Annotated in this window: 114 protein-coding genes and 3 tRNA genes (2 of these 117 only partly in view); 56 read left to right on the top strand and 61 right to left on the bottom strand. The window is 74.3% G+C overall.

Translation table 11 applies throughout. The features are described from left to right. On the bottom strand, positions 1–207 hold the beginning of the coding sequence (locus FGI33_RS11395) for an alpha/beta fold hydrolase (protein ID WP_237581909.1). It extends 645 nt beyond the left edge of the window; the window shows 207 of its 852 coding nt (coding positions 1–207); the start codon lies at positions 205–207; the stop codon falls past the left edge of the window. Between the two features lie 87 nt (positions 208–294). Here FGI33_RS11395 and FGI33_RS11390 point away from each other — a divergent pair, with 87 nt between their 5' ends. Next, on the top strand, positions 295–996 hold the full coding sequence (locus FGI33_RS11390; RefSeq protein WP_237581908.1) for a hypothetical protein: 702 nt from the start codon (positions 295–297) through the stop codon (positions 994–996). A gap of 9 nt (positions 997–1005) precedes the next feature. Here FGI33_RS11390 and FGI33_RS11385 read toward each other — a convergent pair whose 3' ends face one another. Next, the gene (locus FGI33_RS11385; RefSeq protein WP_119434953.1) at positions 1006–1719 is read right to left on the bottom strand and encodes an SDR family oxidoreductase; all 714 of its coding nucleotides are present in this window, start codon (positions 1717–1719) and stop codon (positions 1006–1008) included. Between the two features lie 72 nt (positions 1720–1791). Here FGI33_RS11385 and FGI33_RS11380 point away from each other — a divergent pair, with 72 nt between their 5' ends. Next, on the top strand, positions 1792–2271 hold the full coding sequence (locus FGI33_RS11380) for a MerR family transcriptional regulator (RefSeq protein WP_237581907.1): 480 nt from the start codon (positions 1792–1794) through the stop codon (positions 2269–2271). Positions 2272–2295: 24 nt separating this feature from the next. Here the strand turns inward: FGI33_RS11380 and FGI33_RS11375 are convergent, their stop codons facing one another. Beyond that, positions 2296–2658 (bottom strand): hypothetical protein, encoded by a 363-nt coding sequence (locus FGI33_RS11375; RefSeq protein WP_119434952.1) that lies wholly within the window; start codon positions 2656–2658, stop codon positions 2296–2298. A gap of 89 nt (positions 2659–2747) precedes the next feature. Between FGI33_RS11375 and FGI33_RS11370 the strand changes: the two genes are divergently transcribed. The 3 genes from FGI33_RS11370 to FGI33_RS11360 all read left to right on the top strand — a co-directional run bounded on the left by FGI33_RS11370 (position 2748) and on the right by FGI33_RS11360 (position 4192). Further along, positions 2748–3284 (top strand): MarR family winged helix-turn-helix transcriptional regulator, encoded by a 537-nt coding sequence (locus FGI33_RS11370; RefSeq protein WP_182623321.1) that lies wholly within the window; start codon positions 2748–2750, stop codon positions 3282–3284. A gap of 78 nt (positions 3285–3362) precedes the next feature. Further along, the gene (locus FGI33_RS11365) at positions 3363–3785 is read left to right on the top strand and encodes an organic hydroperoxide resistance protein (protein ID WP_094126565.1); all 423 of its coding nucleotides are present in this window, start codon (positions 3363–3365) and stop codon (positions 3783–3785) included. Next, on the top strand, positions 3785–4192 hold the full coding sequence (locus FGI33_RS11360; RefSeq protein ID WP_119434951.1) for a DoxX family protein: 408 nt from the start codon (positions 3785–3787) through the stop codon (positions 4190–4192). The genes FGI33_RS11365 and FGI33_RS11360 overlap by 1 nt, the downstream gene beginning before the upstream one ends. A 74-nt stretch (positions 4193–4266) precedes the next feature. Here the strand turns inward: FGI33_RS11360 and FGI33_RS11355 are convergent, their stop codons facing one another. Further along, entirely contained in the window at positions 4267–5772 is a 1506-nt protein-coding gene (locus FGI33_RS11355) for a M16 family metallopeptidase (protein ID WP_204587386.1), read from the bottom strand. 126 nt (positions 5773–5898) lie between these two features. On the opposite strand from FGI33_RS11355, the gene FGI33_RS11350 reads away from it, so the two are divergent. Then, on the top strand, positions 5899–6327 hold the full coding sequence (locus FGI33_RS11350) for a VOC family protein (protein ID WP_104235865.1): 429 nt from the start codon (positions 5899–5901) through the stop codon (positions 6325–6327). Positions 6328–6342: 15 nt separating this feature from the next. On the opposite strand, the gene FGI33_RS11345 is transcribed toward FGI33_RS11350, so the two are convergent. The 7 genes from FGI33_RS11345 to FGI33_RS11315 form a co-directional block, all read right to left on the bottom strand. Continuing rightward, complete coding sequence (locus tag FGI33_RS11345) at positions 6343–7476, bottom strand: epoxide hydrolase family protein (protein WP_119433857.1); 1134 nt, start codon at positions 7474–7476, stop codon at positions 6343–6345. Positions 7477–7541: 65 nt separating this feature from the next. Beyond that, positions 7542–8600, bottom strand: a complete 1059-nt coding sequence (locus tag FGI33_RS11340) for an ABC transporter permease (RefSeq protein ID WP_182623256.1) — start codon at positions 8598–8600, stop codon at positions 7542–7544. Further along, a complete protein-coding gene (locus FGI33_RS11335; protein ID WP_119433858.1) occupies positions 8597–9688 on the bottom strand; it encodes an ABC transporter permease in 1092 nt (363 codons plus the stop codon). The genes FGI33_RS11340 and FGI33_RS11335 overlap by 4 nt, the downstream gene beginning before the upstream one ends. Then, positions 9685–11259: a sugar ABC transporter ATP-binding protein gene (locus tag FGI33_RS11330; protein WP_119433859.1), complete on the bottom strand. Its 1575-nt coding sequence runs from the start codon at positions 11257–11259 to the stop codon at positions 9685–9687. Before FGI33_RS11330 ends, FGI33_RS11335 begins: the two co-directional genes overlap by 4 nt. Positions 11260–11353: 94 nt before the next feature. Next, a complete protein-coding gene (locus tag FGI33_RS11325) occupies positions 11354–12358 on the bottom strand; it encodes an ABC transporter substrate-binding protein (RefSeq protein WP_119433860.1) in 1005 nt (334 codons plus the stop codon). A 149-nt stretch (positions 12359–12507) separates the two neighbouring features. Next, the gene (locus FGI33_RS11320; protein WP_119433861.1) at positions 12508–14172 is read right to left on the bottom strand and encodes a sugar ABC transporter ATP-binding protein; all 1665 of its coding nucleotides are present in this window, start codon (positions 14170–14172) and stop codon (positions 12508–12510) included. A 126-nt stretch (positions 14173–14298) separates the two neighbouring features. After that, a complete protein-coding gene (locus FGI33_RS11315; RefSeq protein ID WP_119433862.1) occupies positions 14299–15321 on the bottom strand; it encodes a LacI family DNA-binding transcriptional regulator in 1023 nt (340 codons plus the stop codon). A 261-nt stretch (positions 15322–15582) separates the two neighbouring features. On the opposite strand from FGI33_RS11315, the gene FGI33_RS11310 reads away from it, so the two are divergent. Next, positions 15583–16536: a manganese catalase family protein gene (locus tag FGI33_RS11310; protein WP_119433863.1), complete on the top strand. Its 954-nt coding sequence runs from the start codon at positions 15583–15585 to the stop codon at positions 16534–16536. Between the two features lie 73 nt (positions 16537–16609). Here FGI33_RS11310 and FGI33_RS11305 read toward each other — a convergent pair whose 3' ends face one another. Continuing rightward, the gene (locus tag FGI33_RS11305; RefSeq protein ID WP_119433864.1) at positions 16610–16915 is read right to left on the bottom strand and encodes an EthD family reductase; all 306 of its coding nucleotides are present in this window, start codon (positions 16913–16915) and stop codon (positions 16610–16612) included. 226 nt (positions 16916–17141) lie between these two features. Here FGI33_RS11305 and FGI33_RS11300 point away from each other — a divergent pair, with 226 nt between their 5' ends. Further along, complete coding sequence (locus FGI33_RS11300) at positions 17142–19580, top strand: phosphoketolase family protein (RefSeq protein ID WP_119433865.1); 2439 nt, start codon at positions 17142–17144, stop codon at positions 19578–19580. Between the two features lie 26 nt (positions 19581–19606). Here the strand turns inward: FGI33_RS11300 and FGI33_RS11295 are convergent, their stop codons facing one another. Next, on the bottom strand, positions 19607–19996 hold the full coding sequence (locus FGI33_RS11295) for a VOC family protein (RefSeq protein ID WP_119401550.1): 390 nt from the start codon (positions 19994–19996) through the stop codon (positions 19607–19609). A gap of 31 nt (positions 19997–20027) precedes the next feature. Then, positions 20028–20762: a carboxypeptidase regulatory-like domain-containing protein gene (locus FGI33_RS11290; RefSeq protein WP_119433866.1), complete on the bottom strand. Its 735-nt coding sequence runs from the start codon at positions 20760–20762 to the stop codon at positions 20028–20030. 217 nt (positions 20763–20979) lie between these two features. Here FGI33_RS11290 and FGI33_RS11285 point away from each other — a divergent pair, with 217 nt between their 5' ends. After that, a complete protein-coding gene (locus FGI33_RS11285) occupies positions 20980–21642 on the top strand; it encodes a pentapeptide repeat-containing protein (protein WP_119433867.1) in 663 nt (220 codons plus the stop codon). A gap of 28 nt (positions 21643–21670) precedes the next feature. On the opposite strand, the gene FGI33_RS11280 is transcribed toward FGI33_RS11285, so the two are convergent. Beyond that, positions 21671–22702, bottom strand: coding sequence for a FecCD family ABC transporter permease (locus FGI33_RS11280; protein ID WP_237581906.1), 1032 nt, complete (start codon positions 22700–22702; stop codon positions 21671–21673). Then, positions 22699–23706, bottom strand: a complete 1008-nt coding sequence (locus FGI33_RS11275; RefSeq protein WP_237581905.1) for a FecCD family ABC transporter permease — start codon at positions 23704–23706, stop codon at positions 22699–22701. Before FGI33_RS11275 ends, FGI33_RS11280 begins: the two co-directional genes overlap by 4 nt. A 30-nt stretch (positions 23707–23736) precedes the next feature. Between FGI33_RS11275 and FGI33_RS11270 the strand changes: the two genes are divergently transcribed. Continuing rightward, positions 23737–24810, top strand: coding sequence for an ABC transporter substrate-binding protein (locus tag FGI33_RS11270; protein ID WP_119435440.1), 1074 nt, complete (start codon positions 23737–23739; stop codon positions 24808–24810). A gap of 9 nt (positions 24811–24819) precedes the next feature. Here FGI33_RS11270 and FGI33_RS11265 read toward each other — a convergent pair whose 3' ends face one another. The 3 genes from FGI33_RS11265 to FGI33_RS11255 are packed head-to-tail and all read right to left on the bottom strand — an operon-like array spanning position 24820 to position 26701. Then, positions 24820–25341 (bottom strand): GNAT family N-acetyltransferase, encoded by a 522-nt coding sequence (locus FGI33_RS11265; RefSeq protein WP_119435439.1) that lies wholly within the window; start codon positions 25339–25341, stop codon positions 24820–24822. A gap of 32 nt (positions 25342–25373) precedes the next feature. Next, positions 25374–26171: an alpha/beta hydrolase gene (locus FGI33_RS11260; RefSeq protein WP_237581904.1), complete on the bottom strand. Its 798-nt coding sequence runs from the start codon at positions 26169–26171 to the stop codon at positions 25374–25376. Further along, a complete protein-coding gene (locus FGI33_RS11255; RefSeq protein WP_119435422.1) occupies positions 26171–26701 on the bottom strand; it encodes a phenolic acid decarboxylase in 531 nt (176 codons plus the stop codon). Before FGI33_RS11255 ends, FGI33_RS11260 begins: the two co-directional genes overlap by 1 nt. 63 nt (positions 26702–26764) lie before the next feature. On the opposite strand from FGI33_RS11255, the gene FGI33_RS11250 reads away from it, so the two are divergent. The 3 genes from FGI33_RS11250 (at position 26765) to FGI33_RS11240 (ending at position 28645) form a co-directional block, all read left to right on the top strand. Next, positions 26765–27265, top strand: a complete 501-nt coding sequence (locus tag FGI33_RS11250) for a MarR family winged helix-turn-helix transcriptional regulator (RefSeq protein ID WP_086506877.1) — start codon at positions 26765–26767, stop codon at positions 27263–27265. Positions 27266–27390: 125 nt separating this feature from the next. Further along, positions 27391–27966: a hypothetical protein gene (locus tag FGI33_RS11245; protein ID WP_119435423.1), complete on the top strand. Its 576-nt coding sequence runs from the start codon at positions 27391–27393 to the stop codon at positions 27964–27966. 64 nt (positions 27967–28030) lie between these two features. Continuing rightward, positions 28031–28645 (top strand): hypothetical protein, encoded by a 615-nt coding sequence (locus FGI33_RS11240; protein ID WP_147359486.1) that lies wholly within the window; start codon positions 28031–28033, stop codon positions 28643–28645. 98 nt (positions 28646–28743) lie between these two features. Here FGI33_RS11240 and FGI33_RS11235 read toward each other — a convergent pair whose 3' ends face one another. Then, positions 28744–29346 carry a MarR family winged helix-turn-helix transcriptional regulator gene (locus FGI33_RS11235; protein ID WP_237581903.1) on the bottom strand — a complete coding sequence of 201 codons (603 nt, stop codon included), beginning with the start codon at positions 29344–29346 and terminating at the stop codon, positions 28744–28746. Next, positions 29343–31100, bottom strand: a complete 1758-nt coding sequence (locus tag FGI33_RS11230; RefSeq protein WP_237581902.1) for a DHA2 family efflux MFS transporter permease subunit — start codon at positions 31098–31100, stop codon at positions 29343–29345. Before FGI33_RS11230 ends, FGI33_RS11235 begins: the two co-directional genes overlap by 4 nt. A gap of 168 nt (positions 31101–31268) precedes the next feature. On the opposite strand from FGI33_RS11230, the gene FGI33_RS11225 reads away from it, so the two are divergent. Further along, positions 31269–31628: a VOC family protein gene (locus FGI33_RS11225; protein WP_119434530.1), complete on the top strand. Its 360-nt coding sequence runs from the start codon at positions 31269–31271 to the stop codon at positions 31626–31628. A gap of 13 nt (positions 31629–31641) precedes the next feature. Here the strand turns inward: FGI33_RS11225 and FGI33_RS11220 are convergent, their stop codons facing one another. The 9 genes from FGI33_RS11220 to FGI33_RS11180 form a co-directional block, all read right to left on the bottom strand. Next, a complete protein-coding gene (locus FGI33_RS11220) occupies positions 31642–32799 on the bottom strand; it encodes an amidohydrolase family protein (protein WP_182623294.1) in 1158 nt (385 codons plus the stop codon). Continuing rightward, positions 32796–33104, bottom strand: a complete 309-nt coding sequence (locus tag FGI33_RS11215; RefSeq protein WP_119434532.1) for a DUF1905 domain-containing protein — start codon at positions 33102–33104, stop codon at positions 32796–32798. Before FGI33_RS11215 ends, FGI33_RS11220 begins: the two co-directional genes overlap by 4 nt. Before the next feature lie 16 nt (positions 33105–33120). Continuing rightward, positions 33121–33639, bottom strand: coding sequence for an AAA family ATPase (locus tag FGI33_RS11210; RefSeq protein ID WP_119434533.1), 519 nt, complete (start codon positions 33637–33639; stop codon positions 33121–33123). Between the two features lie 10 nt (positions 33640–33649). Continuing rightward, positions 33650–34054 carry a hypothetical protein gene (locus tag FGI33_RS11205; RefSeq protein WP_119434534.1) on the bottom strand — a complete coding sequence of 135 codons (405 nt, stop codon included), beginning with the start codon at positions 34052–34054 and terminating at the stop codon, positions 33650–33652. A 69-nt stretch (positions 34055–34123) separates the two neighbouring features. Further along, the gene (locus FGI33_RS11200; RefSeq protein ID WP_119434535.1) at positions 34124–35026 is read right to left on the bottom strand and encodes a hypothetical protein; all 903 of its coding nucleotides are present in this window, start codon (positions 35024–35026) and stop codon (positions 34124–34126) included. Between the two features lie 92 nt (positions 35027–35118). Beyond that, complete coding sequence (locus FGI33_RS11195) at positions 35119–35748, bottom strand: SDR family oxidoreductase (protein ID WP_194674820.1); 630 nt, start codon at positions 35746–35748, stop codon at positions 35119–35121. Next, positions 35745–37166: a DUF6421 family protein gene (locus FGI33_RS11190; RefSeq protein WP_119435467.1), complete on the bottom strand. Its 1422-nt coding sequence runs from the start codon at positions 37164–37166 to the stop codon at positions 35745–35747. The genes FGI33_RS11195 and FGI33_RS11190 overlap by 4 nt, the downstream gene beginning before the upstream one ends. 136 nt (positions 37167–37302) lie before the next feature. After that, entirely contained in the window at positions 37303–37857 is a 555-nt protein-coding gene (locus FGI33_RS11185; RefSeq protein ID WP_119435468.1) for a GNAT family N-acetyltransferase, read from the bottom strand. After that, entirely contained in the window at positions 37854–38381 is a 528-nt protein-coding gene (locus FGI33_RS11180; RefSeq protein ID WP_237581901.1) for a GNAT family N-acetyltransferase, read from the bottom strand. The genes FGI33_RS11185 and FGI33_RS11180 overlap by 4 nt, the downstream gene beginning before the upstream one ends. Positions 38382–38509: 128 nt before the next feature. Here FGI33_RS11180 and FGI33_RS11175 point away from each other — a divergent pair, with 128 nt between their 5' ends. The 6 genes from FGI33_RS11175 (at position 38510) to FGI33_RS11150 (ending at position 43770) form a co-directional block, all read left to right on the top strand. Next, positions 38510–39727 (top strand): inorganic phosphate transporter, encoded by a 1218-nt coding sequence (locus tag FGI33_RS11175; protein WP_119434702.1) that lies wholly within the window; start codon positions 38510–38512, stop codon positions 39725–39727. 11 nt (positions 39728–39738) lie between these two features. Beyond that, on the top strand, positions 39739–40050 hold the full coding sequence (locus FGI33_RS11170; protein ID WP_119434701.1) for a hypothetical protein: 312 nt from the start codon (positions 39739–39741) through the stop codon (positions 40048–40050). Between the two features lie 2 nt (positions 40051–40052). Beyond that, complete coding sequence (locus FGI33_RS11165) at positions 40053–40763, top strand: DUF3349 domain-containing protein (RefSeq protein ID WP_119434700.1); 711 nt, start codon at positions 40053–40055, stop codon at positions 40761–40763. A gap of 95 nt (positions 40764–40858) precedes the next feature. Continuing rightward, positions 40859–41476: a TetR/AcrR family transcriptional regulator gene (locus tag FGI33_RS11160; RefSeq protein WP_237581900.1), complete on the top strand. Its 618-nt coding sequence runs from the start codon at positions 40859–40861 to the stop codon at positions 41474–41476. After that, positions 41473–43173, top strand: coding sequence for an MDR family MFS transporter (locus tag FGI33_RS11155; RefSeq protein ID WP_119434698.1), 1701 nt, complete (start codon positions 41473–41475; stop codon positions 43171–43173). Before FGI33_RS11160 ends, FGI33_RS11155 begins: the two co-directional genes overlap by 4 nt. Before the next feature lie 153 nt (positions 43174–43326). After that, positions 43327–43770 (top strand): SRPBCC family protein, encoded by a 444-nt coding sequence (locus FGI33_RS11150; RefSeq protein ID WP_119434697.1) that lies wholly within the window; start codon positions 43327–43329, stop codon positions 43768–43770. Between the two features lie 4 nt (positions 43771–43774). On the opposite strand, the gene FGI33_RS11145 is transcribed toward FGI33_RS11150, so the two are convergent. Beyond that, positions 43775–45415, bottom strand: coding sequence for a histidine-type phosphatase (locus tag FGI33_RS11145; RefSeq protein ID WP_237581899.1), 1641 nt, complete (start codon positions 45413–45415; stop codon positions 43775–43777). A 193-nt stretch (positions 45416–45608) separates the two neighbouring features. On the opposite strand from FGI33_RS11145, the gene FGI33_RS11140 reads away from it, so the two are divergent. Then, the gene (locus FGI33_RS11140) at positions 45609–46538 is read left to right on the top strand and encodes an AEC family transporter (protein ID WP_119403237.1); all 930 of its coding nucleotides are present in this window, start codon (positions 45609–45611) and stop codon (positions 46536–46538) included. 55 nt (positions 46539–46593) lie between these two features. Here FGI33_RS11140 and FGI33_RS11135 read toward each other — a convergent pair whose 3' ends face one another. The 6 genes from FGI33_RS11135 to FGI33_RS11110 form a co-directional block, all read right to left on the bottom strand. Further along, entirely contained in the window at positions 46594–46749 is a 156-nt protein-coding gene (locus tag FGI33_RS11135; RefSeq protein WP_182623368.1) for a hypothetical protein, read from the bottom strand. Between the two features lie 141 nt (positions 46750–46890). Continuing rightward, a complete protein-coding gene (locus FGI33_RS11130; RefSeq protein ID WP_237581898.1) occupies positions 46891–47583 on the bottom strand; it encodes a DJ-1/PfpI family protein in 693 nt (230 codons plus the stop codon). Further along, the gene (locus FGI33_RS11125) at positions 47580–48557 is read right to left on the bottom strand and encodes an NAD-dependent epimerase/dehydratase family protein (protein WP_237581897.1); all 978 of its coding nucleotides are present in this window, start codon (positions 48555–48557) and stop codon (positions 47580–47582) included. The genes FGI33_RS11130 and FGI33_RS11125 overlap by 4 nt, the downstream gene beginning before the upstream one ends. Before the next feature lie 207 nt (positions 48558–48764). Further along, complete coding sequence (locus FGI33_RS11120; protein ID WP_237581896.1) at positions 48765–49526, bottom strand: hypothetical protein; 762 nt, start codon at positions 49524–49526, stop codon at positions 48765–48767. Positions 49527–49631: 105 nt separating this feature from the next. Then, positions 49632–50510, bottom strand: coding sequence for an endo alpha-1,4 polygalactosaminidase (locus FGI33_RS11115; RefSeq protein ID WP_237581895.1), 879 nt, complete (start codon positions 50508–50510; stop codon positions 49632–49634). Positions 50511–50519: 9 nt separating this feature from the next. Then, positions 50520–50945 (bottom strand): ASCH domain-containing protein, encoded by a 426-nt coding sequence (locus FGI33_RS11110; RefSeq protein WP_119435241.1) that lies wholly within the window; start codon positions 50943–50945, stop codon positions 50520–50522. A 91-nt stretch (positions 50946–51036) separates the two neighbouring features. On the opposite strand from FGI33_RS11110, the gene FGI33_RS11105 reads away from it, so the two are divergent. After that, complete coding sequence (locus FGI33_RS11105) at positions 51037–51945, top strand: SDR family oxidoreductase (RefSeq protein ID WP_119435240.1); 909 nt, start codon at positions 51037–51039, stop codon at positions 51943–51945. Between the two features lie 30 nt (positions 51946–51975). Here the strand turns inward: FGI33_RS11105 and FGI33_RS11100 are convergent, their stop codons facing one another. Next, the gene (locus FGI33_RS11100) at positions 51976–52548 is read right to left on the bottom strand and encodes an MOSC domain-containing protein (RefSeq protein ID WP_119435239.1); all 573 of its coding nucleotides are present in this window, start codon (positions 52546–52548) and stop codon (positions 51976–51978) included. A gap of 109 nt (positions 52549–52657) precedes the next feature. On the opposite strand from FGI33_RS11100, the gene FGI33_RS11095 reads away from it, so the two are divergent. Both FGI33_RS11095 and FGI33_RS11090 read left to right on the top strand, forming a co-directional pair. Next, positions 52658–54358 carry a sensor histidine kinase gene (locus FGI33_RS11095; protein WP_237581894.1) on the top strand — a complete coding sequence of 567 codons (1701 nt, stop codon included), beginning with the start codon at positions 52658–52660 and terminating at the stop codon, positions 54356–54358. Positions 54359–54592: 234 nt separating this feature from the next. After that, positions 54593–55282, top strand: coding sequence for an Hpt domain-containing protein (locus FGI33_RS11090; RefSeq protein WP_237581893.1), 690 nt, complete (start codon positions 54593–54595; stop codon positions 55280–55282). Between the two features lie 190 nt (positions 55283–55472). Here FGI33_RS11090 and FGI33_RS11085 read toward each other — a convergent pair whose 3' ends face one another. From FGI33_RS11085 to FGI33_RS11060, 6 genes are all read right to left on the bottom strand, one after another. Beyond that, positions 55473–56336, bottom strand: a complete 864-nt coding sequence (locus tag FGI33_RS11085; protein WP_237581892.1) for a response regulator transcription factor — start codon at positions 56334–56336, stop codon at positions 55473–55475. Between the two features lie 129 nt (positions 56337–56465). After that, positions 56466–57074: a hypothetical protein gene (locus FGI33_RS11080; protein ID WP_237581891.1), complete on the bottom strand. Its 609-nt coding sequence runs from the start codon at positions 57072–57074 to the stop codon at positions 56466–56468. Positions 57075–57162: 88 nt separating this feature from the next. Beyond that, a complete protein-coding gene (locus FGI33_RS11075; RefSeq protein ID WP_119435723.1) occupies positions 57163–57999 on the bottom strand; it encodes an exodeoxyribonuclease III in 837 nt (278 codons plus the stop codon). Positions 58000–58046: 47 nt separating this feature from the next. Further along, positions 58047–58463: a hypothetical protein gene (locus tag FGI33_RS11070; protein WP_237581890.1), complete on the bottom strand. Its 417-nt coding sequence runs from the start codon at positions 58461–58463 to the stop codon at positions 58047–58049. Continuing rightward, complete coding sequence (locus tag FGI33_RS11065) at positions 58447–59076, bottom strand: Asp23/Gls24 family envelope stress response protein (RefSeq protein ID WP_237581889.1); 630 nt, start codon at positions 59074–59076, stop codon at positions 58447–58449. Before FGI33_RS11065 ends, FGI33_RS11070 begins: the two co-directional genes overlap by 17 nt. Then, on the bottom strand, positions 59067–59621 hold the full coding sequence (locus FGI33_RS11060; RefSeq protein WP_119402748.1) for an RNA polymerase sigma factor: 555 nt from the start codon (positions 59619–59621) through the stop codon (positions 59067–59069). Before FGI33_RS11060 ends, FGI33_RS11065 begins: the two co-directional genes overlap by 10 nt. Positions 59622–59753: 132 nt before the next feature. Here FGI33_RS11060 and FGI33_RS11055 point away from each other — a divergent pair, with 132 nt between their 5' ends. The 4 genes from FGI33_RS11055 (at position 59754) to FGI33_RS11040 (ending at position 64133) form a co-directional block, all read left to right on the top strand. Then, entirely contained in the window at positions 59754–60215 is a 462-nt protein-coding gene (locus FGI33_RS11055; protein ID WP_119434931.1) for an Asp23/Gls24 family envelope stress response protein, read from the top strand. Positions 60216–60354: 139 nt separating this feature from the next. Then, on the top strand, positions 60355–61296 hold the full coding sequence (locus FGI33_RS11050; RefSeq protein ID WP_237581888.1) for an NAD(P)-dependent oxidoreductase: 942 nt from the start codon (positions 60355–60357) through the stop codon (positions 61294–61296). A 66-nt stretch (positions 61297–61362) separates the two neighbouring features. Further along, positions 61363–61917, top strand: a complete 555-nt coding sequence (gene pyrE / locus FGI33_RS11045; RefSeq protein WP_015489215.1) for an orotate phosphoribosyltransferase — start codon at positions 61363–61365, stop codon at positions 61915–61917. Next, entirely contained in the window at positions 61917–64133 is a 2217-nt protein-coding gene (locus FGI33_RS11040) for a septum formation family protein (protein WP_237581887.1), read from the top strand. The genes pyrE and FGI33_RS11040 overlap by 1 nt, the downstream gene beginning before the upstream one ends. Positions 64134–64163: 30 nt before the next feature. Here FGI33_RS11040 and FGI33_RS11035 read toward each other — a convergent pair whose 3' ends face one another. Further along, positions 64164–64961: an HAD-IIA family hydrolase gene (locus tag FGI33_RS11035; protein WP_011931704.1), complete on the bottom strand. Its 798-nt coding sequence runs from the start codon at positions 64959–64961 to the stop codon at positions 64164–64166. 130 nt (positions 64962–65091) lie between these two features. On the opposite strand from FGI33_RS11035, the gene FGI33_RS11030 reads away from it, so the two are divergent. Continuing rightward, positions 65092–65997, top strand: coding sequence for a metallophosphoesterase (locus tag FGI33_RS11030; RefSeq protein ID WP_119434590.1), 906 nt, complete (start codon positions 65092–65094; stop codon positions 65995–65997). Between the two features lie 68 nt (positions 65998–66065). Here the strand turns inward: FGI33_RS11030 and FGI33_RS11025 are convergent, their stop codons facing one another. Continuing rightward, positions 66066–66236: a CsbD family protein gene (locus tag FGI33_RS11025; RefSeq protein WP_011931706.1), complete on the bottom strand. Its 171-nt coding sequence runs from the start codon at positions 66234–66236 to the stop codon at positions 66066–66068. A gap of 177 nt (positions 66237–66413) precedes the next feature. Here FGI33_RS11025 and FGI33_RS11020 point away from each other — a divergent pair, with 177 nt between their 5' ends. After that, entirely contained in the window at positions 66414–66839 is a 426-nt protein-coding gene (locus tag FGI33_RS11020) for a PLD nuclease N-terminal domain-containing protein (RefSeq protein ID WP_237581885.1), read from the top strand. A gap of 87 nt (positions 66840–66926) precedes the next feature. Further along, a complete protein-coding gene (locus tag FGI33_RS11015) occupies positions 66927–69101 on the top strand; it encodes a RecQ family ATP-dependent DNA helicase (protein ID WP_119434589.1) in 2175 nt (724 codons plus the stop codon). Between the two features lie 18 nt (positions 69102–69119). On the opposite strand, the gene FGI33_RS11010 is transcribed toward FGI33_RS11015, so the two are convergent. Continuing rightward, a complete protein-coding gene (locus FGI33_RS11010; protein WP_204587286.1) occupies positions 69120–70112 on the bottom strand; it encodes a DNA-methyltransferase in 993 nt (330 codons plus the stop codon). 136 nt (positions 70113–70248) lie between these two features. Between FGI33_RS11010 and FGI33_RS11005 the strand changes: the two genes are divergently transcribed. From FGI33_RS11005 to FGI33_RS10995, 3 genes are read left to right on the top strand one after another with little or no spacing between them, the layout of a single operon-like run. Next, positions 70249–71532 carry a DUF4190 domain-containing protein gene (locus FGI33_RS11005; protein ID WP_237581883.1) on the top strand — a complete coding sequence of 428 codons (1284 nt, stop codon included), beginning with the start codon at positions 70249–70251 and terminating at the stop codon, positions 71530–71532. 19 nt (positions 71533–71551) lie between these two features. Then, a complete protein-coding gene (locus FGI33_RS11000; RefSeq protein ID WP_237581881.1) occupies positions 71552–72292 on the top strand; it encodes a hypothetical protein in 741 nt (246 codons plus the stop codon). Between the two features lie 37 nt (positions 72293–72329). Further along, the gene (locus FGI33_RS10995; protein ID WP_119434980.1) at positions 72330–73580 is read left to right on the top strand and encodes a kynureninase; all 1251 of its coding nucleotides are present in this window, start codon (positions 72330–72332) and stop codon (positions 73578–73580) included. 41 nt (positions 73581–73621) lie between these two features. On the opposite strand, the gene FGI33_RS10990 is transcribed toward FGI33_RS10995, so the two are convergent. Beyond that, positions 73622–74416 (bottom strand): SDR family NAD(P)-dependent oxidoreductase, encoded by a 795-nt coding sequence (locus FGI33_RS10990; RefSeq protein WP_119434981.1) that lies wholly within the window; start codon positions 74414–74416, stop codon positions 73622–73624. Between the two features lie 40 nt (positions 74417–74456). Beyond that, complete coding sequence (locus FGI33_RS10985) at positions 74457–75551, bottom strand: Gfo/Idh/MocA family protein (protein WP_119434982.1); 1095 nt, start codon at positions 75549–75551, stop codon at positions 74457–74459. Positions 75552–75740: 189 nt separating this feature from the next. On the opposite strand from FGI33_RS10985, the gene FGI33_RS10980 reads away from it, so the two are divergent. From FGI33_RS10980 to FGI33_RS10945, 8 genes are all read left to right on the top strand, one after another. After that, positions 75741–78014 (top strand): glycosyltransferase, encoded by a 2274-nt coding sequence (locus FGI33_RS10980; RefSeq protein ID WP_237581879.1) that lies wholly within the window; start codon positions 75741–75743, stop codon positions 78012–78014. Continuing rightward, positions 78011–79336, top strand: coding sequence for a nucleotide disphospho-sugar-binding domain-containing protein (locus FGI33_RS10975; RefSeq protein ID WP_237581877.1), 1326 nt, complete (start codon positions 78011–78013; stop codon positions 79334–79336). Before FGI33_RS10980 ends, FGI33_RS10975 begins: the two co-directional genes overlap by 4 nt. A gap of 117 nt (positions 79337–79453) precedes the next feature. Further along, positions 79454–79627: a hypothetical protein gene (locus FGI33_RS10970; protein WP_012297729.1), complete on the top strand. Its 174-nt coding sequence runs from the start codon at positions 79454–79456 to the stop codon at positions 79625–79627. Positions 79628–79693: 66 nt separating this feature from the next. Beyond that, positions 79694–81391, top strand: a complete 1698-nt coding sequence (locus FGI33_RS10965; RefSeq protein ID WP_119435494.1) for a circularly permuted type 2 ATP-grasp protein — start codon at positions 79694–79696, stop codon at positions 81389–81391. Between the two features lie 5 nt (positions 81392–81396). Further along, positions 81397–82326, top strand: a complete 930-nt coding sequence (locus FGI33_RS10960; RefSeq protein WP_119402181.1) for an alpha-E domain-containing protein — start codon at positions 81397–81399, stop codon at positions 82324–82326. Continuing rightward, positions 82323–83168 (top strand): transglutaminase family protein, encoded by an 846-nt coding sequence (locus FGI33_RS10955; RefSeq protein ID WP_119402178.1) that lies wholly within the window; start codon positions 82323–82325, stop codon positions 83166–83168. The genes FGI33_RS10960 and FGI33_RS10955 overlap by 4 nt, the downstream gene beginning before the upstream one ends. A 38-nt stretch (positions 83169–83206) precedes the next feature. Further along, a complete protein-coding gene (locus FGI33_RS10950) occupies positions 83207–84103 on the top strand; it encodes an alpha/beta fold hydrolase (protein ID WP_119435334.1) in 897 nt (298 codons plus the stop codon). Further along, the gene (locus FGI33_RS10945; protein ID WP_119435333.1) at positions 84100–84600 is read left to right on the top strand and encodes a GNAT family N-acetyltransferase; all 501 of its coding nucleotides are present in this window, start codon (positions 84100–84102) and stop codon (positions 84598–84600) included. The genes FGI33_RS10950 and FGI33_RS10945 overlap by 4 nt, the downstream gene beginning before the upstream one ends. A 69-nt stretch (positions 84601–84669) precedes the next feature. Here FGI33_RS10945 and FGI33_RS10940 read toward each other — a convergent pair whose 3' ends face one another. From FGI33_RS10940 to FGI33_RS10930, 3 genes are all read right to left on the bottom strand, one after another. Beyond that, positions 84670–87513: an LPXTG cell wall anchor domain-containing protein gene (locus tag FGI33_RS10940; RefSeq protein WP_237581875.1), complete on the bottom strand. Its 2844-nt coding sequence runs from the start codon at positions 87511–87513 to the stop codon at positions 84670–84672. Beyond that, positions 87510–89528, bottom strand: coding sequence for a S53 family peptidase (locus tag FGI33_RS10935; protein ID WP_237581873.1), 2019 nt, complete (start codon positions 89526–89528; stop codon positions 87510–87512). Before FGI33_RS10935 ends, FGI33_RS10940 begins: the two co-directional genes overlap by 4 nt. Positions 89529–89705: 177 nt before the next feature. After that, positions 89706–90410 (bottom strand): hypothetical protein, encoded by a 705-nt coding sequence (locus FGI33_RS10930; protein ID WP_119435562.1) that lies wholly within the window; start codon positions 90408–90410, stop codon positions 89706–89708. A 238-nt stretch (positions 90411–90648) separates the two neighbouring features. On the opposite strand from FGI33_RS10930, the gene FGI33_RS10925 reads away from it, so the two are divergent. Beyond that, positions 90649–91374 carry a helix-turn-helix domain-containing protein gene (locus FGI33_RS10925; protein ID WP_237581871.1) on the top strand — a complete coding sequence of 242 codons (726 nt, stop codon included), beginning with the start codon at positions 90649–90651 and terminating at the stop codon, positions 91372–91374. 93 nt (positions 91375–91467) lie between these two features. On the opposite strand, the gene FGI33_RS10920 is transcribed toward FGI33_RS10925, so the two are convergent. The 3 genes from FGI33_RS10920 to FGI33_RS10910 form a co-directional block, all read right to left on the bottom strand. Beyond that, positions 91468–93639 (bottom strand): phosphocholine-specific phospholipase C, encoded by a 2172-nt coding sequence (locus FGI33_RS10920; protein WP_237581869.1) that lies wholly within the window; start codon positions 93637–93639, stop codon positions 91468–91470. A gap of 263 nt (positions 93640–93902) precedes the next feature. After that, complete coding sequence (locus tag FGI33_RS10915; RefSeq protein WP_119433950.1) at positions 93903–94535, bottom strand: alpha-ketoglutarate-dependent dioxygenase AlkB; 633 nt, start codon at positions 94533–94535, stop codon at positions 93903–93905. A gap of 64 nt (positions 94536–94599) precedes the next feature. Beyond that, complete coding sequence (locus FGI33_RS10910; protein WP_119433949.1) at positions 94600–95280, bottom strand: Pr6Pr family membrane protein; 681 nt, start codon at positions 95278–95280, stop codon at positions 94600–94602. A 78-nt stretch (positions 95281–95358) separates the two neighbouring features. Here FGI33_RS10910 and FGI33_RS10905 point away from each other — a divergent pair, with 78 nt between their 5' ends. Next, entirely contained in the window at positions 95359–96408 is a 1050-nt protein-coding gene (locus FGI33_RS10905; RefSeq protein ID WP_119433948.1) for a lipoate-protein ligase LplAB, read from the top strand. Between the two features lie 258 nt (positions 96409–96666). Here the strand turns inward: FGI33_RS10905 and FGI33_RS10900 are convergent, their stop codons facing one another. Continuing rightward, entirely contained in the window at positions 96667–96951 is a 285-nt protein-coding gene (locus FGI33_RS10900; protein ID WP_119433947.1) for a GNAT family N-acetyltransferase, read from the bottom strand. Between the two features lie 103 nt (positions 96952–97054). On the opposite strand from FGI33_RS10900, the gene FGI33_RS10895 reads away from it, so the two are divergent. After that, on the top strand, positions 97055–97951 hold the full coding sequence (locus FGI33_RS10895; protein ID WP_119433946.1) for an amidase domain-containing protein: 897 nt from the start codon (positions 97055–97057) through the stop codon (positions 97949–97951). Here FGI33_RS10895 and FGI33_RS10890 read toward each other — a convergent pair. Then, positions 97948–98445 (bottom strand): ribosomal maturation YjgA family protein, encoded by a 498-nt coding sequence (locus FGI33_RS10890; protein ID WP_119433945.1) that lies wholly within the window; start codon positions 98443–98445, stop codon positions 97948–97950. The two genes, FGI33_RS10895 and FGI33_RS10890, sit on opposite strands and share 4 nt — an antisense overlap. A 77-nt stretch (positions 98446–98522) precedes the next feature. Next, positions 98523–100163, bottom strand: a complete 1641-nt coding sequence (gene pgm / locus FGI33_RS10885; protein ID WP_119433944.1) for a phosphoglucomutase (alpha-D-glucose-1,6-bisphosphate-dependent) — start codon at positions 100161–100163, stop codon at positions 98523–98525. A 49-nt stretch (positions 100164–100212) separates the two neighbouring features. Between pgm and pheA the strand changes: the two genes are divergently transcribed. The 10 genes from pheA to FGI33_RS10835 all read left to right on the top strand — a co-directional run bounded on the left by pheA (position 100213) and on the right by FGI33_RS10835 (position 108972). Next, entirely contained in the window at positions 100213–101169 is a 957-nt protein-coding gene (gene pheA, locus FGI33_RS10880) for a prephenate dehydratase (RefSeq protein WP_119433943.1), read from the top strand. Between the two features lie 60 nt (positions 101170–101229). Further along, positions 101230–102510 (top strand): serine--tRNA ligase, encoded by a 1281-nt coding sequence (gene serS / locus FGI33_RS10875; protein WP_119433942.1) that lies wholly within the window; start codon positions 101230–101232, stop codon positions 102508–102510. After that, positions 102507–103328 (top strand): HAD family hydrolase, encoded by an 822-nt coding sequence (locus FGI33_RS10870; protein ID WP_119433941.1) that lies wholly within the window; start codon positions 102507–102509, stop codon positions 103326–103328. Before serS ends, FGI33_RS10870 begins: the two co-directional genes overlap by 4 nt. Before the next feature lie 172 nt (positions 103329–103500). Next, positions 103501–103585: transfer RNA gene (locus FGI33_RS10865), tRNA-Ser, on the top strand. A gap of 16 nt (positions 103586–103601) precedes the next feature. Beyond that, positions 103602–104858 (top strand): LCP family protein, encoded by a 1257-nt coding sequence (locus FGI33_RS10860; protein ID WP_119433940.1) that lies wholly within the window; start codon positions 103602–103604, stop codon positions 104856–104858. A gap of 400 nt (positions 104859–105258) precedes the next feature. After that, positions 105259–105350: transfer RNA gene (locus FGI33_RS10855), tRNA-Ser, on the top strand. Positions 105351–105474: 124 nt separating this feature from the next. Beyond that, entirely contained in the window at positions 105475–106551 is a 1077-nt protein-coding gene (locus FGI33_RS10850) for a LacI family DNA-binding transcriptional regulator (RefSeq protein WP_119433939.1), read from the top strand. A gap of 222 nt (positions 106552–106773) precedes the next feature. Beyond that, positions 106774–107421, top strand: coding sequence for a ThuA domain-containing protein (locus tag FGI33_RS10845; RefSeq protein ID WP_390613068.1), 648 nt, complete (start codon positions 106774–106776; stop codon positions 107419–107421). A 17-nt stretch (positions 107422–107438) separates the two neighbouring features. Next, positions 107439–108515 (top strand): Gfo/Idh/MocA family protein, encoded by a 1077-nt coding sequence (locus tag FGI33_RS10840; protein WP_119433951.1) that lies wholly within the window; start codon positions 107439–107441, stop codon positions 108513–108515. Positions 108516–108606: 91 nt separating this feature from the next. Further along, complete coding sequence (locus FGI33_RS10835; RefSeq protein WP_119433937.1) at positions 108607–108972, top strand: hypothetical protein; 366 nt, start codon at positions 108607–108609, stop codon at positions 108970–108972. A 37-nt stretch (positions 108973–109009) separates the two neighbouring features. Here FGI33_RS10835 and FGI33_RS10830 read toward each other — a convergent pair whose 3' ends face one another. After that, positions 109010–110365, bottom strand: coding sequence for an alpha-amylase family protein (locus FGI33_RS10830; protein WP_119434924.1), 1356 nt, complete (start codon positions 110363–110365; stop codon positions 109010–109012). A gap of 190 nt (positions 110366–110555) precedes the next feature. Here FGI33_RS10830 and FGI33_RS10825 point away from each other — a divergent pair. Further along, a tRNA-Arg gene (locus FGI33_RS10825) sits at positions 110556–110628 on the top strand. A 101-nt stretch (positions 110629–110729) separates the two neighbouring features. Here FGI33_RS10825 and FGI33_RS10820 read toward each other — a convergent pair. Further along, positions 110730–111002, bottom strand: coding sequence for a response regulator transcription factor (locus FGI33_RS10820; RefSeq protein ID WP_119434925.1), 273 nt, complete (start codon positions 111000–111002; stop codon positions 110730–110732). Next, a protein-coding gene (locus FGI33_RS10815; protein WP_119434926.1) for a hypothetical protein crosses the window boundary here: on the bottom strand, positions 110999–111153 show its 3' portion. Its footprint extends 922 nt past the window's final position; 155 of the gene's 1077 nt are visible here — the last part of the coding sequence; the start codon falls outside the window, past its right edge; it ends in the stop codon at positions 110999–111001. Before FGI33_RS10815 ends, FGI33_RS10820 begins: the two co-directional genes overlap by 4 nt.

Here is a 111153-nt window from a genome sequence, read left to right as displayed (position 1 = left end):
GGTGGATCCGCCGTACCCCGGCCGGTCGTACGACACCCAGCGGATCCCGCGGCCCGCGGGCGCCTCGACGAGCGGCGCGGGCGGCGGCCCGACGTTCGGGGTGCCGTGGTGGTACACGACCACGAGGTCGGCGCCGTCGCCGGGTCCCGTGTCGTAGAGGTGCAGCGTGCGGCCGTCGGGGAGCCGCAGGTCCGTCTCGGTGAGCATGGGCCGAGCGTAGGCGCGCGTGCGTCCGGCGGACAGGGGCGTGGCGCGACCCGGGACGCGCGCGCCGCACGGTGACAGGATCGGCACATGGACGAGGCGCAGCGCAGCGAGCTCCGGGAGCTCCGCCGTCGCGCGTACGGACCCGTCCCCGACCTCGACGACGCGGAGCTCGACCGGCTGCGGGAGCTCGAGGCGCGCCAGGGCGGGGCCGCCCGCGGATCCTCGGTGTCGGCGGGCGCGCCCGTCGCCCCGGCCGCTCCTGCCCGCGATGACCGCGACGCCGACGACCGCGCCGCCGCCGAGCGCGACCTGGATGACCTGGACGACGACGCCCCCGCCTCCCGCCCGGCCGCCCCGCGCCGCCGCACCGCGATCCTCTGGGCCGCGTCCGTCCTCGTCGCGGTCGGCGCGACCGTCGCGCTCACCTCCGGCCTCGCGTCGATGACGGGCCGCGACGTCGGGACCGTCGCGCTGGATCCCGACCGCCCCGTCCCCGACCGCTGGGACGACTGGTACCAGGACGCCGCCACGGGCGTGGGCGAGTTCCACGGCCTCACGGTGATCGGCCTCGAGAACCCCGAGGACGACGCCGCGTGCGTGACGGTCGTCGCCCCGCGCTTCGCCCGCGGCACGAACCCGATCGGCGGATGCGCGGCCGGCTCGTTCCCGGCCCGGGGCGTCCTCACGGTCACGGGCGACATGCCGGCCGAGCTCCGCGACGAGTTCCCCGAGGGCACGGCGCTCGAGTTCGTGCTCGAGGGCGGATCCGTCCGCGTCACCGCGGGCTAGGCGCGCGGATCAGCCGAGGATCGCGCGCATCCGCTCGTAGAACGGGGCCGGGTCGCCGGCCAGCGAGTCCTTCACCATGCGGCTCCAGTCGTCGACGACGACCTCGACGGATCCCGCGGCCAGGCCGTCGAGCGACGCCCGGGCGACGTCGCGCGGGGCGATCATCGGGCCGTCGTAGCCGGCCATGATGTCGGTGTCGGCGGCTCCGAGGTGCACGCCCTGCACGAGCGTCCCCTGCCCGGCGAGCTCCAGCCGCACCGCGTTGGTCATGTTCCACTCGGCCGCCTTCGCCGCCGCATAGCCGCCGTTGCCCGAGGTCGAGAACCACGACAGCGCCGACAGGATGTTGACGATCCCGCCCCCGCCGTTCGCGGCGAGCACGGGCGCGAACGCGCGGATCACGCCGAGCGTGCCGTAGAAGTGGGTGTCCATCTCGCGGCGGATCTCCGCCATGTCGCCCGTGATGAGCGCGGCGCCCGTGGAGATGCCCGCGTTGTTGACGACGAGCGTCACGTCCTGCGCGGCCTCGGCGGCGGCGCTGACGGACGCCGGCTCGGTGAGGTCGAGGCGCAGCACCTCGACGCCGGGGATGTCGATCGCCTCGGGCCGGCGCGCGGTCGCGTAGACCTTGCGGGCGCCCCGCTCGAGGAGCTCCTCGACGAAGGTGCGGCCGATGCCGCGGTTGGCGCCGGTGACGAGGGCGACCTGATCCTGGATGTCCATGCGTGCTCTTCCTCCTGCCGCCCGCGACGATCGCGCGGTGCGGCGCGGCCTACGCTAGGAGTTGACGTCGACGTGAAGGGCAAGTCCGCCCGGGAGATCGACGGGATCACCACCACGAGGGAAGAGGGCGGCATGCTGCGGATCGGCGACGTGGCGGGGCGAGCGGGCGTCAGCACGCGGGCGCTCCGCTACTACGAGGAGCAGGGCCTGCTGCCGGCCGAGCGCACCACGAGCGGCCAGCGCGTCTACCCGGAGGCCGCGGTCGAGCGCGTGCAGCTCATCCAGCAGCTGTTCGCGGCGGGCCTCCCGAGCCGCACGATCCGCCAGCTGCTCCCGAGCGTCGACTCGGGCGTCGCCGCACCCGAGTCGCTCGCGCTCCTGCGCTCCGAGCGCGACCGGATCACCGCGGCCATGGCCGAGCTCGAGCGCGCCCGCGCGGAGCTGGAGCGCGTCATCGACATCTGCCTGCACCCGACCCCGGAGCACTGCCCGGCGCTGCGCGAGGGCGGGGCGGCGTACGAGCCGTCGCGCGAGGAGATCGTCGCGGCCTGACCGCGGTCCGCCGTGGAGACGGCCCTACGGCCGCTCGTCCACCACGCCCACGAAGCGGCTGCCGATCCCGTCGACCTCGCGGCGGGCGAGGCCGAGCGCGGGCTCGGGGAGCTCGTCGGGGGAGTGCCGCTCGCAGGAGAGGTAGGAGAACTCCGGCCACCACTTCTTCGGGCGCACGGCCTCGGTGAAGCCGCAGACCTCGCACGTCAGCTGCACCCAGACGGGGCGCTTGCCGGACGAATTGGCGCGGGACTGGGCGAGCCAGGGCGGCGGATCCTGGTCCATCGCCGTGATCTCGGACTCGGGGACGCGCCCCGGGATGCCGTGGCGCGTGGCCATCTCCAGCGGGATGCCCAGCCGCAGCGCGGCCTCTCGTCTCGTGATCATGTCGCTCCAGGGTACGCGGGCGGCGCTCGTCCGCTGGGCATCGCCCTAGATGGATTGCGCACAACCTTGTTCCGTGGCAGGGTCGACGCATGACCGATCGCAAGCCCTGCGCCCCCGCCGACGAGACGGCGCCGCCCGCGCGCATCGCCGACGAGCTGGTCTGCTTCTCGCTCTACACGGCGTCCCGATCCACCACCCAGGCCTACCGCGCACTCCTCGCGCCGTGGGGCCTCACCTACCCGCAGTACCTCGTGCTGGTGCTGCTGTGGTCGGGCGACGACCGCACGGTCACCGAGCTCGGGCAGCAGCTCGACCTCGACTCGGGCACGCTGTCGCCGCTGCTCGCGCGGATGGAGGAGGCCGGCTTCATCGCCCGTCGCCGCATCTCCGCCGACCAGCGCGTCGTCACCGTGTCGCTCGCCGAGCGCGGCCGCACCGTGCGGGCCGAGCTCGCGCACGTGCCCGCGGCGATCATCCGCGGCATGGGCCTCGACCTCGACCGCGCGCGCCAGCTCCTCGCCGCCCTGCACCTCGTCACCGCGGGGATGCAGGAGACGACCGCGGAAGCGCTCGCGCAGTCCGCGACCCGGCCGGCCGAGGCGTCGGCGAGCACCCGCACCCCCTGATCCGCACCACCCCCCTGGCCGCGCATCCGCCGCGGCTGCCCCGGCCGCCACGAGCGGCCACGAACGGAAGGAACAGACATGGACGCCCTCTACACCGCGGAGGCCCTCGCCACGGGAGCCGGCCGCGACGGCCGCGTGGCCGTCAGCGACAGCGACCTCGCGCTCGACCTCTCCATCCCCAAGGCCATGGGCGGATCCGGCGAGGGCGCGAACCCCGAGCAGCTCTTCGCCGCCGGCTACGCCGCGTGCTTCCACTCCGCGCTGCAGGGCGTCGCCCGCGCGCGCAAGGTGAAGATCGCCGACTCCAGCGTCGGCAGCCGCGTGAGCATCGGATCCAACGGCCAGGGCGGCTACATGCTCGCCGTGCACCTCGAGGTCGTCATCCCCGGGGTCGAGCACGACCTCGCGCAGGAGCTCGCCGACCAGGCGCACCAGGTCTGCCCGTACTCGAACGCGACCCGCGGCAACATCGAGGTCGTCGTCACGGTCTCGGACGACTGATGGCCGGCCTCGCCCGCACGTCCTTCCCGCGCACCGCCGCCCGCGTGGTGCTCGGCTCGTTCCTCGCGTTCGCCGGCGTCACGCACCTCACGGTCGCGCGCGAGGAGTTCCGCGCGCAGGTCCCGAAGTCGCTGCCGGTGCCCGAGGACGTGACCGTCGTCGGATCCGGCATCGTCGAGATCACGCTCGGCTCGGCCCTGCTGTTCGCGCGCTCGCGCCGCGGCCTCGCGGGCTGGGCGGCCGCCGCGTTCTTCACGGCGATCTTCCCGGGCAACATCGCCCAGTACGTCCACAAGCGCGACGCGTTCGGCCTCGACACCGACGCCAAGCGCTTCCGCCGGCTGTTCTTCCAGCCGGTGCTCATCGGCCTGGCGCTGTGGTCGACGGGGGCGCTGAGGAAGCGCTGATCCACCGCACGCACGGCTGACGGCCACCGGGACCCGGAAAGGGACCGGTGGCCGTCGGTCGTGACGCGTGCGGGTCAGGGCGTCGGGAGGCGGCGCACGCGCTCCGGGGCGATCGCCCGCACGGCGGCGACGACGGCCTCCACCAGCTCCGATGCGCGGCGGAGCGAGCGGGCGCCGATCTGGAAGAGGCGCGCGTCCTCGGAGACCAGCACCACGCGCTCGTCGGAGACGAGCGCGACGACGACGCGCTCCAGGTCGATCGCCCAGGACCGGCCGTCCATGAGGACCAGGAGCCGCGTGGCGTCCACGGCGAACGTGCTCCGCGCCGGGAACGGGGCGATCCCGCTGCGCCACGTGCGCAGGCCGCGGGTCGCGCTCGCGAACTCCTCGCGGGAGAGGGAGCGCGAGGGCGCCATGTCGTCGATCGGGATCCCGATCTCGCGGGCGAGCGCCTCGGGATCGCCCGTGTCCGCCTCCTCGGCGAACATCACGATGACGGAGGGCAGGGCCCCGGCCCACGCCTTGCGGAGCGCCTCCCCGTCCATCTCGGCCGTGGCCCGCAGCCGGTCCTCGACGTCGACCGTGTCGTCGCCGAAGAGCAGGGCGGACGCCGACTCCGAGGCGCGCGCCTCGAGGAGGCGCCGCGGCTCCTCGAGGAGGAGCCGGGCGTCGGAGCGGCCGCGGGCGACGGCCAGCGGCGAGAACCCCTCCACGGCGATCGATCGCAGGAGCGCGACCGTCGCGACCGTCGCCGCGCGCACGTGCTGCGGAGGGGCGCCGACCACGATGTCGAGCTGCACGGCGTCGTCGTCGATCCGCGACGCGTGGACGTCCACCGCGTAGGTCAGGCCCTCCTCCATGCGGAGGCGCTGATGGAAGTCGACGGAGAGGGCGTGGTCGAGGGCGAGCGACACCTCCGCGGGGACGACCACGGATACCGCCACACCGGGGAGCTCCGTCGGCACCGCCACCGGCGTGGTCGCACCGCGGCCCGCGGGCGCGCGGTGCACGCGCTCGGCGATCGGCGCGGGGAGCTCGAGCGCGGGCGCGACCGCCCACGGGCCGGTGACGAGGATCACGGCGCGGTCGGCCGTGAACCGCTCGTGCACCCAGGCGACGACCTCGTCCCGGGTGACGCTGGCGAGGGCCGGCGTGCCGGCGCCGACGAGCCCGAGCCCGGCGTAGCCGAAGCGGATCGTGGCGAGCCCGGGCGCGAGCCCCTCGTAGCGCAGGGGGTCCTCCATCTCGATGATCGCGAGCTCCCGCGCGACCTGCTCCTCGGTGAGCCGGTCGACGTGGGTGATCGCGTCGCAGATGCGTCGCATGGCGTCCTCGCACTCGTCGCGGGTCGCCGCGCTCGAGAAGACCACGCTCCGGTCGAGCGTGGTGCCGTTCCTCGCCGTCGCGTCCGGGCCCGCGAGGACGATGAGCAGGTGCTCGGCGAGGTGCGTGATCCCCGCGAGGTGGGGCGGCTCGTCACGGCAGCCGACCCCGACGACCAGCTCGATCTCGTGCGGACCGTCCCGCTCGGCGTGGACGACGGGGACGGGGAGGGGCGCGGGACGTTCGGCAGCGGGCACGGAGCGAGGATCCCACGCGCATCGGGTCGGTCGAGCGAGTTCTCGGGTCCCGCGCGTCCCTTGACCCGGCGCGCGTCAGGCGGGACGCTGAGCCCGTCCGCACCCCCCGTCTCGAAGGAGAGACCGATGACCATGACCTTCGTCAACCTGCCCGTCACGGACCTCCCGCGGGCGGTCGCCTTCTACGAGGCCCTGGGGTTCACCGTGAACCCCGGCTTCACCGACGAGAACGCCGCCTGCCTCACGATCGAGGAGGACCACAGCGCGTTCATGCTCCTCGTGCGGGACTTCTTCCAGTCGTTCACCGACCAGCCGCTCGGCGATCCCACCCGCACCGTGTCCGCGATCACCGCGGTCGACCTGCCCAGCCGGGCGGCGGTGGACGCGGCGGCCGAGGCCGGCCTCGCCGCGGGCGGCACGGAGGCGCGCCCGCCGTCGGACCACGGGTTCGTCTACCAGCGGCAGCTCGCGGATCCCGACGGCAACGTCATCGAGGTCGGGCACATGGATCCCGCGTTCGCGTGGGACGGCCGACCGGACACCCCCGCCGGGTGAGGCCGGCGCGCCCCGCTACCGCAGCGTCCGCAGGAACGCCGTGATGTCGTCCGCCAGCAGCCCCGGCTCCTCGTGCGGCGCGAAGTGGCCGCCGCGCGGCATGGTCGTGTACCTGACGACGTCGTAGGTGCGCTCGGCCCAGCTCCGGGGCGGGCGCACCAGGTCGTGCGGGAACACCGCGACGGCCGTCGGCACCCGCACGCGCCCCACCGGCGCGACGCGTCCGGAGCCGTCCTCGAAGTACGGGCGCAGCGAGGTGCCGATGGAACCCGTGAACCAGTACAGGGACGCCAGCGTCAGCAGGTGGTCGTCGCTGAACACGCGCGAGACGTCGCCGCCGCAGCCGCTCCACGCGCGGTGCTTCTCGAGGATCCACGACAGCAGGCCCACGGGCGAGTCCTGCAGCGCGGGCGCCAGCGTGAGCGGTCGCGTCCGCTGCTGGTGCTCGTAGCCGCCCTCGGCCGCCTCCCACGCCCGCACCTCGTCCGTGTGCGCGCGCTCCTCGTCGGTGAGCGTCGCCTCGTCGAGGTCCCGCGGCGCGGCGACCGCCATCAGGTGGATCCCGGCGACGGCCTCCGGGTGCGCCTCCGCCAGCCGCGACGTGATCCCGGCCCCGAGGTCGCCGCCGTGCGCCGCGTACCGCGCGAAGCCCAGCTCCTCCGTCATCAGCCGGTACCAGAGATCGTGCGTCCGCTCGTCGAGGCGCGGCCGCTGCGGCGAGAGCGGGAAGCCGGGGAGGGCGGGGATGATCACCGTGACGGCGTCGGCCGGATCGCCGCCGGAGCGCGACGGCTGCGACAGGCGCTCTGCGAGGGGCACCATCTCCAGCGCGGAGCTCGGCCAGCCGTTGGTGAGGACGATCGGCAGCCCGCCGGGTCGCTCCGCGTGCTCCGCGTCGAAGCGGAGATACGAGAGGGGCGTGCCGTCGAGGTCGGCGACCGCCCATGGCAGCGCGAGGATCTCCCGCTCGCGGGCCCGCCAGTCGAACCCGTCGGCCCACACGGCCGCGAGGCGGCGCAGTGTCGCCTGGTCGGTGCCGGCTTCCCACGCGTCGACCGGCCACGCGGGCGCCCAGCGCGTGCGGCGGATCCGGTCGCGCAGGTCGTCGAGGTCCGCGTCGGTGACGTGCAGGGGGAGCGGATGGGTCATGCGGATCCTGTCGTCGGAGCGGGCGGGCGCGGTCCCCTCATGGTCCCGCGTCGCCGGTCCGGCGGCTACGTCCGCCGCCGCCTCGCCATCACCGCGCGCTGCAGGAGCACGAAGACGAGCAGGATCCCGCCGGTGATGATGGTCGTCGCCTCGGGCGGGATGCCGCCGTCGCGCGTGATGAGCACGTTCATGAGGCCCAGCACGAGGGCGCCCACGACCGAGCCGAGCACGAAGCCGACGCCGCCGGTGAGGAGGGTGCCGCCGATCACGGTCGCGGCGATCGCGTCGAGCTCCCAGCCGATGCCGGTGATGTTCTGCGCGCTGCCGAGGCGGGCCGTGTAGATCACGGAGGCGAGGCCGGCGAGCGTGCCGCTGATCACGTAGACGGCGAGCTTGGTGCGGCGCACCGGCAGGCCCATGAGGGCGGCCGACTGCTCGGATCCGCCGGTCGCGTACACGGTGCGGCCGAGGCGCGTGCGGTGCAGCACGAAGAACGCGATCGCGACCACCACGAGCGCGATGATCACGCCCGGCGTCGTGACGACGTCGTTGACCTTCGGGCCGTCCACCACCTTCATGTTCGTGGCGAGCGACCGCAGCGGCGACGCGTCGTCGAGGCGCTCGGGCACCGTGCTGAGGATCGAGGCGAGCCCGCGGCCGAGGAACATCATCGCGAGCGTCGCGATGAACGGCTGCACGTCGAAGAACTGGATGAGCACGCCCGAGACGACGCCGGAGGCCGAGCCGATGAGGATCATGAGCACGACCACCACCCACGGGTTCCAGCCGGCGTTGGCGAGCAGCACGCCGGCCACGCTGCTGACCGCGACGATCGCGCCGACGGACAGGTCGATGCCGCCCGTGAGGATCACGAACGTGAGCCCCACCGCGAGCACGATGACGTGCGCGTTGTTGATGAGCAGGTTCGAGAGCGTGTTGGCCTGCAGGATCCGGCCGTACGCGACCTCGCCGTAGGCCAGCATCCCGAGCAGGATCACGAGGGCGGCGACGGTCGGCAGCGAGTCGAGGCGGAGGCGCATGCGGCGGCGCGGGGCACGGGATCCCGCGCCGGGCGCGGGCCGGGGTGCGGGAGCGGTGGGCGGGCGGATCGTCGTGGCGCTCATGCGGGCACGGCCTCCTTCTCGGTCGGCACGGGGGTGGGCGCCGGCGGGCGGCGCCTCGTGAACAGCGCACGGACGCGCCGGGACTGCAGGAGCACGATCGCGACGATCACGATGGCCTTGAAGGCGGGCGTGGCCGACGACGAGATGCCGAGGAACACGACCGTCTTGTCGAGGGTCGCGATGAGGAGAGCGCCGACGGCGGCCCCGAGCAGGTGGAACTTGCCGCCCGCGAGCGAGGTGCCGCCGATCACGACCGCGAGGATCGCGTCGAGCTCCAGCTGGTAACCGGTGCGGGAGACGTCGACCGTCATCACGCTGGCGGTGGCGAAGATCCCGGCGACGCCCGCGAGCAGGCCGCTCGCGATGTAGGCGGTGAACAGGAGCGCCCGACGGTCGAGGCCCGCGAGGCGCGCGGCCTGCGGGTCCATGCCGATCGCCTCGATCATGAGGCCCAGGGCGCTGCGCCGCACGAGCACGGCGACGCCGATCGTGATCAGCACGGCCAGCAGGAACACGACCGGCAGGCCCACGAGGTAGCCGTTGGCGACCCAGCGGAATGGCTCGTTGGAGGCGGCCGTGTTCTGCCCGGCCGTGATGACCTTCGCGAGGCCGCGGCCGGCGAGCATGATCACGAGGGTGCTGATGAACGGCTGCAGCCCCACGACGGAGACGAGCATGCCGTTCACCGCGCCGAGGATCCCGGCGATGAGGAGCGCGAGGCCCATCGCGCCGAGCGCGACGCCGAGCGAGTCGGAGCCGGCGGCCTTCAGGAACTCCATGGAGACGGCGCCGGCCACGACCATGATCGAGCCGACGCTGAGGTCGATGCCGCCCGTGGCGACCACGAGGCACATGCCGACCGCGATCATCAGCACGGGCGCGGCGGCGCGGAGGATGTCGACGAGGTTGCCCACGAGGTTGCCCGTGTCCGGGTTCACGGAGAGGGCGAGGTAGCCCGGGTCCTTCGCCACGTTGATCGCGAGCAGCAGCACGATCGCGACGGTGCCCCAGAACCAGGGCCGGTGCAGCACGTCGCCGAGGCCGCGCGCGCTCGGGCGCCGGGTCGCGGTGGTCGTCGGGTCGCTCATCGGGCTGCCTCCTCGGGCGCGGTGTCGGGCACGGTCTCGAGCGCGACGTCGGAGACGCCCTCCTCCGCGATGGCGGCGACGATCGACTGCGCCGTCACGTCGGGTCCCGCCTCGAGCTCGGCGATCTTGCGGTGGTCCTTGAGCACGACGATGCGGTCGCTGAGCCGCACCACCTCCTCGAGCTCCGAGGAGATGAAGACGACCGCGACGCCCGTGTCGGCGAGGGCCGCGACCTGCTCCTGGATCTCCGCCTTCGCGCCCACGTCGATCCCGCGGGTCGGCTCGTCGAGGATCAGCAGCTCCGGCTCGGTCGCCAGCCACCGCCCGAGCAGCACCTTCTGCTGGTTGCCGCCGGACAGGTTCCGGATGGGCCGGTCGGGGTCGGCGGGCCGCACCTTGAGCTCGGTGAGGTACTTGGCGACGATGCGGTCCTTCTCCTTGCGCGGCAGCGGCCGGGCCCAGCCGCGCTTCGCCTGGACGGCGAGCACGAGGTTCTCCCGCACGCTGAGGTCGCGGATGATCCCCTCGTCCCGCCGGTTCTCGCTGGAGAACGCGATGCGGTGCTTCAGCGCCTTCGCGGGGGAGGAGACGGAGACGGCGCGTCCGTCCATGGTCACGGATCCGGTGTCGGGCCGGTCGACGCCGTAGAGGAGGCGCGCGAGCTCGGTGCGGCCGGAGCCGAGCAGCCCGGCGAGGCCCACGACCTCGCCGCGGCGGAGCTCCACGTCGGTCGCGTCGAGCGAGCCCTTCCGGCCGATCCCGGTGGCCCGGTACACGGGCTCGCCCGTCGCGACCTGGTGTGAGGCGCGCTCGCGGTCGAGGGAGCGGAGGCTCTGCAGGTCCTTGCCGATCATCTCGGCGATGAGGCCGGCGCGGTCGATGTCGCGCGTGAGGTGCTCGCCCACGAGCCGGCCGTTCCGCAGCACGGTGAGCCGGTCGCTGATCGCGAAGACCTGGTCGAGGAAGTGGGAGACGAAGAGGATGGCGACGCCCTCGTCGCGCAGGCGGCGCATCACGCGGAAGAGTCCCTCGACCTCGTCGGCGTCGAGGCTGGAGGTCGGCTCGTCGAGGATCAGCACCTTCGCGTCGACGACGGTCGCGCGGCTGATGGCGACGAGCTGCTGCAGCGCGAGGCTCAGCGAGGCGAGCGGGGTGCGCGGATCCAGGTGGCCGAGCCCCACGCGCGCCAGCACCTCGGAGGCGGCGGCGTGCGTGCCCCTCCAATCGATGCCGAACCGGCCGCGCCTCTCGTGGCCGAGCATGACGTTCTCGCCGATCGTGAGGTTCCCGCAGAGGTTGACCTCCTGGTAGACCGTGGAGATCCCGGCGGCCTGCGCGTCGGCGGTGCCGGAGAGGCGGCGCTCGCTGCCGTCGACGACGACGCGGCCGGAGTCGATCCCGTACACGCCTGTGAGCGCCTTGATCAGCGTCGACTTCCCGGCGCCGTTCTCGCCCATGAGCGTGTGGACCTCGCCCGGGAAGAGACGGAGGTCCACCCCGTCGAGCGCCTTGACGCCGGGGAAGGAGATGGTGATGCCCTGCATCTCGACGATGGGGCTGGATGCCTGCATGGCGCGTGCTCCGTTCCTCCGCCGGCGTCGTCGCCTGGCGGGTGGGGCGGCGGGGCGGATGGTCCGCCCCGCCGCAGGTGTCCGTGCGGGCGGGCTAGAACTTCCGGTCGGGCAGCGCGGTGGCGGCCTTCTCGGGCGAGTCGAACGTGTCCGAGGGGACGACGATCGACGACTCGACGCTGCCGCCGTCGAGCAGCTTCTGCACGGCCTCCAGCGCGGTGTCGCCGAAGAGCGGGTTGTACTCGGCGACGAAGCTGAGCTTGCCGTCGGCCAGCGCCTGCAGCGCGCCCTTCGTTCCGTCGATGGTCGCGATCTTCACGTCCTCGCCGGGCGTGAGGCCCGCCTCCTCGACGGCCTGCACGGCGCCGAGGCCCATCTCGTCGTTCTGCGCGAACACCATCTGCACGTCGTTCGCGTTCGACTTGAGCACGGTCTCGAAGACGCTCTTGGCCTCCTCGGTCGACCAGTTGGCGGTCTGCGCGCCGACCTTGGTGAACGCGGTGTCGGCGCCGATGACGTCGTTCCAGCCCTCGTTGCGCTCGTTGACGACCGAGACGCCGGCGGGGCCCTCGAGGGTGAAGTACTTGCCGCCCTCGGGCAGCGCCGTCTTCGCCCAGTTCGCCACCGACTCGCTCACGGCGATGTTGTCGGGGGCGATGCGGGTCGCGTAGAGCGAGTCGTCGTCCGGCTCGATGCCGCGGTCGATGAGGACCACGGGGATCTCGGCCTCCTTGGCGCGTTCGAGCGAGTCCTCCCAGCCGGAGCCCTCGGTGGCCGAGAGCAGGATCACGTCGACGCCCTCGTCGACGAACGACGTGAACGCGTCGATCTGCGACTTCTGGTCGTTGTTCGTCGCGGGCGCGTACTTGAGGTCGAACCCGGCCTCCTTCGTGAAGGTGTCCTGGATGTCCTTCTCGTTGGCCTGTCGCCAGGCGCCCTCGGGGCCGACCGCGACGAAGCCGACGGTGGCCGTCTCGCCGCCGCCGTCGGCGGCGCCGCCCGCGGTGGATCCGGTGCCGGAGTTGCTGTTGCAGGCCGCGAGGCTCAGGGCGATGGCCCCGGCCGCGGCGATGGTGGCGATGCGCCTCTTCGTGGACATGTATCTCCTCCTTGAGATGTCGGGACGTCGGCGTCCCGTTCCGGCCCTCGGGGACCGGCCGTTGCGGACCGCGGGGTGCTGCCGCGTGCTCGGGATGTTACCGGTAACAGTTCCAGGGGCACAAGAGCGCTGTTACCGGGAACACGACATCAGCGTCGAGGCGGTTCCGGCAGCCCCGGCAGGGGGAAGTCCTCCTCGTCGTCCTCGTCGGCGGGGGCCGCGATCAACTCGACGAGCGTGTCGACCGTGACGCCCGGCCCGTTGGCCAGCTCGCCGATCTTCTCCCGGTCCTTGAGCACGACGATCCGGTCGCTCACGCGCACGAGCTCGTCGAACGCGCTGGAGATGAACACGACGGCCACGCCCTCGAGCGCGAGCTGCGCGATGTGCGCCTGGATGTCGACCTTGGCGCGGATGTCGACGCCGCGGGTCGGCTCGTCGAGGATCAGCACGCGTGGCCGGATCGCGAGCCAGCGCGCGAGCAGCACCTTCTGCTGGTTGCCGCCGGAGAGCCGGCCGGCGGGCATCGCGGGATCCGCCGGCGTGATGGAGAAGTGCTCGATGTGCCGCTCGACGAGGTCCTGGCGCTCGGCCCGCGACAGCGGATGCGCCCAGCCGCGCAGCGCCTGCAGCGCGAGCACGATGTTCTCCCGCACGCTCAGCTCGCCGATGAGGCCCTCGGCGCCGCGGTCCTCCGCCGAGAGGGCGACGCGGTTCCGCAGCGCGTCCGAGGGGCGGTCGATCACCACGTCGCGACCGCCGAGCGTCACCACGCCGCCGTCGGCCCGGTCGGCGCCGGCGAGCAGGCGCGCGAGCTCCGTGCGGCCGGATCCGCGGAGCCCGGCGATGCCGACCACCTCGCCCGGATGCAGCTCGAGGTCCACGGGCCGCAGCATCCCGCGGCGGCTGACGCCGGCGGCACGGTACAGCGGCGGCCCGACCGGGTCCACGCGGTGCGCCCGTCGCTCTGAGCCGATGCGCGTGAGGTGCGCCACGTCCGAGCCGATCATGCGGGCGATCAGCTCGGCCCGGTCGATCTCGTGCGGTAGGTGGTCGCTCACCTTCACGCCGCCGCGGAGCACGGTCATCCGGTCGCTGAGCGCCAGCACCTGCTCCAGGAAGTGCGACACGAAGAGGATCGCGACGCCCTGGTCGCGGAGGCGGCGGATCACCTGGAAGAGCCGCGCGACGTCGTCGGCGTCGAGGCTCGAGGTGGGCTCGTCGAGCACCAGCACGCGCGGCCGGTCGACCATCGCGCGCGCGATGGACACGAGCTGGCGGCTGGCGGGGGAGAGGTCGGCGAGGCGGTCGCGCGGGTCGAGGTCGGCGAGGCCGAGCTCCGCGAGCATGGCGGCGGCGCGCGCGTGGGTGGCGCGCCAGGAGATGCCGAGGCGGCCGCGCACCTCGTGGCCGAGCATCACGTTCTCGCCGACGCTCAGGTTCTCGGCCAGGTGCGACTCCTGGAACGCCGCCTGGATCCCGAGGGCGCGCGCGTCCGCCGGCCCGCCGAGCCGCACGGGCGCGTCGTCGACGAGGATCTCGCCCGAGTCGATCCGGTGCACCCCGAGCAGCGCCTTGATCAGCGTCGACTTGCCCGCGCCGTTCTCGCCCAGGAGCGCGTGCACCTCGCCGGGGTGGAGGTCGAGGTCGACGCCGTCGAGCGCCACGCCGTTCGGGAAGGCGACCGTGATGCCCCGCATGCGCACGGTGGGGCGGGCGGGCTCCCGGGGGCGCGCGGGGTGCGCGGATGCGGGCGCGGGAGCGGCGGTCGGGCCGGTCGGGCGGATCGTCGTCGATCCCCGTGCGTGACGCACCTGGTGCTCCTCGGGTTCCGGGCCGGGTGGCGGCCGCGTGCCGGGTGGGCCCGGTGTGCACGACTGTAGCCGCCGGTCGGCGGCGCGGGCGAGGGGTCGCGGCCCGAGATCCCCCGGGCGCCGGACTCAGTCGACGCGTCGGGCGGCCGCGCTGGAGTCGCGCACGACGAGCTCGGGCGGGATCCGGCTCGCCTGCGGGATCTCGCGCCCCTCGATCGCGGCGATGAGCGCGTCCACCACGAGCGCGCCGAGCGCCGGGAAGTCCTGTCGCACCGTCGTGAGCGGCGGGAGGAAGTGGCGGGAGACGGGCAGGTCGTCGAAGCCGACGACGCTGAGGTCCTCGGGCACGCGGATCCCGCGGTCGTGCAGCCCGTGGATCACGCCGAGCGCCATCTCGTCGTTCGCCACGAACACGGCCGTGTACTCGGGGACGCCCCCGAGCCCGCGCGCGAAGTCGTAGCCGAAGTCGCTCGACCAGTCGCCGATCACGATAGGCCGCTCGCGCATGCCCCACGCCCGGGTGCGCGTGTGGAAGGCGCGCTCGCGGGCGCGCGCGTCCAGCCAGTCGAGCGGGCCGGAGACGTGCAGCACGTCGCGGTGGCCGAGGCTCGCGAGGTGGTCGACGGCTAGGCGCGTGCCCGCGGACTGGTCGACCGAGACCGTGAGGAACGCGGGGTCCTTCTCGGCCTTGACCACGAGCGTGGGCAGCCCGGTCGTGATGGTGCGCAGCACGGCCACGGACGACGAGCGCGGCGCGACGACGCACAGCGCGTCGATGCCCTGCCCGGTGAGATGGCGCACGGCCTCCTCGGGCGTCGCGTCCTCGTCGTCCCGGAGCGCGAACGAGGCCACCGAGTAGCCGCCGTCGCGCGCCGACCGCTCGATGGCGCGCAGGATGCTCGACGGCCCGAACTCCACCGCGCTCTCGATGAGCACGCCGATGCGCAGCGCCTGCTGCGTGACGAGCTGGCGGGCGGCGCTGTTCGGCCGGAAGTCGAGCTCGGCGACCACCTCGAGCACGCGCTGCCGCGTGGACTCCTTCACCTGCGGGTGCCCGTTGAGCACGCGCGAGACGGTCATGTGCGAGACGCCCGCGCGCTCCGCGACCTCGCGGAGCCCGAGCCGCTCGCCGCCGCTCCTGACGCTCACCCGTGCTCCATCCGGCATCCTCCGAGGCGGCGACGGACGTCGCGCCCGCCGGGTCGCGGGCTGGTCGGATCTCCCATTGCTGGGCACACCCTACCGGGGCGGATCCGCGCGGGCCCGGGAGCGGGGACGACCGGACAGCCGTCCCGACCTACCCGACCGCCTCGCGCCTGGCAACCCCCTCGGCGGGTCCGGTCGCTGCTCGGCATGCGGAGCAGGGTGGGGGAGACGGCGGATTCGCCGCATGAAGAAATAGGAGCTCCTATGTACTTCCACGCACAGACCTGGATCAACGAGATCGCCGACGGCGAGCCCGACCCTGCCGCCGCCAGCGCGCTGCAGGAGGGCCTCGGCGGCCAGTTCGGCGAGATGCGCACGATGATGCAGTACCTGTTCCAGGCGATGAACTTCCGCGGCGCCGCCGCCAAGCCGTACCGCGACCTGATCCAGGGCGTCGGCACCGAGGAGATCAGCCACGTCGAGCTCATCGGCACCACGATCTCGCGCCTGCTCGACGGCGCGCCCGAGTACAGCGGCAAGCTCACCGACCCGCTCGACACCCCGGGCAAGGGAGGGGCGACGCCGCTGAGCATCGCGCTCGACCACGGCAACATCCACCACCACCTCGTGGGCGCCCAGGGCGCGCTGCCCGTCGACGCCGCCGGCAACCCGTGGAGCGGCAGCTACGTCTACAACTCGGGCAACCTCCCGCTCGACCTGCTCTACAACGTCATGCTCGAGTCGACCGGCCGCCTGCAGAAGTGCCGCATCTACGAGATGACCGACAACCCCGTCGCCCGCGCGACCGTCGCGTACCTCATCGTGCGCGACCAGGCGCACGAGAACGCGTACGCGAAGGCGCTCGAGACGCTCGGCGTCGACTGGGGCAAGCTCCTGCCGATCCCGAAGACCAACGCGGAGCAGTTCCCCGAGGTGAAGAAGCTGGTGGACCTCGGCCTCCAGAGCAAGCAGTACAGCTTCGACCTCGACGGCAAGAGCGAGGCCGGCCGGATCTTCCAGGGCGCGTCGCCCTCGAAGGACGGCACCGACCTCACCGCGACCGAGCAGGCGCCGCAGGGCGTCCCGTCGACCATCGCGCCCGAGCGGCTCGAGGAGTTCGCGCCGGGTCTCGACAAGGACCTGCTGGCGCTGATCCAGGAGACGGCTGAGCGCGAGCTGGCCGAGGTCGAGGCGTTCTACGGGCCGACGAAGGCCTGATCCTCGCCACACCGCATGACGACGGCGCCGCGTCCCGTGGGGATGCGGCGCCGTCGTCGCGTGCGGGGCCGGGTCAGGCGCTCTCGATGTCCGAGAACAGGCCCGTGAGCGATGCGCCCGTCTTCCCGAGCCGTCCGAACAGCTCGCCCGCCTCGGGCGTCGCCACCGCCGCGGAGGCGTCCTCGTAGGAGTCGAAGTACAGGTCGAGGGTCCGGTGCGCGGGCGTCGGGGTGCCGTCCTCCTTGGGGAGCACCTTGGCCGACTCGAGGCGGCGCAGCTCCGGGAGCTCGCGCGCGAGGTCGGCGATGCCGCGGTAGGCCTCCTCGAACGCGGCCGGGTCGCTCGGTTCGCCGATGATGAGGGTGATCTTCGTGGGCACGATGGCCTCCTTCTCGTGAGGTGGGTTCGTCGCGATGGCGGGCGCGCCGCGCGCCGGTCCTCCGCGTGGCCATGATGCGCCGGCGCCCCGCGGCGGGGTGGCCGCGGGGCGCGGATCCGTCGCGCAGCGGCTAGCCGCGACGCCCGCGACCGGCCCCTGGCTGCGATCCTCCTGACGGGATCCGCCCCGCCCTGCCCACCCGCCAGCCCCCGCCGTAGGCTGACTCATGGCCTCCGACACCGCACCCCGCGACCCCGCCGCGCCCCTCTACCTCGACGTCGTCGACGGGTGGTGGCGCGCCGCCAACTACCTCTCCGTCGGCCAGATCTACCTGCTCGACGACCCGCTGCTCGAGCGCCCGCTCACGCGCGACGACATCAAGCCGCGCCTCCTCGGGCACTGGGGCACGACCCCGCTGCTGAACTTCGTCTACGCGCACCTCAACCGGGCGATCATCGAGCGCGACCTCGACATGATCTACATCGCCGGCCCCGGCCACGGCGGTCCCGGCATGGTCGCGAACGCCTACCTCGACGGCACCTACTCGGAGCTGTTCTCGGCGGCGACGCCCGACCGCGACGGGCTCCGCCACCTCTTCCGCCAGTTCTCGTTCCCGGGCGGCGTGCCGTCGCACGCGGCGCCCGAGACGCCCGGATCCATCAACGAGGGCGGCGAGCTCGGCTACTCGCTCGTGCACGCGTACGGCGCGGCGCTCGACAACCCGGACCTCGTGGTCGCGTGCGTGATCGGCGACGGCGAGGCGGAGACCGGGACCCTCGCCGCCAGCTGGCACCTCGACAAGTTCCTCGACCCGGAGTCGGACGGCGCGGTGCTGCCGATCCTCAACCTCAACGGCTGGAAGATCGCGAACCCCACCGTGCTCGCCCGCATCCCGGAGGAGGAGCTGCTCGCGCTCTTCACGGGCTACGGCTACTCCCCGCGGATCGTCACGGGCGGCTTCGACGGCGAGGACCACGCGGCGGTGCACGAGCGGTTCGCGCTCGCGCTGGGCGACGCGCTCGACGAGATCAGCCGGATCCAGCTCGCGGCCCGCACGGGCGGCAGCGAGGAGCGCCCGGCCTGGCCGATGCTGATCCTCCGCACCCCGAAGGGCTGGACCGGCCCGGCGGAGGTCGACGGCAAGCCGGTCGAGGGCACGTGGCGCGCGCACCAGGTGCCGCTCTCAGGTGTCCGCGACGACCCGGATCACCTCCGCCAGCTCCAGGAGTGGCTCGAGAGCTACCGCCCGCACGAGCTCTTCGACCGCGACGGCCGCCTGACGCCCGCGCTCCAGCCGAACCGGCCCGAGGGCGACCGGCGGATGAGCGCCAACCCGCACGCCAACGGCGGCCTGCTCCGCCGCGACCTCCGGCTCCCGCCGCTCGAGGTGAACGCGATCGACCTCAGCGACGGCCGCGGCGTCATCGCCGAGCCGACCCGCGTGCTCGGCGGCTGGCTGCGCGACGTGATCGCCCGCAACCCGCTCGACTTCCGGATCTTCGGCCCCGACGAGACCGCCAGCAACCGGCTCGACGACGTCTACGAGGTCACGGCGAAGGCCTGGCAGGGCGAGGTGCTGCCGGTCGACGAGCACCTGGCGCATGAGGGCCGGGTCATCGAGATCCTCAACGAGAACATCACGCAGGGGCTGCTCGAGGCGTACCTGCTCACCGGCCGGCACGGGCTCTTCACCTCGTACGAGGCCTTCATCCACATCGTCGACTCGATGTTCAACCAGTACGCGAAGTGGCTCGAGTCGAGCTCGAAGGTGGAGTGGCGGCGGCCGGTCGCGTCGTTCACGTACCTGCTCTCCTCGCACGTCTGGCGGCAGGACCACAACGGCTTCTCGCACCAGGATCCCGGCTTCCTCGACCACGTCGTGAACAAGCGCGCCGAGATCGTGCGCGTGTACCTGCCGTTCGACGCGAACTCGCTGCTCGTCACGATGGACCACTGCCTGCGCGGCACCGACCTCATCAACGTGGTCGTCGCCGGCAAGCAGCCGACCGCGAGCCTGCTCTCGCTCGAGGAGGCGCGGGCGCACGGCGCGCGCGGCGTCGGCGTGTGGGAGTGGGCGGGCACCGAGGTGCCGGGTCTCGAGCCCGACGTGGTCGTCGCGTGCGCGGGCGACATCCCGACCGTGGAGGCGATGGCGGCGGTGCAGATCCTCAAGCGCGAGATCCCGCAGCTGCGCGTGCGGTTCATCAACGTGGTCGACCTGATGCGGCTGCAGGACTCCACGCAGCACCCCCACGGCCTCGACGACGGATCCTTCGACGCCCTGTTCACGCGCGACAAGCCCGTGGTGTTCGCCTTCCACGGGTACCCGTCGCTCATCCACCGCCTCACCTACAAGCGCCACAACCACGCGAACATGCACGTGCGCGGCTTCGTGGAGCAGGGCGGCACGACCACGCCGTTCGACATGCTGATGCTCAACGACCTCGACCGGTTCCGGCTCGTGATGGACGTGATCCGCCGCGTGCCGCACCTCGAGACCACCTACGCGGGCCTCTCGCAGCGCATGGACGACGAGCGCATCGCGCACCGCGTCTTCACGCGCGAGCACGGCGAGGACATGCCGGACGTGTCGGGCGCGGAGGGGCTGCCGTTCGCGGATCCGAACCGGCAGGTCGTGATCGACAATGGGGACGACAACGCGTAGCCGGGCGTGACCGCGCGCGGCCGCCGTCAGCCGGCGGCGGCCGTGGGCGGGTCGGCCGGGTCTGCGGATGCACCCGGCCCGTGGTCGAACAGGCCGATCGCGTTGCCCTCGCTGTCGCGCACGTAGGCCCAGCGGTCGGTCTCGTTGAGCATCTGGATCCCGCCCATGGTGGACCCGCCGTGCGCCTCGACCTGCGCGACCGTCTCCTCGATGGAGTCGACCGTGATCACGATGGTGGGGTGCGGGACGTCCGCGCGCCGGTGGAGGTCGCCGTCTATCCCGTCGTCCGAGCCGGTGAGGATCATGCCCGCGTCGTCTCCCCACGATTCGTACCGGAAGCCGAAGACGGCGGAGTAGAACGCGCTCGCGCGCGCCATGTCATCGGCGGGGATCTCGAAGTGCTCGACAGCGGCCATGCGCCATCGTCCAGCGGGTGGGGAAACCGCGTCAAGGGGTGGGCGCGAGCGTCGCGTCGACGCCCGTGACCACCTGCCCCCAGCGCGAGACGGCGATGCGCGTCGCGAGGGCGCGCTGCGTCCGGTCGCCGGACCACTCGGGGAGGTAGGCGCGGGGATCCGACGACGGCGTGCCGAAGCGCACGACGTAGAACCCGGGCTCCAGGTTCCCGAGCGCGTAGCGGCCGGACGCGTCCGTGAAGCCGGACGCCTCCAGTCGCCCGTCGCCGGTCGCGCGCAGGACGTCAACGGGCGCGGCGGCGGCGGGCGCTCCGCCGGGCAGCGTCACCGTGCCGCCGATGCCCGCGGGCGTGCGGAGAACGATGTCGACGCGGGTCTCGCGGCCGGCGGGGGCGGTGAAGAAGCGCGCGTCCCGCCACTCGTTGACCTGGCCGAGGTACTGCGACGCGGGCTTGCCGCCGAGCGAGACCCAGGCGCGCAGCGTGTAGCGGGTGGCGCGCATCCCGTCGAAGCGGAACACGCCGTCGACGATGTCGACGCTGTCCCCGAACGGGATGTCGGCGAGCTCGAGCGAGACCTCGCCCGCGCGGACGAGGTTCCGGGGATCCACGCGGTCGAGGTAGACGCGGCCGACGACGGTCGCGGTGATGGCGCGGGGCGCGGGGGCGGGACCCGCGGACGCGGGGGAGGCGGGGCCGGCCTGAGCGGCGGTGATCAGGGCCAGGGCGATGAGGCCGACGAGACCGCGTCGGCGGACGGATGGCATGGGGGCTCCGATGCTCGGACCGGCGGGCTGCCGGTCGGGAGACCGGTCTACTCCGCGACGACGGCGCCGTCACGACCCCCGATGGGGGCGATCTTCGCGGGGGCTGTGCCCATGGCCGCACCCGCGGCCATCCCCGCATCCCGCACCCGCGGGGGTCTCCCGTACCGTGGGAGCGCCGCCCGCCGACGGCATCCACCCGAGCACCCGGAGGCTCCGCATGGCCGCATCCACCCGCATCCTCCCGCCCCGGATCAGCGACCCGCGGCTCGACGGGCTCGCCGACGGCGACCCGTCCGACCTCGACGCGCACGCGTCCTTCGAGCGGCTGCGGTTCGCCGACGCCGACCTCTCGGACGCCGACCTCGTCGACATCGGATTCGAGGAGTGCGCGCTCGAGCGGATCCGCCTGCACGAGGCCGACCTCACGGCCGCGAGCCTCGTGGACGTGCTCGCCTCCCGACTCGACGCGCCCGTGCTGAAGGCGCCCAGGATCCGGATGCGCGACGTGCGCCTCGAGGGCTCGCGCGTCGGATCCGCCGAGCTCTACGACGCCACGCTCTCCTCCGTGCACATCACCGACTGCCGGCTCGGCTTCGTGAACCTGCGCGGCTCGAAGATCACCGACCTGCTCATCACCGACTGCGCCATCGAGGAGCTGGACCTCCGCGGCACCGCCGGCATGCGCGTCGCGTTCGCCCGCACCACCATCGGCACCCTCGACCTCGCCGACTCGTCGCTCACGCACCTGGACCTCCGCGGCGCCGAGATCATGGACCTCGACACCCCCGACGGCCTCCGCGGCGCCGTGCTCGACTCGACCCAGCTCATGGCGCTGGGGCCGGTCTTCGCGCGGCACTTCCGCGTGCGCGTCGAGGACTGAGCGGCTCCGCGGACCAGCTGCCCGTGGATCAGCCGCCCGCGGCCGCCCGGCGCGACGTGTCCGGCGAGGCGAGCAGCCACAGCAGGTAGATCCCGCCGAGCGCGGAGGTGGCGAGCCCGACCGGGATCTGGAACGGGCTGAGCAGCCGCCCGGCCACGAGGTCCGCGACGCTCAGCAGCAGCGCCCCGACCACGAGCGCGGGCAGCATGCGGCCCCGGCTCCCGGGCATCATGCGGCGGGCGAGGTGCGGCGTGGCGAGCGCGACGAAGCCGACCGGGCCCACGGCCGCGACGCCGACCGCGGCCAGCGCGACGCCCGCCGCGAGCAACGCGGTCCGCCATCTGCCGACGTCGAGGCCGAGCGCGCGAGCGGTGTCGTCGCCCATCTCGAGCATGCGCAGCGGCGGCTCGCCGAGGAACGCGAGCGGCACGATCACGGCGAGCACCGCGACGGCGGGCGCGACCTGCGGCCACGAGATGCCGTTGAGCGTGCCGAAGCGCCAGGTCGCGGCGGCCTGTGCCAGCTCGAGGTCGCTGCGGGTGATGAGGAAGTCGTTGACCGAGGCGAGCATCGCCCCGACCGCGATGCCCACCAGCACGAGCCGCTCGCCCGTCGTCGCGGTGCGGGAGCTCATCAGGTGCACGGCGAACGCGGTCGCGAAGCCGCCGGCCACTGTGCCGAGGGCGATGGATCCGGCCGAGGAGGGCGCCGCGGCGGTGGATCCGGTCACCAGGATCGCGACGAGCCCGCCGGTCGCCGCGCCTGTGCTGAACCCGATGACGTCCGGGCTCCCGAGCGGATTGCGCGAGACGCTCTGGAACACCATGCCGCTGAGGCCGAGCGCGGCGCCGACCGCGATCGCGCACACCACGCGCGGCAGCCGCTGGTCGGCGACGATGAAGCGGGCCTGCGCGTCGCCGCCGCCGAGCAGGGCGTCGAGCGCCTGCGGCGGCGACAGCGGGTAGGCGCCCGTGCCGAGGCCGACCGCGGCGGCGCCGAGGAGCGCGAGCACGAGGATCCCGAGGACGACGCGGTCCCGCCGCGGGATGCGCGGCCTCACCGCGCGCCCGTCCGCCGGAGCACCAGGGCGAGCAGCACGGGCGCGCCGATGAACGCCGTGACGATGCCCGCCTCCAGCTCGCCGGGCCGGGCGACGATGCGGCCGAGGACGTCGGCGCCCAGCACGAGCAGGGGCCCGGCCGCGACGGATCCGAGCAGCACCCGCCGCTCCCGCCGCCCGACGACCAGGCGCACCGCGTGCGGCACGACGAGCCCGACGAACGAGATCGGCCCGGCGACCGCGGTCGCGGCGCCGCACGCGAGCGTCACGATGGCGAAGCCCGCGAGCCGCACCCGCCCGACGGAGCTGCCGAGCGCGGTCGCCGTGTCGTCGCCGAGCGCCAGCACCGCGAGCGGGCGCACGAGCAGGAGCGCGCCCATGACCACCACGACCGTGAGCGGCAGGAGCCAGACGAGGTCGGCGGGGTCGCGCGAGGCGACGGATCCGACCACCCAGGAGCGGTAGTCGCCGAAGGTGCGCGGGTCGGAGAGGGTGACGACGCCCGTGACCGAGGCGAGGCTCGCGGTCAGCGCGGTGCCGGCGAGGAGCAGGCGCGTGGGATCCGCGCGCGGCCCCGCCCGCATCCCGACGAGCACCACGACCACGGCGGCGAGGGCGGCGCCGGCGAACGCGGGCCCCGCGTATCCGGCGGCCGAGCCGACCCCGAGGACCGCGACGCTGAGCACGACGGCGAGCGACGCGCCCGCGTTGACGCCGAGCAGCCCGGGCTCCGCGAGCGGGTTGCGGGTCATGGCCTGCATCACGACGCCCGCGACCGCGAGGAGGACGCCGACCGCGACCGCGAGGAGCGTGCGCGGCGCCCGCAACTGCCAGACGATGATCGCGTCGCGGCTGCCGTCGTCCGGATGCTGGATCGCGCGCCACACGGCGTCGAGGGCGATCTCGCGGGATCCGGTCGCGAGGCTCACGGCGCACAGCGCGACGAGCGCCGCGAGGGCCACGACCGCGGTGGCGGCGACGGGCGCGGGTCGGGTCGGTGGCATGGCCGGGTAAGGCTACCCTAAGCTGCCTCGGTGATCATCGCCTCCCCTCCCCATCCCGACCGCCGACCCACCCGCCGCCGCCGCGTCGCGGGCCTCGCGCTCGCCGCGACCGTCCTCGTCGCGCTCACCGCGTGCGCCGCGCCCGCCGCATCCACCGGAGCCGGAGCCGCGGGCACCGGTGCCGCCGCCGATCCCGCCGGCGCCGGCTACACGACGCCGCGTACCATGCCCGATGGCAAGGGCAGCGGCCAGCCCGACGGCGTCTTCCCGCGCACCGTCGTGCACTTCGCGGGCACGACCACGATCCCCGCGGCGCCCCAGCGCGTCGCCGTCATCTCGACCGGCCAGGCCGACTCGCTGCTCACCCTCGGGATCGTCCCCGTCGCCTCCACGGCGGCGGACGGAGCGGCCGTCGTCCCCGACTACCTCACCCGCGCGTTCCCCGAGGACGCCGACGCGCTCGCCGCGGTGGCGCCGCTCGGCGACCGCGTCTCGCCCGACATCGAGAGCGTCGCCGCCGCCGCGCCCGACCTGATCCTCATGAACGTCACCGGCAAGGACGCGGCGTCGCTCTACGCGAGCCTCTCCGCCATCGCGCCCACGGTCGCGACCCAGGGCACGGGCCTCTACTGGAAGCAGGACCTCCTGCTCCTCGCCGACGCGGTCGGCCGCACCCAGCAGGCCGCGTCCTGGCTGGACTCCTACCAGTCCGACGCGGCCGCGTTCGGGGCGGGCCTCGCCGACCGCCCGACCGTCTCGTTCCTCCGCTCCTCGGCCGACCGCATCCGCGTCTTCGGCGTGGCGTCCTTCGCCGGATCCGTGGCCGAGGACGCGGGCCTCCCGCGCCCGGATGAGCAGGACTTCACGGACCAGACCTCGCGCGACATCAGCGAGGAGCAGATCGACCTGGCCGAGGGCGACCACGTGTTCGCTGGCGTGCAGGGCGGCGACGAGGCGGCGCTCACCGGCCTGCCGCTCTGGCCGACGTTGCAGGCGGTCGAGGACGACGCGGTGACCTTCGTGGACGACGACGTGTTCTACCTCAACACCGGGCCGACGGCGGCGCGCGCGGCGCTCGAGGCGATGCGGTCCGCGCTCGGCTGAGCCGCGCGGCTACGCGTCGCGGGGGATCCGCAGCTTGAACCCCACGTGCGACGGCGCGTACCCGAGCCGCTCGTAGAAGCGGTGCGCGTCGACGCGCGCGGCGTCCGAGGTGAGCTGCACGAGGGCGGCGCCGAGGGCGGGCGCGGCGTCCTCAGCGACCCAGCGCATCATGGCGCCGCCGATGCCGCTCGAGCGCAGGTCGCTCCGCACCCGCACGGCCTCCACCTGGAGGCGGGAGGCGCCGCGCCGGGCCATGCCGGGGATCACCGTGAGCTGCAGCGTGCCGACGACCGCGCCGCCCGCGTCGGTCGCGACGAGCAGGTCGTTGGCGGGGTCCGCGAGGATGCGCGCGAGCGCGCCGCGGTAGAGGTCGGCGTCGCTCGGGTCCGCCCGGTCGCCGCGCGAAGCGCTAACCGGGTCGTCGGCGAGCAGGGCCATGAGCGGCGCGAGGTCGGCGGTCGTCGCGCGGCGGAGGACCACCCCGTCGACGCGGGCGGCGAGCGGGACGGGGAGGACGAGGTCGGCGAGCACGCCCCCATCCTCCCCGCCGAGCGCCGTGGCGGCTACGCGGCCGAGCCCGACGCCCGCGCCACGTGCGCGAGCAGCCGCTCGACCAGCATCCGGCGCAGCTCCACCGACGACCACCCGTGGTCCGCGCCCTCCACGGCCGTGAAGGTCGCCCCCGGCATGAGCTCGCCGTAGCGCGCGCCGTACGAGACCGGCACGACCTCGTCGGCGGTGCCGTGCAGCACCTCCACGGGGCCGGGATATGCGGCGATTGGTCCGTAGACGTCGACGCCCGCGAGCACCTCGTCCGGGAAGCCCAGACCGAGGCCCATGCCGCCGACGTCCACCACGCCGCGGTCGCGAGCTGCGTCGAGAGGCACGCTCATCACGCGGCCGTGCACAGTGATGTCGTCCACGACCACGCCGGCCGGCGACCACAGCGTGAGGCTCGCGACGAGCTCGGGGGCGCGGGCGGCGGCCAGCGCGGACTCGACGGCGCCGAGGCTGTGGGCGACCACGTGCACGGGTCCGTCCGCGTCCCGGGCGAGTGCGCGGATCATCGCGGACACCTGGTCGACCTCGTCGAGGAGGCGCACGTCGGCGAAGTCGCCGTCGCTCACGCCGTGCCCGAGCCGGTCGTACGCGCGCGCCGCCGTGCCGGACGCCGCCAGCGCCCGGGCGACCGGCACCCAGAGGCCGTGGCCTCCGGTGCCGGTGTCGCTGAAGCCGTGCACGAGGAGCGCCGCGGGGGCGCCGGGCCGCACGGTGCCGTGCTCCCAGCCGCGGAGGGTGCGCCCGCCGTGGTCGAGCTCGAGGGGCGCGACGCGCGGCGCCGGCGCCGGCGCTGCGGCCATCAGTTGCGCCGGTCCGCGAACCCGGCCGGGAGGTCGCCGGGGGCGGTGTCGACGACGGTCTCGTCGTCGGCGCCCACGAACTCGTCGAGGGTGATGTGCGCGAACTCCGGCACGACGTAGATCGGGTACGTGGGCCCCGCGTCGCGGTGCGCGCGCATCTCGTCGAGGTGGTCGTTCTGGAAGAGGACGGTCTTGGATCCGTCCTCCTCCACCCAGCGCGGGAAGAAGATCGTGCCGTGCAGCACGCGCGCGGCCGGGATGATGTTGACGACGACGCTCGTGCCCGTGGGCTCGTTCCACGAGACCTTGAAGACGCCGTCGGCGAGGGCGACGAGGTCGACCGTCTGGTCCTTCACCCAGCGGCCGCCGACCATGCCGGAGTGGATCCGGTAGTCGATGGTCGTGGCGTTCTTCACGTACATCTCGTACTGCCAGCCGTTGGCGTACGTGTAGATGAGGCGGTGTCCGACGAGGGGGCTGAGGTCCTGAGCGGGCACGGGGTGCTCGACGCTCGTGGTGATGTTCTCCATGCCTACGATCCTGACCCCGGAATGCGTTTGTGACAAGCGCACCTGCCTGGGTATCCTCGGGGCATGCCCTCCGAGCCGACCGACGCCGAGCTCGCGGCGGTCGCCCGGCGCCTCGGCTCGGAGCTCGGACCCTTCCGCCGGCGCCTCATGAACGCGTCGCGGAGCGCGGCCGACCTCCCCGACCTGCCCGACGCGCAGGTCGAGGTGCTCCGCCGCCTCGAGACCACCGGCTGGGCGACGCCCACCGCGCTGGGCCGCGGGCTGGGCCTCGCGCGCTCCACGATCAGCAACCTCGTCCTCGCCATGGAGCGGGACGGCCTCGTCGACCGGCGTCTCGCGAAGGGCGACGGCCGCAGCACCGAGGTGGGCCTCACGGATCACGCGCGGGATCTGCTGCGCACCTTCGACCGCTCGGCCGAGGGCGTGCTCGTGGGCGCGCTCCGCAGCCTCACGGCCGACGAGCGGCGCGCCATCGCCCGCGCGCTGCCGGCCCTCGAGGCCCTGCACGCGGCGATCGGCGGAGAGCCCCGGCGCACCGGCGGACCGGCCACCCGCGGCGATTAGCTGTCGCATGGGAGTAGGCGCGGGATGTCGTGGCGACCTGCGGGCACCTGTGGACGGATCGCCGGATCAGGCGGCCAAGACGTCATATTGGTGCCCTCGCCGCAACCTGATCAAAGGAGATCACCATGGAATCGCGAGCCCGTCTACGAAGCGCCGCCACCGTCGTGGCGCTGGCCGCCATCGCCGCATCGACCTGCGTGGCTCTTCCTGCCCAAGCCGCCAGCCGGGATGCGACCCCCACCGCCGGCACCTATGCGAGTGCACCCATGTCCTTCCGCGGGTACGACTCGTCGGTCGCCGAAGCGCACGGCTACCGCATCGTGACGAACTCGGATGGGCGCCAGACGAGCGTGCCGGTCTCCGCGGAAGCCAGGAGGCAGACGGTGCTCGACAACGTCGCTCCGGGAGACTGCGGCTCGTCGTTCGTCAACGCGGCCAAGCTGTCCAACGACACTCTGGCTGTCACGACCGGCTACAAAGTCCCCTTCACCGTCGCTGAGAAGACATGGCGCGTGAACGCCGTGTCGGTGTTCTCCTCTCACACGTTCCCGTGCGATGGGCCGAGCGGCGGTGCCTGGTCTGCTCAGGCCGCTGCGACGCTCGTCGGTCCAGGCGTCGCGGTCGTCCCGTTGACTGCGCATGTGGTGGGGGTCAACGGCCGGGTCTGCTACTCGGCCGGGCCGACGGCGTCCTTCGGATGAGCGTCGACTTCGTCTTCGACGGTCCCGAGGGCGAGAGCCGCGAGCTCGTGGGGAGGCCCGTGAGATGCTGAACGAGGAAGGAATGCCCTCTTCGCCGGCGTCCGGACCGTCGATCGTCGTCGACGATGACGGGCTCGTGAAGCTCATGTACATCCGTGACGTCTGGGCCTTGCCGGACACGGGGATCCCGCCGTCTCGCTGGCCCGCAGCACCTGCCGCTCGACTCGAGGGTGTCGCCGGCGTCGAGGTCGGGCAGCAGGTGCGACGTCACTGGCTGGAGGCGATCGCCTGGCACGCAGGAGGAACTGACCGACTGCACGCGACCCGGCTCGCCGCGGAGGCGGGCGATTCCGCCGCCATCCGCGAGGTCATACCTCCTCGATGGGATCCGGAAGTCGGAGCCCTCCTCGACCTCGACCGCTACACGGAGTTCTTCCTGAGCCTCCCCGCCGCATCGTACGGTCTCGTCGACGCAGACGAGGAGCGCTCTCAGGCGGCCACGGTGGCGGCAATGGGTCGTGGCCTCGGCGCGATCATCGTCCTCCCGATCCTCGAACCGCACGCGTCGCAGGTCGGAGACAGCTGCTTGCTCATCTCGCGGGGCATCTACGCCGACGAGGTGCGACTGGTGCGAGCGCTGGATGGATTCGCCCGTGGACTGGCAGAGGAAGAGGGGTGATCCAGCACTGCGCCCCGGACGCGACGACGCGCCGCCGGTCGGGGAGCGCATCCCCGTCCGACGGCGCGTCGTGATCCTCTGAGCCGTCCCGCCCGGCGTCAGGCCGCGTGCACGGGCGCGGACGGGGCCTCGGCGGCCGTGTCGGCGTCCGGGCCGCAGGCGAGCGGGCCGGGCACGGCGTTGGACGACGCCCCCGCGTTGAGCCGCGCGAGGTAACCGGCGAACGCGTCGAGGTCGGCGCGCGTCCACTCGCCGAGGCCGCGGATCAGGCGGCTGCCGCCCTCGGCGTCGTCCGCCTCGATCCCCGTGCGTCCGGCCGCGGTGAGGGCGAGCACGCGCACGCGGCCGTCCTGCGCGTCGGCGCCGACCTCCACGAGCCCCAGGTCCTGGAGCTGGCGGAGCTGGCGGCTGACGACGCTGCGGTCGACCCCGAGCTGGTCGGCGACGGCGCTCGCGTGGGCGCTGCCGCAGCGGCGGATCACGCGGAGCATCTTGTAGCCGATGGGCGGGAGCTCCGGGTGGATCCTGGCCGCGGCCTCCCGGGTCGTCGCCCGGATGCGCGCGGCGAGGGCGGTCATCTGCTCCTCCACCTCGGCGATGCCCGCGGCGACGCCGTCGGCCATCCCGTCGGCGAGCCCTTCGGCGACGCCGGGGGAGTCACCCTCGGCGTCGCCCACGGGGGAGCGGTCCTCGTCGGTCATCGTCGGGAGTCGACCCCGGCGTCCTCGGCCTCGGGCAGTCGGATCGACCCGGTCGGGTTCGCCTCGCCGGCGGGGGTGAGGGCGACGGCCCCGGCGGATGCGCCGATGAGCGCGTCCTCGGCGTCGGTGCGGTGCACCTCGCGGGCGTCGGCGGTGGCGGCCTTATCGCTCTTGAGCTGCACGGCGTTCTTGCTGCCGAGCTGCGCGTTGGGCAGGAAGATCACCGCGATCAGCGACACGATCGCGAGCGGCACGCTGTAGAGGAACACGTCGCCGATGCCCACGCCGTACGCGCTCTCGACCACGGTGCGGACCGCGGGGCTGAGCTGCGAGACCTGCGGGATGACGCCGGAGCCGAGCGCCTGCGCGGCCGCGGCCTGGTCGGCCGGGGCGAGCTTCGTGATCCCGGCGGTGATCTCCGACGCGATGATCGTGCCGAGGATCGAGCCGAGCACCGATACGCCGATGGTGCCGCCGAGGCTGCGGAAGAACGTGACCGCGCTGGTGGCGACGCCGAGGTTCTTGACCTCGATGGCGTTCTGGACGACGAGGACGAGGTTCTGCATCAGCATTCCGAGGCCCGCGCCGAGCACGAACATGAAGATGCCGACGAGCACGAAGTCGGTGTCGTAGCGGAGCGTGGACAGCAGCGAGGTGCCGGCGACGATGAGCACGGCGCCCGAGATCATGATCGCCTTCCACTTGCCGCGGCGGCTGATCAGGTTGCCGAACACGGTCGAGGAGATGAGCAGGCCCGCCATGAGCGGGATGGTCAGCAGGCCCGACTGGGTCGGCGTGGCGCCGCGCGACAGCTGCATGTACTGCGCGAGGAAGACCGAGGTGCCGAACAGCGAGATGCCGACCGCGAGGCTCGCGAGCACCGCGAGGGTGAAGGTGCGGTTGCGGAACATGGTGAGCGGGATGATCGGCTCGGAGACGCGCAGCTCGGTGATCACCGCGGCGATGAGCAGCACGACCGCGCCGCCCGCCATGAGGTACGAGGTGCCCGACGCCCACTCGAACTGCTTGCCGGCCTGCGAGACCCAGATGAGCAGGAGCGAGACGCCGCTCGCGATGAAGACCGCGCCGAGGTAGTCGACGTGCACCTTGCGCTTCGGGTGGGCCGGGAGGTGGAGGGTGACCTGCAGCAGGATGATCGCGATGATGGCGATCGGCAGCGCGATGAAGAAGTTCCAGCGCCAGCCGAACGCGTCCGTCACGACGCCGCCGAGGAGCGGGCCGCCGACGGTGCCGACGGCCATGACGGCGCCGAAGAGGCCGGCGTAGCGGCCGCGGTCACGCGGGCTGATGATGTCGGCCATGATGATCTGGCTCAGCGCCGCGAGCCCGCCGGCGCCGAGGCCCTGGAGCACGCGGAAGACGATGAGCGTCTCGGTGTTCTGGGAGAAGCCGGCGAGCGCGGATCCCAGCACGAAGGTGCCGAGGGCGAGCTGGATGAGCAGCTTGCGGTTGAAGAGGTCGGCGAACTTGCCCCAGAGCGGCGTGCTCACGGTGGTGGCGAGCAGCGTCGCGGTGACGACCCAGGTGTAGCCGGACTGGTCGCCCTTGAGGTCGCTGATGATGATCGGCAGCGACGTCGAGACGACGGTGCCGGCGAGGATCGAGACGAACATGCCGAGCAGGAGGCCCGAGAGGGACTCGAGGACCTGGCGCTTCGACATGGATCCGTCGGCCGAGACGGTGCGGCGGGGGGCCTTCGCGGGTGCCGCGGTGGCCGGGTGGTGCTGGGACATGTTCCTCCGGATAGTTGACTACCCGCAACCATATGACTGTGGTGGACAGGTGTCAACTATCTCGGCTGGCCGTGGATCCGCTCCCCGCCCCGGAGGCGGCGCGTGGCCGGGAGTAGACCGGGAGGGTGAGCCGGTCGACCGACCGGCCTCGGAACGAGGAGGAATCCCATGGTCGATTCGGTGGCGACGGTCTGGCTGCCCGTGCAGGACATGACGCGCGCGGTGGCGTTCTACCGCGACACGCTCGGTCTCACGGTGACGAGCGAGGACGCGGACTGGAGCGAGATCGACGCGGACGGCCTGATGATCGGGCTCAACGCGCGCGAGGAGGCGGGCGGCTCGAAGGGCGGCGGAGCGGTCATCTCGTTCACGCCCGAGGGCTCCATCGAGGACGAGCTCGAGAGGATCACGGCCCGCGGCGCCGAGATCACGGGCGAGATCAGCGACCATGAGTGGGGCCGCATCCTCCCGTTCCAGGACAGCGAGGGCAACGACCTGCAGCTCTACACGCCGCCCACCGGCGGCTAGTCGCGTCGCGCGTTCAGCCGGCCGACCAGATCGGCACGCCGTCGCGGACGACGGCGTGGATCCGGGCCAGGTCGGCCGGCTGCGGCGCGCGCGTCACGTCGAGGACCGTCAGGTCGGCGCGGCCTCCCGGCTCGACGACGCCCGACCCCGCGACGTCGGCACCGAGGAACGCTGCCGGCTCCGTGGTGAGCGACGCGAGGATCGCGTCGACGGACAGGCCCGCGCGCGCCATCGCCTCGAGCTCCGGCGCGGTGTCGCGGTCGGGCATGTAGCCCACGTCCGTGCCGAAGAGCACGCGCCCGCCCGCGGCGACGAAGCCCGCGAGGGCCGCGCGGATCGGGCCGGTGTACGACTCGTCGGGTCGCACGGTCGCGGCGAACATGTGCAGCGTCGGGACCACGCGGATCCCGCGCGCGGCCGCCTCGGCCAGGAGCTCTCGCGTGCCCTCCGTCTCGTCGGGCACGTGCGCGAGGGCGTCGACGCCCGCGTCGATCGCGACCGACGTGCCCCGTCGATCCGAGGGGTGCGCGAGCACGCGGGCACCGCGGCGGTGGGCCTCGGCGACGGCGGCCCGGGCGACCGCGCGCCGCATGGGCTTCACCCGCTCGGGCGTCACGTAGGACCCGGTGAAGAGCTTGACGACGCTCGCCCCGCCGGCGAGCTGACGGCGGACCACCCGGCGGGCTCCGCGTCGGGTCGCCGGCATCGGCAGCATCCATCGCGCGAACCAGGGCACCATCGGGCGCATGTAGAACGGCATTCCGCGCACGGGGCGGACCCCGATGCCCGCCGTCAGCACGCGCGGGCCCCGCAGCTCCCCGGATCCGATGCGGCGGATGATCCCGTTCGTCGTCCGTGGCAGTGACCCGAGGTCGACGACGCCCGTGAAGCCGCGGCTCAGCATCATGTCGTCGATCGCGGCCTGGGCGGCGGCGGGGTCGCGGGCGGCCCTGCTCCAGACGCGCTCGGTGAGGTGCACGTGGCAGTTCCAGAAGCCGGCGGCGACCACGCGACCGGCGAGGTCGAGCTCGGGGACGGAGGCCTCGGCCGAGAGGTCGGCGCCGACGGCGACGATGCGGCCCGCCCGGATGAACACGTCGCGCGGCTCCGTGACGCCGGCGCCCGGGCGCGCCCAGACGCGCGCGCGCCGGAGGAGGAGGTCGCCGCTCACGGCAGCGGCTCGAGGTCGACGTGCACGTCGTCGCCGACCGCGAGCCCGTGGGCGTCGCGGATCGCCCGCTTGACCGGGAGGATCCACGTGCCGTCGCCCTGCGGGAAGACGGACGTGCGCCAGGTCGTGGTGCCGACGCGCACGCGGACGGGCACGGATCCGAACCCGCGGCGCCCTGCCTGTCCCATCTCGCTCAGCATCGGCGCGAGGTCGGCGGGCAGCGACACGAACGTCCAGAGCTCGCGCCGCGCCTCCCAGGCCCAGAGCGGCGCGGTGAAGTCGAGGGGGAGGTCGTCGGTCACCATCCGACCCTAGGGGCGCTCACCATCCGATCCGCTCCGCGACGAGCGTCGCGACCTCGGCCGGGGTGCGGGACGTGGTGTCGATCGCGACGCCGCCGAGGTCCGCGGCGTCGATGATCGCGGCGAGCTCGGGCGCGCGTGCGCGGTGCCACGCGAGGGCCGCGGCGTCGTCGCGGTGACGGGCGTCGAGCCGTGCCCGCACGATGTCGGCGTCGACCGCGAGGCGGACGAGCAGCGGCTCGTGGGATCCGAGCGCGGCGACGTGGCGCGGCAGGTCCCCCGCCCGCTCGACGACGGTCGCGACGACCACCACGCGCGCGCCGGCCTGGCGGTAGTTGCGCGACAGGTCCCCGAGGTTGCGGAGCGCCAGCTCCTGCTGGAACGGATCCGCGGGGTTGGCGGGGTGGAGCAGGCGCACGGCGTCCATGTCGACCAGCGCGTGGGGGACCCCGCGCTCGGCGAGGAGGGCGCCGAGCGCGTGCATCGTGGTGGTCTTGCCCGCGCCGACGGTGCCGGTCAGGATCACGGCGTCGGTCATCGCGGCCGGCCTACGGGCGGGGCTCGTCGACGACGTCGGTGTCGGCCGCCAGCGGGTCGAAGGCGGCCGCGTCGGCGCCCCGCCGGCGGCGCTCGCGGAGCTTCCGGAGGTTCGCGACGGCCAGGTACTCGAAGCCGAGGCCGCCGATCAGGAGCACGGCCGCCTGGATCCACGCGGGCATCCAGCCGTAGCGCCCGGATCCGTCGCCCTGGGAGAGGTCGGGCGACGTCACCAGGATCGAGACGCCGATGGCGAGGAACGCGGCGCCGAGGAGGGCGGCGGCGATCACCTTGGGCATCGTCGGCACCTGCGGCTCGCGCTCCGCCTTCTCCCGGGCGCGGCGGCGGATGAGGATCCGGGCCACGAGCAGCGCGGCGACGACGAGGACCACGAGGACGACGAGGGGCGGCTCCATGCCCCCACGCTAGGGATCGTCGTGCCGCGCGCGGGTCCGCGCCGCGCCCCCAGAACGAGGCGGACCGCCTCAGCAGCCGCCCGTGACCAGGTCGCACTCGAGCTCGTCGGCGGATGCCGCGACGACCTCGAAGGACGCGGCGCCCGCGCGGATGGTGACCGTCGACATGCCGACCCAGCGCGGGTGCGGCTCGGCGGTGGTGCTGGAGATGGCGTGGCGGAGGATCCGGAGCCGGTCGATCGACAGCGTCGCGGTGCGGCGGCGGATGACCTGGTCGCGGCGGGTGAGGATCAGCAGCTCGCGTGGCGAGCAGGCCGCCACCAGGCCGGCGAGGCTCATCGGCCGGAGGCGCTGCAGCGCGCCCATGAGGCCGTCGGCCGTGGGCACGAGCGGTGTACGCGGCCGCGACGAGAGGTAGCGGAGCTGCGGATCCCGCGACGCCAGGTCCCAGTACGCCGCGGCGACGCCGGCCTCGTCCTGCCCGAGGTCGATGCGCGGCGTCGCTCGGGGGGTACTAGTCGGGCAGTTGCGGCGCACCCCGGCGGACTCGCCCGCGAGGGTCATCAGCAGCTCGGTCAGCTCCACGACCACGTCGGCGGAGGCGCCGTTGAACGGGATCCGCAGGCCCTGGCCGTCGGCCGTGTGCACGGTGAGCAGGCCGTCGAGCAGGTCGACGCGGTCGCGCACCGCGACGAGGTCGGCGAAGGGGATGCGCCGGGCCGTGAACGCGGATCCCTGTCGCGAGAGCACCTCCAGGTCGCGGTCGCCGACGACGAGGAGGTGGTCGTACAGGTCCATGGTCGGGTCGGTGTCGCGGCGCGGGATGTCGCGCGGGACCTTGAGCACGAGACGCGCGGCGAACGGGTCGACGCCGTGCGGGCGGTAGAGGCGGGGGATCTCGTCGGCGGTGCGGACGGTGTCGATCCACGGCCCGAAGGCGTCGTGCTCGGCGGTTCTGGCGTGCGGGGTCACCCCGTGAACGTATACCGCGCTCCGGCGACCGCGGCAGGGGGGATGCGACCCCTCTCCGGGGTGGCCGCGGGTGTGCTACGGCAGCGGCCGCGTCAGCCCTCGATCAGGTCGCGCTCGGGCGGCACGGAGGTCCACAGCTCCACGACGCGACGGCCGAGCGCGCGCTCGAGCCCGCCCAGCGCCTTGACGACGAAGATCGTGGTGCGGGCGGGGGATCCGGCCTTGGAGAACCCCCGGTCGACCGCGCGCACCCACGTCTCGGCGGCGATCTTCGCGGTCGAGTAGTTCGCGCCGCCGGGGTAGGGGCGCTGCACGGCCGTGGAGGAGACGATCGCGAGCCGGCCCGCGTCGGACGCCTGCAGGTCGGCGTCGAACGCGCGCGTGGTGTTGCGCAGCGTGGTGACGAGCCGCTCGTGCAGGAAGTCCCAGTCGTCGTCGGTCTGGCCCTCGAGGCCGTTGCCGCCGCGCCAGCCGCCGACCAGGTGGATCAGCCCGTCGACGCCGCCGAGGTCGGCCCGGACCCGCGCGGCCAGCTCCACGACGGCCGCGTGGTCGGCGAGGTCGCACACCTCGCGCCGGGACGCGTCGACGTCGTCAAGCCGCCCGGCGTCCGTGCCGACGGCGACGACGCGCGCGCCCGCCGCCGTCAGCTCGGCGCAGACCGCCCGGCCGGCGACGCTCGACGCGCCGGCGACCACGACCACGCGGCCGTCGACGCTCACGCGGCCTGCCCGGTGATCCCGGCGGTGGATCCGATGACGTCGCGCATCTTCTTCTCCAGCGCCTCGAAGAACATGCTGAGCGGGAACTCGTCGTCGAGCACGAGGTCGGTGAGGCCCTTCGGCGGCCCGTCGAGCGGCAGCGCGTCCGGCCCCTTCGCCCAGGTGGACGCGGGGTGCGGCGTGACCGTCTCGGTGACCATCGCGTACGCGGCCAGCCAGTGCGCGGTCTTCGGCCGGTCGATGGAGCGCCAGTAGAGGTCGTTCACCCGGTCGGCGAGCGCCACGACCACGTCGGCGACGTCGTCCCAGTCGATCGTGAGGCGCGTGTCGGTCCAGTGCAGCACGTGGTGCTGGTGCAGCCACGCGAACAGCAGCTGGCCGCCGAGGCCGTCGTAGTTGCGGACGCGGGATCCGGTGATGGCGAAGCGGAAGATGCGGTCGAAGATCACGGCGTGCTGCACCATCCCGGCGCGCTCGAGGAGCGCGTCGTCGGCGGGGGTGCGCTCGGCGGGATCCACCGCGGCGAGCCGGCGCTGGATCGCGACGGCCTCGCGGAACGCGGTGAGGTCGCAGCGCAGCTCCTCGATCGAGTAGAGGAAGAACGGCATCCGCTGCTTGATCATGAACGGGTCGAACGGCAGGTCGCCGCGCATGTGCGTGCGGTCGTGGATGAGGTCCCACATCACGAAGGTCTCCTCCGCGAGCCGCTGGTCCTCCAGCAGGCGCCGCGCGTCCTCCGGCAGCTCGAGCTTCGTGACCTCGGCGGCGTGGCGCACCACGCGCCGGAACCGCGCGGCCTCGCGGTCGGCGAAGATCGCGCCCCACGTGAAGGTCGGGATCTCGCGCATCGCGACGGTCTCGGGGAACAGCACCGCGGAGTTGGTGTCGTAGCCGGGCGTGAAGTCGACGAAGCGGATCGGGACGAACAGCGCGTTGCCGTAGTCGCCCGCCTCCAGCTCGGCGACGAACTCCGGCCAGACGACCTCGATGAGCACGGCCTCGACCAGCCTGCTGGAGCTGCCGTTCTGCGTGGTCATCGGGAAGACGACGAGGTGCCGGATCCCGTCCACGCGGTCGCGCTGCGGCTGGAACGCGTTCAGGGAGTCGAGGAAGTCGGGGACGCCGAGGCCCGCGTCGACCCAGCGCGCGAAGTCCACGTCGAGCGCGGCGAGGTACGCGGCGTCATGCGGGAAGAGCGGTGCGAGCGCGCGGACGGCGTCGCGGATCACCGCGACGAGGCGGGTCGCCTCCGCGTGCTGCGCGGCGTCGGGGACCGATCCGTCCTTCGCCTGCATCGGCTGGAGGGCGACGGCGGCGTCCTTGAGGGCGAGCCAGGCGGGGGAGGAGGCGACGCGCGCGACGTCCTCGACGACCTCGGGCTCGCCGATGACGGCTGCGGGGGCTGCGGCGCTGGACATGGATCGACCTCCGATCGTGCGGGTGCGTGCGGTCCCTCCACCGTAACGGCGGGTTCGGCGCCAGATCGTGTCCCGCGTGCGGGATCCGCGCGTGGATCCGGGCGCCCACGCAGCATGCGTGCGCGAGCGGTGCGGGCTACGCCTCGTCGTCGTCCGGCACGGGCGTCGTCGTCCCCGTCTCGTGGTCGCGGCGGAGGATCGCGTAGCCGACGGATGCACGCGGCTCGGCGCCCGCGACGGGCCAGCCGTCGCGGTAGTGCGCCTCCTTCACGAAGCCCGCGCGGACGAGCACCCGGCGCATCGCCCGGTTGTCGTCGCGCGTCTGCGCCTCGAGCCGGGTGACGTGCGTGTGGGCGCCGAAGACGTGCGCGGTCAGCGCGCGCACCACGGGCACGCCGAGCCCCCGGGCGCGCGACGCCTCGGCGAGGCGCAGGTCGAACAGCACGCCCGGATCCTCGAGGTCGTCGAGCACGACGAGGCCAACGCGGCCGTGCCCCTCCGCGTCGATCCAGAGCGCCTCGTGCTCGGGCCCCGCGAAGTCGCCGTCCGCGATGCGGGCGTCGACGTCGGCCGCGGTCGGCCGGGGGCGCATGTGGAAGGGGAACGCGTTCGAGGTGAGGAACGCGCGGAGGTCGTCCGCGTCGGCGTGCGGGTCCACCGGCACCAGCGTGACGCGCGGATCCGCGCTCACCACGGCGCGCCGCACAGGTCGAGCTCGCCGTCGACGGGCGCGGGCAGGCGGCCGGGGCGGATCCGCGTCGGCTGGTAGTCGAGCACGACCCGCGCGCCGCCCTGCCGCATCCACGTCGTGCCGGCGAACGGCCGGAAGCCGACCTGGGCGTAGTAGCCGTCCATGCGCGGCGCGCAGATCAGCTGCGTGAGGTCGGGGTCGTGCGCGTCGACGGCCGCGATGGCCCGGTCGAGCGCCGCGCGACCGTAGCCCCGCCCGCGCACCGACGGGTGGCTCGCGACGCCGCCGATCCCGGCGAGCCGGACGGGCCGACCGTCGAGCAGGCCGTCGCGGTGCACGACCACGACCATGGCGGCCACGCCGCCGTCGGGGCCGCGCGCGATCACGGTCTCGTCGGCGTCGGACCAGGTCATGCGGCTCGCGGGGTCGTCCGGCGGGAGCGCGAAGGCCAGGTCGCCGAGCGCGGCGGTGGCGGCCCGATCGGCGGGGGAGAGGTCGGAGGAGGCGTGCAGCTCGGTGATCATCCGGGTCCTCGGGGTCGGGCGGGCCGCGTCGCCCGCGGCCCCCATCCTCCACGGGCGCGGGTGAACAGCGGGTGAACCCGCCGGTCCCCCGTAGAGGGGACCCGCGAGCAGGGCGCATGCTCATCGCCGTGGATCCCTTCATTCTCCTCGTGCTCGTCGTCATCACGGCGCTCGCCTTCGACTTCACCAACGGCTTCCATGACACCGCGAACGCCATGGCGACCTCCATCGCCACCGGCGCGCTGAAGCCGAAGGTCGCCGTCACGCTCTCCGCCGTGCTCAACCTGGTCGGCGCGTTCCTCAGCATCGAGGTCGCGCTCACGGTCACGAACGCGGTCGTGAAGATCCAGGACAAGTCCGGCGCCCCCGACCCGGCGCTGCTGCAGGGCGGCGGATCCGCGCTGCTGCTGATCGTGCTCGCCGGCCTCATCGGCGGCATCGTCTGGAACCTGCTCACCTGGCTGCTCGGCCTCCCGTCGAGCTCCTCGCACGCGCTGTTCGGCGGCCTCATCGGCTCGACGCTCGCGGGTCTCGGGGTGAACGGCGTGAACTGGGCGGGCGACGGATCCAAGCTCGACGGCGTCGTGGGCAAGGTGATCCTGCCGGCGCTCATGTCGCCGATCCTCGCCGGGGCGGTGGCCGCCGTCGGCACCTGGCTGGTGTTCCGGATCATCGGCAACCTCGCCGGGCGCGGGCTCGACCGCACGTTCCGCATCGGCCAGATCGGCAGCGCCTCGCTGGTCTCGCTCGCGCACGGCACGAACGACGCGCAGAAGACCATGGGCGTCATCACGCTCGCGCTCATCGCGGCGGGCGGCTGGACGGACACGGAGTCGGTGCCGTTCTGGGTCAAGATCAGCTGCGCGCTCGCCATCTCGCTCGGCACCTACATCGGCGGCTGGCGCATCATCCGCACGGTCGGCAAGGGCCTCGTCGAGATCGACACGCACCAGGGCATGGCCGCCGAGAGCTCGTCGGCCGCGGTCATCCTCGCCTCCAGCCACCTCGGCTTCGCGCTCTCCACCACGCACGTGGCCACCGGATCCATCCTCGGCTCCGGCGTCGGCCGGCCCGGCGCGCAGGTGCGCTGGCGCGTGGCGCTGCGCATGGTCGTCGCGTGGATCATCACCCTCCCGGCGGCGGCCCTGGTCGGCGCGGTCATGTGGTGGCTCGGCCACCTCATCGGCGGGGCGGCGGGCGGCATCGCCATGACGCTCGTGCTCGTCGCCGTCGCGATCACCGTCTACGTCCGCTCGCGCAAGGACGACGTCGGCGCGCACAACGTGAACGACGAGTGGTCCGACGAGAAGGCCGCCCGCCCCGCCCCCCAGCCCGCCGACGCCTGAAGGATCCCGCCATGCTCCCCCTCTTCCTCTCCGCGGTCGGCCAGGTCGCCCTCGTCGCCCTCGTCCTCGGCGCGGGCCTGCCCGCCCTCTTCGCCCTCGGGGTGCGGTCCTTCGCGCTCGCCAGCCCCGACACCAGCGGCCGCGTCGCCGGATCCGACAGCTCGCCCCGCACGCCGCCCGTCGTCCTGCAGGCGGCCGGCGTCCTCTGCTTCGCGGTCGTGGTCCTCGCCGTGGTCGCCGGGCTCACGCTCATCATCGCGACGGGCCTCGGCCAGACCGTGAGCTTCGAGCACGTCATCCCGACCTTCACCTCGAAGGCCTGACCGTGACCGGCAGCGCACCCGAGGACGGCGTGCCCGGCGACGGAACGACCGGAGTCGTCGTCCCCGCCCGCCCCGACCGCGGCATCGTCCAGCGCGTCGTCGGCTGGCTGCGGGCGGGCTACCCGTCCGGCGTGCCGGACCAGGACTACGTGCCGCTGCTCGGGATCCTGCGCCGCAGCCTCACCCCCGAGGAGCTCGAGCAGGTGGTCGACCAGCTCGTCGACGACGCGGTCCAGGCGCACGCGGCGGGCGAGGAGGTCAGCCGGAGCCGGCTCCGCGAGCGCGTCGAGGAGCTGCTGCTCGGCCCCGCGATGCCCGACGACCTGGTGCGCGTCTCGGCCCGGCTGGCGGCGGCGGGCTGGCCGCTCGGATCCCCCGACGACCTGCACGCGCCCGACGCCGCCGACGCGCGCGCGACCGAGCGCACGGGCCTCGTCTCCCGCATCGTCACGTGGCTGCGCGCGGGCTACCCCGCCGGTCTCCCCGAGCAGGACTTCGTGCCGCTGCTCGCGCTGCTCCGGCGCCGCCTCAGCGACGAGGAGGTGCAGGAGGTGAGCGCCCGGCTCGCGTCCGAGGGAGGGCTGCCGGCCAGCCGGCTCGACGTCGCCTCCGCCATCGCGGGCGTCACCTCCGAGATGCCGTCGGACGAGGACATCGAGCGCGTGCGGGCGTACCTCGAGGCGCACGGCTGGCCGGAGGGCTTCCGCATCTGACCCGGGCAGGGGCGCCGCACTTGCACTGAGTGCCCGATGGTGCAAACATGCACTCCATGACGATGAGTGCAACGGGACTTCGCGAGCGTCGCCGGGTGGAGACCTCGGCGAAGCTCACGACGCTCGCCCGACGCCTCACCGCCGAGCACGGGCTCGCCGGCTTCACCGTCGAGGAGGTCTGCGAGCAGGCCGGCGTCTCCCGCCGCACCTTTTTCAACTACTTCGCCTCCAAGGAGGACGCGCTCTTCGGGCGCTCCGCCCGCGTCGACACCCAGGACCTCGAGGACGCGTTCGTCGCGGCCGGCGACCCGCGGGATCCGGCGCTCTCGCCGACGCTCCTCGACGACCTCGCGGAGCTGTGCCTCGAGCGCTGGGCCCGCCTCGACACCGACGGCACCTCCATGCAGGACATGCACGCGGCCTTCCGGCGCGAGCCCGGCCTCCTCGTGCGCGCCCTCGAGGCGGCCATCGAGGACGAGGCGAAGGACGTGCTCCTCGTCGAGCGCCGCGAGGGGCTGCCGGCCGGCGACCTCCGCGCGGCCGTCGTCGTCCAGACCATGGGCGCCCTCGGCCGGGCGAGCGCGCGCGAGTTCCTCGTCCCCGGCAACGCCGACCCCATCGAGCTCATCCTGCGGCGGCGCCTCGACGCCCTCCGCGAGATCGCGCATCCCCCCACCACCGTGACCACCCGCCAGCACGAACGGACCCCATGACCGCCACCGCCCCCGCGCCCCTCCTGCTCACGCAGCGGCGCATCTGGATCATCTTCTCGGCCCTCATCGCCGGCATGCTCCTGTCCAGCCTCGACCAGACCATCGTCTCCACCGCGATGCCGACCATCGTCGGCGAGCTCGGCGGCGTCGACCACCAGGTCTGGATCACCACGGCCTACCTGCTCGCCACCACGATCGTCATGCCCATCTACGGCAAGTTCGGCGACGTGCTCGGTCGACGGAACCTGTTCCTCGCGGCCATCGCGATCTTCACGCTCGCCTCCGTCGGCTGCGCGTTCGCGGGCGACTTCTGGTCGTTCGTGGTCTTCCGCGCGGCGCAGGGCCTCGGTGGGGGCGGGCTCATGATCCTGTCGCAGTCGATCATCGCGGACATCGTGCCGGCCAACCAGCGCGGCAAGTACCTCGGCCCGCTCGGCGGCATCTTCGGCCTCTCGGCCGTCGGCGGCCCGCTCCTCGGCGGGTTCTTCGTCGACCACCTCACCTGGCAGTGGGCGTTCTACATCAACATCCCCATCGGGATCGCGGCGTTCGTGGTGGCGTTCATCACGCTCACGCTGCCGAGCAAGAAGGCGACCAAGCGGATCGACGTGGCCGGCGTCGTGCTGCTCTCGATCGCCACGACGTGCCTCATCTTCTTCACCGACTTCGGCGGCGACAAGGCGTACGGCTGGGGTTCGCTCCTCACCTGGGCCTGGGGCCTCGGGCTCGTGGTCGCGGCCTCGCTGTTCGTGTTCACGGAGTCGCGGGCGGACGACCCGGTGATCCCGCTGAGCCTCTTCCGGAACCCCGTGTTCGTGAACGCGACCGCCATCGGCCTCGCGCTCGGCATCGGGATGTTCGCGGCCATCGGCTTCGTGCCGACGTTCCTGCAGATGTCCACCGGCACCTCCGCCGCGGTCTCGGGGCTCCTGCTCCTGCCGATGATGGTCGGCCTCATCGGCATGTCGATCACGTCGGGCATCCTCATCAGCCGCACCGGCAGGTACCGGATCTTCCCCATCGTCGGGACGCTCCTCACCATGCTCGCGCTCGTGCTGATGACCTCGCTCACCGCCGAGACCCCCGTCTGGCTGATCTGCGTCTTCCTGTTCGTCTTCGGGCTGGGGCTCGGCCTGATCATGCAGGTGGTGGTGCTCGTGGTGCAGAACGCGGTGCCCGCCGCGCAGATCGGCACCGCGACCAGCACGAACAACTACTTCCGCGAGGTGGGCGCCGCGCTCGGCACGGCCGTGTTCGGCACGCTGTTCACGACGCGCCTCACCGAGAACCTCACGACCGTCTTCGCCGGGGCGGGCGCGGCGCCGGGCGACGCGGCGGCCTCGGCCAGCAGCATCGACCCGCAGACGCTGAACGCGCTGCCGGACGCGGTGCGCGACGGGATCGTGGACGCGTACGCCGACGCGCTGGCGCCCGTGTTCTGGTACCTCGTGCCGTTCATCGCGATCGCGTTCGTGCTCTCGCTCGTGCTCAAGCAGATCCCGCTGTCGGACGTCGCCGGGCTCGTCGCCCGCGGCGAGGCGGTGGGCGGCGAGGAGGCCGAGCGGCTCGAGGCGGAGCAGCGCGCGGGCGTCCGCGCCGGTGCGCGTCCCGCGGAGGCGACCGGACCGGATGCGGCCGACGACGCGTCGCGGATCGCGGTGCCGTCGAGCGACGCGCGGGACGGATCCGGCAGCTGATCCGGGCATCCCACCGCCGCACGATCCGTTGACACGGCCGGCCCCGGCTGGTCGGATCGCGGGAGGGCCGCCGTCTCCGCGCGGAGGCGGCGGCCCTCCCGCGTCGGCCGGCCGGCTGCGGGTCCCGTCGGTCGCACACCATCGGAGGTCGCCGTGAGCGAGCCCATCGTCATCACCCGCACGTTCTCGGCCCCGCGCGAGCGCGTCTTCGACGCGTGGACCACGCCGGCCGACTTCTCCGCCTGGTTCGGCACCGCCGCGGTCGACGTGCCGCTCGACACCCTGCGCATGGACGTGCGGGTCGGCGGCGCGTGGAGCGCGGTGATGCGCCTTCCCGACGGGAACGCCATCGACTGGGCGGGGGAGTACGTCGAGCTCGACCGGCCGTCGCGCATCGCGATGACCATGACCGACCGGCCCGACCAGCCCGCGGGCGAGCCGCTCACGGTCGACCTCGAGGAGGTCGCGGGCGGAGCCACGCGCATGACCATGACGCAGCGCGCCGGCGAGTTCACGCCCGAGCAGCGCGAGCGGACGATCCAGGGCTGGAGCGCCTTCTTCGACGTGATGGACGGGCTGGTCGCGCCGAGCGCCTGACGCGTCAGTGGCGCCGCGGCCGCCGCACCATGCCGACCGCGGTGATCCCCGCCGCGCCGAGCGCGAACGCGAGGACCGCCAGGAACGGCAGCTCGTCGGCGGACATGCCCGTCGCCGCGAGCGTGTCGCCCCGCGCCGCGGAGGCGTCGGCGGCGGCCAGCTCGGCGGGCGAGCCCGGGAGCGCGGCGGGGTCGGACGCCCCGGGCGAGGTCGTGCCCGGATCCACCGCGGCGGCCCCCGTGAGGCAGCGGCGCACCTCGCCCGCGTCGTAGAACAGCGAGCCGGGCGCGACGGGCGTGCAGCCCGCGCGGAACGGGATCGCCTCCTCGTCGTCGAGCATGCGCACGATGGCGCGGCCCCTCGCGTCCCGGTAGACGTCCCACTGCACGTTCGCGGCCATGGGCGTGACGGTCTCGCCGCGCCAGTCGTTCGTCGCGTAGGAGTACGGCCGCTCGGGGGTGACCTGCTGCGTCGAGCCCGGCAGGCCGATCAGCGCCGCGAACGGGATGATCGTCTCGGCGTGCGCGAAGCGGAAGGTCGCGGCCGTGGAGGACCCGGCGAGCCGCGCGTCCATCGAGTCGAGGAAGTCGTCGAGCAGGGGCGTCGCCATCCGGTACGTGATGTCGCTGCCCTGGAACGCCGGGCCCTTGGAGTAGAAGTCCTCGGCGTCGAGCAGGTACGCGAACCACTCGGCGTCGGCGCCTTCGAGGTACCGGTCGAAGTCGACCTGGACCTCCTCCGTCATGTCGGGCGCGATGATGTACAGGTTGTAGAGCATCATCGCGGCGTCGACCTCGTCGTCGACCGTGGTCTTCCCGTCGCCGCCGTCGACGAAGTGGTAGTCGCCCGCGGCGAGGCGGTCGACGAACGCCGGCGTGTAGAGGCGCTCGAGCAGGTGGCGCGCGGCCTCGTGGCTGCGCGGCTGGTCGGTGATCGCGTCGACGGCGGCCGTCACGGCGGGGCCGTCCTCGTAGGCCTGGTAGTCGGCGTTCGCGTCGGACTTGTGGAAGTAGAGCGTGTCGGGGTCCTTCGCGATGTCCTTCGGCAGGTGCGAGGCGAGGAGCGGATCCGCCGTCCTCAGCCCCTCCGCGAACGCCTTCCCCGAGGCCGTGGCGCGCGCCTCGCCGGAGCTCTCGAGCGCGACGGTGTCGGATCCCGCGTCGATCCCCGCGAAGAGCGACGGCAGCCGCTCCACGACGCGCGCGCCGATGCCGCGGTGCTGGTCGGCGCCCTGGCCGGTGAGGTTGCCGTAGCCCAGCTTCCGGTTCGCGGCGGTGAGCTTCGCGACCTCCGGGCCGAGCGTCGCGCCGAGCGACGTGAGCGCGCCCTCGGAGCGCGCCCGCTCCCACACCTGCGTGGTGAGCGAGTCGTACTTGAAGCTCGACAGGGCGCGGGATCCGTGGCGCGCCACCGACTCCGTGTACACGGGCGCGAAGCCGGCGGGCGCGGGCGCGAGGTCGGCCGCGGTGCCCCGCGGCGCGTAGGGGGTCTTGCTGCTGTAGTACGGGCGGTCGGCGGTGCCGGTGCCGGTCCCGGTGCCCGTGCCGGAGGCGGCGAGCGCCGGGAGGGCGGATCCGCCGGCGATCCCGAGGGCCAGCGCGAGCGCGACGGAGGCGGACAGGCGGCGGCGGGTGCGGAGGCGCATGGGTTCCTGGCGGAGCGGGCGCGGCGCGGGAGGAGCGCGGCGGCGGTGCGGGTCGGTCGCGGGCGCGACGGGGCCGAACCTAGGCGGATCGCGTGACGCGGCGGTGTCCCGGCGCTGAACGGCCGGTGCGGCGGGCGTCGGCCGTGCCCGCGCGCCGCCCGTAGGGTGGGAGGACGCGCGCGAGGGGAGTCGGATGATCGGGGTTCTGACCGGCTTCGCCATCATCGGCTTCATCATCGCCGTGGGCTACGGCGTCGGCCGCTCCGGGATCGCGGGGCCGGGCGCTCAGCACTCCCTCAACCGGGTCGCGTTCTTCGTCGCGACGCCCGCGCTGCTCTTCACGGTGCTCGCGAAGGCCGACCTGCACGTCGTGTTCTCGTCGTTCCTGCTGGCGTCGGCGAGCGCGGTGGCCGTCGCGGCGATCCTCTACCTGATCGTGGCGCGGATCCTCTTCCGCCGGCCGGTCGCGGAGACGACCATCGGCGCGGCCTCGGCCAGCTACGTCAACGCGAACAACATCGGCCTGCCGGTGGCGATCTACGTGCTCGGCGACGCGCAGCTCGTCGCGCCCGTGCTGCTGCTCCAGCTGCTGGTGCTCGCGCCGACGACGCTCACGGTCCTCGACATCTCGAGCCGCGGGTCCGCGTCGGTGGTCGGGATCCTCACGCAGCCGCTGCGGAACCCCATGATCATCGCGTCGATGCTCGGCATCGTCATCGCGATCACCGGGCTGCAGGTGCCCGACGCGGTCTACGAGCCGTTCCGGCTGATCGGCGGCGCGGCGATCCCCATCGTCCTGATGGCGTTCGGCATGTCGCTCGTGGGGCGGAAGCCGCTCGCGCCCGGTTCCGGCCGCGGCGAGATCATCGTCGCCTCGGTCATCAAGACGGTGGTCATGCCGCTCGCCGCGTTCCTGCTCGCCCGGTTCGCGTTCCACCTGGACGCGCCGCAGACGTTCGCGGCGACCGTCATCGCGGGACTGCCGACGGCGCAGAACATCTTCAACTTCGCGTCGCGCTACGAGCGCGGCGTAGTGCTCGCGCGCGACACCGTGCTGATCACGACGGTGGCGTCGATCCCGGTGCTGCTGGTGATCGCGGCGCTGCTCGCGCCCGGGACCTAGCCGCCGGGGCCTTCGCGGCCGGCGCGCTCACGGCCGGCGCGCTCGCGGCGACGGGTCAGCGGCGTCCGGCGGCCCCGCGCTGGGCGGCGCGCTTCTGCGAGCGCTTGGCGAGCTGGGCCTTGCCCTTGGCCATGGCGGCCTTGCCCTGGCGGCTGCGCAGGAACTTGCGGATCACGGGGACGGCGACGAACAGGAAGCGGATCAGCGGCATGGTTCTCCTCGGGGGATCTGCGCGGATCGGCGGACCTGCACCTCTCGACCCTGCCAGGTCCGGGCGCGCGCGACCGGGATCGGGGCGGATGCGGCGGGGAACGGCCAGGGGCGGCGCGCCGGGCCGTGGCGGCCGTGGTGGTCAGCGCCCGTCGTGGAGCCGCTCCGCCGCCCGCGCGACCAGCGGCCCGCGGCTGCGCCGGGCGTCGTCCATGGCGCGCGCCACCTGCGTCGGATCCGCGTCGGGGCGCGACGGGTGCCCCGCGTCGAACGGCGGCTGCGGGTCGTACTCCAGGGTGAGCTGGATCGCGCGGGCCTCGGCGTCGCCCGCGATCTCCGCGGCGAGCACGAGCGCCGCGTCGATGCCGCTCGTGACGCCGCCGCCCGTGATCAGGCGACCGTCGCGGACGACGCGCTCGGCCACGGGGATCGCGCCCAGCCGCTCGAGCAGCGGATGCGAGGCCCAGTGGGTCGTGGCGCGGCGCCCGCGGAGCAGGCCCGCGGCGCCGAGCGCGAAGGCCCCCGTGCAGACGCCGAGCACGTGCCGCGCGCCGGCCGCCTGGCGCTCGATGAAGGCCAGGGCCGCGGGATCCGCCATGAGCTCGAACGCCCCGCGGCCGCCCGGCACGAGGAGCGCGTCGGCCTGCGGGGCGTCGGCGAACGAGGTCGTCGGCAGGAGCGCGAAGCCGCTGTCGGTCGGGACCGGCTCGACCCGGTGCCACGCGAGGTCCACCACCGCGCCGGGCAGGCGGGACAGCACCTGCAGGGGGCCGGTGAGGTCGAGCTGGGTCACGTGCGGGAAGACGAGCGAGACGATGCGCAGCGGTGCGGTCATCCGCCCATGATCCCCGGTACCGTGGCTGATCCGTCGCGGATCCACGCGACCTCGGCGCGCAGCAGCTCCGCGCCGGGGCCCACGGGCGCGTAGCCGAGCGCGAGGGACGCGCGCGTGTCGAGGACGATCGGGTGCGCGGCCGCCCACGGGTGCGCGCCGCCCGCGACGCCCGGCTCGAGCGGCACGATGCGCCCGCCCCAGCCGAGCTCGTCGGCGATCACGGCGACGAGCTCGGCGGCCGTGAGGGGATCCGGGTCGGCGGAGTGGAGGATCCGCGCGCCCGGGACGTCGGCGACCCACGCGATGAGCGCCGCCGCGTTCGCCGCCGCCGTGAGGTGGTCGACGGACGCGCCGCGGTCGGCGAGCTCGATCGTCTCCTCGCCCGCGAGCATCCGCTCGACGATGCCGCGCGTGCGGGCGTTCCGCGCCCACCGGCCGTGCACCTTGGAGGGGCGGATCACCGTGACCGGCAGCCCGCTGTCGAGGGCCGCGCGCTCCACGGCGACCTTGGAGGGCGCGTAGCCCTCGCGCGTGAAGGGGTCGGTGCCGGGCGCGGCGGGCGCGAGCGTCGGGCCGTCCTCGGGGATCGGGACGGGGAACCGGGGCGGCTCGTCGCCGTTGACGTGCCGGCCCGCGTCGTCGACGTGCACGGCGCGCGAGGACGCGACGACGACGGATCCGCTCGCCCGCATCGCCGGGAGGAGCGCCTCGACGTCGGCGGCGGTGAACGCGACGAGGTCGACGAGGAGGTCGACGCCGTCGCCGACGAGGCGTGCGATCCCGGAGGCGTCGGACCGGTCGAGCGCGTGGAACCGGACCCCGAGGTCCCGGAGCTCGCCGGGCATGATGCGCGGGTCGCGGCCGGTCACGTCGACCGACCAGCCGTCGCGCGCCAGGCGCCCGGCCGTCGCGCCGCCGATCGCGCCCGTGCCGCCCAGGATGAGGGCGCGGCGCACGGAAGAGGAGGACGGCATGGTCGTCGAGCCTAGGGGAGGCGCGGTGGACGGGCAGCGGATGCCGCGTGACGCGAGTGGTGGAGAGCTCCGGAAATCGAACCAGACGAGGCACCCCGATAGGTGCGCTCCCCGAACGGATGACAACCTAGCCGATCCGGCCGGGTCCGCGCACGCCGGCCGTCGCGCTCGGGACGTCGGCGTCCGGGCGCGGGTGGGGAGGGAGCGTCAGCCGTCGGCGAGGCGCACCCGGACGGGTCCGCCCTCGTCCTCGAACACGAGCGTCGTGCCGAGCGGGTACGCGTCCCGCAGCTCCTGCGGCGATTCGGACGCCACGACCACGAGGACGCGCGCGAACACGGATCCGGCGCCGCACTCGGTGGGCCCGTCCACCGACCCGTCCGGGTTCGAGGCGCCCACGGTGAGGCACGCGCCGGAGGGCACGCCGGGCGCGGGGACCGACCAGGCGGAGGGGGCGGACGTGGCCGGCGGCGCGTCGGACCCGGCCGCGGGCACCCGCGCCACCGTGAGCCCGTGGAAGTCGGCGACGGCGGTGCCCGGGACCACGGATCCCGTGTCGACCGAGAGGTAGGTCGCGTTGTCGGGCGCCGGCAGCAGGTCGAGGGCGAGGACCGCGAGCGTGCCGCGGTCGGCGTCGAGGGACCAGGCGGTGATCCCCGCGGAGGCCACCGCGACCGCGACCAGGGAGCCGGCCCATAGCAGCGCGATCCGCTGGCGGGGGCGCGGGCGCCGGTTTGCGCGCGGCGGGTCGCCGAGCGCGGGGGACGCGGCGCGATCCGGGATGGGCGCTGCGCGGTCCCGCGCGGAGTCGGGCGCCGGCCCGGGCATCGCCGCTGAGCCCGCCTCGCCCTCACCCCGCCCCTCGAGCTCGCGCAACCGGGCGAGCGCCGCGGCGTCCGCGGGGTCGCGGCCCGGTCCGAACACGCGGCGCCGCAGCTCCGCGATCTCGGCGCGCCGCTCGTCGTCCATGCCGCATGGTGTCACGCCGACCCGGCGCCGGGGCGACCGCCTGTCCGCGCGGCGACGCAGGCCGCTCACCGGCACCGGTCGCGCGGCCGACGCGGGCGATCCCGCTCAGCAGGCCGCGTACGCGTACCCGTCCCCGCTCGCGGGCACCAGGTCGCGGTCGCGCACGATGGCGCGGGGCGCGGGATCCAGCGCCAGGATCCGCGCGCACGCCACCTCGGTCGTCTCGAGCAGGTCGTCGGCGTACTCGACGTCGAGCACGTGCGGCCCGTAGACCGCGGTGTAGTCGGCGCACTCGGACCAGCGGTCGCACTCCTCGGCGATCGCGAAGTCGAAGCCGGCCTCGTCGCGCCCGCGCGAGCCGATGTCGGTGGTGTTCTTCTGCGCGACCGCCAGGCCCCGGCCGTGCCCGTGATCCACGAGCAGGGTCGCGAGGGCCAGTGCGTCGTCCGCGTCGAGGGCGCCCTCGGACCTGTTCCACGAGTCGAGGTTGTCGAACTCGACGGCCTGGAAGCCGGCGTCGGCGCAGCGGTCGACCGTGGCCGCCTGCCGGGCCGCGATCGCGGCGCGCTTGGGCGCGGTCGAGGTGTCGAGGACGAACTCGTCGTCCCAGTCCGGATCCACCAGCGGGCCGTCGTCGCCCTGCACCAGCAGGTCGTCGGGCCAGGTCTCGCCCGGCTGGGTCTGGAAGCCGTTGACGTAGCAGACGCCGTACGCGCCCGCGGCGGGCTCGTCCGTGCTGTCGCGCACGACGATCCCGACCCCGGCCGGCACCGCCGAGGCGCCGCCGAGCTGGTAGTCGAAGCCCGTGCCGACGGGCGGCAGGGTGACGGCGGCCCTCGCGTCGGAGGCCAGCACGCCGGACGCGGCGGCGGCGCCGGGACCGCCTCCCGACGCCGCGGACCCGGCCCGCGGAGCCGCCGACGCGCAGCCCGAGAGGGCGACGAGGGCGGCGGTCACGAGGGCGGCGGAGAGGAGGGGACGCATCACCCGACCCTAGGCGCGGCCGTCCACCACCCGGAACCGCTCGAGCACGACCTCGGTGTCGTCGTCGAGCGCGAAGCCGGCGGGCAGCTCCGCCACGACCTCGGGCGAGGTCCAGAAGGCCTCGTGCCCGGCGCGCCACTCCGCGACCGTCGCGAACCCCTCGCCCTCGTCCACGGCGTGCGCGAGCGGCACGTCCGCGAGGCGCGCGACCTCCACGGCCGTCGTCTCGACCACGAGCACCGGGCGCCCGGCGGAGTCGATGACGGCGCCGCGGGATCCGACGACCGGCAGCTCCTCGTCGTCGACCGCGTACCCGACGAGCAGCGAGCTGGTGGAGGTCTTCGCGCCGGACGCGATGGCCGCGACGAGCCGGTCGCGCAGCGGCCCCGGGAACGCGAGCTCGACGGGCGGGAGGTCGGCGTCGGGCGTCGTCATGCCCCGATCGTAGGAGCCGCGCCTCGGACGCCGCGCGCCCGCCGGGCCAGGCTGGAGGAGACCCCACGACCGACCCAGGAAGGCGCATCGCATGAGCGAGATCCGCAACGGCGGCAACCAGTACGAGATCCAGGACCCGATCGCGCAGTACCCGTCCCCGCCGTTCCCGCAGCAGGAGCAGACCGGCCCGGGTGATGAGCTGAAGTTCGAGCCGACGCCCGACCACGGCCAGGACAGCTACGTCGGCTTCGGCCGCCTGAAGGGCCGCAGGGTGCTCATCACGGGCGCCGACTCCGGCATCGGCAAGGCCGTCGCCATCGCGTTCGCGCGCGAGGGCGCCGACATCGCGCTCAACTTCCTCGACGAGGAGCTCGAGGACGCGCGCGACACCGCGTCCACCATCGAGGCCGACGGCCGCACCGCCGCGCTCGTCCCCGGCGACATCTCCGACGAGACCGCCTGCCAGGACATCGTGCAGGCGTCCGTCGCGGCGCTCGGCGGGCTCGACTGCCTCGTGATGGTGGCCGGCTACCAGCGCAACGAGGACGACATCCTCGACCTCGACTCCGAGCAGCTCGACCGCACGATGAAGACCAACGTCTACTCGCTGTTCTGGCTGAGCAAGGCCGTGATCCCGCACCTCCCGAAGGGCGGCAGCATCATCACGACGAGCTCCTCGCAGGCGTACCAGCCCAGCCCGGACAAGATCGACTACGCCGTCTCCAAGGGCGCGATCCGCAACTTCACGCAGGGGCTCGCGCAGCAGCTCGCGCCGAAGGGGATCCGCGTCAACTCGGTCGCGCCCGGCCCGTTCTGGACCGTGCTGCAGCCCGTCGGCCAGTCGGCGTCGGACGTGGAGGAGTTCGGATCCCAGTCGGTCTACGGCCGCCCCGGCCAGCCCGCGGAGATCGCGGCGACCTACGTGTTCCTCGCGAGCCAGGAGTCGAGCTTCACGAGCGGCGAGACGATCGCGGTCACCGGCGGCACGCCCGTCCACTGACCCGGGACGTCGGATCCGCGGCGGGGCGCGTCAGAACAGGCGCGCCCCGTCCCTGTCCCCGTCCCCGTCGACGAGCGGCCGCTCGGTGCGGAGCACGGCCGGCCCGACCGTGAGGATCCCGTCGCCGAGCGGCTCGCAGCGGACCCCGCCGCGGCCGCGGAGCGCGCGGAAGGCGCCGGGCGCGAGCATCACGTCCATCCACGCGCACGGGTTCGCCGGCCGGTGCCCCTGGAACTCGACCGGCCCGTCGCCCGAGTCGATGCTGAAGCGCATGCCGCGCAGCCGATCCACGTCCGCGCCGCGCAGCAGCACGTTCCGGCGCGTGTCGACGGGATCCAGCCCCGGCTCCACGCCGAGCTCGCGCGCCACGCGCTCCACCGACTCGACGGCCATCACCGTGACGGCGGCCGTGCGGTGCGCGCGCTGCCCGAAGTAGCGGTCGCCGACGATCCCGAGGCCGGCGCGCACGCGCACGGACGCCCGCGACGGCGGCTCGCCCGGCTCGTCGCGCGGGCCGTCGGACGGGCGTCCCTCCAGCCGGTGCACGGGCGAGGCGACGAGGAACGCGATCTCCACGCGGTGCTCGTGCGGGAGGTCGGCCATCCGGGAATCGTACGCGGGCCATAGCACGGGGTACGCCGACCCGGGGCGGACCGTCCACTCGTCGCTAGTATCGATGAGCGGCACGGGGTGTCCGCATCCGGGGGGTCACGTGGGCGAGATCGAGCCCTCCGACGTGCGGCGCGGACCGGGATCCCGCGCCCAGGCCGTGCTCCGCAGCATGACGCTCTCGAAGCCGCTGCACGCGCAGCTGCCCTTCATCCTGAGCCTCGCCGTGGTCGGCATCGTCGCGGGCACGGGCGACCTCGACGCCGTCGCGCAGCCCGGGTTCGTCGCGGGGACCGTCATCGCCGCCCTGGTCACGATCGCCGCGGCCGTCATCCCCTGGGACCGCATCGACTCCGACTGGGTCGCCGTGCTGCCCATGCTCGACTTCGCGGCGCTCGCCCTCTGCCACGACGCGATCTCCGAGGACGTGCCGTCGACCGCGGTCCTCCTCGTCTTCCCCGTCGTCTGGCTCGCCTACGCGTTCAAGCTGCACGTGCTCTGGCTCGGCGCCCTCGGCACGGGATCCGTGCTCGCGCTCCCGTACCTCCGCACGGGGACGATGCCGGAGGGCACGGTCGGCTGGTCGCACCTCGTCGTGCTCCCCGTCGTCATGCTCCTCGTGGCCGTCGCCGTGAACCTGCTCGCGCAGCAGCTGTTCCGGCAGCACGCGCGCCTGGAGGAGATGCAGCTCGAGCTGACGGGCACGCTCGTCGACCTGCAGGAGCGCAACTCGATCATCGACGGCGTGCTGGACGCGATCGACGACACGGTGGTGGTCCTCGACGCGACGGGCCGGATCATGCTGCGCAACCGCGCCGCGCAGGAGCTCATGGCGCTCGCCGGCCCGGCCGACGTCGACGACCCCATGCTCGGCATCCACGTCTACGAGGAGGACCGCACCACCGCCGTCCCGACCGAGCGCCAGCTCGTCGCGCGGGCCCGCGCGGGCGAGGTGGTGGGGCGGGAGGTCTACTGGGTCGGCGACGGCGGCGCGCAGAAGGCCGTGCTCGCCTCGCTGTCCCCGCTCGTCGACGCGTCCGGGCGCATGTTCGGCACGGTCGTCGTCAGCACCGACGTCACGGCGCTCGCGCTCGCGGTCACCGAGCGCGAGGAGTTCGTGGCGAGCGTCTCCCACGAGCTGAAGACGCCGCTGACCTCGATCCTCGGCTACGTCGAGCTCATCGCCGACGACCTCGTGGAGGACGACATCGACGACCGGATCACGGCCGCTCGCCTCGCGATCGTCGAGCGCAACGCGCAGCGCCTCCTCGGCCTCATCGGCGACCTCCTCACGGCGGCGCAGCACCGCCTCGCCGTCAACCGCAACCTCGTCGACGTCGGCGAGATCGTCGAGAACGCGCTCGACGTGATCCGCCCCCACGCGAAGGCGAACGGCGTCACGCTGGTCGAGCCGGAGTACGAGGAGCTGGTCGCCGAGGTCGACGCCGTGCGCATCGGCCAGGTGCTCGACAACCTGCTCAGCAACGCCGTGAAGTACACGCCCGAGGGCGGCACGGTCACCACCGAGGTGGGCGTCGACGGCGACCACCTGCGCCTCTGCGTCAGCGACGACGGCGTGGGCATGTCGGCGGAGGACACCGCGCAGCTGTTCACGCGCTTCTTCCGCACCAGCACCGCCCGCGCGAGCACGGTCGCGGGCGTGGGGCTCGGCCTCAGCATCACCCGCTCCATCGTGGACGCGCACGACGGGTCCATCGAGGTGGAGAGCGCCCTGGGCGCGGGCACGACGATGCGCGTGCGCCTCCCGCTGCGCGTCGGGCCTGCCACATCGCGCCCGACTTGAGCTGATCTTGTCCCCACCTTGATCCGATCCCGCATGCGGCGGTGACACGCTCGGATGACGACGGGGCCAGCCCGTCCGACACGAGCGATCGAAGGACCGGATGACCCCCCACGACCACCAGGCGAGCGGCACCCGAGCCGCGCGCACGTGGTGCCGTACGGGGTCCACGGATGCGCGGCCGGTACCCGACGGCGACCTCCCCGGTCCTTCGGATCGTCTCGTCGGCGGCCGGGCGTGAGCGCCCATGCCGCCCGTGTCCCGCAGCTCCCCCCGCTCCTCGACGTCCGCGTCCTGGAGCAGCTGCTGGGCGAGCTGTCGGACGAGCCCGGCCCCGCCCGACTGTCCGTCGTCCCCCCGACGGGCATCCCCGCTCCGCCCCCCGGCGTTCCCGCGCCGGGGCGCGTGACCCCGCCGCGCGGCCACCCCGAGCCGCGCCGCGGGACCCCGTCGTCCGGTTCCCCCCGACCGGATGACCGCCTCGCGACCCGCGGTGCCCCCGCACCGGGTCGCGGGCAGGCGCCGGCCGGATCCCCCCGTCCGGCCGGCGCCCCCACCACGTCCCCGTCGGAGTCGGAGCCGGAGCCGCGCTGCCCGGGCGCCCTCACCGCGGGGCAGCACGCCTGCGTCGACTTCCTGCGCTTCTTCGTCGACCTGTGGCCGACCCGCTGGGAGCGCCTCGACGCGGCCGTCCGCGCCGGCGACCGTCCCGCCGCGCTCGACGCGGTCCTGAGCGTGAAGAGCTCGGCCGCGATGGTCGGCGCCCTCCGCCTCAGCGACGTCGCCGGGCAGCTCGAGCGGGCGATCCGCGCCGCCGACCACGCCCGCGCCCGGGCGATGCTGCCGGACCTCCACGAGGTGGGCGAGCGGAGCATGGACGCGATGCGGTCCTGGATCCGCGCGGAGGCGGGACACCCGCCCGACTAGACCCGTGCGCGCGTCCGACCCGACGGCCGACGCGCACGCCCGACCGGCCCCCGCGACAGGCCGGTCGGATCGACGGACCGGGATCCCACCCGAGGGGAGCCCGCTCCACGGCGCAGCTGCCGCGGGACCCGACGGTCCCGCGGCAGCCGGCAGCCCCTGATCGCTCCGAGCGCCCGCGACGCCCGACGCCTCAGCCGCGCGGCGGCGCGAGCCGGTAGCCCACGCCGCGCACCGTCTGGATCCACCGCGCCTCGCGCGGGTCGTCGTGCAGCTTCCGGCGCAGGTTGCCGAGGTGCACCTCGACCGCGCGCTCCTCGGGCTCGGTGGAGGAGGAGACGGCGTAGGAGCCGCTGCGGATGTCGCGCACGAGGTCGCCCTTGGTGCGCACGCGTCCGCCGCTCGCGAGGATCGACGCGAGCAGGTCGAACTCGGTGCGCGTGAGGTCCACCGGCTCGCCGTCGACCGTGACGTGGCGGGTGCCCTCGTCGAGCTCGAGGCCGTTGTGGCGGAGGACGTCGTCGTCCGTCGGCGCGGTCTCGGTCGGCATCGCGGGCGCGACGACGGTCGTGGTCGCGAAGGCGGCGGGCTGCACGGGCTCGTCCGCGTCGGGGGCCGCGCCGGGGGCAGGGGCGTCCGGGGCCGCCGGCACGCCGGCCGCGGGCGTCGCCGTCGTCTCCCCGCCGCCGCGCGGTCGCCGCATCATCGCGGAGATGCGGGCGCGGAGCTCGCGCGGGCGGAACGGCTTCACGATGTAGTCGTCGGCGCCGGCCTCGAGGCCGAGGAGGGTGTCGACCTCCTCGCCCTGCGCCGTGAGCATCACGATGTAGGCGTCGCTGACGAGGCGGATGCGGCGCGCGGCCTCGAAGCCGTCGAAGTCGGGCAGGCCGACGTCGAGCGTGATGACGTCGGGGGAGACCTCCTCGGCCAGCCGCACCCCGTCGGTCGCCGTGCCGGCGGAGTGCACCTCGAAGCCGCCCTGGCGCAGGACCACCTCGAGCAGCTGGCGGATGTCGCCGTCGTCCTCGATGACCAGAGCCACACGTCCGCTGTCCACTACCGCCCCCTCGCATGCCGCATGCGCGGCCGTACCCCGGATCCGCGTCAGGCGCGCCGGACCTCCCACGCTAGCGGACCGCCGAGGCCGTTCCCCCGCGGCGGCGGGCCGCCGGGCGGACGCGCGGGATCAGGTGAGGGGGGAGGACCCGGGCACGGCGACGAGCACGAGCACCGCGCCGAGGATGTAGGCCGCGAGCGACGCGCCCACGCCGATCAGGAGCACCAGCCAGGGCCGGGTGCGCCCGCGGATCATGCCGACGAGCGCCACGATGACGGCGATCCCCGTGAGCATCAGCGGGCCGGCCACCGACAGCGCGTAGCCGATGGTGAAGAGGGAGTCGTCGCAGACGTACGCGTCCACGTCGCACGCGTCGGTGACGAAGATGAGGCCGAGCCCCAGGGCGGCGATGCTGCCGCCGACGATCGCGGCGACGAGCATCGAGACGAGCGTGGTGACGAGGACGCGGCGGTCGATCCGGCGGATCCAGCGGGGCAGCCAGTCGGGGCCGGCGGGATCGTCGTCGCGGGCCTCCCGATCGCGCGTGGCGCGTGCGCCGCGGGGCGCGTCGTCGTCGTCGGAGGCGTCGCGTCCGCGTCCGCGTCCGCGGGGGAGCGTCGGCAGGGCGATCCGCGGGACCTCCGGCAGGCGGCGGCGTCGGGCCGTCGGGGCGGCGGAGCGGCGTCCGCGGGCGGCGCGGCGGCCGCGCTCCGGGGTCGCGTCGTCGTCGGGGGTCACGGCACGAGACTACGGGTCGCGTCCCGCGGGGCCGGAATCGGCCGGGGCGGGAGGTCCGGTCGCGACCGCGACGCGGACAGGCGGCGGATCAGAAGATCATCGGCCGGTCGTCGTCGAGCTCGGTCTCCACGTCGAGGTCGACGGCCACCGGCACGTGGTCGCTCGGACCGTCGCCCTTGCGCTCGTCGCGGTGGATCCGCGGCGCGTCCACGAGCTCGGCGAACCGGTCGTTCCCGAGGATGAAGTCGATCCGCATGCCCTCATCCCGCGGGAACCGCAGCTGCTGGTAGTCCCAGTACGTGTAGCCCTCGGGGATCGACGGCCGCACGACGTCCGCGAGCCCGGCGTCGAGGAACGCGGCGAAGGCGGCGCGCTCGGGCTCGGAGGTGTGGGTCTTGCCCTCGAAGAGCGCGGGATCCCAGACGTCGGTGTCGAGGGGCGCCACGTTCCAGTCGCCCATGAGCGCGAGCGGGGTGGCGGGATCCGCGGCGAGCCAGGCGCGCGTGTCGGCCGCGAGCGCCCCGAGCCACTCGAGCTTGTAGGAGTAGTGCGGGTCGTCGAGCGCGCGGCCGTTGGGCACGTAGAGGCTCCAGAGGCGGACGCCCGCGACGGTCGCGCCCATCGCGCGCGCCTCGAGCGGCGACCGCCCGGAGGCGTCGGGCTTGCCGAAGCGGGGCATCCCCTCGAACGTCGTCACGACGTCCTCGAGCGGCAGCCGGCTCGCGATCGCGACGCCGTTCCACTGGCTGAGGCCGTGCACGGCGACCTCGTAGCCAGCCTCCTCGAACGCCTCCATCGGGAACTGCTCGGGCTTGCACTTGATCTCCTGCATGGCCAGCACGTCGACGTCCTCGCGCACGAGCCAGTCGACGACGCGGCCCACGCGGGTGCGGATGGAGTTGACGTTCCAGGTGGCGACGCGCATGCGTCAACGGTACCGGGAGCGGGCGGGGCGGCCGTCCGCCGGGCGGGTCAGCCGATGCTGCCGACGCGCACCGTGACGGCCGCGCGCGCGGCGGCGTCCTCGCCCACGGACTCGGCGAGGCGGGCGCGGATCGCGTCGACGGCGGCCCGCGCGGTGTCGCTCGCGCGGCTCGACGCGTCGACCGCGATGGACGCCTCGACGTCGACCGTGCCCTCGCCCCTCTCGACGGTGACGAGCTGCTCGGCGGCCGTGGAGGATCCGGCCACGACGCCCTCGACCACCTGCTGGGCGGCCAGCAGGATCGGGGAGCGCGGCGCGTAGACGTCGGCCACGCCCGCGACGCCGCGGAGCACCGCGGTCAGGTCGCGCGACAGGTCGCCGGGGGAGGGGAGCGGGACGGGCACGGGGGCGGCTCCGGGCAGGGGCGCGGCCACGGCGGCCGGCGCGTCATCGTCGAGGGTCATCTCCGGCCTCCTCCTGCACGGGACGCGCCTGCACGTCCACCACGGTCACGTCGATTCCCTCGACGCGCAGCTCGGTGTGCCGGAGCAGGGCCGCGTGGACCCGCTCCCGCACGCGCTGCGCGAGCTCGGGCAGCGGATCCCCCCACACGACGCTCATGGTGAGCGCCACCCGCACGGGCTCGCCGGCGCGCGTCACGTCGCCGTCGAGCGTGCAGCGGCCGATGAGGACGCCCGGCACCTCGTCGCCGGCCTGCCGCACCAGGGTGCGCACGGCGCCCTCGGTGAGCGCCAGGTGGACGGCCGGATCCGGGTGCGAGAGCGGGATGTCGCGTCCCGCGCGCGACTCGCGGCTGATGTGCGCGAGCACGCCGCGGAAGAAGTCGTCGCCCGGCGCGTCCTGCTCCTCCGCCTCGATCTCCACGAGCTCGCGGCCGAGGTCGCGCATGTGCTCGAGGGCGCGCAGCGCGTTGCGGATCTCGGGGTCGTCCTCGTAGGCCGCGACGCGCGGGGTGCGCCCGCGGTCGAGGTAGTCGGCCAGGGCCGCCATGTCGAGGGGCTCGCCGTCGGCGTCGACCGCGGGTCCCCCGCCCGGTCCGATGCCGCTCATCGCCATGCCTCCATGCTCGTCATCACCGTCGTGCGCGCCCGGGACAGCCGGCCGCGCACGGTCGAGGGCGTCGCGCCCAGCCTCTCCGCGATCTCCTCGTAGGAGAAGCCTCCCACCTCGCGCAGCATCCACACCTCGCGCTGCTCGCGGGGCAGCGCATCGAGGACACCGGCCAGCGCGCGCATCTGCGACGACGTCTCGGCGTCGCGCTCGGGGGACGTGAGCCGGTCCGCGATCTCGTGGTCGTCGATGTCGTCGGCGGGGCGGCGGGCGCGGATCCGGTCGATGGACTTGCGGCTGACGATCTGCAGCAGCCAGCTCTTGACCCGGTCGGGCTTCTCGAGCGTCGGCAGGCGGTCCCACGCCGTGATGAGCGCCTCCTGCACGGCGTCGTCGGCGTCGGCGCGGGATCCCGTGAGGCGGATCGCGAACGCGCGCATGTAGGGGGCGTGCCGGCGGACCAGCACCTCGAAGGCCCGGGCGTCGCCGTCGGCGGCGCGTTCGGCGAGGATCCCGTCGCCCGCGTCCGTCAAGGAGGAGGAGAGGGCCATGCCGTACCTCCGTGTGCGCTGGGAGACGAGGTGGATCCGCGATCCATCCGTGACGATCGCCGTCGTCCGTCCGTCGCATCCATGAGTACCACAGCAGCGCCCCGCAGACGGGCACCCACGAGGAGGAACCGCATGAGCGACCAGAACACCAGCACCCCCGCCGACGTCACCCGCGTCGCGCCCGCGAGCACCGGGATCACGGGAGCGGTCCTCGCCGAGGGCGACACCACCGTCACCGACGGCGTCATCGCCAAGGTCGCGGGCCTCGCCGTCCGCGACATCCCGGGCGTGCACGCGCTGGGCGGCGGCGCGGCCCGCGTCATCGGCCAGCTCCGCGACCGCATCGGCCAGACCGACCTCACGCAGGGCATCGCCGTCGACGCGCAGGAGGCGGGCGTCTCGTTCCAGGTGACCCTCGTCGCCGAGTACGGCGTGCCGCTGCAGGACGTGGCCGCCGACGTGCGCGCCGCCATCTCCGACGCCGTGACCGAGCTCGTCGGCCGCCCGGTGACGCGCGTCGACGTCACCGTCGCCGACATCGTGCTGCCCGGCGAGGGATCCGACGACGACGCCGTCGAGGCGCCCGCCGTCTGATCCATCGCGCTGTCCCAGACGGGCCGCTCGTCCTCGTGACGGGCGGCCCGTCGTCGCGTCCGCGGCGTCCGCGGGCCGCCGGGGGTCCATCCCGCGCCGCGTCCCGGGAGCTCGCATCCGGCGGGCGTACCGTCGGGGGATGACCGACGACACCGCTGCCGTGCCCGCATCCGCATCCGCTCCCACGTCCGATCGACCGCCCCGCGTGGCGCTCCTCGGGACCGGCGTCATGGGATCCGGCATGAGCCGCTCGATCCTCCGCGCGGGCCTGCCGCTCACGGTCTGGAACCGCAGCGCCGAGAAGGCCGCGCCCCTCGTCGAGGACGGCGCGACCGTCGCCGACAGCGCCGCCGACGCCGTGCGCGACGCGGACGTCGTCGTGGTCATGCTGTTCGACCAGGACGCCGTGCTCGAGGTCCTCGCCGAGGTCGCGCCCGCGCTCCGCGCCGACGCCGTCGTGCTCCAGTCCTCCACCGTCGGCGTCGAGGGCACCCGCCGGATCGCCGCGCTCGCCGCCGAGCACGGCCTCCGCTTCGTCGACGCGCCCGTCCTCGGCACGCGCGGCCCCGCCGAGCAGGGCCTACTCGTGCACCTCGTCTCCGGATCCGAGGACGACCTCGCCGTCGCCCGCCCCGTCCTCGAGGCGACCGGCTCGCGCACCGTGGTCGCCGGCACCGACGCGGGACCGGGATCCGCCCTCAAGCTCGCGTGCAACGCCTGGATCGCCTCCATCACCGCGGCCACCGGCCAGTCGCTCGGCCTCGCGCGCCTGCTCGGCGTCGAGCCGCGCCTCTTCCTCGACGCGATCGCGGGCGGCGCGGCCGACACCCCGTACGCGCACCTCAAGGGCGGAGCGATGCTGTCCGGCGAGCTCGCGCCGTCGTTCGCGCTCGACGGCCTGCTCAAGGACGTGACGCTGATGCTCGCCGCGCTCGACGGCGCCGACGCGCACGACTTCGACACCGCGATGCTCGAGGCGCTCCGCGAGACGTACGCGGAGGCGTCCGCGGCCGGCCACGGCGGCGACGACGTGGCCGCGGTCGGCACGGTCTTCGGCCTGCCGACCGGGCCCGACGCCTGATCCGGTCGGCGGCCCGCCCGCCCGTCGCACCGGGCGGCGCGGTCCCCCGCCCGTAGGATCGGCTGCGTGACGACCTCCGACGCGCGCCAGCAGCTCATCGACCACATCAAGCGGGACGCCGTCTTCCACGGCGACTTCACGCTGACGAGCGGCAAGAAGGCCAGCTACTACGTCGACCTCCGCCGCGTGAGCCTCGACCACCGCGTCGCGCCGCTCATCGGGCAGGTCATGCTCGACCTCATCGCGGACGTCCCCGACGTCGCCGCGGTCGGCGGGCTGACGATGGGCGCGGATCCCATCGCCGCCGCGATCCTGCACCAGGGCGCCGCGGTCGGTCGCGGGTACGACGCGTTCGTCGTGCGCAAGGAGCCCAAGGACCACGGCCGCGGCCGCCAGGTCGAGGGCCCGGACCTCCAGGGCAAGCGCGTCATCGTCGTCGAGGACACCTCCACCACCGGCGGATCCCCGCTGAAGGCCATCGAGGCGCTCGAGAAGGTGGGCGCCGAGATCGCCGCGGTCGCCGTGGTCGTCGACCGCTCGACCGACGCCCGCGAGGTGATCGAGGCCGCCGGCCACCGCTACCTGTACGCGATCGGCCTCGAGGACCTGGGGCTGGCCTAGTGAGCGGGCAGGCGCCGGGCGGCGGATCCGGCAGCGGTCGCGACGACGACGACCCGTTCGCGATCCGACCCGCGACCGACGCCGACCGCGAGCGCCCCGCGCGGCCGCTCGCCCCGATCGGCTGGGGCCGGTCGGCTGACCCCGCGCCCGATGAGCGGGACGCGTCCGACGTCGACGTCGACGCCCCGGACGCCGGCGTGGATCCCGCGCCCGCCGACCCGACCCCGCCCGCCGACGGCGACATCCTCGCGGGGATCGTCCCGCTCGACCCGACCGAGGACGACGCGCGCGTCGCGCCGCTCGACCAGATGGATCCCGGCGCGGACCCCCACGACGCCGACGCCGACCCCGAGGCGCCTGCCCCCGAGCCCGGCATCGCGGACGCGCCCGTCGTCGCGGGCGACGTCGAGCTCCCCGGCGAGCCGGATCCCGACCACGTGTCCGCCCCCGCGGATGACGCACCCGGCGAGCCGCTCACGGGCGAGGTGCTGTCCGGCGAGGTCGAGGCGGATCCCGCGCCGCTCGACGACGCCCCCGCCGAGCTGGTGCTCGAGCCGGTCGACGACGCGCGGGAGGACGTGGCCCTCCCGGTCGTCCCCTCCGACGCGCCGGTGGTCGACGCCGAGCTCGTCGAGGAGCCCGCCGACGAGGCCGAGGCCGGGCCCGACGAGCCCGACGACTCCGTGCAGCTGACGCCGCTCCGCGACGACGAGATGGACGAGGACGCGGAGGTCGTCGACGATCCCGTCCAGCCCGACGCGAGCGAGTTCGCCCCCGCGCCGGCCGTGGAGCCGTGGGCTGAGCAGGACGTCGACGTGGACGCGTCGGCCGATGCCGATGCCGATGCCGAGATCGTCGACGACGCGGCCCCCGCGCCGCTCGCCCCCGCGGCCGCCGCGGCGCGCGCCGCCGCCATGGCGTGGGCGTCAGGATCCGCCCCGGCTGCGGCCGCACCGGCTGCCGCCGCCCCCGCCGCCGCGTCCACCGAGCCGGTCGACGCGGCACCGGACGCGGATCGCCTGGAGGCCGCGCCCGAGCCCGAGCCCGAATCCGCGGCCGAGTCCTCGCCGCAGCCCTCCGCTGAGCCGGCGGCGTCGCCCGAGACAGCCGTGCTGTCCTCGCCGATCGCCGAGCCCCAGCCCGAGTCCGACCCGGACCGCGCGCCCCATCGCGACGCCGAGCCGCGCGACGCCGAGCCGCGCGACGAGATCCCGCCGACCGATCCCGGCGCCCGTCCCGCCGCCGACCCGACCGACGAGGCGCCGTCGAACGCCCCCGACGCCGAGCCGATCGACGCCATCGCCCTCCTCTTCGGCGACGTCGCGACGGATCAGGGCGACGAGCGTGCCCCCGCCGCAGCGGATCCCGACGCCGACGACCGGTCCGCCGACTCCCACGAAGACGACACCGACGACGACCGCACGCGCGTCCTCCCGGCGGCCGCTCCCGTCGCCGGTGCGGCGGCGGCAGCAGCTGCCGCCGCGGCCGCCGCCGCCCCGCGCCCCGACCGCGACGCCCCGACGGTCGCCGTCCCGGCAGCCTCCCCGCGTCCCGCGCCGGTCCCGCCGCCCTATGCGGCCCCGCCCGCGCCCCGCGTCCCCGCGCCTCCCGCCGCCGCGCCTCCGCGCGGGCCCCGCGGTCCGCGGCGCACCGGCCTGTGGGTCGGCGGCGCGATCCTCCTGGTGCTGCTCCTCGTCGGCCTCTTCTACCTGGGCCAGCGGCTCGGATCCGGCTCCGCGCCGGACGCGGCCCCCGTCGCGACCGCGACCGCCGAGGCCACGCCGACCCCGTCGCCCACCCCGACGGATCCCGTGCAGGGCCCGGCCGCGGCCGGAGTCCAGGCGTGGGACGCGCTGCTCGGCGGCGAGTGCATCGACCCGTACGCGACGCCGTGGGAGGAGGAGTTCACGGTCGTCGACTGCGGCTCCGAGCACCACGCGCAGATGGTCGCGCGCGTCGCCCTCCCGCAGACGGGCGACGCCTTCCCCGGCGAGGACGCCGTGCGCGACTCCGCCGACGAGCTCTGCATCGCCGACACCGTGATCGACTACGCGGCGGCCCGCGCCTACGACGACGTGCAGTACCAGTCGGCGTACCCGATCACGCAGGACGAGTGGACGGCCGGCGACCGCGACGTCTACTGCTTCGTCTCGCGCGCGGGCGGCGGCACCTTCACGGCCAGCATCGGCGTCCCGCAGCCGCCCGTCGTCCCCTAGCGGCTGGCCGCCCGGGGAGCCGCCCGCTGATCAGAGCTCGGACTCGACCGGCTCCGGATCCAGCAGCTCGGTGACGCCCGACAGCACCTCGTCGGGCCGGAACGGGTAGCGCTCGATCTCGGCGCGGTCGCTGATGCCCGTGAGCACGAGCACCGTGTGCAGGCCCGCCTCGATGCCCGCGATGATGTCGGTGTCCATGCGGTCGCCGATCATGCCGGTGCTCTCGGAGTGCGCGCCGATCTTGTTGAGGGCCGAGCGGAACATCATCGGGTTCGGCTTGCCGACGATGTACGGCTCCTTGCCCGTCGCCTTCGAGATGAGCGCGAGCACGGCGCCCGTCGCGGGCAGCACGCCCTCGGCGCTCGGGCCAGTCGCGTCGGGGTTCGTCGCGATGTAGCGCGCGCCGCCGTTGATGAGGCGGATCGCCCGCGTGATCGCCTCGAACGAGTAGTTGCGCGTCTCGCCGATGACCACGAAGTCGGGCTTCGTGTCGGTCATGATGAAGCCCGCCTCGTGGAGCGCGGTGGTGAGGCCGGCCTCGCCGATGACGAACGCGGATCCACCGGGCATCTGCTGCTCGAGGAACGCGGCGGTCGCGAGCGCGCTGGTCCAGATCGACTCCTCGGGAACGTGCAGGCCGGACGCGCGGAGCCGGGCGGAGAGGTCGCGCGGCGTGAAGATGCTGTTGTTCGTGAGCACGAGGAAGGGCTTGCCCTGGTCCTGCCACTGCTGGATGAGGGCCGCCGCGCCCGGGAGCGCCTGGTTCTCGTGCACCAGCACGCCGTCCATGTCGGTGAGCCAGCAGTCCATCTCGTCGCGCGTCGCCATGGGGTTCCCTCTCGTCGTGGAGACGAGGCTACCGCCGGGGGATGCGCGGCAGCAGGGCGCAGCCGGCGGCGTCACCCGATGTCCGCCGGCCGTCCTCCGCGGTGTCGGCCGACCGCCGTAGGGTCGGCGCATGCACGCATTGCCTCCCGGATCCCTGCGCCTCGTCCACCTCAGCGACACCCACCTCCTCCGCGACGGCGGCCTGCACCAGGGCGTCGTCGACACGGGCGCCGCCCTCGACCGCGTCCTCGTCGAGGCCGACCGCGTCCCACACGTGCGGCTCCTCGTCGGCTCGGGCGACCTCTCGGAGGACGGCACGCCGGAGTCGTACGCGCTCCTGCGCGAGCGGCTGGATCCGTGGGCCGCCCGCCGCGGCGCCGCCGTCGTCCTCTCGCCCGGCAACCACGACGTCCGCTCCGGCTTCCGGCTCGTGCTCGGCGACGGGCACGGCGGCCCGGGCACCGACGACGGGCGGGATCCCGCGGCCGTGCCGCCCATCGACGGCGTCACGATCGTGGACGGCTGGCGCATCGTCACGCTCGACACCTCCGTGCCCGGCAGGGGGTACGGCGCGCTCCGCGAGCAGCAGCTCGACGCGCTCCGCGAGCTGCTCGCGACCCCGGCCGAGAACGGGACGGTGCTCGTGCTGCACCACCCGCCGGTGCCCGCGCCGACGACGCTGCACGAGTCGCTCGCGCTGCAGGGGCCGGAGCGCCTGGCGGACATCGTGCGCGGCAGCGACGTGCGCGTGATCCTCTCCGGCCACTACCACCACCACATCGTGGGGTCGCTCGCGGGCGTGCCCGTGCTGGTGGCGCCGGGCGTCGCGAACGAGACGGACGTGGCGGCGGAGCCGGGCACGGAGCGCATCGTGCGCGGATCCGGGTTCCTCGTGGTCGACGTGCGGCCGGACGGCGGCGTCACCTCGGTCGTGGTCCGCGCGCACGCGGAGGGCGACGGCGAGGAGGTCGCGGTGCTCGACGCGGAGCTGGTGCAGCGGATCATGGCGGCGTCGGGGGCTCCCGCCGCGCCGTGACGGCCCGGACATGAGGAGAGGCGGCGACCCGTGGGGTCGCCGCCTCTCCTGGCGCTGCTGGTCTGGCTCTACTTGAAGACGTCCTTGACGTCCTCGCCGGCCTTCTTGGCGGACGCGGCGGCCTGGTCCTTCTGGCCCTCGGCCTTGAGGTTCTCGTCGCCCTTGTGGTCGCCGAGCGCCTCCTTGGCCTTGCCCGCGATGTCCTGAGCAGCGTTCTTGATCTTGTCGTCGAGACCCATGATCTCCTCCTCACTGAGGCCACCGGGTGCGGCCCTCGCCTGGACTGTAGGACGGGGGGCTCCTGAACACCTGACAGATGCGAGGTGAGTGTCCACTGAGCGAATCGCGGGGTCGCCGGACCCGCGTCCCCATTCGCGCAAGGGCCTTCCGCCGGCACGGCTCCGCCCCTAGGCTCCGTGACCGTGATCCTCTTCGGGCTGCTCCCCCTCCTCGTCGCCGTGTGCGCGCTCGTCGACCTGATCACGCGCCCGGACGACCGGGTCAAGCACCTGCCGAAGCTCGTCTGGATCCTGCTCATCGTCTTCCTGCCGCTCATCGGCAGCATCGTCTGGTTCTGCGTCGGCCACGACTGGGACGCGCGGCGCGAGCCCGTCGGCCCGCCGGACCGGAGCGCCGCGTACGAGCGCGCCGCCACGGCCGTCGACCGTCGGGTCCGGAGCACCGAGCAGCAGCTCGCCGACCTCGAGGAGGAGGAGCGGCACTACGCGTCGCTCGCCCGGATGAAGCAGCTCCAGGCCGAGCAGGCGGTGCAGGCCGCCCGCGCCGCGGGACCCGCCCGGGCGCCGCGGGCCATCGAGCCGGGATCCGCCCCCGAGCGGTAGCCCTCCCCAGCTCGGGCGTCACGGATCCGTCCCTCCATGGGGTCGCCGCCGGACGCCGCGGTCGGGGGCGGATGGGAGCATGGCCGCATGCCCGACACCGCCACGCCGCCCTCCTCCGCCGCGCTCTCCGACCTCCGGTCCGCCGCCCGCGAGCACCTCTCGCGGCTCGTCGGCGTCGCGGGCGCCGACTTCCACGACGGGCAGTTCGAGGCCATCGAGGCCCTCGTGCAGGACCGCTCCCGTGCCCTCGTCGTCCAGCGCACCGGGTGGGGCAAGTCGGCCGTCTACTTCGTCGCCACCCTGCTCCTCCGCCAGCAGGGGCTCGGCCCCACGCTGCTCGTGTCGCCGCTCCTCGCGCTCATGCGCGACCAGGTCGCCGCCGCCCGTCGCGCCGGGGTGCGCGCGGTCGCCATGAACTCCAGCAACGCCCACGAGTGGGACGACCTGCTGCGCGCGCTCGACGCGGACGAGGTCGACCTCCTGCTCGTGTCACCCGAGCGCCTCAACAACCCGCGCTTCCGCGACGAGCAGCTGCCCGCGCTCCGCGCCCGGCTCGGCCTCCTCGTGGTCGACGAGGCCCACTGCATCTCCGACTGGGGCCACGACTTCCGGCCCGACTACCGGCGCCTGCGCGACCTCATCTCCTCCGTCGACGAGCGCGTGCCCGTGCTCGCCACCACCGCCACCGCGAACTCCCGCGTCGTCGCCGACGTCGAGGAGCAGCTGAGCGTGGGATCCGCGGGCGCCGGCGTCGTCGAGACCGACCGCGTGCCCGTCGTCACCATCCGCGGGCCGCTCGCCCGCCGGTCGCTCCGCCTCGGCGTGCTGCGGCTCGAGAGCAGCCGCGACCGGCTCGGCTGGCTCCTCAGCCACCTCGACGAGCTGCCGGGCAGCGGCATCATCTACGCGCTCACCGTCTCCGCCGCGCAGGACACCGCGCGGCTGCTGCGCGACGCCGGCCACGCGGTGAAGGCGTACACGGGCCGCGACGACCCCGCCGACCGCGAGCAGGCCGAGGGCGAGCTGCAGCGCAACGAGGTCAAGGCGCTCGTCGCCACGAGCGCGCTCGGCATGGGCTTCGACAAGCCCGACCTCGGCTTCGTGGTGCACCTCGGGGCGCCGTCGTCGCCCGTCTCGTACTACCAGCAGGTCGGGCGCGCGGGGCGCGGATCCGCCGACGCGGACGTGCTGCTCCTGCCCGGCCGCGAGGACCCGGACATCTGGCAGTACTTCGCCACCGCCTCCATGCCGGACGAGCAGCAGGCGGCCGCCGTCATCCAGGCGCTCGGCGAGAGCGACCGGCCGCTGTCGGTGCCGGCGCTCGAGTCGCGGGTCAGCCTCTCGCGCAGCCGGCTCGACCTCCTGCTCAAGGTGCTCGACGTCGACGGCGCCGTGCGCCGGGACACGTCGGGGTGGTCGGCCACCGGCGTCCCGTGGGTCTACGACCGCGCCAGGTACGAGCAGGTCGCCGCGGCGCGCGTGCGCGAGCAGCAGGCGATGCTCGACTACGAGACCACGCTCGGCTGCCGGATGGAGTTCCTCCAGCGCCAGCTCGACGACGACACCGCGGCCCCCTGCGGCCGCTGCGACCGGTGCGCGGGCGCGTGGTACCCGTCCTCCCTCGACCAGCAGGCGTCGGCCACGGCGTCGCAGGCCCTCGACAAGGTCGGGCTGCCCATCGAGCCGCGGCTGCGCTGGCCCACGGGCGCGTCGAGCGTCGGCGTGCCGCTCAGCGGAGCCATCGCCGCGGGCGAGCAGGTCGACGAGGGGCGCGCCCTCGCGCGTCTCACCGACCTCGGCTGGGGCGGGCGCCTCCGCACGGTCTTCGCGGCCGGCGCGGACGATGCCCCGGTCGACGACGCGCTCGTCGCCGCGTGCGTGCGGGTGCTCGCCGAGTGGGGCTGGGCGGAGCGACCGCGCGCGGTCGTGCACGTCCCGTCGGCGAGCCGGCCGCAGCTCGTCGGGAGCCTCGCGCAGCGCATCGCGGAGGTGGGGCGGCTGCCGTTCCTCGGGTCCCTCGACCTCGTGGATCCGGGGGCACCCGGCGCCGCGCGCGGCAACAGCGTCTACCGGCTGGGGCGCGTGCACCCGCGGTTCCAGGTGCCGGCGCATCTGGCGGACGACCTCGCGGCGGATCCGCGCCCGGTGCTCCTCGTGGACGACCTCGTCGACACCCGGTGGACGCTCACGGTCGCCGGCCGGCTGCTGCGGAAGGCAGGGGCCACGCGCGTGCTGCCGTTCGCGCTGGCGCAGCAGGGGTAGCCGCCGGGCGATCCTCGGTCAGCCGGCGACGGGATCCGGATCCGGATCCGTCTCCGGCCCGACGAAGAGCGTGCCGCCGCCCGCGAGCCGGGCGCGCATCACGTCGACGGCCTGCGGGTTCTCGTCCACGAGCACGAAGCGGCGGCCGAGCTCCCGGGCCGCGGCGCCCGTGGTGCCGGATCCCGCGAAGAAGTCGAGCACCCAGTCGCCGGGCCGGCTCGACGCCTGCACGATGCGGCGCAGCACGCCGAGGGGCTTCTGGGTCGCGTAGCCCGTCTTCTCGCGGCCGGTGGGCGAGACGATCGTGTGCCACCAGACGTCCGTCGGCAGCTTGCCGCGCTCGCGCTTCTCGGGGGTCACGAGGCCGGGCGCCATGTAGGGCTCGCGGTCCACGCCCTCGGAGTCGAAGCGGTAGCGGAGGGGGTCCTTCACGTAGACGAGGATCGTGTCGTGCTTGGCCGGCCAGCGGCGGCGGGACTTCGCGCCGTAGTCGTACGCCCACACGATCTCGTTGAGGAACGAGCGGCGGCCGAAGAGCGCGTCGAGCACGACCTTCGCGTAGTGGACCTCGCGGTAGTCGAGGTGCAGGTAGAGGGTGCCGGTGGGATCCAGGAGGCGCCACGCCTCGATGAGGCGCGGCTCGAGGAAGTCCCAGTAGTCGGCGAACGAGTCGTCGAAGCCGTAGAGCATGCCCTTCACGGAGTCGTAGCTGCGGCCGTGGAACCCGAGGCGGGCGCCGGGCGGGCGGACGGGCTCGGGGGTGGCGGTGCTCGCGGGGGCGAGGGCGGGCGGGGCGGCTGCGGCTCCGGCGGACCCGTCCTCGGGCTCGGCCTCCGGATCCGGCGTGCGCGTCACCGTGAGGTTCTGGCGCTCCTGCGTGCGGCCGGTGTTGAACGGCGGATCCAGGTAGATGAGCTGGAAGGCGCCGTCGGGCAGCGCGCGGACGGCCTCGAGGTTCTCGGCGTGGATCACGAGGTCGGGGCCGTCGGGGGTCCACGCGGGCAGGGGCACGCCCCGAGGTTAACGGACCTCGGAGGGCGGGCCGCGCGCACCGGAGCGGGGCGCCTTCCCGGCGCCGCGCCCCCATTTCGGGGCGGTTCGCCCGCGGCGCTGCCGCTCGGGTCGCGCCCTCCGCTAGGAACGTCACATGAGCGATGACCGCGACCCCGGCCGGACCGACGGATCCCACCCCGACGAGCCGCGGGACCGGACCCCGGGGAGCGCGGACGCGACCGCATCGGACGCCTCCCCGGCGGAGCCCGTCAGCCCCTACGGTCCGCCGGCCGTCGCGGATCCCGCCGACGGGCCCGCGCCCGCGCCCACGACCGACGCCGACGCGGTGGACCCGGGGACCGCCGCGGACGCTCCGCGGGCGCGCGACCCGCACGCCGCGCCGCCCGCCCCGCCGGCGCCGCCGACGCCGCTCACCCCGCCCGCGGCTCCCGCGCCGCTCACCCCACCCGCGCCACCCGCGCCGCCCGCGGGATACGACGCCGCCGGTGCGTCCGGATACGACGCGGCCGGGGCGACCGCATACGCCGCCGCCGGCGCACCCGGCGCCGGCTACGCGCCGCCGGCCGCCGTGCCGCCCTACGGCGCCGCACCGCCGTACGTCTCCGGCGAGCCGCCCCGCCCGCGCGGCGGCAAGGGCCTCGCGATCGCGGCGCTCGTCGTGGGCATCGCGACGTTCCTCGGCGCGCTGATCCCGTTCCTCAACTACGTGATGCTCGTGCCGGCCGTCGTGGCCGTCGTGCTGGGCATCGTCTCGCTCGCGCGGCGGATGGACGGCAAGCCGCTCGCGGTCACCGGCATCGTGCTCGGCGCGGTCGGCTTCGTCCTCAGCGTCGTGCTGGCGGTCGTCTACACGTTCGCGTTCGTGAGCTCGGTCTCCGACGCCGTGGAGTCCGCGGGCACCGACTCCGGCTTCGCGAGCCCGGATCCGTCCGAGCCCTTCGGCGACGACGACGCGACGGCGCAGCCCGGCACGAGCCCCGACGACCCGCTGCCGATCGGCACCCCGGTCACCGGCGAGGGCATCGACGGCCCCGAGTGGGAGGTCACGCTGGGCACGCCGACCCTGGACGCCACGGCGGCGGTCCTCGCGGCGGATCCTTCCAACGAGGCGCCCGCGGAGGGCATGCAGTACGCGGTCGTGCCGGTCACCGCGACGTACCTCGGGTCGAGCACGGGCGATCCGCTCTCCGAGCTCGCCGTGGGCTTCCTCGCCGCCGACGGCTCGCAGTACTCGGCCGCCGACAGCTTCGTGCAGGCGCCGGCGCCCGCCTTCACCGACGACGCGGACCTGCTCGAGCCCCAGGGCACGGTGACGGGCAACGTCGTCATCGAGATCCCGATCGACGGCGCCGAGGGCGGCCTCTGGGCCACGGCGCCGGGGATGATCGCGGACGCCTACTACTTCCGGGTCGGCTAGCCGGTACGGGGAGGCGCGCGTGACCGACGAGCCGTCCGGCGCGGCGACCCCGGGGGCGGCCGTGCCGACCGGCACGCCGTACGGCCCAGCGGTCCCGGCGGCAGGCGCGGCGACCCGGCCCGTCCCCGCCGAGCCGACCGGCCCCGTCCCGCCGACCGACCCCTCCCCGCCGACCGATCCCATCCCGCCCGCACCGCCCCGCCGACTCCGCCGCCGTCTCGTCCTCGTCGGGGCCGTCGCCGCCGTCCTCGTCGCGATCCTCGCGGTCGGCGGCACCTGGATCCTCGACGGCCTGACGCATCTCGGCGACCGTGGGCCGCAGGTCACGTCCGCCGCGGGCACGCTCGCCGACCCGGTGCCGGTGGGGGAGTCGTGGCTCACCCGGCCGCAGGTCGGCCCGCGCTGGGAGGTGTCCGTGGGCGAGCCGGACCTCGACTCCCACGCCGCGCCGGCCGGGGCGCTAGCCTCCGGCGAGCGGCTCGTGGCGGTAACAGTCACCATCACCGGCCGCAGCGCGGGGCCGGAGCCGGTCCACGGACTCGACCTCGCGTTCCGCTCCCCGGACGGCACCGTCATCGGCTCCTCCGCGACGGACGCGTGGGCGCCGAGGCCCCGTATCAGCCGCCTGCCGACGATCTACCCGGGCTCGTCGACGACCGTCCAGGTGATGCTCGCGGTGCCCGCCGGATCCGTCGAGGGCGGCGTGCTCCTGCTGACGACGTACACGGAGGACGACCCGGCGGCCTTCGCCATCCGGTGACCCGGACGCCGCCGCCCGCGGCTCGTAGGCTGCGAGCGTGACACCCGACGCGCACGCCGCCCCCGCCCCCGCACCGTCCCGCCCGATCCCGTCGGCCGCCGACCTCGACGCCCGCGACCCGCTCGCCCGCTTCCGCGAGCTGTTCGTGCAGGCCGACGACGTGGTCGCCTACCTCGACGGCAACTCGCTCGGCCGGCCGACGCGCGCGAGCGTCGACCGCGTCGCGGACTTCGTGCGCGACCAGTGGGGCGGCCGCCTCATCCGCGGGTGGGACGAGGACTGGCTCGCGATGCCGACGCGCATCGGCGACGACCTCGGCCGCGTGGCCTACGGCGCGGCGGCCGGCCAGACGTTCGTCGGCGACTCGACCACCGTGATCCTCTACAAGCTCGTGCGTGCCGCCGTCCGCGCGCGGCCCGGCCGCGACGAGCTCGTGATCGACACCGACAACTTCCCGACCGACCGCTTCGTGCTCGAGGGCGTCGCCGAGGAGTGCGGCATGACGATCCGGTGGATCGAGGTGTCGCCCGACGCGGGGGTCACGCCGGAGCTCGTCGCCGAGGCGGTGGGGGAGCGGACCGCGCTCGTCGTGCTCAGCCAGGTCGCGTACCGCTCGGGGTTCCTCGCGGACGTGCCGGGGATCACGCGCATCGTGCACGACGCCGGCGCGCTCGTGCTCTGGGACACCTGCCACTCGGTCGGCGTGATCCCCACCGAGCTCGACGCGTGGGGCGTCGACCTCGCGGTCGGCTGCAGCTACAAGTACCTCGACGGCGGGCCCGGCGCGCCCGCCCACGGCTACGTGCGGAGCGACCTCCAGGCCGAGCTGCGGCAGCCGATCCAGGGCTGGATGGGCGCGCGCGACGTCTTCGCGATGGGGCCGACGTACGAGCCGGCCGACGGGATCCGCCGCTTCCTCAGCGGCACGCCGCCCATCGTCGGCATGCTCGCGATGCAGGACATGATCGCCCTCATCGAGGAGGCGGGCATGGACGCGATCCGCGCCAAGTCCCTCGCCCTCACCGGCTTCGCGCTGGATCTCGTCGACCGCGACCTCGTGCCGCTCGGCGCCCGCGTCGCGAGCCCGCGCGCGGAGGACCGCCGCGGCAGCCACGTCAGCGTCGACCACCCGCGCTTCCGCGACATCGTCGGCGCGCTCTGGGAGGAGGGCGTGATCCCCGACTTCCGCGCGCCGTCGGGCCTGCGGCTCGGGCTCAGCCCGCTGACGACCTCGTTCCGCGAGGTGGAGGTCGGCGTCGAGGCGATCCGGCGGCACCTGGCGGGCTGACCCGGCGAGGCCCGGCGAGGCCCGGCAGCGTCGCGGGCGTCCTACGGCAGGATCGCGTCCACGTACCCGCCGTCGACCCGCAGCGCCCCGCCAGTCGTCGCCGACGCCTGCTTCGACGCCAGGTACACGCACATGTGCGCGATCTCCTCCGGCTCGATGAGCCGCTGGATCAGCGACTGCGGCCGGTGCTCCCGCATGAACGCGCGCTGCGCCTCGTCCCACGGCAGGTCGTCGCCGACGAGCTCGCGCGCGAACGCCTCGACGCCGCCCGTGTGCGTGGGGCCGGCCATGACGCAGTTGACCGTGACGCCGGATCCGGCCGCCGCCTTCGCGAAGCCGCGCGAGACACCGAGGAGCGCGGTCTTCGAGACGCCGTAGTGGATCATCTCGGCCGGCGTCGCGACGGCCGAGTCGCTCGCGATGTACTGCACGCGACCCCAGCCGCGCGCCATCATGCCGGGCAGGTAGGCGCGCGTGAGGCGGACGCCCGCGAGCACGTTCACCTCGAAGTAGCGGCGCCACTCGTCGTCGGTGATGGCGAACGGGTCGGCCGAGCCGAAGATCCCGAGGTTGTTGACGAGCACGTCGACCTCGGGGAAGGCCACCACCGCGCGGTCGGCGCCCTCCTCGGTCGCGACGTCGGCGGCGAGCGCCTCGACCTCGGCGCCGGGATGCGCGGCCAGCAGCCGGTCGCGCGCGGCGGCCGTGCCCTCCTCGCCCCGGCCGTTGACGATCACGCGGGCGCCCGCCTCGGCGAGCCCCTCCGCGATCGCGTAGCCGATGCCCTGGGTGGAGCCCGTGACGAGGGCGGTGGATCCGGTGAGGTCGATGCGCATGACGTGCCTTCCTGGTCGAGCGGGGGAGAGGGGGAGCGGCTCAGTCCGCCCAGGCCCGCCGCGTGCTGCGGACGGGCTGCCCGGTGGTCGCGGCCTCGTGCATGAGGAGCGCGAGGTGGTGGTCCTGCGACGCCTCGGCGAGCGAGTTCGTCGACGGACCGCCGGCCGCGTGCGCGTGCATCTCGACAAGGCACTGCGCGATCGCGATCTCGTCGTCCGAGAGCCGGCCGGGCGCGAACGGGTTCTCGTAGACCCACTCGGATCCGAGCAGCAGGCCGCGCAGGTGGTGGCCCTCGAGGTTGCCGCCCTGGCCGGTCTCGACGCGCGTGATGTCGGCCCAGGTCGGCGTCGTCGCGTCGAGCAGCCAGCTCACGTGCTCGTCGGCGATCTCGCCGCGCTCGCCCCGGACGAGGAGCCGGTTGCGGCGGATCCAGGAGAAGTACTGCCGGTCGGCGAAGTCGTAGACGCCGAGGCGGTCGCCGAAGTCGAAGCGCGCGGTGGTCTGGACGGCCGTCACGACCTCCTCGCGCACGGGATCCCCGTCGCGATCGGGCCCGGCCACGAGCGGCGACGAGAAGCGCTGCGCGGTGATGGTCGCGTCCTCGAAGCCGATGCCGAGGGCCCGGCGCATCACGCGGACGCCGTGGTAGTCGTGGCACTGCGCGACCGTCGCCTGGCTGATCCGCCCGAGCCGGCCGGACGCCGCGATCGCGAGCTGCGCGGCGAGCAGCGGCGAGAGCGGGTACTGCTCGGCGACCTCGATCCGCGCGCCCTGGCGGACGAGCGCGTCGAGGCGCTCGAGGTCCTCGACGGTCGCGCCCGGCGGCGTCTCGGTGAGCACGGCGACGCCGCGGTCGACGAGGTCGGCGATCACGTCGGGCGCGGCGCTCCGCGGCACGGAGACGACCACGAACGACGGCGCCTCCGCGGCGAGCAGCTCGGCCGCGGTGCGGAAGGTGCGGATCCCCCACTCCTCCTCGAGCGCGCGGCCCGTCTCGGCGCTGCGGGTCACGAGCCCGGTGACCGCGAACCGGTCCGGCAGGGCGCGCGCGATGCGGAGGAAGAAGGCGCTGCGCCAGCCGCTCCCCACGATGCCGAAGCGGATCTGCGGGGCGGGCGGAGCGGAGTGGGGCATGGCCGCCAGCGTACGCGCGGGGCCGCGCGCGGCCCGGGCGGGCGGATCATCCGGGAGGCGCCGTTGGGTTCTCGCAGCGGACTGGGGAATACTCGCGAGGGCCGGGAGGCTGTCCCGGGAGCGAACGCTCCCGCGTGGGGCGCGTCACGGCTCCGCACGAGGAGTATCGACCCGAGAAGGGGCACGAGCATGGGGATCCAGACGAGCCTCGACCAGGTCGCGCAGGCCGCGCGCATCCTCGACGTGATGCAGGAGGCCGATGAGCTCACGGTCGCCGCCAGCCGCGACGGCGGCGGACGCGCGGTGCGCCTCCTCGCCCGCGCCGCCGCCGACCCGGCCGACCAGCTCACGGCCGTCGCCGCCATCCACGCGCTCGCCCAGGTCTTCGACGAGGCCGCCGACATCGCCCTCGTGGCGCTCCTCGACCACGACGTGCGGTGGATCCGCGAGCACGCCGCCTGGGCCTTCGGCACCCGCCTGCCGCGCTTCGACGCGGTGTCCGGCCTCGTCGCGATGGTCGTCGAGGGCGGCTTCCCCGGCATGCTCGCGCAGCGCACCCTCCAGCAGTGGGCGGGGTCGACGCCCGACCACGTCGCGCTGGCGCTCGAGAACGCGCTGCTCGGCGTAAGGGGCGACGACGCCCGATCGCGCCTCGTGGAGACGATCGGCCTCGTGCCCGGCCGGATCCCCGAGCGCGTGCTCCTGCGCATCGCCCCGGCCGCCGTCGAGGGCCCGCTCACCCGGTCCGCCGCGGTCGCCGCGCTGGGAGACCGGCCCGCGGGCGAGGCGATCGCCGCCCTCGTCGCCGACATCGCGCGCGGCGACGACGAGGTGGCCGCGGTCGCGCGCCTGGCCGTGCTCGACATCGCCCGGCACGAGGGCGACCACGGATCCCATGCCGCGCCGGCCCCGCGCCCGGGCCTCACGGTCGTCCAGCTCTTCCTGCACGCCGACATCGACGCCGGCCTCACGCACGTGGGCGCGGGCGACAACGGCGGCATCGCGACGCTGCTGGTGCGGCTGGGCGACGCGCTCGTGGCGCCCGCGGCCGCATCGGGAGCGCACGCGGACGCGACGAGCCTCCCCGTCGCCGGCGACCCGATGGCGACCGACGCCGACGCCGCCGCCGTGGACCGCCCGGTCGACCGCGTCATCACCCTCTCCCGCGGCACCCCCGACCAGGCCCTCGGCTCCCTCGCCCGCGTCACGGCCGGCGACGACGGCCACGTCTTCGCGCACATCCCGATGCTCGGCGGCCCGCGCTCGCTGCCCGAGGCGTGGCCGCACCGCGTCGAGGCCGAGCGGGGGATCCGCCGCGTGCTGCGCGCCGCCGGCCGCGTCGACGCCGTGCACCTCCGCATGGCCGACGTCGGCACTCTCGCCGCCTCCACGGTCGCGCGCGAGCTCGGCATCCCCGTCGTCTTCACGGTCGCGCCGGATCCGCACGGCGTGGTCGACGCGCTCGACCGCTCCGGCGCCCTCACCCGCGACGGCTTCGGCGGCGTCGACGAGCGCGAGCACTACTGGTTCCGCGTGCGGCTCGTGCAGCGCCTGGCCGCCGACGCCGCGCACACCGTGCTCTTCCCGCGCCCCGAGCTGAAGCGCGACATGCGCCGGCTCGTCGGCATCGACGTGGACGCGCACCCCGAGCGCCACAGCGTCGTCGCCGAGGGCATCGACGTCGCCGCCATCGAGCGCTCGCGCGACGACGCCATGCTCGGCGCCGACGCGGACGGCGCCCCCGCCCGCGCCTTCGTCGAGCTCGACCACCTGCTGCGCGCGCTGCCCGAGGAGCGCCGCGGCCTCCCGCTCGTCATCAGCGTGGGCCGCCTCGCCCGGGTCAAGGGCATGGCCTCGCTCGCGCACGTCTGGGCGGCGGATCCCGCGCTCCGCTCCCGCGCCAACCTCCTGATCGTGGGCGGCGACCTCGACGCGCCGAGCCCCGAGGAGCGCGAGCAGCTCGCGCGGATCCTCGACGCCGTCCCCGACGCGCACGGCCCGGCCGACGCCGCGCGGCACGGCCTCCTCCTCGCCGGCCACCGCGGCAACGACACCGTCACCCGCTGGCTCGCCGCCGTCCGCTACGGCCGCCCCGGGCTCACCGCGCCGGGCGGCGCGTACGCGTGCGCGAGCATCAAGGAGGAGTTCGGCGTCGCGCTCCTCGAGGCGATGTCGATGGGCCTGCCCGTCGTCGCGCCCGCGTCGGGCGGCCCCGCGACCTACGTGGAGGGCGGCGTGACCGGCCTCCTCGTCGACACCGCGGATCCCGCGCAGCTCGCCTCCGGCATCGCCCGCGCGCTCGACATCGCGGCCGGCCCCGGCGCCGACGCCGCCGCCGACCGCGCGCGCGACATGGTCGCCCGCACCTTCACCATCCAGGCCATGGCGGGCACCCTGTCCCGCGTCTACCGCGACGTCGCCGCAGCCGACGACCGAACCCTCTGGGAGCTCAGCGCCTCATGACCCTGCTCGTCATCAGCCCGGACTACGCGTCCCACCTCTTCCCCCTCATCACGCTCGCGTCGGCCTGGCAGCAGGCCGGCGAGCGCGTGGTCGTGGCGACCGGATCCGCGACCGCCGGCATCGTCGAGGCCTCCGGCTTCGAGCGCATCGACCTCCGCCTCGGCCGCGGATCCAACCCCGGCACCATCAAGGCCGAGGAGCAGCCGACCGGCGAGGACGACGCCCTCCGCGGCTTCTTCGCCGCCACGCGCCGCGGCATGGTCGCGACCCTGCGCTTCCAGGCCGAGGCCCGGAGCGACGACCTCCTGTGGGAGCCGGTGGAGACCGCGCGCGCCGTGCAGCGGATCCTCGACGAGGTGCGCCCCGACCACGTCATCGTCGACCACCTCGCCTTCAGCGCCCGCCTCGCGCTCCTCGCCTCGGGCACGCGCCACGCCGACGTCGTGCTCGGTCACCCGAGCGCCCTGCCCGTGGGCGACGAGGTCTACGGCTTCCCGCCCGCCTGGCCCGCCGCGTTCGAGCCCGAGGAGGAGGACCTGGACGAGCTGCACGCGCTGTGCGTGCGCGTCCGCGACCGCTTCACCGCGCAGTGGAACGACGCCCTGGCGGTGCTCGCGCCGTCGATGCGCCCGAGCCGCGACGCGTTCGCGGAGGCCGGCGACGTGCTCCTGCTCAACTACCCCGAGGAGCTGCACGACCCCGACCGCTCCGAGCTCCTGCCGCCGCACGCCTTCATCGGCTCGGCCGTGCGTCGCGAGGCGCCCGAGGCCGAGGTGCAGGACTGGATCGACGCCGGCGGCGACCCCATCGTCTACGTGTCGCTCGGCAGCTTCCTCTCCGTGCGCGACGACGTGCTCGCCCGCATCGCGGCGGCCCTCCGCGACCTCGACGTGCGCGTGGCGCTCGCGACCGGATCCACCGACCGGTCCGCGCTCGGCGACATCCCGTCCGACTGGCTCGTCCGTCCGTTCCTCCCGCAGGTGACGCTGCTCGGCCACGCCGACCTCGCGGTCACGCACGGCGGCAACAACTCCGTCACCGAGGCCGCGACCGCGGGCGTCCCGATGCTCGTGCTGCCGCTCTCGACCGACCAGTTCGCGGGGGCCGCGGCCCTCGAGGACGCGGGGCTCGGGATCGCGCTGGCCCCGAACGTCGCGACCGTCACCGAGCTGCGGCACGCGGCCAAGGCGCTGCTGAACCCGTCCGGCGGGCAGCGGGCGATGCTCGACGCCATCGCGGGCGCGCTCTCGCGGTCGCCCGGACCGCAGCGCGCGTACCAGGCGCTGGCCGGTGGGATCCGCCCGGAGCAGGCCGCGCGCTGAGCCGGTCGTCCCGCCCGGGCGACGCCCGCGCCGCGATCTCGTAGACTCGGGGGTGACCGCGTCACGCGCCCCGCGCGGCGGTCGCCCACAGTCTCGTCAAATGGATCAGGTGCCCTCGTGAACATCGTCGCTTTCATCATCGCGTTCGCCCTCTTCCTGGGCGGCATGGCGCTGTTCGCGTTCGCGTTCTACATCGAGGGCTTCGAGCTGCTGAGCTTCTTCGCCGGCATCCTGCTCGTCTCGGCCTCCATCGCCATCCCCGCGCACATCCTCAAGCGCACCGACGCCTGACCCGCGTCGCCTCCGTCCGCGGGGCCCGGTAACAAACCGGACACACGGCCCGGCTACGCTCCCGACATGGGTGATCTGTTCGAGGGATACGGCACGCTCGCGGCCGCACGCCGCGCCTCCGGTGGCGCGATGCCGTTCGACGAGATGTTCCGGGATCCGCCCGTCGCGGGCGAGCCGGCGGTCGCCCGGGCGGCCTACCGCGAGATCCACGCGGCGCTGTCCCGCATGACCAAGGACGAGCTGAAGGACCGCACCGACGCGCTCGCCACCAGCTACCTCGCGCAGGGCGTCACCTTCGACTTCGCGGGCGAGGAGCGGCCGTTCCCGCTCGACGCCGTGCCGCGCGTCATCGAGCAGGCCGAGTGGAGCCGGCTCGAGAGGGGCGTCGCGCAGCGCGTCCGGGCCCTCGAGGCGTTCCTTGCCGACGTGTACGGGCCGCAGCGCGCCATCCGCGACGGCGTGATCCCCGCCCGCCTCATCAGCTCGTCCAGCCACTTCCACCGCCAGGCCGCCGGCATCGACCCGGCCAACGGCGTCCGCATCCAGGTCTCCGGCATCGACCTCGTGCGCGACGAGGCCGGCGAGATGCGCGTGCTCGAGGACAACGTGCGCGTCCCGTCCGGCGTCAGCTACGTCATCTCCAACCGCCGCGTCATGGCGCAGACCCTGCCCGAGCTCTTCGTCTCGATGCGCGTGCGTCCCGTCGGCGACTACCCGAACAAGCTCCTGCAGGCCCTCCGCGCGAGCGCGCCCGACGGCGTCGAGGACCCGAACGTCGTCGTCCTCACGCCCGGCGTCTACAACAGCGCGTACTTCGAGCACACCCTGCTCGCGCGCCTCATGGGCGTCGAGCTCGTCGAGGGCCGCGACCTGTTCTGCTCCGGCGGCCGCGTCTGGATGCGCACCACGGGCGGCCCCATGCGCGTCGACGTCATCTACCGCCGCGTCGACGACGAGTTCCTGGACCCGCTGCAGTTCCGCGCCGACTCCATGCTCGGCTCGCCCGGCCTCATGCTCGCCGCGCGCCTCGGCAACGTCACCATCGCGAACGCGGTGGGCAACGGCGTCGCCGACGACAAGCTCGTCTACACGTACCTGCCCGACCTCATCCGCTACTACCTGGCCGAGGACGCGATCATCCCGAACGTCGACACCTGGCGCCTCGAGGAGCCCGACTCGCTCGAGGAGGTGCTCGACCGCCTGCCCGAGCTCGTCGTGAAGCCCGTCGACGGATCCGGCGGCAAGGGCCTCGTGGTCGGCCCCGCCGCCAGCGCGGGCGAGCTCGCCGAGCTGCGCGCCCGGCTCCTCAAGGACCCGCGCGGCTGGATCGCGCAGCCCGTCGTGCAGCTCAGCACCATCCCCACGCTCGTGGAGGACGGCATGCGCCCGCGCCACGCCGACCTCCGCCCGTTCGCCGTCAACGACGGGCGCGACATCTGGGTGCTGCCCGGCGGGCTCACGCGCGTCGCGCTCCCCGAGGGCCAGCTCGTGGTCAACAGCAGCCAGGGCGGCGGATCCAAGGACACCTGGGTCGTCGGCGACGGCGGCTTCCCCGCGGCGACGCGCGAGCGCAGCGTGCAGACGCTCGTGGCCGACCAGGCCGCGGTGACCACGTCCATCCCGATCATCGCGAACGGGGAGAAGGCGCCCGACCAGTCGCCGCACGACGCCCCGCGCAACCGCGACCAGCACGAGCAGCAGCAGCAGCAGGCCGGCACCCGAGCCGCCTCGCCCGCCGCCGACACCACCGAGGGGGACCGCTGATGCCCATGCTGTCGCGCATCGCCGAGTCGCTGTTCTGGATCGGCCGCTACATCGAGCGGTCGGACGGCACCGCCCGCATCCTCGACGTGCACCTGCAGCTCCTGCTGGAGGATCCGTGGATCGACGAGGACACCGCCTGCCGCTCCCTCCTCAGCGTCATGGGCAGCGACGTGCCCTCCGAGGACGTGCTCGGCCGCGACGACGTGCTCGCGCTCCTCGCCGTGGACCGCACGCAGCCCGCCTCCATCGCCTACTCGCTCGGCGCCGCGCGGGAGAACGCCCGCCGCGCCCGCGAGATCGTCTCGAGCGAGCTGTGGGAGTGCCTCAACACCACGCGCGCCCGCATGCCCCGCAAGATCGCCAACGACCGCGTGCACGAGTTCTTCGGCTGGGTGCGCGAGCGCTCGGCCCTCGCGGTCGGGCTCGTCGAGTCGGGCACGAGCCGCGACGAGGCGTGGCAGTTCTTCACGCTCGGCCGCTCCATCGAGCGCGCCGACATGACGGCCCGCCTCCTCGCCACCCGCGCCCTCACCGAGGCGAGCGGCCCGTCGTGGACCACGATCCTCCGCTCCTGCGGCGCGTACGAGGCGTACCTGCGCACGTACCGCGGCGTGCCGAGCGCGCGCAACGCGGCCGAGTTCCTGCTGCTCGACCGGCTGTTCCCGCGGTCGATCACGCACTCGATCCGCCGCGCCGAGCAGTGCCTGCACGACATCGAGCCGCGCACCGACCGCCTCGGGGTCTCCGACCAGGCGCAGCGGCTGCTCGGGCAGATCCGGAGCGACCTGGAGTACCGGCCCATCGCCGAGATCCTCGACGACCTCCCGCGCTTCATGGACGCCGTGCAGGAGGCGACATCCGCCACCTCCGAGGCCGTCCGCCAGCGCTACTTCCCCACCAACGCGGCACCCAGCTGGGTCGGAGAGAACTCGTGAACCGCCTGCGCATCACCCACCGGACCGGCTTCCACTACGAGGGCGAGGTGACCGCGTCCTACAACGAGGCGCGCATGCTGCCCGTGTCGAGCGAGAACCAGTTCGTCCTCTACTCGAACCTCGACATCCAGCCGAAGCCGGGCCACCACACCTACGTCGACTACTTCGGCACCCGCGTCTCCTCGTTCGAGATCCTGAGCCCGCACCGCTCGCTCGAGCTCACGGCGACGAGCCTCGTCGAGGTCCGGCCGCGCGCGCACGAGCCGCACCAGCTCGGCTGGGACGACCTCGCGGTCGACGTGCAGCGCGCCACCGAGCACGTGGAGCAGGTCGCGCAGACCGCGCGCACCGAGCCGCACGAGGAGGTCCGCGCGCTCGCGGAGGAGATCGCGGGCGGCGCCGGCACCCCGTGCGAGGCCGCGGCGGACATCGCCCGCGCGATCGGCGAGAGGGTCGAGTACATGGCCGGCGTCACGAGCGTGCAGTCGACCGCGCGCGAGGCGTGGGAGCAGGGCCGCGGCGTCTGCCAGGACATCACGCACATCGTCATCGGCGCGCTCCGGCACGTCGGGATCCCGGCCCGCTACGTCAGCGGCTACCTGCACCCGAAGCCGAACGCGGCCGTCGGCGAGACCGTCACGGGCGAGTCGCACGCGTGGGTGGAGTGGTTCTGCGGCGAGTGGCGCGGCTGGGATCCGACCAACCTCATCGACATCGGCGACCGGCACGTGCTGGTCGGCCGCGGCCGCGACTACCGCGACGTCGCCCCGCTCCGCGGCATCTACGCGGGGCCGTTCCGGTCGAAGCTGTTCGTGCGGGTCGAGATCACGCGCGAGTCCTGACCCTCGGCGGCCGGGGCGGGCGGCCCTAGTCTGGATCCATGCCCGACGACGAGCGCCCCACCGGCGGAGCCGACCACCGCACCATCGTGGACGCGGAGGGCGTGACCCTCCACTACTACGTGTGGGAGGCCGAGCGCCCGCGGGCCGTCGTGCACATCGCGCACGGCGTCGGCGAGCACGCTCTGCGCTACGTCCGGCTCGCGCACGAGCTGAACGCCCAGGGGTTCACGGTCGCGGCCGACGACCACCGCGGGCACGGCGCCACCGGCCTCGGCCACCTCGGCATCGGCGTGCTGGGGCCGCGGCGCCACCTCGCGGCGCTCGACGGGATCCAGCTCGTGAGCGAGCAGCTCCGCCGGGAGCACCCCGACCTCCCGCTCGTGCTCCTCGGCCACAGCTGGGGCGCGCTCCTCGCGCAGCGCATCGTCGCGCGCGCCGCGCACCTCTACGCGGGCCTCGTCCTGAGCGGCGCGTCGCTCGCGATGCCCGGCGTGATCAACACGGGCGACCTCAACAAGCGCTGGCGGCACCCGGCCGCGTCGGGCTTCGAGTGGCTCTCGCGGGATCCGGAGGCGCAGCGCGCGTTCGGCGCCGACGACCGCAACTTCGACGTCAACGCGCTGAAGCCGTACCGGATGCGCGACTCCGTGCAGATCATGGGCCGCCCGCCCAAGAGGCTCGCGACCGACCTGCCCGTGCTCATCCAGGGCGGCGAGGAGGACTCGCTCGGCGGCCGCCGCGGGATGCAGCTGCTCGCGCGCGACTACAGCAGGCGCTCGCGCCTCAGCGACGTGCTGCTCATCGTGTACCCCGGCGCGCGGCACGAGATCTACAACGAGACGAACCGCGACGAGGTGGTCGCGGACCTGCGGAGCTGGCTGGAGTCGCGCGTGGTCGTCCCCGAGCCGTCCGCCGACGACGGAGCCGCGGGATGACGGGCGCGCTCCCCGAGGCGACGCTCCGCCCGGCGCGCGCCGACGACCTGCCGTTCCTCGAGGACATGCTGCTGGCGTCGATGGACTGGCGCGGCGACGGGTCCATGACCCGCGAGCGCATGCTCGCCACCCCGCAGCTCGCGCACTACGTCAAGGGCTGGCCGCGCGCGGGCGACGTGTGCGTGGTCGCGGAGGTGGACGGGGATGCGGTCGGCGCCGCGTGGGCGCGGCTGTACGCGGACGACGACCGCGGGTACGGCTTCGTCGCGGCCGACATCCCCGAGCTCGGGATGGCGCTCGTCGCGTCGGCGCGCGGCCGGGGCGTCGGCCGGCGGATGCTCGTGGCGCTGGTCGACGCGGTGCGCGCGTCCGGCGCCCCTGCCGTCAGCCTCAGCGTGGAGGACGGCAACGACCGCGCCCGGGCGCTCTACGAGTCCCTCGGCTTCGTGCCCGTGGGGCGCGAGGGCGGATCCGACGTGCTGCTGCTGCGCTGGTGACGCACGCCGCCCTCCGGCCCGCGGGCGCGGGACGGAGGGCGGCGGTGGTGCGTCGTGCGCGGCGCCGGGTCAGGCGCGCGCGGGGCGGGTCAGTCGCGCGTGTCGGCGGCGTCGGGCATCGAGCGCGGCCGCGGACCCGACGACCAGCAGCAGCGCCGCGAGGGCGAGCGTCGACGCGGGCGAGGATCCGGTGCGCGGCAGCGAACCGCGGAGGGAGGCGCCCGACGTGCCGGCAGGACTCGACCCGTCGGCCGACAGCGCGCCGGGGGAGAGCGCGCCCGTGCCGGCGGAGGCCGTGCCGCCGGACGGTGTGCCGGTGCCGGTGCCCGCGCCCGGGGCGGACCCGGATCCCGAGCCCGCCGGGTCGACCGCCACCGCGGCCGTCGTGACCACCGCAGCGGACACGTCCGCGTCGAGGCCGGACGCGTCGACCAGGTGCAGGCCCGTGACCGTGCGGGACGGGCCCGCGGTCACGTCCTCGGCGAGCACCGCGGATCCGCCGTCGGGCAGCGCGAACCGCGTGCCCGGGGCGATGTTCCCGGCCGCGAGCGCGGCACCCGCGATGCTGCCGCCGTCGCTCGAGACGCGCACGGCGCCGTCGGCGACCTCGACCCGGAGGCCCCGGATCGCGACGGCCAGGCGGCTGCCCGGGTAGAGCGCGACGTCGTCGATGGCGGCGCTGCCGGATCCGCTGCTCGAGGCCAGGCGGATGCCCGAGGCGCGGATCTGGCCCGCGGCGCCGTCGCCCGCGGTGGTGGCCGGGTCGGCCGCGGCGGCCGATGCGACCGTCGCGCCGGACGCGGTCGCCGCGTGCGGGGTGGTGAGCGTGTCGGGCGCGAGGGCGGACGGCGAGGCAGCGGACGGGGAAGCCGCGGACGTGCCCGCCGTGTCCACCGCGCCGTCCGGCCGCGCCACGGGCGTCGCCGCCACGGCGCTCGGCCCGGTCGCCCGGATCCCGTAGGCCGACCAGCCGGTGGGCGCGGTGTCCGGCACGATCACGACGGGCGTCGGCGACGGATCCGGCGCAGGAGCCGTCCCGCTGCCCGCCGCCACGGTCACGACGCCCAGCTGCACCTCGGGGTGGCGGCCGGTGAGGTCGCGGTAGTGCAGCGCCGTGAGCGTCACCGTCCCGTCCGCGGCGACCGACCGCTCGCCGAAACGGACCTCGACGCGCGGCATCCCGGTCTCGTCGACGCCCGTGTAGAGGTCGGTGGTGGTGTCGATCCAGACCCCGTTCACGAAGACCGCGTTCCCGGCATCCGCGAAGGACACGGTCATGGCGCCCGCGGCGGAGACCGCCGCGTGCAGGCCGTTGACCCGGAGGGCCGGCCAGCGGTAGTCGGCGAGCGGATCCGTGGAGGCATCCGGCACCTGGCGGAACGCGCCCACGTCGACCGTGGCGGTGCCCGCGGCGTCGCCCGTGCCGAGGTCGACGGCGACGGCCGACGCGGTGTCGGGATCCGTCCCCGTCCCGGTCACGGCGTCCGCCGCGGCGTGCGGCGCGGCGACGGTCGCGGCCGGCTGCGGCGCGACGAGCACCGTGCCGTCGGCCGCGGTGACGCCGACGCCGTACGCGCCCACGACCTGCCCGGCCGCGGGCGGCACGACGACCGTGCCGAGGCGCACGTCCGGGTGCGCGCCCGTGAGGTCGCGGTAGTGCACGGCGGTGACCGTGACGGTGCCGTCGGCCGCCGTCTCGTGCTCGCCGAACGCGACGGTGACGCGGGGCGCGCCCTGCTCGTCGACGCCCGTGTACAGATCGGTGGTGGTGTCGATCCAGCGGCCGTCGACGAAGACGGCGCTGCCCGGATCCTGGAACTCGGTCGTGACGCCGCCCGCGGGCGTGACCGTGGCGGTGAGCCCGTAGACGCGGAACGCCGTCCAGCGGTACTCGGCGAGCGGGTCGTCGCGCGCGCCGGGCAGCTGCTCGAACGAGCCGACGCCGATCGTGGTGGTGCCGTCCGCGCCGGTCTCGACGCGCACGGATGCGGCGTGGTCCGCGGATCCGTCCGTCGCGTCGAGCGCGTCGACGGAGGCCCTGCGGTCGAGGCCCTCGACGCGCGGCTGCCCGTCGATGATGCGCGTGCCGTCGGGGGCCGTGACCGTGACTCCGGTCGCGACGCGGCCGGTCGCGGGAGCGGGGTCCGGTGCGGGGGTCGGATCCGGGGCGGGCGTGGGGTCGGGCTCCGGCGTCGGCTGCGGCGCGGGCGTCGGCGCGGGACGGGGCGTCGGAGTCGGCGTGGGCGTCGGGATCGACGCCGCCGCACCCGCGCACGTCACGGATCCGGCGCGGACGCGCCAGATCTCCGACGCCCCGGGCCCCGCCTCCACGTCGATGCCGACGGTGGTCACGGATCCGTCGTCGGCCTTCGCGGTGGATCCGACGATGACGCGGGTCGCGCCGTAGACCGACTCCGGCAGGTCGCGCGACCAGCCCGGCGTCGTGTTCGCGTCCGCGGTCACGTCCACGCCGCCGATCGTCAGCCGCTCGAGGTGCACGGCGGGAGTGCCGCCGGGCGTGCACGCCACGGTGAGGCCGGAGAACACGATCGCGGGGCGGTCCCGGAGGGTGAATTCGCCGCTCGCGATGGCGCTGGTCGCGCCGGTGGGACCGGCGGTGGACGAGAGCCCGGTCGTGCGCGTCGTGTTGAGCTTCAGGACGTCGCCGGTGGAGGCGGCGGTGCGCGCCACCGCGGCGCCCGAGGTCCACTCCGCGAGCGGCGTGGCCGCGGTGAGCGTGTCGCCGTCGATGTCGATGATCTCCACGCCCGAGGCGCGCGCGAGAACGACGTCGGCCGCGTGCGCCGCGAGGGGCGCGAGGCCGCCGAGGGCGAGGAGCGCCGCGAGCGCCACGGCGCCGGTCGCGCCGACGAGACCGAGGGAGGAGCGCGACCCGCGCGTCACCCGGCTCATCGCGCGGCTCCCGCGCCGAGGCCCTCGATGAACGCGCGACCCGCGGGCACGCCGGCCCCGGTCACGTCGTCCCAGCCGGGGGCGGAGCGCAGCCCCTGCCTCCCCGTGTCCCACATGAAGAGCGTCTCGGGCCACAGCGCCCCCGCCGACGGGCCGCGCGGCGACCATGTCGCGGCGGACGCGGGCTGCACGTCGCGCAGCGCGCTCGTGCCCATCAGCGCGGAGAGCCAGGGGCTCGCGAGCCCGAAGCGGCGGCCGGTCACGGCCTTCGAGATCGCCACCATGGAGGCGACCATCGGCGTCGCGAGGCTCGTGCCGCCGTGCGCCGCGTACTCGGTGCGGCCCTTGTGCGGGCCGTAGGTGATGAAGCCCGTTTCCGGATCCCCGAGCGAGGCCACGTCCGGCAGGAGCCGGCCGGTGCCCGCGACGGCGAGCCGGTCGGCCTGCCACGTGGGACGCGCGTACTCGGCCGACTGGCCGCCGCCCGCGCCGAACGCGAAGCCCGGCGGGATCAGGGCGCCGTTGCGGGCGAAGCGCGTCTCCGTCTCCCAGCCCGCCTCGACGGCGATGGATCCGTCCTCGGCGAGGCCGGTGCTGGTCGCGCCGACCGCGGTGACGTACGGGCTCGACGCGGGCGACGCCACGGTGGCGTTCCCGCCGTGGTCGCCGACGCCGCTGTAGTCGCCGTCGTTCCCGGTCGAGGCGAAGACCGACACGTCGCGGGCCGCGGCCTCCACGAGCACCCGGTTCAGCAGCTCGCGGTCGTCGGCGGTGTCGAGGCCCTCCATCGCGCCGAAGGAGAGGCTGATCACGTCGGGCCCGTCCTCGGCCGCGTCGAGGATCCTCGTGTAGAGGCTCGTGCTCGTGCAGTCGTCGGCGCCCCAGTAGGAGACCGCGGCGTCGGGCGCCATCGCGTGGACGGCCTGCACGTCGAGGTGCTGCTCGTCGGTCCAGGCCGTGGGGCCGCCGCAGATGCCGGTGCGCGGCGAGGCGGACGGGTGGTCGCGGTACTGGCCGGCCGTGAAGGCGGGCTCGCCGACCGCGCGGGAGTAGGTGTCGGTGTCGGCCTGGGTGTCCGGGTCGTCGTAGGCGGCGACGATCGCGATGGTCGCGCCCGCGCCGCGGTCCTCGGCGGGGACGTCGTCCACGCGCCGCAGCTGGGCCGGGCCGTAGCCGCAGAGCGAGTTCGAGCGGTGGGCCACGTCGACGGACGCGGGCCACGCGTCGGTGAGGCGCTGACCCCACCAGGCGGCGCACGTGCCGTCGTCGGCGGACGAGGCGGGGGATCCGCCGGATGCCTGCCCGGGGATCGGCGCCGGCACGGGGCTCGCGGCGTCGGTCGCGTGCGCGTCGGCGGGCGCCTGCGCGTCGTCGGCCTCGGCGTCCGTCGGCATCAGCACGTCGCCCTGCACGGTGCCGGCGACGCCGCGCACGGCGTCGAGGGCGGCCGGCACGGCGAGGGTCCGCTCGGGGGCGACGACCTCCCGGCCGTCGACGCGGAACCGGGCGAACGCGGTGTCGAAGGCGCGCGAGGCGAGCGCCAGCGTGCCGGAGACGGGCAGCGCCGACACCTCGCCGCGCGCGTCGCCCACGTCGAGGCCGCGGTCGCGCAGCCATGCCGCCACGGCGGGCGCGGCGTCGGGGCGAGCCGGATCCAGCAGCACCGTGAGCGCGACGGTCGCGTCGTCCGGTGCGTCGCCGATGCGGGCAGGGGACGCGGCGGCGGGCCACGACGGGGCCGACCCGTCGAGCGCGCGGAGGCCGGAGGCGGCGCGGGCGACAGCCGGGTCGGCCGACGCGGACGCGTCGGCGGACGCGGATCCGGTGCCGGTCAGGGCGTTCGCGACGAGCGCCGCGACGGCCACGAGGGCGACGGCGCCCGTGCCGAGCGCGACGGCGCGTGCGCGACGTGACTGCGGGTATCGGGCGAGGGCGCGGATCCGGCCCTCCGTCGGCGGGCGCTCAGCGGGCCCGTGGGCCGTGACGGGTGGGAGGGACGAGGGGCGTGAGGGCATGCGGGATCCAGCTTCGGTTCAGGGGGAGTGCGCGATGGCGCGTGCGGATGCTATCCCTGATTGAGAATCGTTCTCACTACCTGTGGAGGACGGGGCATGCCCGCCGCATGCGACGAGGCGGCGGGCTGGAGATCCAGCCCGCCGCCCCACGTCCCGGTCGGTCGACCGGGTCGGCGATCATCCGCCGCAGTGCGACTTCCACACCTTCGGGAAGTCGAACCAGTAGCCCTGGCCGCAGCTCGTGCTCTTCAGGTACTCGCCGAGGCCCGTGACGAGCACGCCGAGCGCGACGCAGGAGAGCTTCGACAGGTCGAGCGTGATGCACACCGTGCCGAGGTACGCCGCGAGGCCCACCGCGATGATCGTCTTCACGATGCCGCCGGAGATGTGCCACGAGTGGTTGCTCCAGAACCACGTGGACTCGGTGACGCCGCCGACGTCGCCCTCCTCGATGACCTGCGTCTTCGTGACGGGTCGGCCGTCCGGGGAGGCGAGGGTCCGCTGGATCGCCGCGTCCTCCACCGCGTGGGCGCGCGACGGCGCGGTGTCGGCGATCTCGGCGCGGATCTCGGCGGCCACCTGCGCGTGGCTCTCGCCCTTCGCGGCCCACGCCTCGATGCGCTGGCCGCCGACGACCACGCCCTCGGTCGCGACGGTGGCGAGCTGGTCGGCGGTGATCCTGCCGCTCTTCACGCCGTGCTCGAACGTGCCGTCCAGGAGGGAGGACGCCACGACCGACTGCTCGAGGTGGGCGGGGGCGGCCTGGGCGGCGTCGCCGGCGCCCATCGCGAACAGCGCGACCGCGGTGGCGGTGGCCGCGGCGGCGAGCAGGCGGACGGGGCGGCGGGAGCGGATCGGGGCTGCGGGTGATGCGAGGGACATGGCTGACCTTCCGCATCGAGGGGCGACCGTCGCCCCGCGAGCACGGTAGGGCGGGGATCCCCACGCTCCGGGGTCGATGGCCTACGTCCCGGTGAACGCCGCGTGCATGTCAGACGCTCGTCTGACGAGCCCTCGCGCGAGGGTGACGCGGCGCCGTCCGTTCACCCGGGCGTCGCCCTCCCGTCGATCCGCGCGGGTAGCCTCCCTCGACTCCTGTTCGGGAGCGGACGGGAGCGACATGAACCAGCGGCAGGCGGCGGTCTCCCGGGCTCGGCGCGAGATCGTCGAGGCGGCGGGCGCGCAGTTCGCGGCCCACGGCTACGAGGGCACGTCGTTCTCGCGGGTGGCCGAGGCGATGGGCAAGCCGAAGTCCGCCATCGGGTACCACCTCTTCGCGTCCAAGGAGCGCCTCGCGGGCGCGGTCGTCGAGGACCAGGAGGACCGCTGGCTCCGCATCGAGGCGGCGCTCGACCGTCCGGGCGCGCTGCCCGAGCTCGTCGTCTTCCTCCTCACCGCCGCGCGCACGGTCGAGGTCTGCCCGGTCGCCGCCGGCGCCATCCGCCTCCTGCAGGACATGCCGCGCCTCGGCCTCGCCGTCGAGCGCCGCTTCGACGTGTGGCGGTTCACCCGGGCCCACCTGGAGGCGGAGCTCGCGGTCCAGGGCGTCCGCGTCGCCGACCTCGACGCCGTCGTGGACGTGCTGCTCAGCGCGACCTTCGGCGTGCTCTCGTACCGTTCGCCCAGCGCGCCGGACGGGGACCAGCTCGAGCGGCTGCGCGGCCTCTGGATCCCGCTGCTCACCCAGCTGGGGCTCGCCGACGCCGAGGTCGTCGTGCGCGCCGCCCGACCGCTCGACCTGGCGCTCGTGGAGGAGGGCCGCCCGGATGCGTCGGAGGCGCACCTCGGGCCGGCGCGCGGCGACGCGGACGACGCCTCCGCGGATCGGGACCGCGCCCGCGCCTGACGCGCTCCGCGCCTCGCGCCTGACGCGCCCCGCGCAGGACGACGCCGGCCGGCCCCCACGGGACCGGCCGGCGTCGTCGTGCGCCCGGCGGCGCTACTCCACGCGACCCGCGTACCGGTGGCGGAAGCCGCCCTCGGCGGTGACCACCACGTCGTAGTAGCCCCATTCGTCCACGCGCCAGTCGACCGTCGCGCTCCGTCCGGGCTTCACCGTCTCGTGCCGCTCGCGCGTGATGAAGTCGTCGGCCGTGAGCGCGAAGCGCGCCGAGGGGCTCCCGTCGTTCACGAGCGTGAGCCGCAGGAGGCCCTTGCCGCCCGGGATCGTCTCGGCCGTGACCCGGGGCACGGGCACGTCGGCCTTCCCCGCCGCGACCACCGTGCCGGCGAAGCGGCGGAGGAACCGGTCCGGCCCGTAGACGCTGAAGTCGTAGGCGCCCGCATGCGCGGCGCTGTCCCACGCGTAGGCGGCCGTCCCGCGCGGCGCCACGGTGAAGGGCGTCGACGCGAACGGCAGCGCGATGTTCGGGAACACCTGGTGCGAGACGCCCTGTCGGCCGCGGTTGCGCATCGTCAGCGTGACCCGGCCGCTCGCGCGGTCGACGGAGACGTCCGCGTCCTGCCGGTAGGGGAGCGGGCGGTGCCGCATGGCGCCGTCCTCCTGCTCGGGCATCCGCTGCGCGCCCACGGCGGGCTCGCGCACCGGCGGCTTCGCCATGTCGGCGTCGGCGGCCGCGACGAGCGCCTGCGTGGCGGTCATCGGCAGCACCTCCCGGGCCGACGGGATCGAGAAGTCCGGGTGCGCGAAGTCGAAGCACGACGTGAGGTCGCCCGAGATCGTGCGCCGCCACTCGGAGATGTTGGGCTCGTGCACGCCCGTCCAGGTCTCGAGGAAGCGGATCACCGAGGTGTGGTCGAACACCTGCGAGTCGACCCAGCCCCCGCGGCTCCAGGGCGACACCACCGTGAGCGGCACGCGCGTGCCGTAGCCGATGGGCAGGCCGTCGACGTACTCGTCGGCCGTGCCGGGCTCGGCGAGCGGCGGCAGCTGGTGGTCGAAGTAGCCGTCGTTCTCGTCGTAGTTGAGGAGGAGCACCGTGCGCGCCCAGGTGTCCGGGTTGCTCATGAGCGCCTGGATCACGGCGTTCGTGTAGTGCGCGCCGTAGTCGGGGCTGGCCTTCGGGTGCTCGCTCCAGCCGTACGGCGCCACGACGTACGACACCTGCGGCAGCGTGCCCGCCGCGGCGTCGCGGCCGAACTCCTCGAGCAGGTGCGTGACGTCGAGGCCCTTGCCGGAGTCGGGCTGCCACCCGTCGTGGAGCCCGCCGTCGAGCGCGAGCTGGCGCGTCGCGGGATCCGAGGACGCGAGCGCGTCGTGGTACTGCTGGAACAGCCACAGCGGGTTGTCGCCGTAGTCGCCCACGTAGGGGTGCGTCCCCTCGTCGCCGACCTCGTCGTTCGCGTACGTCTTCCAGGTGATCCCGGCCTCCCGCAGGCGCTCGGGGTACGTGGTCCAGGCGAAGACGGGGGCGTAGTCGTCGGGGTTGTCGATGGCCGGTCCGCCAGCCGTCCCGCGGGGGTCGATCGTCCCGGTCCACTGGTAGAGGCGGTTGGGGGTCGTCGGGCCGATGAGCGAGCAGTGGTAGTGGTCCGCGATCGTGAAGGCGGAGGCGAGCGCGTGGTGGAAGGGGAGGTCGTCCTTCGTGAAGTAGCCCATGGTCTGCTCGCTCTTCGCGACGACCCAGTTGTCCCAGGCGCCCTGGTTCCAGGCCTGGTGCCCGCCCTTCCAGGAGTGGTCGAGGCCGCCGGCTCCCTGCGCGTTGTAGCGGGACGAGTCGAGCGGGAAGGGCAGCATGCGGCCGCCGTCGACCCGGCTCGCGTCGGGCTGCGCGAAGACGGTGCCGCCGCCGGGGAGCTCCACGGCCTGCTTGTCGCCGAAGCCGCGGACGCCCGGGAGGGTGCCGTAGTAGTGGTCGAACGAGCGGTTCTCCTGCATGAGGATCACGACGTGCTCGACGTCGCGGATGCTGCGGGTGAGGTTCCGGCGGGTGGCCGCGGCGGCCGTCGCGGCGCCGGGCGCCCCGGCGGCGGATCCCGCGGCGACGCCGGCCATGATCGCGGCCGCGCCGCCGAGCAGGACGGTGCGGCGGCTGACGCCCGGGCGGATCCCGGTGCGGTAGGGGCGGGAGGCGTCGAGCGGCGGCGCGGCGTCGACGCCGGCCGCGAGGTCGACGTCGGGGGCGTGCTCTTCGGGCTTGGAGGTGCTCACGGTGACGGTCCTTCTTCCTGGATCGTGCCGGGCCCGGCGGGCGGGAGATCCCGCGGGACGGCGACGCGGAGGGCGCGCGCCGTCGCGGTCTCCCGCGCGGACGCGTGCTCGGCTCGACGCGGGGGATCCCGGCGGGTCGCGCCCGGGAGCGTCGATGCCGGTCGCGATCCTGCCCCGCCGAGGGGAACAGCGCGTCGCTCAGCGCGACATCCCGCGGAATGCCTCCTGAACAGCGGGATCGTTCCCACCGCCGCCGCGATCGCTCAGGCGGGCCAGACCGGCCGGAACTGGATGCTGATGCGCGGCCCGACGGCCTTCTGCGTCTTGAGGATGGCGTGCTCGTGGGTGCGCTGCGCGCTGCCGCCCATGACCACGAGGTCGCCGTGCCCGAGGGGGAACCGCCGCACCTCGCCGCCGCCCTTCGGTCGCAGCGACAGCGTGCGCGCGGCGCCCACCGAGACGATGGCGACCATGGTGTCGCGGTCGATGGCGCGTCCCACCCGGTCGCCGTGCCAGGCGACGCTGTCGTCGCCCGTGCGGTAGAAGCAGAGCCCCGCGGTCTCGAGCACCTGCCCGGGCGGGCGGTCGTAGTGGTCGTTGAGCGCCTCGCGCGCCTCGACGAGCACGGGCGCCGGCAGGGTCGCGCGCGGCCCGAACCACGACAGGAGCCGCGGCACCTCGACGGTGCGACCGTGCATGAGCCGCGTGTCCGCCGTCCACTCCACGTCCTCCACGAGGCGCTCGAACAGCGCGTCGGAGTCGCTGACCCAGCCGGGCCGGATGTCGAGCCACGCGCCCTGCCCGAGGTCGAGCCGCTCGACCTCCGCCCCGAGCGCGCCGAGGCCCGGCTCCGCCTGGAGGTCGTCGAAGAGGGAGGCCTGGAACGCGATGCTCATGGCGCGAGCATAGCCCGGATGTTCGAACGCATGTTCGAAGGCCGGCCCGCCGGGGAGAGCCCGGTCAGGCCTCCACGGGGCGGGACGCGCGGCGTCCGGCCCACGTCAGGAGCAGCGTCAGCCCGCAGATCAGCGCGGCGATGACGACGACCCAGACGGCGACCGTCCCGTACCCGCCGCCGCCCGTCGCGGGATCCAGGAAGGGGTACGGGTAGTAGGTCGCCGCGCCCGTGACCTCGTTGCCCGTGAACGGCCCGCGCGCGAGCGTGACCGCGACCCACGCCAGCGGGAAGACCACGACGCGGCCGACGGCGCCGTAGCCGAGCGCCCGGCGGTCGGGCGCGAGCAGCCAGTCGAGCAGCACGAGCAGGGGCACGGCCACGTGCAGCACCTCGTTCGACCAGGGGAGGCTGCCGCCGGGGATGGTCGGCAGCCCGCGCAGCAGCAGGTTGTAGACGATCCCGGTGGTGACCATGTACGTGGTCGCGGCCAGTCGGAGCGTGGTCCAGCCGCGTCCCGGCGCGGGCGCGCGTCGCAGCAGCCGCACGGCCCCGAGCCCCATGACCACGGCCGCGAGCAGGTTCGACTCGATCGTGAAGTAGAGGAGGAAGTCGAGCGTCTTGCCCCAGATCCCCTCCACGCCGATGCTCCGCCAGTAGGAGGAGCTCACGACGTACTGGCTGACGACCGCGACCAGCACGGCGGCGGCGGTGAGGAGGCGGACGACCGCCCAGGTGATGCGCATGCCCCACCGTCCCACATCGGCCGCGCGACGGGGATCCGCGGACCGTCCGCGGCCCGTCCCGCGGCCTAGGCTGGGCGGATGCATGGTGAGTACAAGGTCCCCGGCGGCAAGCTCGTCGTGGTCGACCTGGACGTGACCGACGGCCGCATCTCCGGCTTCCGCCTCGCGGGCGACTTCTTCCTGGAGCCCGACGACGCGCTCGAGGCGATCGACGGCGCCGTCAACGGCCTCCCGGAGGACAGCGACGCGAACGCGATCGCCGCCGCCATCCGCCGCGCGCTCCCGCCGCAGGCCGTGCTCCTCGGCTTCTCGCCCGAGGCCGTCGCCGTCGCGATCCGCCGCTCGCTCGCGCGCGCCACGAACTGGGGCGACTACGAGTGGGAGGTCATCCACGACCGCGCCTACCGGCCCGTCGAGCAGATGGCCCTGGACCAGGTGCTCGCCGAGGAGGTCGGCGCCGGCCGCCGGAACCCCACGCTCCGCATCTGGGAGTGGGACCAGCCGGCCGTCGTCATCGGCAGCTTCCAGTCGCTCCGCAACGAGGTCGACGCCGAGCAGGCCGCCGCCCACGGCTTCGACGTCGTGCGCCGCGTCTCCGGCGGCGGCGCCATGTACATGGAGGCGGGCGCCGTCATCACGTACTCGATCTACGCCCCCGTCGACCTCGTGCAGGGCATGACCTTCGCGGACTCCTACGCCTACCTCGACGAGTGGGTGATCACCGCGCTCCGCTCGCTCGGCATCGACGCGTCGTACCAGCCGCTCAACGACATCACGAGCCCCAGCGGCAAGATCGGCGGCGCCGCCCAAAAGCGGCTGGGTGCCGGCGCCGTGCTGCACCACGTGACCATGAGCTACGACATGGACGGCGAGAAGATGGTGCAGGTGCTGCGCATCGGCCGCGAGAAGATCAGCGACAAGGGCATCACGAGCGCCGCCAAGCGCGTGGACCCGCTCCGCAGCCAGACCGGCATGAGCCGCGCGGACATCATCGACCGGATGAAGGAGACCTTCACGGGCCTCTACGGCGGGAAGCCCGGTCAGGTCACGGCCGAGGAGTGGGCGAAGACCCGGCAGCTGGTGGACGACAAGTTCTCGACGCCGGAGTGGCTCACGCGCGTCCCCTGAACGAGGGGCTGTCCGCCTGGCGAAGCGGCGATGTCCGCTCCGTGTCGGGCCTGTCCGTCCGGCGATCCCGACAGCTCCCTCTCGGATCCGCGCGCCTAGAGTCACCTCGTCGTCCTTCCGGCCCCGCGGGGCCGAGCGGCGACGGCGGTCCGATCGAACCTCCTCGCGGGGCTCCGCTCGCGACCGCGGGCGACGGGGAGACCCGTCGGGGGGAGCGGACTCGCGAGGCGCATGCGTGCGCCTCGCGAGCGATCCCGCTCAGCCGCGCTCGAGCAGCTCCCGGTAGTCGGGGTGCTCGTCGATCCACTCCGCGACGAACGGGCACGCGGCGACGACCGTGCGCGTCCCGCCGCACACGTCGTCGAGCGCGGCCCGCACGAGCTCGCCGCCGAGGCCGCCGCGCCGCTTCGCGGGGTCGACCTCCGTGTGGGTGAAGACGATGCGATCGCCCTGGATCAGGTAGTCCGCGAAGCCCGCGCGCTCGCCGTCGAGCCACAGCGTGTAGCGCGAGCCGTCGGGGTCGTGGGTCACGTCGACGCTCATCCCGCCACACTATGCGCGGTGTCGCGCGGAGTCGATCCGCAGGGGGCCGGGTTACCCTGGACGAGCCCGGGACCCGGGTCCCCTCTACCTCCCGGAGCAGCACGTGATCGCCGACATCCGCCGCCGCAGCATCCTCGCCGCCGCGCTCGCGGTCCCCGTGACCGCCGTCCTCGCCGCGTGCACCCGCCAGGAGCCCGCGCCGCGCGCGACCCTCGGCGGCGGCGCCGACGGACAGCCCGCCGCGTCCGGATCCTCGCCCGCCGTCTCCGCGGTCGAGCCCGCGACCCTCTCGGTCTCCGGCGGCGAGACCGTCACCCTCACGGGCGCCGGCCTCTCCGGCGCCACCGCCGTCATGTTCGCGGGCACCGCGGGCACCGACCTCCAGGTCGCGGGCGACGGATCCGTCACGGTCGTGGCGCCCCGCTCCACGGACTACGAGGACCGCTCCGCCGACATCGAAGTCATGGCCGGCGACGCGCCCCTCACCGCCGCGACCGCCGCGTACGCCGCCCAGACGCCCGTCGACAAGCAGCTCCAGTACGCGCTCGCGCACTGGGACGCCTACAACCTCGAGGAGTACGGGAACTTCAACCCGTCCGGCGGCGACTGCGTCAACTTCGTGAGCCAGAGCCTCATCCAGCGCGGCTGGGAGATGACGACGGAGTGGCACAACCGCGGCGGCGGATCCGACTGGACCTACGCGTGGATCCACGTGCCCACGTTCGACAAGTGGCTCGCGGCGAACGCGTCCACGCTCGGCGTGACGCGCCTCGAGCTGGCCGATCGGGACAAGCTGAAGGTCGGCGACATCGTCATCTTCGACTGGAACCGCAACTCCTCGCCCGACCACACGCAGATCGTCTCCGCCATCGAGCCGAAGGACGGCGGCAACGTCGTCAAGATGGTCGGCCACAACCTCGACAACGACTACCGCGACCTCGACGCGACCATCACCACGGAGCACCCGGGCGCCGAGGTCCACTTCTGGAGCGTCGCCTAGCCCATCCCGCCGACGCCCCGGCCGACCCGCAGCAGCCGGTCGACGAGGAGCACGAGCAGCACGCCGGCCGCGTAGGCCGCGAGGTCGACGGGGTCGAAGCCGGTGCCGATCAGCAGGCGGCACAGCGGCACGTGCAGGGCCCAGATCGCGGGCCACCCGGTGATCTGCAGCAGCTCGATCCCGGTGCACCACACCAGCACGGCCGCGCCGTGCACGACCGTGTCGACCCGCGGCATCACGGCGATGAGCGCCAGGTGGATCGCGGCCGCGTAGAACACGTCCGGCCACAGGCCGCGGCCGTCGGAGTGCGTGACGACCATGCCGGCGATGACGACCGCGAGGAGCGCGGTGAGCGCCACGATCCGACGGCGCGCGAGGCCGTCGGGAAGGCGCACGTCCGGGTCGGCGACGGGCGCGGCGCTCGCGGGACCGTCGGCGGGGTGCATCGACGGCTCGTCCCAGACGAACGCGTCCACATCCCCGGAATGGCGCATGGCACGAGCCTATGCACCGCGGATGCGAACGGGCCCAGCGCGACGCCGCATCCGCGGGGAGCGGGGAGCGGAACCCGCTACGCGTCGAGCGCCGCGTCGACGATCCGCTTGGCCTCCGCCTGCACCGCATGCAGGTGGTCGAGCCCCACGAACGACTCGGCGTAGATCTTGTAGACGTCCTCGGTGCCGCTCGGGCGCGCGGCGAACCACGCGTTCTCGGTGACGACCTTGACGCCGCCGACGGCCGCGCCGTTGCCGGGCGCGGTGCTGAGCTTGGCGGTGATCGGGTCGCCCGCCACCTCGGTGGCCGCGATGGCGTCGCCGTCGAGCTTGCCGAGCGTGGCCTTCTGCGCCTTGGTGGCGGCCGCGTCCACGCGCTCGTAGACCGGGTCGCCGAAGCGCTCGGTGAGCTCGCGGTAGAGGACGCTCGGCGTCTTGCCCGTGACCGCGAGGATCTCCGACGCGAGCAGCGCCAGCAGGATCCCGTCCTTGTCCGTGGTCCAGACCGTGCCGTCCATGCGCAGGAAGCTCGCGCCCGCGGACTCCTCGCCGCCGAAGCCCACGGATCCGTCGATGAGGCCGGGCACGAACCACTTGAAGCCGACCGGCACCTCCCAGAGGCGGCGGCCGAGCGACTCGGCGACCCGGTCGATCACGCTGGAGGAGACCAGCGTCTTGCCGATCGCCGCGTCCTCGCGCCAGTCGGGGCGGTGCGCGTAGAGGTAGTCGATCGCGACGGCGAGGTAGTGGTTCGGGTTCATGAGCCCGGCGTCCGGGGTGACGATGCCGTGGCGGTCGGCGTCGGCGTCGTTGCCCGTGAGGATGTCGAAGTCGTCCTTGCGCGCGAGCACGCTCGCCATCGCCGAGGAGGAGGACGGGTCCATGCGGATCTTCCCGTCCCAGTCGAGCGTCATGAACGACCAGGCGGGATCCACCTCGGGGTTCACGACCTCGAGGTCGAGGCCGTAGCGCTCGCCGATCGCCGCCCAGTACTCGACGGACGCGCCGCCGAGCGGGTCCGCGCCGATGCGCACGCCCGCCCTCTTGATCGCGTCCATGTCGATGATGGAGCCGAGGTCGTCCACGTAGTGGCCGAGGAAGTCGTAGCCCTCGACCCGCCCGCGCGCCTCCTCGAGGGGCACGCGCCTCACGTCGACGAGGCCGCCCGCGATGATCGCGTTGGCGCGCGCGGCGATCCAGCCGGTGGCGTCGGAGTCGGCCGGGCCGCCGTGCGGCGGGTTGTACTTGAAGCCGCCGTCGGCGGGCGGGTTGTGGCTGGGGGTGACGACGATGCCGTCGGCCACGTCGTCGTCGCCGTGCTGCTCGTCGCGGTTCCAGCGGAGGATCGCGTGCGAGAGGGCGGGGGTGGGGCACCAGGAGTCGCGGGAGTCGACGAGCACGCGCACGCCGTTGGCGACGAGCACCTCGAGCGCGGTGTCCTCGGCGGGCTTCGAGAGCCCGTGGGTGTCGCGGCCGATGAAGAGGGGGCCGGTGATGCCCTGCTCGGCCCGGTACTCCACGATCGCCTGCGTGATGGCGAGGATGTGGTCCTCGTTGAACGCGGTCTTCAGCGAGCTGCCGCGGTGGCCGCTCGTGCCGAACGCCACCTTCTGCTCCGGGTCCTCCACGTCGGGGTGGAGGTCGTGGTACGCCCGGATCAGCTCGTCGATGTCGATGAGGTCGGACGGGAGGGCGGCGGTGCCTGCGCGGTCATGCATGGATCCATCCTGGCACCGGCCCCCGCCGATTCCCATCTAGGGTGCAGGCATGGCCGAGACCCCGCGACCCGACGAGACCTACAGCTACCTCGGCCCGTCCGGCACCTTCACGGAGGCCGCGCTCAAGCAGGTGGACGCGGCCCGCGGGCGCACCTGGCGCGCGGTCAACAACGCGTCGGAGGCGCTCGCCGACGTCGTGTCCGGCACCTCGGTCGCCGCCATGATCGCCATCGAGAACTCGATCGAGGGCGGCGTGACGGCCACGCAGGACGCGCTCGCCAACATCCCCGGCCTCCGGATCCTCAGCGAGCACCTCGTGCCCGTCGCCTTCGACCTCGTGGTGCGGCCGGGCACGGCGCTCACCGACGTGCGGACGATCGCCGCGCATCCGGTGGCCTACGGCCAGTGCCGCCGCTTCCTCGAGCGCGAGCTGCCGACGCACGGCCACGTGCCGGCGTCGTCGAACGTCGCCGCGGCACTGTCCCTCTTGGACGGCGGCATCGCGGACGCGGCCATCGCGCCGCCGCAGATCACGGAGAGCCAGCCGCTCGAGGCCGCGGTGCGGGGCATCGGCGACAACCCGAACGCCGTCACGCGCTTCGTCCTCGTCGGCCGGGCCACCGCGCTGCCCGCGCGCACCGGCGCCGACAAGACCAGCCTCATCGTGGAGCTGCCCGACGACCGGGCCGGATCCCTGCTCGACCTCCTCGAGCAGTTCGCGACCCGCGGGGTGAACCTCACGCTCATCCAGTCGCGGCCGATCGGCGACGAGCTCGGGCGCTATCGCTTCGTCATCGACGCCGAGGGCCACGTGCACGACGAGCGCGTGGCCGACGCGCTGCTCGGGATCCGCCGCTTCAGCCCGCGGGTCACCTTCCTCGGCTCGTACCCGCGCGCCGACGGCACGCCCAGCACCTACCGCGCCCGGTACGAGGACGACGTCTTCCTCGAGGCGCGCGACTGGCTGCGGGGCATCGTGTCGGCCGAGCCCGGCGCGGGCGCCTGACGCGTCGCCGTCGCCGTCCGCGGCCCGGACGCGCCCGACGCCCTTCGTTAGAGTGACGGGGTGATCGATCCGCAGACCCTCCGCGACCATCCCGACCTCGTCATCGCCTCGCAGGAGCTGCGCGGCGCGTCCGTGGAGGTGGTGGACCAGGCGGTCCGGGCCGACTCCGCGCGTCGGCAGGCGATCACCGAGTTCGAGGGCCTCCGCGCCGAGCAGAACGCGCACGGCAAGCTCGTCGCGAAGGCCGACAAGGCCGACAAGCCGCGCCTCATCGCCGAGGTGCAGGAGCTCAAGGCCCGCGTCACCGCTGCGCAGGAGCGCGCGCAGGAGGCCGAGTCGGCGCTCGACGAGGCCATGCGGCGGATCCCGAACATCGTCATCGACGGCGTGCCCGCCGGCGGCGAGGACGACTGGGCGCTCGTGCGCGAGGTCGGCGAGAAGCCGTCCTTCGACTTCGCCCCGCGCGACCACCTGGAGATCGGCGAGATCCTCGACGCGATCGACATGGGCCGCGGCGCCAAGGTCTCCGGCGCCCGCTTCCACTACCTCAAGGGCATCGGCGCCCGGCTCGAGATCGCGCTGATGAACTTCGGCCTCGCCCGCGCGCTCGAGGCCGGCCTCGTGCCGCTCATCACGCCCACGCTGGTGAAGCCCGAGATCATGGCCGGCACCGGGTTCCTCGGCGCCCACGCCGACGAGGTCTACCACCTGGACGACGACGACCTCTACCTGACGGGCACGAGCGAGGTGGCGCTCGCCGGGTACCACGCCGACGAGATCCTCGACCTGGCCGACGGGCCGATCCGGTACGCCGGCTGGTCGACGTGCTACCGCAAGGAGGCGGGCTCCTACGGCAAGGACACCCGCGGCATCATCCGCGTGCACCAGTTCCAGAAGCTCGAGATGTTCTCCTACGTCGACCCGGCCGATGCCGAGGCGGAGCACGACCGCCTCCTCGCCATGCAGGAGCGCATGATGCAGGACCTCGGCCTCTCGTACCGCGTCATCGACACGGCCGCCGGCGACCTCGGGTCCAGCGCCGCCCGCAAGTACGACGTGGAGGCGTGGGTCCCCACGCAGGACGCCTACCGCGAGCTCACCTCGACCTCGAACTGCACCACGTTCCAGGCCCGTCGCCTCGGCACGCGCTTCCGTGGCGAGGACGGCCGCACCTCGCCCGTCGCCACGCTCAACGGCACGCTCGCGACCACGCGCTGGATCGTCGCGATCCTCGAGACCCACCAGCAGGCCGACGGCTCGGTGCGCGTGCCCGAGGCGCTGCGCCCCTACCTCGGCGGCCTCGAGACGCTGGAGCCCGCCACGGCGAAGGCCGCCCGATGACCCCGCGGGTGCCCGACGCCGACCGCCTCCTCATCGCCCTCGACATCGACGGCACCCTGCTCGGGGAGGACGGCTCGCTCGACGAGTCGGTCATCCGCGAGGTGCGGCGGATGGAGGAGGTCGGCCACGTGGTCATGCCCTCCACCGGCCGCTCGGTCGCCGACACCCTGCCGATCGTCGACCGCCTGGGCATCCACCCGGAGTACATGGTCTGCTCGAACGGCGCGATCGTGCTCGAGCGCGACGCGGACGTCCCCACCGGGTACAGCCGCCGCTTCGTCGAGACGTTCGATCCCTCGGACGTGCTGCAGCGGATCCGCCCGCACCTCGCGAGCGGCCGCTACGCCGTCGAGGACGCCGAGGGCGTGTACCTCTACTCCGGCGGCGACTTCCCCGACGGCGCGCTCGAGGCCAACGGCCGCCACGCCGAGTTCGAGGAGCTGCTGCACGTGCCCGCGACGCGCGTGGTCGTCATCTCGCCCGGCCACGACATGGAGGACTTCCAGGACGTCGTCGAGCGCATGGGCCTGCACCGCGTGAGCTACTCCATCGGCTGGACGGCGTGGCTCGACATCGCGCCCGACGGCGTCAACAAGGCCACCGCGATGGAGCGCGTGCGCGAACTGCACGGGATCGCCCGCACGCACGTGATCGCCATGGGCGACGGGCGCAACGACATCGAGATGCTGGAGTGGGCCGGCGCGCACGGCCGCGGGATCGCCATGGGCCAGGCGCCCGCCGAGGTCATCGCGGTCGCCACCGAGGTCACGGGTCCCATCACCGAGAACGGCGCGGCCGCGGTCCTCGCCCGGCTCTGACGCCCGTCGGCGGTCGATTCCCCAGCTGGGGAGAGTTCAGCCGCCTCTGATCCTCCGCGTGCGAGAGTGGCGCATCCCGCGCGGCCACCCGGCCGCACCACCGCGGGCCGACCGGCCACCGGTAGGCTCCTCATCGATCGCACGTCGCCCGCCCGCGGGAGCGCGCGCATCGGGAGGGCTGTCCGAGCGGCCGATGGAGCCAGTCTTGAAAACTGGTGGGCAGAGATGTCTCGTGGGTTCGAATCCCACGCCCTCCGCCCGGAGAGGATCCGCATGAGCGACGCGCCCCTGCGCCCCCGGCGCACCGCGAAGGTCCCCGTCATCGCCCGGCACGGCCGGCTGCGGCGGTCCACGGCGGGCCGCGCCCTGCTGAAGGGCACCGCCATGGCGCTCGCCGTGCTGGCGGTCAGCGGCCTCTCCGTCGTCACCATCGCCGCCTGGGATCTGAACAGGTCCGTCCAGGCGAACACCGTCGACATCAGCGACGGCACGGAGCAGACCACGGTCGGCGTCGGCGCGCTCGACGGCGGCTTCAACGTGCTCCTCGCGGGATCCGACACGCGCCAGGGCCAGGGAGACGGCTACGGCAAGACCGACGGCGCGCTCAACGACGTCAACATGGTGCTGCACGTCTCCGCCGACCACTCGCAGGCCACGGTCGTGAGCCTGCCGCGCGACATGGTCGTGCCCATCCCCGCCTGCGCGCGCAGCGACGGATCCGGCACCGCGCCCGCCGTCTCCGCCGCGCCGCTCAACACGGCGCTCTCCGACGGCGGCCTGCCGTGCGTGGCCAAGACCGTCGCCCAGTTCACCGGGCTCGACATCCCCTACGCGGCGCTCATCGAGTTCGACGGCGTCATCGAGATGTCCAACGCGGTCGGCGGCGTGCCCGTCTGCCTCGCGAGCCCGCTCAAGGACAAGCGGACGGACCTCGACCTCCCGGCGGGCGAGAACATCCTGCAGGGCAAGGACGCGCTGCAGTTCCTCCGCACGCGCCACGCGGTCGGCGACGGCAGCGACCTGGCCCGCATCAGCAACCAGCAGGTCTTCCTCTCGGCGCTCGTGCGCACGATGAAGCAGTCGAGCACGCTCTCGGATCCCACGCGCGTCTACGGCCTCGCCAAGGCGGCGGTGGACAACATGCAGCGCTCGACCTCGCTCGACTACCAGACCATGGCGTCCATGGCGCTGGCCCTCAAGGACATCCCGCTCGACCAGGTGCGCTTCCTGCAGTACCCCGGCACGACCGCGGGCACGGGCGTCTACTCCGGCAAGGTCCAGCCGCTGAAGACGGACGGCGACCAGCTCATGCAGCTGCTGAAGACGGACGCCCCGTTCGAGGTCAAGGCCGGCAACACCGGCCTCGGCGCGGTCGCGGAGCAGCCCGCGGCATCCACCCCGACGCCGTCGGCGAGCGCGCCAGCGGCGAGCGGCGGATCCCAGCCGGCCACGTCTGCGCCCACGGTGCTGCCCGAGGCGATCACGGGCACGGACGCCGGCACGGTCACGTGCTCCAAGGCGTTCGGGTGACGCTCCGGGTCCGCGGGCGGTGAGGGCGACGGGGCCCCGCCGCACACCCTATGCAGCGAGGACCCGTCTATCTCGTTCAGCTTTCGACCCGAATCCTCCGCCGGACGAGAATCCACGTTCTCGCCCCCGGGGGGCTCGCGACGTCGTCGCGTGCGTGAGGGTGAGCGGCGCCGGTTCGGGGGATCCGGGGCCGCGGCCACGTGGGCGAGCGGGACATCTCTGGGCTGACACATCGACACGCGGGGGGTAAGCCGGTCGGGTCCGGCACACGCGTCGAGAGAGACACTACGTGTCCGTCGAATGGGGGACAACCGCGCCGCACCCCCCGTTCGGGCCCGGCGACCCGTGGGCGGGGATGTCGAGGAGGCCGCCGCGTCCGGTACAGTGGACGGGTACGTCTGGAGACGTCGCATAGTTCGGCCTAGTGCACCACCCTGCTAAGGTGGAGTACCCGTATGGGTACCGTGGGTTCAAATCCCACCGTCTCCGCCATCCCGCCTCGTGGAGCCTCCCCTCGCCGTCGCATCCGACGGTCTCCCTCGTGATCCGCGTCCCGAGCCGCCCCGTCGGACGGCCGACCCGGTCGTCGCGCCCGCGTCGGCCTAGCATCGCGATCATGAGCGACACGTTTCCCGACGCAGCACGGGCGCCCGACCCCGAGCACGGCGCCGGCACCACCCTCGGCCTCATCGCGCGCGAGGCCAACGTGTCGATCGGCACGGTCAGCAAGGTCCTCAACGGCCGGAATGGCATCTCGCCCGCGACCCGGGCGCGCGTCGAGGAGCTCATGGAGCTGCACGGATACAGCCGCCGCGGGGCCGAGCGCCCGCACGGAGCGCTCGTCGAGATCGTGCTCGAGGTCCTCGACACGGGCTTCTCGGTCGACCTGCTGCGCGGGGTGTCGGCGGTCGCGCGGGAGCACGGGCTGAGCGTCATCGTCACGGAGCACGAACGAGACCAGGAGCTCGACGGCGACTGGATGGCGGGCGTCATGCAGCGCCGGCCGATGGGCCTCGTGCTCGTGTTCTCCGACCTCGCGCCCGCGCAGAAGCGGCAGCTGCGGAGCCGCGGCATCCCCTTCGTGGTGGTGGATCCCGCGGGGTCGCCCGCCGCGGACGTGCCGGCCGTCGGATCCACCAACTGGGAGGGCGGCCACGCCGCGGGGGAGCACCTGCTGGGGCTCGGGCACACGCGCATCGGCGCGATCAGCGGACCGCCGCACCGCCTCTACTCGCGCGCCCGCATGTCCGGGTTCCGCAGCGCGCTCGAGGCCGCCGGGCCCGCGGTGTCGCTCGTCGAGGTCGAGGGCGACTTCGGCCGTGCCGCCGGGTTCCGCGCGGGCGGCGAGCTGCTCGACGCCGCGGAGCGCCCGACCGCGATCTTCGCGGGCAACGACGAGCAGGCGGTGGGGCTCTACGAGGCGGCGCGCGAGCGGGGCATCCGGATCCCCGACGACCTCTCCGTCCTCGGCTACGACGACCTCCCGTTCGCCCGCATCGTCTCGCCCGCGCTGAGCACCGTCCGGCAGCCCGTGCGCGAGATGGCGGAGGCCGCGGCGCGCATGGTGCTCCGGATCCGCGAGGGCCGGAGCGACGAGCCCACCCGGCTCGACCTCGCGACGGCGCTGGTGGTGCGCGGCAGCACGGCGGCGCCCGCGTCGGCTCCGGCGGACGCGGTGTCGTCGCCCGAGTGAAAGGTTTCCGATCGCCCGCGCCCTCCTTGCCCCGCCCGACCGCGGGTGCGTAGCGTTCGAGGGGCGCCCGGCAGCCGACCGGCCGCGCCCGACGAAGGAGTCGCCCGTGTCGCAGATCCCCCGCACGCCCGCCCGTCCGCATCGCGGTCGCCCGACCCGGACGGCGCGCTCGTGACCGCCGCCCGGAAGGCCCTCATCGTCCGCGGGGGCTGGGATGGCCACATGCCCGTGGAGACGACGGGCCTGTTCATCCCGTTCCTCGAGGAGAACGGCTTCGAGGTGCGTGTCGAGGAGGGCTCGGCCGTCTACGCCGACGCCGACGTCATGGCCGCGACCGACCTCATCATGCAGGCCAACACCATGACGACCATCGAGCCCGAGGAGATGGCCGGCCTGTACGCCGCCGTCGTCGCGGGCACCGGCATGGCCGGCTGGCACGGCGGCATCGCCGACTCGTACCGCAACACGGCCGACTACCTGCACATGATCGGCGGCCAGTTCGCCCACCACGCGGGCAAGGACCCGGCCGAGCGCACGGGCGAGCAGTCCGACAACTACATCCCGTACACGGTCGAGATGACCGAGCTCGGGCGCACCCACGAGATCACGCAGGGGATCGCCGACTTCGACCTCGTGACCGAGCAGTACTGGGTGCTGAGCGACGAGTACAACGACGTGCTCGCGACCACGACGCAGACCGTGCGGCCGTGGGATCCGTGGCACCGGCCGGTCACCGCGCCCGCCATCTGGACCCGCCAGTGGGGCGAGGGCCGCATCTTCGTCTCCGCCCCCGGCCACCGCATCGAGGTCGTCGAGGACCCGAACGTCCGCACCATCATCGAGAGGGGCCTCCTGTGGGCAGCACGCTGAAGCACGACGACGACGCCATGACCCTCGGGATCATCGGCGTCGGGAAGATCAGCGAGCAGTACTTCGCCGCGTTCGAGACCCTGCCGGGCGTGCGGCTCGTGGCGGTCGCCGACCTCGACCTCGACCGCGCGCGCACGGTCGCCGAGGCGCAGGGCGTGGACGCGCTGAGCGTCGACGACCTCATCGCCGACCCGCGCATCGACACCGTCCTGAACCTCACGATCCCGGCCGCGCACGCCGAGGTCGACCTCCGCGTGCTCGAGGCCGGCAAGCACGTGTACGGCGAGAAGCCGCTCGCGCTGAGCCCCGCCGAGGCCGAGCCGATCCTGCGGCTGGCCGAGGAGAAGGGGCTGCGCGTCGGATCCGCGCCGGACACCGTGCTCGGCACCGGGATCCAGACCGCGCGCCAGGTGCTCGACGCCGGCACGATCGGCGAGCCCGTCGCCGCGAACGCCTTCTGGGGCGCTCCCGGCCATGAGCTCTGGCACCCCGCACCGGCGTTCTACTACCAGCCGGGTGCCGGCCCGATGTTCGACATGGGGCCGTACTACCTCACGGCGCTCGTGACGCTGCTCGGCCCGATCACGCGCGTGCAGGGCGCGTCGCTGCGTTCCGACCGCGTGCGCTCCGCCGCCTCCGACCCCGAGTCGCGCGAGATCCCCGTCACCGTCGACACGCACGTGAGCGCCGTCCTCACGCACGAGTCGGGCGCGGTCTCCACCGTCACGATGAGCTTCGACGTCTGGGCCACGCGGATCCCGAACATCGAGGTGTACGGCACGGCCGGCACGCTCTCGGTGCCGGACCCGAACCACTTCTCCGGGGCCGTGCAGGTCGCCACGTCCGCCGACCGCGAGTGGGCGGACGTCGAGCCGAGCGCCGGCTTCGTCGACGCGGGCCGCGGCTGCGGCCTCGCGGAGATGGCCGACGCGATCCGCCGCGGCGTCCCGCACCGCGCGTCCGGGGAGCTCGCGTTCCACGTGCTCGAGGTCATGGACGCGATCCTCGACCCCGCCTCGACGGGCGAGATCCGCAGCACCGTCGGACGGCCCGAGGCTGTGCCGCTGGGGCAGCCGGGGCGCTCCGGGGACTGAGCGGGCGTCGTCCGCCGACAGGTAGTGGGCAGCCTTCCACAACCCCGCTCGACGCCCGTTCCTGGGAGCCGCGGCCGACTAGCCTGACGCCGTGACCCGCCACTTCTCGCAGTTCCTCTTCGCGCCGTACGGCGACGGGGAGGGGCTGCGCGCGGTGGAGGCGGACGCGTCCGACGAGCAGCTCCTCGGCTCCGAGGCGCGCGACGCGGACGCGGATGGCGAACCGGGGGAGCGGGAGACGGACGTCACGGATCCCTCGGTGTGGCCCCCGCTCACCGTCGTCGAGTGGCCGCTCACGCACCGGCCGTTCGACGACGACGAGCCGGAGATCGCGGACGGGCACTTCGCGCCCGCGGACGAGGATCCGGACGGGGAGGCCCGGGAGGAGGCCGCGGCGCACGCCGCCCGTGCCGCGCTCCTCGCCGAGGTCTACGGCTGGCCGCACCGCGCGATCTGAGGCGCGTCCCGTCGCCGCGGCGCTCCCGTCCCGGTGCCTAGGCGCCGGCCAGCACCGCCCAGGAGTGCGCGGGGACGCGTCCGTCGCCCGCGAGGTCGCCCGCCTCGACGTCGCCCGTCGGACCGGCGACGGACAGGGGCTCGTCCGCGAGGTTGAGCACGAGCCGCAGGGCGTCAGGTGACCCGGGCGCGACGCCGCCGGCCGCACCCGTCCCCGACGGCCGCAGCGTGACGGTGAGCCCGGTGTTGGTGAGGCCCGACGTCTCCATCCGGGCGTCGACCAGCCAGGCGTGCCGCCGACGGAGGCCGACGAGCTCCTGGTGCAGGCGGCGGACCCGGGTGGCGTGCTCGTCGTCGTGGAGCTCGTCGGGCGAGGCCGGGTACGCGGGGCGCACGGCGTCGTCGCCGCCCGCGCGGTCCTCCTTGACGCCGGTGAGGCCGCGCTCGTCGCCCGCGTAGATCGACGGGATGCCGGGCAGCAGGAGGAGCAGGGCGATCGCGTGGCCGAGGTGACGCGGATCCACCGCCGAGGCGATGCGCGTCACGTCGTGGTTGCCGACGAAGGTCTGCGGCGTGAACGACGGCAGCAGCTCGCCGTGTCGCGTGAGGGTCCAGTCGAGCTCGAACAGGTTGCCCTCGGCGATGGAGTTGCGGATGGACTTCCACAGCTCGTAGGCGGTGATGGAGTCGATGGTCGAGTCGGCGGCGTAGTCCGCGTAGTCGCCGTGGATCATCTCGCCGACGAACCACGCGTCGGGGTGCCGCTCGCGGACGCGCGGCAGCACCGCCGCCCAGAACGACGCGGGCACGGCGTAGGCCGCGTCGAGCCGCCAGCCCGAGATGCCGCGGTCGAGCCAGTGGATCATCACCTCGACGACGTGCGCGCGCACGGCCTCGGAGTCGTGGTCGAGCGTGACGAGCGCGCCGTGCCCCTCGAAGCCGACCGGCTCGCCGGCGTCGTCCCAGCGGAACCAGGAGGCAGCCTCGGATCCGGGGCCGTCGGCGAGCGCCTGCGCGAAGCGCGGGTGGCTGCGGCCCACGTGGTTGAAGACGCCGTCGAGGAGCACGCGCACGCCGCGCGCGGAGGCGTCGGCGAGGAGGGCGTCGAGGTCGGCGTCGTCGCCGAGCCGCGGATCCACCGCGAGGTGGTCGCGCGTGTCGTAGCCGTGGGTCTCCGAGTCGAAGACCGGGCCGAGCAGCAGGCCGTTGGCGCCGAGGTCGACGAGGTACGGGAGCCACGCGCGGAGGCGGTCGAGGCGGTGGGCGGGCGGCGCGTCGGCGTGCGCGGGGGATCCGCCGTCGGGCCCGGCGAGGTCGTCGCGGGTCTGCGGCGCGCCCGTGAAGCCGAGCGGGTAGACGTGCCACCAGACGACGTGATCGGTCCAGGATGCCAAGGGTCGCTCCTCGCGGTTCGGGTCGATCCAGCCTAATGAGCGGGGGTCGGGGCGATCGGCGGGCGGGCTCCGGGGGACAGCGGGAGCGGCGCGGCGGGGCGTCGGCGGCACGGATTCGCGGGGCGGCCCCGCAGCATGTAGTCTGTCTCCCGGCCTGATCGCCGCTCGCGGAGATCATCGCCGCACGACTGCGCCCGTAGCTCAACGGATAGAGCATCTGACTACGGATCAGAAGGTTGGGGGTTCGAATCCCTCCGGGCGCACAGCATCCCTCGGATGCGCATCTCTGGTTGAGACAGGATGCCGAACGGCCCGCCACTGGCGGGCCGTTCGCGTTTGTGGGGTGGCGTCCCGGATCCCGCCCTCAGCGCGTCGTCGCGAGCGGCTCCACGACGCGGTTCTCGTACGCCCAGATCGTGGCGTGCAGGCGGTCGCGCACGCCGAGCTTGTCGAGCGTGCGGCTGACATGGGTCTTCACGGTGGTCGGCGCGAGGAACAGCCGGCCGGCGATCTCCGCGTTCGACAGGCCGCGCGCGACGAGCACGAGGATCTCCCGCTCGCGCGCCGTCAGCCGCGCGAGCTCCGAGTGGGTGCCGATCCCGTGGGCGGCGTGGCCGTGGTCGAGGAGGGCGCTCACGGGGTCGGCTCCGGGGTGGCGGTGGCCTCGGGGGCGGGCGTCCCGTCGGTATCGTCGTCCGTCGCCGGCGGATCCGTCGGACCGGTCGTGGCGGACGGGGTCGCGTCGGGGTCCGCGCCGAGCGGCAGGGCCTTCGCGAACGGCGGGCGGA

Source organism: Clavibacter phaseoli, assembly GCF_021922925.1.
GTDB lineage: Bacteria > Actinomycetota > Actinomycetes > Actinomycetales > Microbacteriaceae > Clavibacter > Clavibacter phaseoli.
Note: the sequence above shows the minus strand (reverse complement) of the source record. Positions and strands in the feature narration are given on the sequence as shown.

Excerpts from the sequence above, each read along its gene's own strand:
- FGI33_RS11390 (WP_237581908.1), top strand. The coding sequence starts at position 295 with ATGGACGAGGCGCAGCGCAGCGAGCTCCGGGAGCTCCGCCGTCGCGCG.
- FGI33_RS11385 (WP_119434953.1), bottom strand. The coding sequence starts at position 1,719 with ATGGACATCCAGGATCAGGTCGCCCTCGTCACCGGCGCCAACCGCGGC.
- FGI33_RS11375 (WP_119434952.1), bottom strand. The coding sequence starts at position 2,658 with ATGATCACGAGACGAGAGGCCGCGCTGCGGCTGGGCATCCCGCTGGAG.
- FGI33_RS11370 (WP_182623321.1), top strand. The coding sequence starts at position 2,748 with ATGACCGATCGCAAGCCCTGCGCCCCCGCCGACGAGACGGCGCCGCCC.
- FGI33_RS11365 (WP_094126565.1), top strand. The coding sequence starts at position 3,363 with ATGGACGCCCTCTACACCGCGGAGGCCCTCGCCACGGGAGCCGGCCGC.
- FGI33_RS11360 (WP_119434951.1), top strand. The coding sequence starts at position 3,785 with ATGGCCGGCCTCGCCCGCACGTCCTTCCCGCGCACCGCCGCCCGCGTG.
- FGI33_RS11350 (WP_104235865.1), top strand. The coding sequence starts at position 5,899 with ATGACCATGACCTTCGTCAACCTGCCCGTCACGGACCTCCCGCGGGCG.
- FGI33_RS11345 (WP_119433857.1), bottom strand. The coding sequence starts at position 7,476 with ATGACCCATCCGCTCCCCCTGCACGTCACCGACGCGGACCTCGACGAC.
- FGI33_RS11340 (WP_182623256.1), bottom strand. The coding sequence starts at position 8,600 with ATGAGCGCCACGACGATCCGCCCGCCCACCGCTCCCGCACCCCGGCCC.
- FGI33_RS11335 (WP_119433858.1), bottom strand. The coding sequence starts at position 9,688 with ATGAGCGACCCGACGACCACCGCGACCCGGCGCCCGAGCGCGCGCGGC.
- FGI33_RS11330 (WP_119433859.1), bottom strand. The coding sequence starts at position 11,259 with ATGCAGGCATCCAGCCCCATCGTCGAGATGCAGGGCATCACCATCTCC.
- FGI33_RS11325 (WP_119433860.1), bottom strand. The coding sequence starts at position 12,358 with ATGTCCACGAAGAGGCGCATCGCCACCATCGCCGCGGCCGGGGCCATC.
- FGI33_RS11310 (WP_119433863.1), top strand. The coding sequence starts at position 15,583 with ATGTACTTCCACGCACAGACCTGGATCAACGAGATCGCCGACGGCGAG.
- FGI33_RS11300 (WP_119433865.1), top strand. The coding sequence starts at position 17,142 with ATGGCCTCCGACACCGCACCCCGCGACCCCGCCGCGCCCCTCTACCTC.
- FGI33_RS11295 (WP_119401550.1), bottom strand. The coding sequence starts at position 19,996 with ATGGCCGCTGTCGAGCACTTCGAGATCCCCGCCGATGACATGGCGCGC.
- FGI33_RS11290 (WP_119433866.1), bottom strand. The coding sequence starts at position 20,762 with ATGCCATCCGTCCGCCGACGCGGTCTCGTCGGCCTCATCGCCCTGGCC.
- FGI33_RS11285 (WP_119433867.1), top strand. The coding sequence starts at position 20,980 with ATGGCCGCATCCACCCGCATCCTCCCGCCCCGGATCAGCGACCCGCGG.
- FGI33_RS11275 (WP_237581905.1), bottom strand. The coding sequence starts at position 23,706 with ATGCCACCGACCCGACCCGCGCCCGTCGCCGCCACCGCGGTCGTGGCC.
- FGI33_RS11260 (WP_237581904.1), bottom strand. The coding sequence starts at position 26,171 with ATGGCCGCAGCGCCGGCGCCGGCGCCGCGCGTCGCGCCCCTCGAGCTC.
- FGI33_RS11255 (WP_119435422.1), bottom strand. The coding sequence starts at position 26,701 with ATGGAGAACATCACCACGAGCGTCGAGCACCCCGTGCCCGCTCAGGAC.
- FGI33_RS11250 (WP_086506877.1), top strand. The coding sequence starts at position 26,765 with ATGCCCTCCGAGCCGACCGACGCCGAGCTCGCGGCGGTCGCCCGGCGC.
- FGI33_RS11245 (WP_119435423.1), top strand. The coding sequence starts at position 27,391 with ATGGAATCGCGAGCCCGTCTACGAAGCGCCGCCACCGTCGTGGCGCTG.
- FGI33_RS11240 (WP_147359486.1), top strand. The coding sequence starts at position 28,031 with ATGCTGAACGAGGAAGGAATGCCCTCTTCGCCGGCGTCCGGACCGTCG.
- FGI33_RS11235 (WP_237581903.1), bottom strand. The coding sequence starts at position 29,346 with ATGACCGACGAGGACCGCTCCCCCGTGGGCGACGCCGAGGGTGACTCC.
- FGI33_RS11230 (WP_237581902.1), bottom strand. The coding sequence starts at position 31,100 with ATGTCCCAGCACCACCCGGCCACCGCGGCACCCGCGAAGGCCCCCCGC.
- FGI33_RS11225 (WP_119434530.1), top strand. The coding sequence starts at position 31,269 with ATGGTCGATTCGGTGGCGACGGTCTGGCTGCCCGTGCAGGACATGACG.
- FGI33_RS11215 (WP_119434532.1), bottom strand. The coding sequence starts at position 33,104 with ATGGTGACCGACGACCTCCCCCTCGACTTCACCGCGCCGCTCTGGGCC.
- FGI33_RS11210 (WP_119434533.1), bottom strand. The coding sequence starts at position 33,639 with ATGACCGACGCCGTGATCCTGACCGGCACCGTCGGCGCGGGCAAGACC.
- FGI33_RS11205 (WP_119434534.1), bottom strand. The coding sequence starts at position 34,054 with ATGGAGCCGCCCCTCGTCGTCCTCGTGGTCCTCGTCGTCGCCGCGCTG.
- FGI33_RS11190 (WP_119435467.1), bottom strand. The coding sequence starts at position 37,166 with ATGTCCAGCGCCGCAGCCCCCGCAGCCGTCATCGGCGAGCCCGAGGTC.
- FGI33_RS11180 (WP_237581901.1), bottom strand. The coding sequence starts at position 38,381 with ATGATCACCGAGCTGCACGCCTCCTCCGACCTCTCCCCCGCCGATCGG.
- FGI33_RS11170 (WP_119434701.1), top strand. The coding sequence starts at position 39,739 with ATGCTCCCCCTCTTCCTCTCCGCGGTCGGCCAGGTCGCCCTCGTCGCC.
- FGI33_RS11155 (WP_119434698.1), top strand. The coding sequence starts at position 41,473 with ATGACCGCCACCGCCCCCGCGCCCCTCCTGCTCACGCAGCGGCGCATC.
- FGI33_RS11145 (WP_237581899.1), bottom strand. The coding sequence starts at position 45,415 with ATGCGCCTCCGCACCCGCCGCCGCCTGTCCGCCTCCGTCGCGCTCGCG.
- FGI33_RS11140 (WP_119403237.1), top strand. The coding sequence starts at position 45,609 with ATGATCGGGGTTCTGACCGGCTTCGCCATCATCGGCTTCATCATCGCC.
- FGI33_RS11135 (WP_182623368.1), bottom strand. The coding sequence starts at position 46,749 with ATGCCGCTGATCCGCTTCCTGTTCGTCGCCGTCCCCGTGATCCGCAAG.
- FGI33_RS11130 (WP_237581898.1), bottom strand. The coding sequence starts at position 47,583 with ATGACCGCACCGCTGCGCATCGTCTCGCTCGTCTTCCCGCACGTGACC.
- FGI33_RS11125 (WP_237581897.1), bottom strand. The coding sequence starts at position 48,557 with ATGCCGTCCTCCTCTTCCGTGCGCCGCGCCCTCATCCTGGGCGGCACG.
- FGI33_RS11120 (WP_237581896.1), bottom strand. The coding sequence starts at position 49,526 with ATGGACGACGAGCGGCGCGCCGAGATCGCGGAGCTGCGGCGCCGCGTG.
- FGI33_RS11115 (WP_237581895.1), bottom strand. The coding sequence starts at position 50,510 with ATGCGTCCCCTCCTCTCCGCCGCCCTCGTGACCGCCGCCCTCGTCGCC.
- FGI33_RS11110 (WP_119435241.1), bottom strand. The coding sequence starts at position 50,945 with ATGACGACGCCCGACGCCGACCTCCCGCCCGTCGAGCTCGCGTTCCCG.
- FGI33_RS11105 (WP_119435240.1), top strand. The coding sequence starts at position 51,037 with ATGAGCGAGATCCGCAACGGCGGCAACCAGTACGAGATCCAGGACCCG.
- FGI33_RS11100 (WP_119435239.1), bottom strand. The coding sequence starts at position 52,548 with ATGGCCGACCTCCCGCACGAGCACCGCGTGGAGATCGCGTTCCTCGTC.
- FGI33_RS11075 (WP_119435723.1), bottom strand. The coding sequence starts at position 57,999 with ATGCGCGTCGCCACCTGGAACGTCAACTCCATCCGCACCCGCGTGGGC.
- FGI33_RS11070 (WP_237581890.1), bottom strand. The coding sequence starts at position 58,463 with ATGACCCTCGACGATGACGCGCCGGCCGCCGTGGCCGCGCCCCTGCCC.
- FGI33_RS11065 (WP_237581889.1), bottom strand. The coding sequence starts at position 59,076 with ATGGCGATGAGCGGCATCGGACCGGGCGGGGGACCCGCGGTCGACGCC.
- FGI33_RS11060 (WP_119402748.1), bottom strand. The coding sequence starts at position 59,621 with ATGGCCCTCTCCTCCTCCTTGACGGACGCGGGCGACGGGATCCTCGCC.
- FGI33_RS11055 (WP_119434931.1), top strand. The coding sequence starts at position 59,754 with ATGAGCGACCAGAACACCAGCACCCCCGCCGACGTCACCCGCGTCGCG.
- FGI33_RS11050 (WP_237581888.1), top strand. The coding sequence starts at position 60,355 with ATGACCGACGACACCGCTGCCGTGCCCGCATCCGCATCCGCTCCCACG.
- FGI33_RS11035 (WP_011931704.1), bottom strand. The coding sequence starts at position 64,961 with ATGGCGACGCGCGACGAGATGGACTGCTGGCTCACCGACATGGACGGC.
- FGI33_RS11030 (WP_119434590.1), top strand. The coding sequence starts at position 65,092 with ATGCACGCATTGCCTCCCGGATCCCTGCGCCTCGTCCACCTCAGCGAC.
- FGI33_RS11025 (WP_011931706.1), bottom strand. The coding sequence starts at position 66,236 with ATGGGTCTCGACGACAAGATCAAGAACGCTGCTCAGGACATCGCGGGC.
- FGI33_RS11015 (WP_119434589.1), top strand. The coding sequence starts at position 66,927 with ATGCCCGACACCGCCACGCCGCCCTCCTCCGCCGCGCTCTCCGACCTC.
- FGI33_RS11005 (WP_237581883.1), top strand. The coding sequence starts at position 70,249 with ATGAGCGATGACCGCGACCCCGGCCGGACCGACGGATCCCACCCCGAC.
- FGI33_RS10990 (WP_119434981.1), bottom strand. The coding sequence starts at position 74,416 with ATGCGCATCGACCTCACCGGATCCACCGCCCTCGTCACGGGCTCCACC.
- FGI33_RS10985 (WP_119434982.1), bottom strand. The coding sequence starts at position 75,551 with ATGCCCCACTCCGCTCCGCCCGCCCCGCAGATCCGCTTCGGCATCGTG.
- FGI33_RS10980 (WP_237581879.1), top strand. The coding sequence starts at position 75,741 with ATGGGGATCCAGACGAGCCTCGACCAGGTCGCGCAGGCCGCGCGCATC.
- FGI33_RS10975 (WP_237581877.1), top strand. The coding sequence starts at position 78,011 with ATGACCCTGCTCGTCATCAGCCCGGACTACGCGTCCCACCTCTTCCCC.
- FGI33_RS10965 (WP_119435494.1), top strand. The coding sequence starts at position 79,694 with ATGGGTGATCTGTTCGAGGGATACGGCACGCTCGCGGCCGCACGCCGC.
- FGI33_RS10960 (WP_119402181.1), top strand. The coding sequence starts at position 81,397 with ATGCTGTCGCGCATCGCCGAGTCGCTGTTCTGGATCGGCCGCTACATC.
- FGI33_RS10950 (WP_119435334.1), top strand. The coding sequence starts at position 83,207 with ATGCCCGACGACGAGCGCCCCACCGGCGGAGCCGACCACCGCACCATC.
- FGI33_RS10945 (WP_119435333.1), top strand. The coding sequence starts at position 84,100 with ATGACGGGCGCGCTCCCCGAGGCGACGCTCCGCCCGGCGCGCGCCGAC.
- FGI33_RS10940 (WP_237581875.1), bottom strand. The coding sequence starts at position 87,513 with ATGAGCCGGGTGACGCGCGGGTCGCGCTCCTCCCTCGGTCTCGTCGGC.
- FGI33_RS10935 (WP_237581873.1), bottom strand. The coding sequence starts at position 89,528 with ATGCCCTCACGCCCCTCGTCCCTCCCACCCGTCACGGCCCACGGGCCC.
- FGI33_RS10930 (WP_119435562.1), bottom strand. The coding sequence starts at position 90,410 with ATGTCCCTCGCATCACCCGCAGCCCCGATCCGCTCCCGCCGCCCCGTC.
- FGI33_RS10925 (WP_237581871.1), top strand. The coding sequence starts at position 90,649 with ATGAACCAGCGGCAGGCGGCGGTCTCCCGGGCTCGGCGCGAGATCGTC.
- FGI33_RS10915 (WP_119433950.1), bottom strand. The coding sequence starts at position 94,535 with ATGAGCATCGCGTTCCAGGCCTCCCTCTTCGACGACCTCCAGGCGGAG.
- FGI33_RS10910 (WP_119433949.1), bottom strand. The coding sequence starts at position 95,280 with ATGCGCATCACCTGGGCGGTCGTCCGCCTCCTCACCGCCGCCGCCGTG.
- FGI33_RS10905 (WP_119433948.1), top strand. The coding sequence starts at position 95,359 with ATGCATGGTGAGTACAAGGTCCCCGGCGGCAAGCTCGTCGTGGTCGAC.
- FGI33_RS10900 (WP_119433947.1), bottom strand. The coding sequence starts at position 96,951 with ATGAGCGTCGACGTGACCCACGACCCCGACGGCTCGCGCTACACGCTG.
- FGI33_RS10890 (WP_119433945.1), bottom strand. The coding sequence starts at position 98,445 with ATGCGCCATTCCGGGGATGTGGACGCGTTCGTCTGGGACGAGCCGTCG.
- pgm (WP_119433944.1), bottom strand. The coding sequence starts at position 100,163 with ATGCATGACCGCGCAGGCACCGCCGCCCTCCCGTCCGACCTCATCGAC.
- pheA (WP_119433943.1), top strand. The coding sequence starts at position 100,213 with ATGGCCGAGACCCCGCGACCCGACGAGACCTACAGCTACCTCGGCCCG.
- FGI33_RS10870 (WP_119433941.1), top strand. The coding sequence starts at position 102,507 with ATGACCCCGCGGGTGCCCGACGCCGACCGCCTCCTCATCGCCCTCGAC.
- FGI33_RS10860 (WP_119433940.1), top strand. The coding sequence starts at position 103,602 with ATGAGCGACGCGCCCCTGCGCCCCCGGCGCACCGCGAAGGTCCCCGTC.
- FGI33_RS10850 (WP_119433939.1), top strand. The coding sequence starts at position 105,475 with ATGAGCGACACGTTTCCCGACGCAGCACGGGCGCCCGACCCCGAGCAC.
- FGI33_RS10845 (WP_390613068.1), top strand. The coding sequence starts at position 106,774 with ATGCCCGTGGAGACGACGGGCCTGTTCATCCCGTTCCTCGAGGAGAAC.
- FGI33_RS10840 (WP_119433951.1), top strand. The coding sequence starts at position 107,439 with ATGACCCTCGGGATCATCGGCGTCGGGAAGATCAGCGAGCAGTACTTC.